The organism is Rhizobium sp. P1_C7 (assembly GCF_056406295.1).
This window is the reverse complement of record NZ_JBFUAL010000022.1, coordinates 1-111270: the sequence shown is the minus strand read 5'-3', so window position 1 is coordinate 111270 and position 111270 is coordinate 1. Positions and strand designations below refer to the sequence as shown.

Below are 111270 nucleotides of genomic sequence, written 5' to 3'. Positions count from 1 at the left end.
GCTGCTGGTTTGAACCGGCTGCGCGCCAAGGATTGATGACGGAACCGTAGTACGAGGTTTCATTGGAAGAGCCCATGGCGAACTCGTCCATGTTCAGCTTGCCGAGCATCACCGCGCCGTCGTCCCAGAGGTTCTGGGTGACGGTCGATTCGTAATGCGGTTTGAAGCCGTCGAGGATATGGCTGCAGGCTTGGGTGTGGATGCCTTCGGTGGCGAACAGGTCCTTGATGCCGAGCGGAATCCCTTCAAGCGCACCTGCCTTTCCGCTGGCAAGACGCGCGTCGGACGCTTCGGCCATCTGCAGCGCCTTCTCAGGCGTGACCTTCACATATGCATTGAGCTTCTCGTTTGCTGCCTCGATTGCCGAGATATAGGCCTCGGCCAATTCGGTCGCTTTGATGTCCTTGGCACGCAACTTCGTGCGGGCTTCGGCAATGGTCAGGCTGGTGAGTTCGCTCATGATACTTCGCTTCAAATCTGAAATGGCAACGATGTCGGAAACAGGCAGCAGGGCGCCCTTATTCGACGACTTTGGGTACCAGGAAGAAATTCTGATCGGTGACGGGTGCATTGGAAACGATATCCGCGGCCTTGCTGCCGTCCGTCACCTGGTCCGTGCGCTTCTTCATTGCCATCGGGGTGACCGAGGTCATTGCCTCGACGCCATCGACGTTTACTTCGGAAAGCTGCTCGACGAAACCGAGGATGCCATTCAACTCGCCAACCATGCGGTTTGCCTCTTCTTCCGTGACGGCGATACGAGCAAGGCGCGCAACGCGCTTAACGGTGGCAAAGTCGACGGACATGACATTCTCCGGATGGGATTTTTCCTACCCGCTATAAAGGCCATGCCCGCCGTGTGCAACGGGCATGGCCTCTTGATTGCGTAGAATTCCGCGCCTGAAATCGACGCTATTCAAGCCCCGCGCATCAAAGAGAAAGGCTCTCGGCGGGCTTGATCGCCTTAACAGCCGACTTCGATCCTTCCATGCCGGAGACGAACTTTTCCGGCGTCTGGTCGATGATCGGAAACGTACCGTAGTGGCAGGGGATCGCGGTCTTGAAGTTGAAGTAGCGCTGGCACGCGAGCGCCGCGACCGCACCGCCCATGGTGAAGCGGTCACCGATCGGCACTAGGCCGATATCAGGCTGGTGCAGTTCGTTGATCAAGGCCATGTCAGAGAAGATGTCGGTGTCGCCCATCGCAAGGATAGATGCTTCGTCTTCGAAGTGCAGCATCAGGCCGTTCGCGTTGCCAAGCGCGTGGGACACGCCGTCCTCGGTGATCTGCGCGGAGGAGTGCAGCGCGTTGGTGAAGGTCGCCGAGAAGCTGCCGAGCGAGACTGTGCCGCCGGTGTTGCCCATCTCGATCTTCGTGAGGCCCTTGGAGCCAAGCCAGGCGGCGAGATCGGCGTTGGCAAGAACCACAGCACCGGTCTCCTTGGCGAGCGCAACCGTATCGCCGACGTGATCGCCGTGACCGTGGGTCAGAAGGATGTGGGTTACGCCTGCTGCGGCGTCCTTCAAATTCTGGCCGGCGAAAGACGCGTTATGCGTCAAAAATGGATCGAGGAGAATCGTCGCCTTTCCGGTCTCGATGCGGAAGGCCGAGTGACCTAGCCAAGTGATCTTCATGAAATCGGTCCTTTTATTCTGGATGCAAAAGCGTTCTGCGATCGTTATGGACATATCCGATGCGGCGGCAAAGAAAAGCGGCGGCGGCTTCAATTTGTTTTGACGGGATGGACGACGATGACGGTGCTCACCATAGAGGAACTTGCGGAAGCGCTTCAGCCGGGACAGGCCATCGCCGGCCTCGATCTGGGCACGAAGACGATCGGGCTCTCGATGTCGGATCTTGGGCGGCGCTTTTCCACCCCGAGACCGGTGATCAAGCGCGAGAAATTCACGATCGACGCCGAGACGCTGCTGGCGTTCGCTGCCAAGGAGAAGGTCGCGGGTTTCGTCATCGGTCTGCCTATGAACATGGACGGCTCTGCGGGACCGCGCGTACAGGCAACACGCGCCTTCGTGCGCAACATGGAGCAGAAAACGACCCTGCCTTTTGTCTATTGGGACGAGCGGCTGTCGACGGTCGCCGCAGAGCGGGCATTGCTCGAGATGGACGTTTCACGCGCCAAACGCGCCGAGCGCATCGATTCGGCGGCCGCCAGCTTTATCCTTCAGGGAGCTCTCGACAGGCTGTCCTTGCTGGCAAGGGCGGGTTCGGACGATTTCGACGCCTGACGCGCCTGCCACCAGGCGCTGATCGACTTGCGTTTGCGGAAGGCAAGAATGGCGAAGACAACGAGGCTGTCGACGGCGATTGCGCGGGCGACCAGCGGCGGAATGGTCTCCGGCGGAATGCCGAGAACGTTGCCATAGATCTGGAACGTCAGGTCATGCACCTGACGGCTGAACATGTAGATGCCGAAGCTTAAGTCGTAGTAGGAAAGCCAGTACCATCCCGCGAGGAAGAGGATCGGACCAGCCCAGAATATCAGGAACCACTTCATGCGGTTGCCTCTCCATGTCTCCGGCTGGATAGACGCTCATGCGAAACCAGCCATGTGGACAACACCATCAAACTGAGGACCGTCGCCGGAACTGCAATATCCAATGCCAGCACGGCGAAAAAGATCATCGCGCCGATGAGTAACGCCGTTCTTGCGATCTTGGTTCCCATGGCTCCGGACTCTCACTCTGAACTGTCCCGTAGCCTGTCTCCTTAAGGCCAACCGCGCAACGTAAACCATTTGTTAAGGTTAACGAGATCGCCGACGCTGTGGAAAGGTTGGTCCATCCTCAGCCGTAAACCCCGCGAACGACGCGTTTCAGCGCAGTCGCGGCCTTATCCCAGTCCTTGGCTGTCTTCAACGCGAGGCCCGCGCATTGGCCGCCGGCGGACGCGGACAGAACGAGATGCTGGATTGCCGCGATCAGAATCGCGTTGACTGCAACGACATCGACGCCCTTCGGCGGTGTGAGCGATCCGCGCATGCGCTCCAGCCAGTTTGCCAGCGCCTTCGACCGGGCCTCGGAGAGCCGCCTCACCTGCTCGGTGTTTTCGGACACTTCCCAGGCCACGATACGGCGGACGAGCGGATCGTCGCGCAGGGCTTGGAGGAAGAGAAGCGCCAGGCGCTCCATCAGATCGCCATAGGTCAAGAGGAACATGCCGCCGGTATCTTCCGGAATACGATCCTTGACCCAGGTACCGAGGTCGGCGCCGATCGCTTCGACCAGCCCGTCAAGGCCGCCGTAATAGCGGTAGATCAGCTGCTTGTCGTAGCCGGCGCGGCGGGCGACCGCATTGATACCGAAATTCTGGAAACCCTCCTGAGCCAGCAGAGACTTAGCGGCTTTGAGTATCGCCTTCTCGGTCGCGCCGCGATCGCGGATGTGCTTTTCGGGCTCGCTGCGATTGTCGCCGGCGATCGGCGGCAGAACCAAGGTGTCACTCAGCATGTTCGAACAAATTCCATCTTGTCACTGCAAGGTGAGTAACAAGGGCATTCCACCCCGGCAACGGACAAACTCTTGAAAGACTGTGGACAATGGCATGGTCAGCCGCACATTGCGAAAAAATGCGGCGCAATGGTCACGGCTGGGATCGTGGATGAGATCGCGGCGGCCGCCGACGCCGGCCGAATGGGTGCTCAACCATCTCCCCCGCAAGGAGGACATGTTCTTCGATCGTGAAGAGGAGGGTCGGGAGATCTTGCTCGACGCCCTGCGACACCACGATCGCGGCGTCGCGCCGATTGAGGCATTGCGCCTACTCGCCCATCGGCTGGTGGCGGAACAACGACCCTACGTCGAATTTTCGAACAGGAGCCAGGGCTTCACAAAGACAATCGAGAGCAGCGAAACCCTCAAGGCGCGCGCCAGGGCGATACGTGACGAGCTCGCACAAGCCGTAACGGCAGTGCTAACCGAAGGCGCCGGGCGAGGCTCCGGCGATGCCGACGCCCGTCTGGCGGCAGATTTGCTGCAGGCGACGTGGACCGTGGCCTTCATCGAGCCTCACCTTTCGGCAGAAGCGGGATACAGACGAAGCGAAGACCACCTTTCTCGCCATTGTCGACAAGGGGACCGCCGGAGTGAAGGCTGCAATGGCGGGAACGCCTTACGCCTGAGCGGTCAAGGCCAATGTCTCCGCAAGGAGACATCTAGAGCGTTTGGCCAAACCAGATCGAGCCGTCGGCCGGATCGACGATCGGCGGCGCGAGCCTGTGGAAGCCGCGTGAGCCCCAGAAACGAAGAGCATTGTGATTGCCCGCATTGGCGCCGAGATGGACGCCTTTGACACCTGCGCGCCGGGCTTTCGAAATCCAGAGATCGAGCAGCCTAGTTCCCATTCCCTGCCCCTGCAGCCGCGGCAGAAGGTTCATGTGAATATGCGCAGGGAAGGCGCTAACAAGCTGCTCCCTGATATGACGCGGATTGTGAATGGTGAAACTGCGGCGCTCATCGGCATTCCACTCCGCCTCGTCACCCTCCGGCGCCGGATATGCGTCGCGAAGTGCGGGCCACCATCCCTTCTCCAGCTGCCGCTCGAAGGCGGGTGTGTCGTAGGTACCGACAATGTAGCCAGCGACCCCTTCGGCATCCTCGACGACAAAGGCCGTTTCGGGGCTGAGCGTGACATAGGGCGCGGAATAGATATGGCCGATGAGCTTGCGATCGACATGCAATGCCGAGGCGTCCTGGCCGGCATCGCCGGTCAGCAGGGAGATAGCGTAGATCTGGTCGAGATCGCCGGGCCGGACGCCGCGTAATTCAGCCATGGATTAGCTCGCAGGCGGATAGAGCAGATCGACGATGTAGCTGGCGTCGAAGCGGGAATCGAGCATGCCGTATGTGGCGCGCCAACCGCCTGCAAGGCGGGTTTCGATGAAGGCGTCGGCGATCCGCCCTGCCCCCAGCCTGTAGAGCTCCGCGGCACCTGCCGCGAGCGCAAGCTGTTCGACCAGAAGACGGGCAGCGCCCTCGTCCCGTTCGCAGAGCGCCATCGCCGCGCGCAATACATCGATGGTCTTCTTGCCCGCTGGCCCGAGATCGCGCGCAAGACCGGCGAAAACGGTTTCGAAAAGATCCTTGCCGCGGTTCAGGATGCGCAGGACATCAAGAGCCATCACGTTGCCAGAGCCTTCCCATATCGCGTTGACCGGAGCCTCGCGGTAGTTGCGGGCGATCGGGCGTTCCTCGATGTAGCCGCTGCCGCCTATGCATTCCATCGCCTCGTAGATCAGCGCGGGCGCGATCTTGCAGCACCAGTACTTGGCAACCGGCGTCATGACGCGGGCGTAAGCGGCTTCCTCCGCGCTGCCGCGCGCTTTGTCGAATGCATCGGCAAGGCGGAACGAAAGTGCCGTCGCAGCAGCGACGTCGAGTGCCATGTCGGCGAGGACACGCGTCATGATCGGCTGGTTGACCAGCATCTTGCCGAAGACGCTGCGGCCGCGGGTGTGATGTACGGCCTCTGCCAGCGAAGCACGCATGATGCCCGACGAGGCGAGTGCGCAATCGAGGCGCGTCAGCGTCACCATGTCAAGGATGGTACGGACGCCGGCATCCGGGCCACCGAGCAGGAAGCCGAACGTATCGCTGAATTCGACTTCGGACGAGGCGTTGGACCGGTTACCGACCTTGTCCTTCAGCCGTTGGAACTGCAGGCCGTTCGCCGAGCCATCTTCCAGCAGGCGCGGGACGAGGAAGCAGCCTATGCCTTCCTTCGTCTGGGCCAGCATGACGAAGGCGTCGCTCATTGGCGCAGACATGAACCATTTGTGTCCGGAGAGGCGGTAGATGCCTTCGCTGACCTTTTCGGCAGCCGTTTTGTTGGAGCGGACATCGGTGCCGCCCTGCTTTTCTGTCATGCCCATGCCGATCGTGACGGCTGATTTCTGCATGGCGGGCTTGTTGGTCGAATCGTACTTGCGCGAGAGGATCTTCGGCGCCCAATCCTTTTGCACGCCCGGAGAGGCCGAGAGAGCAGCAACGGAGGCACTGGTCATGGTGAGCGGGCAGAGATGGCCGGATTCGAGCTGCGCCGTCAGATAGAAACGTGCCGCCCTGATCTTGTGGGCCTGATCCTTTGCATCGGGGTCCGCCTGGGGATCCCAGACCGAGGAATGAAGGCCTGATGACATCGAGCGGCGCATCAGCGCGTGCCAGGCAGGATGAAACTCGACAACGTCCAGGCGTTCTCCCCGCGGACCGTGGGTGCGCAGCTGGGGCACTCCCTGGTTTGCCATGCGAGCCAGCTCCTGTGCCTCCGGGGAAGTCACGTAGCGACCCATGTTATCCAGGTCGTCACGGATGCCACGCGGCAGCGAGCCCGTGAGGTCGACGATCAGGGGATCGGACCTGTAGGCATTGATTCCGGACCACAGGCTCGGCTGATTGAGTTCGGCGAGTTTTTCTTCGGCGGGGGTCATGAATCGCTTCTAGTGCAAGAGGCAGGCAAAGGGAAACTGGAAGTTACGATTTCCCGTTGCTCCTCCTTTAGCTGAATTTCCGGAAAATTGCAGGGGGACATGGGCCATTGCCCACAGGGCATGCTTGCCGCGGGCCCGCTCACTCTTTATAGAGCCGCTGACGACAGCAAGAGGCAGGTTCATGGTCTTCTTTCCCCACCGCCACCTCATCGGCATCAAAGGGCTCACAGAGCAGGATATCACCTTTCTTCTCGACAAGGCCGACGAGGCCGTCAAGATCAGTCGACAGCGCGAAAAGAAGACGTCGACCCTGAGAGGTCTGACGCAGATCAACCTCTTCTTCGAAGCCTCGACGCGCACGCAAGCCTCCTTCGAGCTTGCCGGAAAGCGACTTGGCGCCGACGTGATGAACATGTCGGTCGGTAATTCATCGGTCAAAAAAGGCGAGACGCTGATCGACACGGCGATGACGTTGAATGCGATGCGGCCCGACGTGCTGGTGATCCGTCATTCGAGTGCGGGCGCCGCGGCACTGCTTGCGCAGAAAGTCTCCTGCTCTGTGGTCAACGCCGGTGACGGTCAGCACGAGCATCCCACGCAGGCGCTGCTCGACGCCCTCACGATCCGGCGCGCCAGGGGCAAGCTCTCCCGCATCATCGTCGCAATCTGCGGCGACGTTCTGCATTCGCGCGTAGCGCGGTCGAACATTCTTCTCCTGAACGCCATGGGCGCGCGCGTCCGTGTCGTTGCCCCGGCAACACTGCTGCCGGCGGGGATCGCCGACATGGGCGTCGAGGTCTTCCATTCGATGAAGGAGGGCCTGAAGGATGCCGACGTGGTGATGATGCTGAGGCTGCAGCGCGAACGCATGTCCGGCGCCTTCGTGCCATCGGTGCGCGAGTACTTTCACTTCTACGGGCTTGATGCCGAGACGCTGAAGGCGGCGAGAGACGATGCGCTGGTCATGCATCCCGGCCCGATGAACCGTGGGGTGGAAATCGCCTCTGAGGTCGCAGACGGGCCGCAGAGCGTGATCGCAGAGCAGGTTGAGATGGGGGTTGCGGTGCGCATGGCCGTGATGGAGACGCTGCTTGTCTCCCAAAACCAGGGGCCTCGCAGCGAAGGATCCGGCGCATGAGCAACTCGATCGTCTTCCAGAACGTGCGGATCGTCGATCCCTCGCGCAATCTCGATGAAATCGGAACGATCGTCGTCAAGGATGGCATCATCGTTGCCGCAGGCAAGGATGCGCAGAACCAGGGCACGCCCGAGGGCACGACGGTTCGCGATTGCACCGGTCTCGTTGCCGCCCCCGGCCTTGTCGATGCACGGGTTCATATCGGCGAGCCTGGCGCAGAACACCGCGAAACGATCGCTTCGGCCAGCCGCGCGGCAGCGGCCGGGGGTGTCACGTCGATCATCATGATGCCGGATACCGATCCTGTCATCGACGACATCGCGCTGGTGGAGTTCGTCAAGAAGACGGCGAAGGACAAGGCGCTCGTCAATGTCTACCCGGCAGCGGCGATCACCAAGCATCTTGCCGGCGAAGAGATGACCGAGATCGGCATGCTGATGGAAGCCGGCGCGGTGGCGTTCACCGACGGCCGCTCCAGCGTGCACGACACGCAGGTCCTGCGTCGCGTGATGACTTATGCGCGCGAATTCGGCGCGGTGATTTCCTGCGAGACGCGCGACAAATATCTCGGCGCCACCGGCGTCATGCACGAGGGGCTTTTTGCTAGCTGGCTCGGCCTTGGCGGCATCCCGAAGGAAGCCGAGCTTATCCCGCTGGAACGCGACCTTCGGATCGCCAAACTGACGCGCGGCAAATATCACGCTGCGATGATTTCGGTGCCGGAATCGGTCGAGGCAATCGAAGTCGCCAAGAATCGCGGCGCAACGGTCACTTGCGGCATCTCGATCAACAATCTAGCGCTCAACGAGAATGACATCGGCGAGTACCGCACCTTCTTCAAGCTCTACCCGCCGCTTCGCTCGGAGGACGATCGTATGGCGATGGTGGAGGCGCTGGCAAGAGGAGCTATCGACATCATCGTGTCCTCGCACGATCCGCAGGATGTCGACACAAAGCGGCTGCCCTTCGGAGAGGCTGCCGATGGCGCAGTGGGTCTCGAAACAATGCTGGCGGCAGCGCTTCGTCTACATCACGCCGGCCATGTCAGCCTGATGCGTCTCATCGATGCCATGTCGACGCGTCCCGCCCAGATCTTCGGCCTCGAGGCAGGCACGCTGAAGCCGGGCGCGAAGGCGGATATCGCCTTGATCGACCTGGATGAGCCTTGGCTTGTCTCAAAGGACATGCTTCTCTCCCGCTCGAAGAACACGCCCTTCGAAGATGCGCGCTTCAGCGGACGGGCTGTTGCGACCTACGTCGCCGGTCAGTGCGTGCACACCGTATAAAGAAAACCGGATAACAAGAAGACTGGACGAAGCCCGGAGGGGATATGATTTCTGATCTCATGACTTGGCAGATCACTCTGCCGATCGCCTTGATGGCAGCTGCGATTGGCTACCTGCTCGGCTCCATCCCGTTTGGGCTTGTCCTGACGAGGGCGGCCGGGTTGGGCGACGTCCGCAGCATCGGGTCGGGCAATATTGGTGCTACCAATGTACTCAGAACAGGCAACAAGAAGCTTGCCGCCGCGACGCTTCTCTTTGATGCACTGAAGGCGACGGCAGCCGCCTGGATGGTTGGCTATTTCCTTGGTGACGAGGCAGCGCTGCTTGCCGGCTTCTTTGCCTTCATCGGGCACCTCTTTCCGGTCTGGATCGGATTTAAGGGTGGCAAGGGGGTCGCCACCTATATCGGTACGCTGCTTGGCGTAGCTCCGGTCATGGTGCTCGGCTTTGCGCTCGTCTGGCTGGCGATCGCATTCACGACGCGCTACTCGTCGCTATCCGCGCTGGTCGCAATGCTTGTCACTCCGGTTGCATTGTGGATACTGGGCGCCGAGAAGGCTGCAGCGGTCATGGCCGTCATGACGGCGATCTCCTACTGGAAGCATAAGGCTAACATTTCCCGTCTCATCAACGGGACGGAAAGCAAGATCGGGGCGAAGGGATAGGATGATCGCACACTGCGCAAGGCCCAAAAGGGATTGCGCTGACGGAACGGCAACGCATCGCGTGGCAGCGCCTCATTCGCTCCGACAACGTGGGTCCCGCGACCTTTCGCGACCTCTCGCTGCTGCCTCCTGACGAAACAGATCGCGCACCCATCGCGGATGCTCTTGGCCCGACGCCGGTCGAGATCGACGATATCGTCCGACCCACCGGTCTGACGCCCGCCGCCGTCTACCTGGTGCTGCTAAGAGCGTTTCCGCATTTTTTTGAATCGGGTCAGATTCCCGAATCGACATTGTTCTGATTCACTGATGCTGGCTGGATGGAGGCCAGCATCACATGACCGCACCGTTATCCAATGATCTTCGTGAGCGTGTTGTAGCGGCCGTTCTGAACGGCGAAAGTAGTCGTGCAGTTGCTGCCTCGATCGACGGTTTTGTCGATCGAGGAGGAGGCGGTGATCGTTGCCTTCCGGCGTTATACGCTGCTGCCACTCGACGATTGCCTTTACGCGCTGCAGCCGACCATTCCGCATCTGACGCGATCGTCTCTGCATCGTTGTTTGCAACGTCATGGCATTTCCAAGCTTGTCGATGTTGACGGCGACAAACCCGTCCGCATTCATCTGCAAATGTTGGACAAAAGAGCCCGAAAGATTCACACTCGATCCGACCCATCAAATGCCGGGACCAAACAGCTCTAGGACTGGATATTCTGCACCGCCATACGGGTGGGCTCGTGTTGCATAGAAGCATAAGACAACACATGCGTGCAACTCGGCGAGCATCTGCTTGACGAAGGCGATGTTCTCGCGGGAGCCGGATCATCCGGTACCTTTCTTTGCGAACTTAGCCGCCATGAAATAGGCTGTGACTCTAACGAAACGGGCTGCGCGGAGCAGCATGAACTATACCTCAAAAACGATACTGCATAATCAAAAATTGCAATACAGCAATTATCTCTCTTTGGTTGCATCGCGTTGTAATAGGTAAAAATGCGTCCAAACCACTTGACCGAAGCGATTTACCTGTCCATGTCGGAGAACCGGCAACCGTGACACGGCAGGGTCTCTGTCTGCTTATAGGCCGGCCGGCTTCCTTTTTTTAGAGAATCATCATGAATGTTGTAGTGGTGGAATCGCCTGCCAAGGCCAAGACGATCAACAAGTATCTGGGTCCCGGATACAAGGTGCTCGCTTCGTTCGGCCATGTGCGCGATTTGCCAGCCAAGGACGGCTCGGTGCTTCCCGACCAGGATTTCGAAATGCTCTGGGAGGTCGATAGTGCCTCGGCCAAGCGCATGAAGGACATCGCGGATGCGGTGAAGTCTTCCGACGGCCTGTTCCTCGCGACCGACCCGGATCGCGAGGGCGAAGCGATTTCCTGGCACGTCCTTGATATGCTGAACAAGAAGCGCGTTCTAAACGGCAAGACGGTCAAACGCGTGGTCTTCAATGCGATCACCAAAAAGGCTGTGCTCGATGCGATGGCCGATCCGCGCGATATCGACGTGCCACTTGTCGATGCCTATCTGGCGCGGCGCGCACTCGACTACCTCGTCGGCTTCAATCTGTCGCCGGTGCTTTGGCGCAAGCTGCCCGGCGCGCGTTCGGCCGGTCGCGTTCAGTCGGTGGCTCTGCGCCTCGTCTGCGACCGTGAATCGGAAATCGAACGCTTCATCTCTGAAGAATACTGGAACATTTCGGCACTCTTGAAGACGCCGCGCGGCGACGACTTCGAGGCGAAGCTGGTTGCGGCCGGAGGCAAGCGGTTGCAGGCCCGGTCAATTGGAAACGGCGACGAAGCCGGCGCGCTCAAGGCGCTGCTCGAAGGCGCATCCTATATCGTCGATACGGTCGAGGCAAAGCCGGTCAAGCGCAACCCAGGACCACCTTTCACAACCTCCACGCTGCAGCAGGCCGCCTCCTCCAAGCTGGGTTTTTCGGCTTCGCGCACCATGCAGGTCGCCCAGAAACTCTATGAGGGGTTCGACATCGGCGGCGAGACGGTCGGCCTCATCACCTATATGCGTACGGACGGCGTGCAGATGGCGCCTGAGGCGATCGATGCGGCACGCAGTGCCATTGTCGATCAATTCGGCCAACGCTACATGCCTGAGAAGGCGCGATTTTATTCCACCAAAGCAAAGAACGCTCAGGAAGCGCACGAAGCGATTCGTCCGACGGACTTCAACCGTACACCCGACCGGGTGCGCCAGTTCCTCGATGCCGATCAGATAAAGCTCTACGACCTGATCTGGAAGCGCGGCATCGCGAGCCAGATGGCATCTGCCGAAATCGAGCGCACGACAGCCGAGATTACCGCCGACAACAATGGCCAGACGGCCGGTCTGCGCGCTGTCGGTTCGGTTATCCGCTTCGACGGCTTCATCGCCGCCTATACCGATCAGAAGGAAGATGGCGAGCAGAGCGACGACGGCGACGACGATGGCCGCCTGCCGGAGATCAACGCTCGCGAAAACCTCGCCAAGCAGACGATCAACTCGACGCAGCATTTCACCGAACCGCCGCCGCGCTATTCGGAAGCCACGCTGATCAAGAAGATGGAAGAACTCGGCATCGGCCGCCCTTCCACTTATGCGGCGACGCTGGCAACGCTGCGCGACCGCGAATATGTGACCATCGACAAGCGCAAGCTGATCCCGCAGGCCAAGGGCCGCCTTGTGACAGCGTTCCTCGAGAGCTTCTTCACCAAGTACGTGGAGTACGATTTCACCGCAGATCTCGAAGAGAAGCTCGATCGGATTTCGGCCGGCGAACTGAACTGGAAGCAGGTGCTTCGCGATTTCTGGAAGGATTTCTTCTCCCAAATCGAAGACACCAAGGAACTGCGCGTCACTAACGTTCTGGACTCGCTGAATGAATCGTTGGCGCCGCTCGTCTTCCCGAAGCGCGAAGACGGCAGTGATCCGCGCATTTGTCAGGTCTGCGGAACCGGCAACCTCTCACTGAAGCTCGGCAAATACGGCGCCTTTGTCGGCTGCTCGAACTACCCAGAGTGCAATTTCACCCGCCAGCTTTCGTCCGAAGGCGGTGCGGAGGCCGATGGCGGCGCTCTGAACGAACCGAAAAACCTCGGTACAGATCCCGTGACGGGCGAAGAACTGACCCTGCGTTCCGGCCGATTTGGTCCGTACATTCAGCGCGGCGACGGCAAGGAAGCCAAGCGCGCTTCGTTGCCGAAGGGCTGGAAGCCGGAGGATATCGACTATGAAAAGGCGATGGCCCTCATTTTGTTGCCGCGCGACATCGGAAAGCATCCCGAAAGCGGCAAGATGATCTCGTCGGGCATCGGGCGTTATGGACCCTTCCTGCTTCATGATGGTTCCTATGCCAATCTGGAAACAGTCGAGGACGTGTTCTCGATCGGGCTCAACCGCGCCGTGACCGTAATCGCCGACAAGGCAAGCAAGGCACCAGGGGGGCGGCCCGCTGCGGCCGCGCTCAAGGAACTCGGCGACCACCCCGACGGCGGTGCGATCACCGTGCGCGACGGGAAGTACGGCCCGTACGTCAATTGGGGCAAGGTGAATGCGACGCTGCCCAAGGGTACGGATCCGCAGGCACTGACAGCCGAAGAAGCGCTCGTGCTGATTGCGGCAAAGGCCGGCAAAGGAACAGCGGCCAAGGGCAAGGCCAAACCGAAGGCCAAGGCCGCAACGGCTGCATCAAAAACACCGAAGACCGCCGCCAAACCAAAGGCTGCGAAGGCCAAGACGCCTGCTAAAGCGAAGAAGAGCAAAGAGTGAGCAGAACACCACGCGAGAATACCAAGGGCATGGGCAAGCGCCCGGGCAAGGTTGGCCGGGCCCGCAGCGAGCCGGCCATCGCGCCGCTGAATATCGCTCACGGCGCTTTGCCCTCTCGCGAGGTAGTCTTGCGGTTTATTGCCGATCATCCGCAAAAGGCGTCCAAGCGCGAACTTGCCAAGGCGTTTGGGCTCAAGGGTGAAAATCGTGTTGAGCTGAAGCAGTTGCTGCGGGAACTGGAACAGGAAGGCATGCTGCAGAAGACGCGCAAGTCTCTGATCCGCCCGGGCGCGCTACCGCCAGTCACGGTGCTTGACATCACGACCCGCGACAAGGATGGCGAGTTGATCGGCAGGCCGGCGGAATGGCCTGACGAAATGGGCGTGGCGCCAGCGGTCGCCATCCGGCAATCTTCGTCTCCAGCGGGACGCAACGGCAAGGGCAAGGCATCTGTCGCCGGCATGGGCGATCGCATTCTCGCAAAGATCTTTCCGGCCACGGACCGCGGCGGGCCGGCTTATACGGCGCGCATCATCAAGATCCTCGACAAGCGCCGCGGCGCCCTTCTCGGCGTATTCAAGGACGCGCCGGGTGGCGGTGGACGCCTGCTGCCGATCGAACGGCGCGGCGAGGAAATGCTGATCGATCCTGACTACAAGGGCGAAGCCAAGGACGGCGACCTGGTTGAAGTCGAGGTTGCGCGCCTGGGTCGCTTCGGACTGCCACGGGCCAAGGTGCTGTCGATCGTCGGTTCGGTCGCCTCGGAAAAGGCGATTTCGATGATCGCCATCCATGCTCACGGCATTCCCTATATATTCCCGCCCGCAGTCGTTGCCGAAGCTGACGACGCGAAGCAGGCCACCATGTCGCACCGAGAGGATTGGCGCAACCTCCCGTTGATTACCATTGATCCCGCAGATGCCAAGGACCATGACGATGCGGTGTATGCCGAAGCGGATCAGTCGCCCGACAACGCCGACGGCGTCATCGTCACCGTAGCCATTGCCGACGTATCCTACTATGTGCGTCCGAATTTAGCGCTTGACCGCGAGGCGCTGAAGCGCGGCAACTCTGTCTATTTCCCGGACCGCGTCGTACCAATGCTGCCGGAACGGATTTCGAACGACCTCTGCTCGTTAAGAGAAGGGCAGGATCGTCCTGCTCTCGCCGTCCGAATGGTGTTCTCAAAAGAAGGCCGCAAGATCGGCCATACCTTCCACCGCGTCATGATGAAGAGCGCCGCCAAGCTTTCCTACCAGCAGGCACAGGCAGCGATCGACGGCAGGCCCGACGACAAGACCGGCCCCATGGTCGAGCAGATTCTGAAGCCCCTGTGGCACGCCTACAAGGTGATGACCCGCGGGCGTGAGCGTCGTCAGCCACTCGAACTCGATATGCCGGAACGCAAGATCCTGCTGAGGCCCGACGGCACGGTGGATCGCGTCGTCGTGCCGCCGCGGCTCGATGCGCACAAGCTCATCGAAGAGATGATGATCCAGGCGAACGTCTCGGCCGCCGAGACGCTGGAGAAGAAGCGACAAACGCTGATCTATCGCATCCATGACGGCCCGACGCTCGCCAAGCAGGAAGTGCTGCGTGAATTCCTGGCGACGCTCAGCATTACCCTGCCGAAGGGCGGCAATATGCGTGCCAACAATTTCAACGGCATTCTCGCAAAGGCCGCCGACACACCGCATCAGACGATGGTCAACGAGATGGTGCTGCGCTCACAGAGCCAGGCCGTCTACAGCCCGGAGAATATCGGCCACTTCGGGCTGAACCTGATGAAGTACGCGCACTTCACTTCCCCAATCCGCCGCTACGCCGACCTCATCGTGCATCGCGCGCTGGTCGGTTCGCTTGGCTTCGGTGAAGGCGGCATCACGCCTGACGAGGAGGCTGCACTCGACGATATCGCCGCCGAGATCTCCACCTTCGAGCGCCGCGCCATGGCGGCCGAGCGCGAGACCGTGGATCGGCTAATCGCGCATCATCTTGCCGGGCGCGTCGGGGAGGAATTCGAAGGACGCGTAGGAGGTGTGACGAAATCGGGACTATTTGTCGCCCTTCCGGAGTATGGAGCGGACGGCTTCGTTCCTATATCTACTCTTGGAACGGACTACTTCATCTATGATGAAGCGCATCAGGCGTTGTCTGGCGAGAAGACCGGTCTCGGTTATCGCCTGGGGGACAGCGTTACGGTGAAACTTGCGGAAGCCATCCCGCTCGCTGGTGCGCTTCGTTTCGAGATGATCAGCGAGGGGCGTAAGATGCCGACCGCTGTGCGTTCTTTCCACAAGTCCGGCCGGCGTGACGCAAATGCGGCGCGCAAGAAGGCCGGAACCAGGCCGCCGCGAGGGCGGCGATAGGCGTGTAGGGACGCCAGAAAAGGAAGCGCGACCATGACCACCACCTCAAGCGACCAGGCCATCCGTTTCGACGATCTTGAGGAGGTGAAGCGCCCGCTCTGGCAATCGATCAAGCGCGGCCTTCTCTGCCGCTGCCCTGCATGCGGCAGCGGCAAGCTCTTCAAGAGCTTCCTGAAGCCCGTGGACAATTGCGCGGCCTGTGGCGAAGCGATGCATCACCACCGCTCGGACGACCTTCCACCTTACCTGACGATCGTGGTTGTCGGCCACGTCATCATCGGCGGCTACATGATGACCGATATGGTCTGGCCGATGCCGCTTTGGCTTACCTTCACGATATGGACGCCGATCACCCTGCTCGCCACACTGCTGGTCATCCAACCGATCAAGGGTGGCGTCATCGGACTACAATGGGCGATGAAAATGCATGGCTTCAGCGGACGTAGCAGCGACGACGAGTACGAGATCCCGGGCCGCCGCCGCTAGGCAGTCCTCAGGCTTTCACCATCACGACACATTTCGCGTGTAGTGGGCTACGCTCCAATACGCTGCGGTCAGCGCGCCGAAGCAAGAACTCCGATGCGGTCCATGGTAGGCTTTGTTGTCTGTACCTGTCCAAAATCATTCAGGTTATTGCCGCCGGCGCCTTTCATCTTGTAAAGGACACCCGTCACTTGGATTTGGCACGCCAGTGCCACTCCAAGGGCGTGGTGGCGCGCGATTTTCCGCAGCAAGTCTCTAAGGGATGGGTATATGTCTCAGCCGCGAAACGGCACACCAGGCGATGTCGAGGAAATCCATTGGCCCTCACTGGTGGCAGCCGTCTCGTCCATTTCAGCGGTCGGCATAGCGATCGGCCTTGGGCTTCCCCTTCTCAGCATCATTCTCGAAAAGCGCGGTATCCCATCCACGCTCATCGGCCTGAATACGGCGATGGCAGGGATTGCTGCGATGGTTGCCGCACCAATCACGACGAAGCTGGCGCACCGCTACGGTGTCGCGCAGACGATGATCTGGGCGGTGGTGATTTCGGCGCTGAGCGCAATCAGTTTCTACTATGCCCAAGACTTCTGGATGTGGTTTCCGCTACGTTTCGCCTTCCATGGCGCAACGACGACACTTTTTATCCTCTCGGAGTTCTGGATCAACGCCACCTCGCCTCCCTCGAAGCGCGGATTCGTGCTCGGAATCTATGCGACGGTGCTGTCTCTGGGCTTTGCGGCCGGACCGCTTCTCTTTTCGATACTCGGCAGCGATGGATTATTTCCCTTTGCGGTCGGCGCCTCCGCGATCCTCGTCGCCGCGATCCCGATCTACATCGCCCGTTATGAGAGCCCAGTCCTTGAGGAAAAGCCGGAGCTGCATTTCATGCGCTACGTCTTTCTTGTCCCGAGCGCAACGGCGGCAGTCTTCATCTTCGGAGCCGTCGAGGCGGGCGGGCTGGCACTTTTTCCGATCTACGCGGTACGCGCGTCTTTCACCGAAACGCAGGCGGCGCTCCTCCTGACGGTCATGGGCGTCGGCAACATGATCTTTCAGATCCCCGTCGGGTTGCTCTCCGATCGCATGAGGGACAAGCGACCCCTGCTTGCGGCAATGGCATTCATGGGCTTGATCGGCTCGCTGATGCTGCCGTTGCTTGTGCACAGCTGGATCATGATGGCCACCGTGCTGCTCTTCTGGGGCGGCTGCGTCGCCGGGCTGTACACGGTCGGCCTCAGCCACCTCGGCTCGCGGTTGACCGGATCCGATCTTGCAGCCGCCAACGCGGCATTCGTCTTCTGTTATGCCGTCGGCACAGTGGCTGGCCCGCAGGTCATCGGCGCGGCCATCGACGTCGCCGGAAACAACGGCTTTGCCTGGGCAATAGCCGGCTTCTTCGGCCTTTATGCCCTGCTTTCGTCCATAAGACTGCTTTTCATTCGAAAGCGGGCTTGACTTTTCGGGCTAGATTCGTAGTTTCGCGCCAGAATTTGCCGTGGAGCCTATCCGGACTTCCACGGCTTTCATTTTATTAAAGGCAGGACGACCATGGCCAAGGCTACAACAATCAAGATCAAGCTGCTGTCGACAGCCGACACCGGTTTCTTCTACGTCACGACGAAGAACAGCCGCACGATGACGGACAAGATGACGAAGACAAAGTATGACCCGGTTGCTAAGAAGCATGTCGAGTTCAAGGAAACCAAGATCAAGTAATCGCTTGATCTGTTAGGTTCTTCCAAAGGCGCGCGCCACCCGGCTGCGCGCTTTTTTGTGTTCCGGAAATCCGTCCGGTTTGTGCAGGAACCACAAACAGAAACGCCGCCCTGCCCGGTTCTACGGACAGGACGGCGTTTTCATGAAAGGGGGTCGACCGGCAAGCAACGCGGCACGAGGAACCGCTAGTGTTGCATACCAGCCGACCGACCCCACGACCCAGGAGATGCGGCGGACCTGAGCATCATGGGGTATCTTTGCGCCACCTGAAGGCAGCGTGCTTCTCTTATGAGCCGATAATTTGCGCGAAAACGAAAGAAAATCAACAAATTCTTAATGGTTAGAATTCCGAGGTTGATTTTATGGTTAAAAGTCCAGCTTTGGAACGCTGTCGTGTATATCCAATCGTCTTTCACGGCCAGAATAGCTGTCGCGGCGACAAAGGAATACAAAATATAGCCCAATAGTATTATTGCTATCCTGCTTCTGCTTAAGCTCGACAATCATCCAGATAGAGGAAAGCTACCAGAAGAGGCAATTTAGCGTCATATTTTTTGCTGATCTAGCGGCGTCCTGTGCTTTGAGAGCCACCTCCCAAGTGGGTTGCATCAGCCATCACCTCGAGAGCTACTTGGCTGTATTCCAAACGTTCGCATTGCAGGTTGGAGCAGAATATCCGTCATGTTTCTGTGGACGACGGAGGAGACGCGGCGGTTCTCCTGCAAAAAACGAGCATCAGGCAGCAGCGACCACGCGATTGCGTCCTGCATTCTTCGCTTCATAAAGCGCGAGATCGGCCCGCTTCATCAGATGTCCGGGCGTGACGATGGACGGCGTGCGCGACGAAATGCCGAAAGACGCGGTGACGTTGAGCTCCTGCCCGGACGACTTCACCAGGAAGGGTGCGGTTTCGATCACTGCTCGCAACCGCTCGGCGACTGTTGCAGCGACGTCGGGCGTGGTGTCGGGCATGACGACGACGAATTCTTCGCCACCAAACCGGCAGGCAAGATCGGCGCCCCGCACGGTGGAGCGCACGCGGTTTGCAAACTCCCTCAGGATGTCATCACCGGCATCGTGGCCGTACGTATCATTGATCTGCTTGAAGCGGTCTATATCGGCAATGAGCACAGAGAGCGGACGCCCGCGTGCCATCGAGCGGCTGAAGAGCGTGTTGATATGATTGTCGAGATAGCGGCGGTTGCTGAGACCCGTCAGCGGATCGGTCACAGCCAGTTCGATCGTCTGCTGTACGCTGGCGCGCAGGCGATCGTTGTAGTGCTTGCGCCGCATCTGCGTGAGGCTGCGCGCCACGAGCTCATTGGGGTCGACCGGCCTTACGATATAATCGTTCACGCCAAGATCGAGCGCCCGCACGACCATCTCGTCGTGGCCCTGTTCGGTGATAATAAGGATAGGCAGAAAGCGAGTACGCTCCAGCGACCGAAGTTGCGAGCACAAGCGCAAGGGGTCGTAGTCTTCAAGATTGGCATTGACGATCACCAGATCGAAGGTATTCTCGGAGGCCTCAAAGATCGCCGCCTGCGCATCAGAGATCGCGAAGACGTCAGCGATCGGCTTCAGCGCCTTTATCAGGCGTTCCTGTGAATTGGCGCGGCCGTCGACCAGCATCACCTGACCGCTCTCCTCGCCCCGTGCATCGACACGCAACAACTCATCGATCCCCATCGTCTGCGCGGTCTGCGCGCGTATCCGCAGCTCGTCGCTCAGCGTCTTGAGACGCAGCAGGCTCTTGACGCGGGCTATCAATTGAAGATCGTTGACCGGTTTCGTCAGGAAGTCGTCTGCGCCGGCCTTCAGACCGCGCACGCGGTCGGCGGGCTGGTCAAGCGCCGTCACCATCACGACGGGAATATGCGAGGTTTTGGGGCTGGACTTCAGCCGCTCGCAAACTTCGAATCCATCCATGCCCGGCATCATGACGTCGAGCAGAATGAGATCGACCTGATTTCTGTCGCAAATCGCCAGAGCTTGATAACCATCCGCGGCCGTCATCACGTCGAAATATTCGGCAATGAGCCGAGCTTCGAGCAGCTTCACGTTCGCCGGGATATCATCAACGACCAGGATTCGCGCGGTCATAGGCTTCTTTCCGATCTATCAGGCATCGCCCAAGTACGTCTTGATCGTCTCAATAAATTTGGGAACGGATATCGGCTTTGACACATAGGCTTCACAGCCGCCTTGCCGGATCCGTTCCTCATCACCCTTCATCGCAAAAGCCGTCACCGCGATCACCGGGATGACGTGCAGCTCATCGTCTTCCTTCAACCATTTTGTGACCTCGAGGCCAGAGACTTCAGGCAACTGAATGTCCATGAGGATCAGATCCGGGCGATGTTTGCGTGCGAGATCCAACGCCTCCATGCCGTTGCGCGTCTGGATCGTCGTGTAGCCGGACGCCTCGATGAGGTCGCGAAAGAGCTTCATGTTGAGCTCGTTATCCTCTACAATCATCACCTGTTTGGGCATGACATGCTGTCCTACGTCCGTTCTGGAAACCGTTCAGCCGCACAAGAAAGACATGCGACCGCACGGACCCATGAAACCGATAGCCACATGCTATCCGTATTTGGTTGAAAAATAGGTAATTTCCCGCAAGAAATGCAGAGCAACTTCAAGAACTCCAAGCAACTCGCCGCCGATCCGCAACAGACCGCCATCGCGGTTCTCGCATGGCTTGCCAATGAGCCGGATTTGTTCGGACGTTTCCTCGCCTTGACAGGGGTAGAACCCTCGCAAGTGCGCAACGCAATCAACGATCCGGGCTTCTTGTCCGGGATGATGGACTTTCTGATGAACCACGAGCCGACAGCCCTGGCGTTTTGCGAGGCAACGGGTATAGCGCCAGAAGCGCTCAACGCCGCGTGGCTGCACTTTTCGCCGCCAGGGCTTGGATCAGGGGAGTATTGAATTTGGACATTGTCACCGATCCCCACCAGGTGCGCCTCGGCGACCGACCACTGGTGGTGTGCGACATCGACGAGGTCGTTCTGGAGTTTCTGTCGCCCTTCACGGAATTTCTGCGGTCGCACAACTACGACCTCCTTCCCCGATCCTTTCGGCTTCACGGCAATATCGTTTCGCTGCTCGACGGCAGTGAAATGGACAAGGAGCAAGTCTATGTTTTCGAAGATGCGTTCTTCGCGAACCAGCATCTTTGGCAGAGGCCAGCGGAGAAAGCGGTGGAAACGCTGCATGCGCTTTCCGACGACGCCGACGTTGTCTTTCTGACTGCGATGCCGCCCCGGCACCACGGCGTCCGCCGGAAACTTCTCGACCAGTTCGACCTCGCCTTCGACATGATCGCGTCCGAAGAGCCCAAGGGACCGATCGTCGCCAAGCTGCACGATCGCAGAAACGTGCCTGTCGCGTTTGTCGACGATATCCAACGCAATCTCCTTTCCGTGGCTGATCACGTGCCGGAATGCCTGCTCGTTACGATGATGGCCAATGCGGACTTCAAACCCTTCGCGCCACCGCCGATCGGAGCGATTTTGGCTGCGGCCGGTTGGGAGCATACCGGCAAGATTCTGCGCCAACACTTTGCGACTGCCACATCGAACGACATCAGCTCGGTCGCTTAGACGGCGGCCTCCGCGCCTCCGCGGATAGGCACCGCAAAATCACAAGCACGCCCTTGAGACTCAAAAGCTTAGAGGGTAATGTCGCGACGTTCAACCTTTGTTCTCGCTTATGACACCTGCGCTCGCCAAGACACCCGGCTTCTGTCGCGACTGCCTTGCCGAGCAGAAGGCGAAAACGCGTCGTTGCGCGGCGTGCGGCAGCCCTCGTCTGGCTTGGCACCAGGAGCTCTACGAGCTAACGCTGGCGCATATCGATTGTGACGCCTTCTATGCCGCAGTCGAGAAGCGCGACAATCCCGATCTTGCAGACAAGCCGGTGATCATCGGCGGGGGGAAGCGCGGTGTGGTCTCTACCGCCTGCTACATCGCCCGTATCCATGGCGTCCACTCGGCCATGCCTATGTTCAAGGCATTGGAGGCCTGCCCACAGGCGATCGTCATTCGGCCGGACATGGAGAAGTACGTGAAGGTCGGGCGCGAGGTTCGCACCATGATGCAGGAGCTGACGCCGCTTGTGCAGCCGCTTTCAATCGATGAAGCTTTCCTGGAGCTCGGCGGTACCGAGCGACTGCACCATGATCCCCCGGCCAGAACGCTCGCGAAATTCGCGCGTCGTGTGGAGCAGGAGATCGGGATCACCGTTTCTGTCGGGCTCTCCTACTGCAAATTCCTTGCGAAAGTCGCCTCCGACCTGCAGAAGCCGCGAGGCTTTTCCGTAATCGGCCGTGAGGAAGCCGTCTCCTTTCTCGCGCCACGGCCCGTCACGGCGATCTGGGGCGTCGGCAAGGCATTCGCGGCAACGCTTGCGGCCGACGGTATCCGCACCATCGGCCAATTGCAGGCGATGGAGGAAACTGACCTGATGCGCCGTTATGGCAGCATGGGGCAGCGGCTCGCCCGGCTTTCACGCGGGATGGATGACCGAGAGGTTCACCTAAACGATCCGGCAAAGAGCGTGTCTGCCGAAACGACATTCTTCGACGATATCTCCCGCCACGCGGATCTCGTGCCGATCCTGCGAAGCCTTTCCGAAAAAGTCTCCTGGCGGCTGAAGAAAAGCGGTATCGCCGGCCACACCGTGGTCCTGAAGATGAAGACGGCCGACTTCAAGTCGCGAACGCGAAACAGGAAACTGGAGGACCCGACCCAGCTTGCTGACAGGATCTTCCGCACCGGTATCGATCTTCTGGAAAAGGAAACAGACGGCACCAAGTTTCGTCTGATCGGCATCGGCGTCACCGATCTCTGCGATCCGGCGCGGGCCGATCCGCCCGATCTCGTCGATGCGGACCAGGGGCGCCGTGCCGCTGTCGAGGCGGCAATGGACAAGCTGCGCGACAAGTTCGGCAAGGGTACGGTCGAGACCGGTTACACGTTCGGCGGCAAGCGCGATCACTAATATGTGAGACAGCCTCGCCATCGGCTATTTCAAGTTTTCCTTAAGCTTCCCCGATTACGCTTGCCTGCAGGTATTGCGTATTGGTTGGTTACAATGTTCTCGCGTCTTGTATTCGGCCTCGGCTTGCTGTCGGCCACCGCACTCGTACACCCCGTGCTCGCCGCGGATGCACGCACGCTGCAGATCTTCGTATCGAAGGACAAGCAGTCGCTTGCCGTCTATGACGGCTCAGAGGTGATCGCCACGTCGAAGGTTTCGACCGGAAAGCCGGGCCATGGGACACCCAGCGGTATCTTTTCGGTGATCGAGAAGCAGAAGTATCATGAATCCAACCTTTATTCGGCGGCGCCGATGCCGTTCATGCAGCGGCTGACCTGGTCAGGCATTGCCCTCCACGAGTCGAATTCCGTTCCACACTATCCAGCCTCGCACGGATGCGTGCGGATCCCCGGCGCATTCGCAAAACAGCTCTACAGGATGACCGACATGGGTGTTCCTGTCATCATAACCGATGCGGAGGTGACACCAAGATCGATCGAGCATCCGGTGCTTTTTCATCCTGACGCGCCTGCGCCTGCGCCGCTGCTTTCTGACGCCGCGCTTCGGCCGGCCATCCGACAGTTGCCGGTCCAGGTGGCGATGAACGAAGTCGCGATGCCCACAAACAAGGTGCAGTCGGTCGTGGCGCCCGTCAACGCCGAGCCGATCCGGATCCTGATCACGCGCCGCACCCAGCACGACGCGATCATCGATCTGCAGGCCTATCTCAACGAACTCGGCTTTTCCGCCGGCGATCCCGACGGGTTTCTCGGGCCGGCTTCGGTTCAGGCGATCAGCGACTTCAAGGTCCAACATCCTCTTGATTCCGGCGCCGACAAGTCACTAATGAGTGATGCGCTATTGCGCGCCGTCTACGCTGCGGCAGGCAAGGGTGAGCCACCAAACGGCGTGATCATGGTCCGTCAGGGATTCAAGCCTGTCTTCAAGGCCCCTGTCACGATCGCCAATCCGAGCCTGGCACTCGGTACGCATTTCCTGACAGCACATAATGTCGACCTCGAAAACGGTACAGCGGACTGGCTGGGCGTCACGCTTGCCAACACGCTTTCCAGTCAGACGATGAAGCGATATGGCATTAGCAAACTTGAAAGCTCGATCATCAGCGGCACGCCGATCTCAAATGCCTTGAGCCGGATCGACATGCCCGACGAGACACGGCGGAAGATAGACGCCATGCTGACGCCTGGATCGACGATGACGATCTCCGACACCGGCCTCGGACACGAGACCGGCGAAGGCACCGACTTCATCACGGTCACCCAGCGCTGAGCGTCACACGAGCTCCACGTCGATGACGCCGGGTGCGGCGCGAAGGGCGGCGGCGATTTCCGGCGTGATGCGGTACTTCTGCGGTAGTTCGACCTCGACCTCGCGCTTGCCTTCTTCCTTGATGACGATAAAGGAAACGAGCCCATCGCCCTTGGCATTGAGGTGAGCTGCGACGGCGCGCAAAGGTCCTGAATCGCGTACATAGACACGCAGTGCCTTCTGCATCTGCAGCGACTTCTCCTCCAGAGACTGGATCGTCTGAATTCTGAGACCGATGCCTTCCGGGCGCTCCTCGCCCGTTGCGGTAATCACAAAGGATTTCCCGGATTCGAGCATGTCGCGATATTGATTGAGCATTTCGGAGAAGAGCACGGCTTCGAACTGGCCCGATGAATCGGAGAAAACGATGATCCCCATCTTGTTGCCGGTGCGGGTCTTGCGCTCCTGCTTGGAAATCACGGTTCCGGCGAGACGCGCGTTCGTTGCCCCCTGTTTCACCGCCGCCGAGAAGTCCGAGAAAGTTTGCACACGCATCTTCTGAAGGACGCTGTTGTATGAATCGAGCGGGTGGGCGGTGAGGTAGAAGCCTAGAACCTGGAATTCCTTGAGCAGCCTCTCGGAGGCGAGCCACGGCGAAAACGGCGGCAGCGAGATCTTTTCGGGGCCGGACGACAGAGCGCTGCCGAAGATATCCGACTGACCGCTCAGCTTGTTTTCCTGAGCACGCTGCGCATAGCCAAGGACACGGTCGAGACCGGCCGCAAGTTGCGCCCGATCGAGACCGAAGCAATCGAAGCCGCCGGCATAAATGAGGCTTTCCAGCACGCGACGGTTCACCTGACGGGGGTCGATGCGCAGGCAGAAATCCTCAAGGCTGGCAAACGGCGTATCGCCGCGAACCGAGACAATATGCTCGACCGCCGACTCGCCGACGCCCTTTAGCGCCGCCAGGGCGTAGTAGATGCGATCTTCGCCGGTTTGGAAATGGCGGAACGACGTCTGCACCGATGGGGCAATGACCTCGATGCCGAGGCGCTTGGAATCCTGTCGGAAATCGTTGACCTTTTCGGTGTTCGACATATCGAGCGTCATGGAGGCGGCGAGGAACTCCACGGGATAATGCGCCTTCATGTAGGCCGTCTGATAGGAAACGATGGCGTAGGCGGCGGCGTGCGACTTGTTGAAACCGTAGTTTGCGAACTTCGCCAGCAGTTCGAAGATGTTGTCAGCCTGCGGCTTCGAAACGCCATTCCTGATGGCGCCGTCAACGAAGCGCTCGCGCTGCTGATCCATCTCCGCTTTGATCTTCTTACCCATGGCGCGGCGCAGAAGGTCGGCTTCGCCGAGCGAATAGCCGGACAGGACCTGGGCGATCTGCATCACCTGTTCCTGATAAACGATGACGCCCTGTGTTTCCTTGAGCAGATAGTCGATGGTCGGATGAATCGACTCGATCTCCTCCTCGCCGTGCTTGCGCGCGTTGTAGGTCGGAATATTCTCCATCGGCCCCGGACGATAGAGCGCGACCAGGGCAATGATATCCTCGATGCAGTCGGGCTTCATGCCGATCAGCGCCTTGCGCATGCCGGCGCTTTCAACCTGGAACACGCCGACCGTTTCGCCACGCGACAGCATTTCGTAAGTTTTCTTGTCGTCGAGCGGGATCGCGGCAAGGTCGACGCTGATGCCGCGTTTGGCGACGAAATCGACCGCAACCTTCAAAACGGTCAGCGTCTTCAGGCCGAGAAAGTCGAACTTCACCAGACCTGCCTGCTCGACCCATTTCATGTTGAACTGGGTTACCGGCATGTCGGACCGCGGATCGCGGTACATGGGCACGAGCTTCGACAGCGGGCGGTCACCGATAACAATGCCGGCGGCATGGGTCGAGGCGTGGCGATAGAGTCCCTCGATCTTCTGGGCGATATCGAGTAGGCGCGCGACGACGGGCTCCTTCGAGGCCTCTTCCCGCAGCTTCGGCTCCTCCTCGATCGCCTTTGAGAGTGGCGTCGGATTGGCCGGATTGTTCGGGACGAGCTTGCAGATCTTGTCGACCTGCCCGTAGGGCATCTCGAGCACGCGGCCCACGTCGCGCAACGCCGCGCGGGCCTGCAGCGAACCGAAGGTGATGATCTGGGCCACCTGCTCGCGGCCGTACTTCTGCTGGACGTAACGGATCACCTCTTCGCGGCGATCCTGGCAGAAATCGATATCGAAGTCCGGCATCGAAACTCGCTCCGGATTGAGGAAACGTTCGAAGAGAAGGGAGAAGCGCAGTGGATCGACGTCGGTGATCGTCAAAGCATAGGCGACAAGCGATCCCGCACCCGAACCACGCCCCGGACCGACGGGGATATCATGCTGCTTCGCCCACTTGATGAAGTCAGCAACGATCAGGAAGTAGCCGGGGAACTTCATGCGCTCGATGACGCTCAACTCGAATTCAAGGCGTTCCCGGTAGTCTTTCTCTTCGTAGCCCGCCGACATGCCCAGCGTTTCAAGGCGCTTGTCCAGCCCCTCGACCGCCTGCCGGCGAAGTTCAAGTGCCTCCTCGCGCTCCGCCTCCTCCGGATCGGCGGTCGCGCCAGTAAAGCGCGGCAGGATGGGTTTGCGGGTCTTCAGGACGAAGGAGCATCGACGCGCAATCTCGAGCGTGTTTTCCAGAGCCTCGGGCAAATCGGCAAACAGCTTCACCATCTCGGCGCGGCTTTTCAGATAATGGTCCGGCGTCAGGCGGAAGCGGCTGTCGTCCGAGACGATCGCATTGTGAGCCACCGCCATCAGCGCGTCATGAGCGTCGTAGTCGTCGCGCGTGGGGAAGAAAGCCTCATTGGTCGCGACCAGCGGAAGATCATGCTCGTAGGCAAGCCCGATCACCCGCTGTTCATGACGCTTGTCATAGGTGCCGTGGCGCTGGAGCTCGACATAGAGCCTGTCGCCGAAATGCCGCTTCAATGACAGCAACCGCGCCTCGGCCTGGGCGCCGTGGCCATCCCTGAGCGCCATGTCGATCGGCCCGGTCGATGCGCCTGTCAGCACAATCAGCCCTTCTGTTCCGATCTCATCCAGCCAAGACGAGCGAATATGCACCGATTGTCCGCCGCCCTCGCCGCCCAGATAAGCCCGGCTGACAAGATCCACGAGCCGCTCGTAGCCGGCGTCCGTCGCCGACAGCAGCACGATCGACGGCAGTTTCACAAGCACCTGTTGGCCGCCGCGCCGATCCGTTTCGAGGCCGTCTTCCATATCGATGGAGACCTGACAGCCGATGATCGGCTGCAGACCATCGTCCATCGCCTTCTGTGCAAACTCCAAGGCGACGAAAAGGTTGTTGGTGTCGGTGATGGCAATCGCCGGCTGGCTGTCGCCTGATGCCTTATAGAGGATCTTCTTCAGCGGCAGCGCACCCTCAAGAAGCGAATAGGCCGAATGGACGCGCAGATGAACGAACCCCGGCGTTCCGCCGATGAAACCGTCCTGCTCCATACCCGCCATAACATGCCCTTCCAATCGCCCGAATGAATCGGGAGCATTGTCGGCTTTGTCAGCGATGGTGTCCAGAAGAAGTCCTGCAATCGGACCGCATGGCAGCCATGCGGTCCCCTGAATTCTACATTGCCATGCAGATCAGCGAGAAGCTGGCAACGAACATTGCGATGGAGGTGAATGCTGCGATATCACGGATCATATCAGTCATTTGGCTCTCCTGTGCTCTTATGTTCTTAGTTTGTTCTGATCCTGTTCTGTTGTCAACAGGAATCTTTTCGGCTCTTCTGGCGAAGTTGGAACGGAGAGAACCATGATTAAATTTGTCCTAACAGCCGTACTCAGCGCTGCTTCCGTTTCCGCCGCGGCCGAGCAGATCGATCCGGGCAAGATCATTGGCGGAGCGACGGGGGATTGGAATCACGATGGGGAGGCAGACCTCGCACTTCTGGTAGCGCCGCCGGCGCAAGGGGACGATATCGGCATCTATATTTATCTGAGGGACAAGGACCACGCGCTGCTGACGCTGGCGACACAGGCGCTTGGCAAGGTCTGGGGCAATGGAACCCTGGACGGCATGTTCGGTCAGGACCCGTCGATCGAGCCTTTGCCAAGCGGATCGCTGGCCGTGCACTCGCAGAATTCCGGGATCGGCCGCGATCGCTGGGAACAGACATTGACCCTCGCCTATCGTAACGAGCAGTTCGTCGTCGCGGGATATACGTTCAGCCACTATGACACGCTGGATACCAACGATACCGGCGCCTGCGATTACAACGTGCTGACGGGCAAAGTTACCAGGGATGGCAATGCTTCGAAAATTGATGCCAAGGCGATCTCCATCGCGGAGTGGGACGACGAAGTCGGGCAGAAAGCCTGCGGGCGTACCGATTGAGTTAAACGGCAGCCCGAGGAGTGCTCATGAATATCGAGGAGCGAGATTCGTTCATCGCTGAATCAAAGTCGCAGGCCTACGTTGCGGGCGGTGTCAGGCAAGCGTACAGCCGGACCGGTTCACGTCATCTGCTATAGGCGCGATCCCCGGCGCTATCGATAGCTATTTCGCCGGGACTGAGTTTTCCGGGCAAGAGGTCGTGTGGCTGGAGGAAGAGCCGGTTTGGATGATGAACCATTTCGGCCGGATCGTCCTACCAGAGCTGATCGATTCCTGCAGTGGGCACACCGTCATCACGGCGCGAATGTACGCTCAACATGGCCGCTTCCTGGGCGGGATGGAGTTCAGCCATCTGCTCGGACGGTATACCGATCGCAGCGACGGCGATTGCACACATTTTAGCGGCCCCGAGTTTATCGAGGTCGACGGAAAGGCGTATGAACTCGACTATCGGGGCGGCTTGATCATTCCCTGAGCGATGTCAAACGCCTTAGAAATCCACGACCTTGCCATCGGCGATCGTCACGCGACGATCCATGCGGCGTGCCAGCTCGTGATTGTGCGTCGCAATCAGTGCCGCAAGACCGGACTGACGCACCAGCGCTTCCAGTGCTTCGAAGACGTAGCTTGCCGTTTCCGGATCGAGGTTGCCTGTCGGCTCGTCGGCGAGCAGCAGGCTGGGCGCATTGGCGACGGCGCGGGCGATCGCCACACGCTGCTGCTCACCACCGGAAAGCTCGCCGGGGCGATGCGCACCGCGATGACCGATCCGCATATAGTCCAGCAGTTGCGCGGCCCGTTCCTTTGCCTCGCCGCGCGGCAAACCGGCGATCATCTGAGGCATCATGATATTTTCAATGGCCGAAAACTCTGGCAGCAGATGATGGAACTGGTAGACGAAGCCGATTTCGCCGCGACGGATCGCCGTGCGTTTGTCGTCGGACAGGCCGTTGCACGGGTGGCCGTTGATGCTGACCTCCCCGGCGTCGGGATGTTCCAGCAGACCGGCAAGATGCAGCAACGTCGACTTTCCCGTGCCGGACGGAGCGACGAGCGCGACAATCTCGCCGCTGTTCAGCGTGAAATCGGCTCCCTTGAGGATCGAGAGCACGGTCTCTCCCTGACCGTACTGGCGCTCGACGCCGGAAAGTTTGAGAACAGTATTCCGCTTCATGAAATGAGCATTCCTTATTCGTAGCGCAGGGCCTGGACAGGATCGAGTCTTGAGGCGCGCCAAGCCGGGAAAATCGTTGCGATGAAGGAGAGCGTCAGCGCCATGACCACCACCGAGATCGTTTCGCCGAGATTCATTTCAGCCGGCAACTGGCTGAGGAAGTAGAGCTGCGGGTCGAAAAGAACGGTTCCCGAGATCCAGGAGAAGAACTCCCGGATCTTTTCGATGTTGACGCACACGACGACGCCGAGCAGCACGCCTGCCAGCGTCCCGACGATGCCGATCGCTGCGCCGGTCATGAAGAAGATACGCATGATGGCCCCGGAACTCGCGCCCATTGTGCGCAGGATGGCTATATCGCTGCCCTTGTCCTTCACCAGCATTATCAGACCGGAAATGATGTTCAGCGCAGCTACGAGGACGATCAGCGTCAGGATCATGAACATGACGTTGCGCTCGACCTGAAGAGCCGAGAAAAAGGTCTGGTTGCGCTGGCGCCAATCGGTCACCGCAATCTGCCTTCCCGCCGCCGCTTCGACCTTGGGGCGCAGAGCATCGATGTCATCAGGATTGTCAACGAACAGCTCTATGGATTGAACCAGCCCTTCGGCGTTGAAATAGAGCTGGGCTTCCTCGAGCGGCATATAGATGATGGTCGCATCATATTCCGACATACCGATCTCGAAGATGCCGGAGACTTTGTAGGATTTGACGCGCGGGTTGATGCCCATCGGCGTTACGTCACCTTCAGGTGATATCAGGGTAATGTTGTCGCCGGCCTGAAGCCCCAGCTGGTCGGCCATGCGCGAGCCGATCAGAACGCCCTGCGCGGCCGCGAAGCCAACGAGATCGCCCGACTTGATATTATCCGAGACGGTTTTCACCTTCGATAGGTCTTCAGGACGGATACCGCGGACCAGCGCGCCCGTGCCAGCGCCACCTGCCCCTGACGCCAGCGTCTGGCCTTCGACAAGCGGCAACGCCAGCTTGATGCCGGGGACCGCGGCAAACCGGTCGGTCAGGGAAGCATAATCCGTGAACGGCCCATCCACAGGCTGCACGATCATGTGACCGTTAATGCCCAGAATACGGGAAATCAGCTCCGTTCGAAAGCCGTTCATGACGGCCATGACGATGATGAGGGTCGCAACGCCAAGCATGATCCCGATAAAGGAAAAGCCGGCAATTACCGATATGAACGCCTCCTTGCGGCGCGCACGCAGATAGCGCCAGGCCACAAGTCGCTCGAAGGCGGAAAATGGCCGGCTGGCCGGAGCCGAGCCGGATTCAGAACCCCGCCGGCTCACCGCTGCGTCTGCCATTTCGCCTCCCGCCTTCTTAGCCCAAGAGCTTGTTGATCGCCGCGTCGATGGTCATCGTTTCGCGGACGCCGGTCTTGCGGTATTTGACTTCTACTTCGCCGTTCGCGACCGCACGCGGACCGGCAATGATCTGGACCGGAACGCCGATCAGATCGGCGGTCGCGAACTTGGTTCCGGCGCGATCATCCGTGTCGTCGTAGAGAACCTCCTTGCCGGCCTTCGAAAGCACGGCGTAGATCTTCTCGCATGCAGCGTCGCAGGCAGCATCGCCCGCCTTCATGTTGATTACGACCGTATCGAACGGCGCCACCGACGCCGGCCAGATGATTCCGTTCTCGTCATGCGAGGCTTCGATGATGGCGGGAACAAGGCGAGTCGGGCCGATACCGTAGGAACCCATGTGAACGGCGTGTTCCTTGCCGTCCGGCCCCTGCACTTTCGCACCCATCGGCTCGGAGTATTTCGTGCCGAAGTAGAAGATGTGGCCGACTTCGATACCGCGCGCGGAAAGACGCTCGGTTTCCGGGATGGCGTTGAACGCAGCTTCGTCGTGCATCTCGGATGTAGCTGCGTAGACCGAGGTCCATTTGTCGAAGATCGCCTTCAGCCCCGCGACATCGTCAAAATCGGTATCGACCGCGGGAATATCGAAATTAACAAAATCCCGGTGGCTATAAACTTCGGATTCGCCGGTATCCGCAAGAATAATGAATTCGTGGCTGAGATCGCCACCGATGGGACCGGTGTCGGCCCGCATGGGGATGGCACGCAGGCCGAGACGATCGAATGTGCGCAGGTAGGCAGCGAACATCTTCTTGTAGGAATGTTCAGCGCCTTCGCGCGTCAGATCGAAGGAATAGGCGTCCTTCATCATGAACTCGCGGGAGCGCATGGTGCCGAAACGCGGACGGATCTCGTCGCGGAATTTCAACTGGATGTGATAGAGGTTCAGCGGCAGGTCCTTATAGGACTTGACGTAGGAACGGAAGATATCCGTTACCATCTCCTCGTTGGTCGGTCCGTACAACATCGGACGATCCTGACGGTCCTTGATGCGCAGCATTTCCTTTCCGTATGCATCATAGCGGCCGCTTTCCTGCCAGAGTTCGGCAGACTGCAACGTCGGCATGGACAGCTCGATCGCTCCCGAGCGGTTCTGCTCCTCGCGAATGATGTTGTTTACCTTGTCGAGGACGCGCTTGCCCAAAGGCAGCCAGGAATAGATCCCTTGCGACTGCTGCCGGATCATGCCAGCGCGCAGCATCAGCCGGTGGGAGACGATTTCCGCCTCCTTGGGATTTTCCTTGAGGATGGGCATGAAATAGCGAGACAGACGCATGGCGAATTCCAGAGCTGTTGAGAAACCGCCGGTGGCGGAATCGAAGGCAATCACGAATGTTGGCAGCGTTCATAACCGCTTCGCGACAGGAAGGAAACCCGCGATAGGTTCAAGCGGCCTTCCGTAAAAGCAAGTTCGCCCGCGCGAAAGAGAAAGACCAAGAAAACCGCGGGATTATAATGGCTTGTACGAAATTCTTATCAACAGAAAAAAAATACTAGAGTGTAGCAAAAATGCAAAAAAATCTGGTGACAAAGCTCATTCTTTGAGCTAGCTTGAGCCCACAAAACAGGCAGAGAGGTAAATCTCTGCCGAATTCGCGGTCAAGTCTTGGGAGGATCAGATCTTAGGCGCGCTAGTCGCAGCCCCGGCAACGGTTAAGGATCACGCGATACTTAGAACAAGGCTTTTAGCCTTGTTTTTTTTTGGTTTTTTGCTTCCGCCATCATACTTCAACGCTCACCACCTGCCGTTACGGAAGGTCTGCATTCCGTAACGGCATCTCCATGCCCCAATATGATGACATCTGCGTGACAGCTTGATTTTGCATCTGCCCAAAAGCTGAGCAAACGCCCTCAGACGTTCGAGAACGAAGGGCCGATCTGTGGCAGGGCGTCAAAACCCCATCCGAAGTAGTTGGAAGAGATATACCAGAGCGCATAGATGACGGCCGAGACGATGGTCGTCGTAGAAAAGACAAAGACCGGGCGAAAGCGCGTCGGCGCGCTGTGAACGGTACCCAGCACAATATCATTGTCGTCCGCTTGCGTCCGCAGGCCGATCGGAAGAACGGCAAAGAGGGTGATCCACCAGACGATGAAGTAGACGGCGAAGCCCTGTAAAAATATCTGCAGCATAATATGTCTCGCTGAACGTCTGCGCGATAACCGCGACTTCCGTCCTTATAAATCCGATCGAGCACTAGCTCCAAGCCGCTTCGCACGCTTTCCCGGCATTTGTCGGGATTTGTGTCACTCCGCCGCAGCCTGACCTAGACCTGTTCAAGCTCGATCAAGGTGCCGAAAAAGTCTTTCGGATGCAGGAAGAGCACCGGCTTGCCGTGCGCTCCGATCTGTGGATCGCCGCCGCCAAGGACCCTCGCGCCGGCACGGATCAGATGGTCGCGGGCGGCGATTATGTCAACAACCTCGTAGCAGACGTGGTGCATGCCGCCGGACGGATTCTTCTCCAGGAAAACGGCAATCTGCGAACCCGCTCCGAGAGGCTCCAGGAGTTCAATTTTCGTATTCGGCAGCTCCACGAACACCACCGTAACGCCATGCTCCGGCAGAGCTTGGGGCAATGACACGATCGCTCCGAGCGTATCTCGATAAACGGCAGTCGCTGACGCCAGGTTCGGTACGGCGAGTGCGACATGGTTGACGCGGCCGAGCATCGGTCAGACCTTGTTGACGAAAACAGTAACGAGCGGCTTCTTGCCCCAGATCTGGTTCGCAGCCGCGCGAATGGCGCGACGGGCGGACTCTTGCAGCAGATCCAGATCCTTGCGGCGGGCACGCGGAATGCTCTCAATGGCGCCGACAGCAGCGTCATAAAGCGCATCTTCCATCTCGTCGCCTTCATCGTCGTAAACAGGCAGACCGATGGCGACGAGATCCGGCTCGCCGACAATGTCATAGCGACCGTCGATGACGAGGTTGAAAGCGACATGGCCGACGTAGGAGAGCTTCTTGCGCTCGCCTATGCCCATTTCGTCGAAATCACCAATCAGCGTGCCGTCTTTGTAGATTCGCCCATGCGGCGCCTCGTCGATCACCTCGACGGGGCCCGGGGCAAGCCGCAGGACATCGCCGTTGCGGACGCGCGGGACGATACCGATACCCGACTGTTCCGCCAACTCCTTGTGGGCCGTCAAATGCGTTGCCTCGCCGTGGACGGGCACGACGATCTTCGGGCGGGTCCATTCATACATCTTCTGCAGCTCGTTGCGGCGCGGATGGCCGGAAACGTGGACCAGCGCCTCGCTGTCGGTGATGCAGTGAACCCCCTGTTCGACGAGACCGTTCTTGATGTCCTGGATAGCCTTTTCATTGCCCGGAATGGCGCGTGACGAGAAGACGACGATGTCGCCCGCTGCAAGCGCGACATTGCGCATTTCGTCACGGGAGAGCTTAGCGAGTGCCGCGCGCGACTCACCCTGGCTTCCCGTCAAAATGACCACGACCTTGTCGCGTGGGATATAGCCGTATTCCTCTTCGGAGATGAACGGCTTTACGCCCTCCATAATGCCGATGTCGCGCGACACGTCGACGACGCGCTTCAGCGAACTTCCGAGCAGCAGGACTTCGCGACCCGCGGCCTCCGCGGCTTCGGCGATCGTTCTGATACGACCGACGTTCGACGAAAACGTGGTGACGGCGACGCGGCCCTCGGCATTCTCGATGATCTTGCGCAGGCTTTCGGAGACATCCTTCTCGGAGGGCGAGACGCCGTCGCGCAGCGCATTGGTGGAGTCGCACATCAGCGCCAACACACCTTCGTCGCCCAGCTGGCGGAAGCGCGTTTCGTCGGTCAGCGGACCCAGCGATGGTTCGTGGTCGATCTTCCAGTCGCCGGTATGGATGACATTGCCCGCCGGCGTGCGGATCATCAGCGACATAGGCTCGGGGATGGAGTGGTTGACGCCCACGCCTTCAATGCTGAACGGTCCGACGTTGATCGTATCGCCAGCGGTAAACGGCGTAATCGGAATTTCACCGATCGCCGCTTTCTCGTAACTCCTCTTGGCCTCCAACAGGCCGGCTGTGAATTTCGAGGCATAAACAGGAACATTGAGGCCGGGCCATAGGTCGGCCAGCGCGCCGTAGTGATCCTCGTGCGCGTGGGTGATAATGATCGCCTTCAGGCTCTTGCGCTGTTTGGCGAGAAAGCGGATGTCGGGCAACACCAGATCGACGCCGGGAAGATCCGGCCCCGGGAAAGTCACGCCGCAGTCGACCATGATCCACTGGCGTTGCTCGGACGGGCCGTAGCCGTAAAGGGCGAGGTTCATACCGATCTCGCCGACGCCGCCCAAAGGCAGAAATACCAGTTCGTCCTGCTTCGCCATAGTCTTCGTTTTTCCAATCATCCAAAGAAGACATCGCCGGCGGCGATCGTCATCATCCTGCCTGCCCCAGTATCGAGCATCAACAGGCCATTATCATCAATTCCGGCGAAGTGGCCGGAAATCGACCGGTCCGGCAGGTTGACCGTTATTTTTTCGCCTATGCCGCACGCCACCTCGCGCCAGCGGGCGGTGATTTCCCGAATGCCGCGACCGCGATCCCAGGCACCTAGCATCTCTGCCATCGAGGCAAAGAGGTGCGCAAAGAGCTCCTCGGGCGAGGCCGCGCTTCCCTGTTCCCGAATGCAGGTCACGGGATAGAGCGGATTGTCCGGCATGACGGCGACATTGACGCCGATACCGATAACTAACGCATGGCGGCCATCGGGCAGGCTTTCGCCCTCGACAAGAATGCCGCAGGTCTTCTTGCGTCCGATCAGAATATCGTTCGGCCACTTTACCTCGAGCCGTTCAGCCTGCGGAGGAAGTACCTGGCGGATCGCATGATGCACAGCAACGGCTACGGCGAGCGGAAGGGAACCAAGGCGCTCCATCGGAGCAGGATCGATCAAGAGCAGCGAGGCATAAAGATTGCCCCGCTCCGAGACCCAGGGCCGCCCTCGGCGGCCGCGGCCGCCGGTCTGTCGTTCCGCTGTCACCCAGAGGAGGCCGCGGTCCCCTGCCCGAGCCCGGGCAAGGCATTCGCTATTGGTGGACGATGTCTCCGACAGAGCCTCGTGCCTGATATCGTCGAGCGACATCCGGCGCCGTGCCTCGAACCTCATCAGAACAGCGTCGCGGCAGCGAGTTCGGCCGCACCGCCAATCGGACCGCCGATGAGGACATAGGCGAGAACGAAGAGGCCGGAAACGCCAAAGACCAGGCGCAGCGAACCTGAAACGCGGGCGAACTCGCCTGTCGCTTCATCGAACCACATCAGCTTGATGACGCGCAGGTAGTAGTATGCGCCGACGACCGATGCGAGCACGCCGATGATGGCCAGTGCATAGAGCTTTGCTTCAATCGCCGCGATGAAGACGAAGTACTTCCCGAAGAAGCCTGCGAGCGGCGGAATACCGGCCAGCGAGAACATGAGAACGGTCAGCACGGTCGCCATGAAGGGATTCGTGGTCGAGAGTCCCGCAAGGTCGCTGACGCTTTCAACCATGGTGCCGTCCTTGCGCCGCATCGACATGATGATCGCAAAACTGCCCAGCGTCATGACCATGTAGATCACCATGTACAGCATCACGCCCGAGACGCCCGTCTGCGTGCCAGCGGCAAGGCCGACGAGCGCATAGCCCATGTGGCCGATCGAAGAGTAGGCCATCAGTCGCTTGATGTTCTTCTGGCCGATTGCGGCGAAGGAGCCGAGCAGCATCGAGGCGATCGAGATGAAGACAACGACCTGCTGCCAGTCCGCGAGGACCGGCTGGAAAGCAGTGATGACGATACGGGTCATCATCGCCATCGCGGCAATCTTCGGGGCGCTTGCGAGGAAGGCCGTGACCGGCGTCGGTGCACCTTCATAGACGTCAGGTGTCCACATGTGGAACGGAACGGCCGAGATTTTGAAGGCGATGCCGGCCAAGATGAAGACGAGGCCGAAGATCAGGCCAAGCGAACGAGCCCCGTCGACGGTGAGAGCATGGGCGACATCAACGAAGTTCGTATGACCGGTGAAACCGTAGACCAGCGACATGCCGTAAAGCAGCATGCCCGAGGACAACGCGCCGAGCACGAAGTACTTCAACCCTGCTTCCGTCGACTTCACGCTGTCTCGGTTGATCGCGGCAATCACGTAGATGGCAAGCGACTGCAGTTCGAGGCCGAGGTAGAGCGAAATCAAGTTATTCGCGGAGATCATCAGCAAAATGCCGAGCGTGCAGAGCACGAGCAGAACCGGGAACTCGAACTTGTCGAGCTGGTTCTCCTTGGCAAGGCCGAGCGACATGAAGAGCGTCACGAAGGAACCAATCAGCGCCGTTATCTTCATGAACCGGCCAAAGCCGTCTGACAGAAAGACGCCGCCATAGGCGAGGCCTTCGCTCGGCACGAAGACGAGCCAGAGCGTGGCGGCCGCGATGACGATCAGCGCGAGAACGCTGACCATGCGGCCTGAGCGTTCGCCCGAAAAGACGCCGATCATCAGCAGAACCAGGGCACCGACCGCGAGGATCAGCTCCGGAATTGAAAGATGCAGGCTTGCGAGAATTGTTTCAGAGGTCATGTCCCAAAAGTCCCGTCATCATTTCATCGACAGCGCAACATCCTGCGCTGCCTGGACTGCGGCTGAATAGCTGTGAACCAGTTGATCGACAGACGCAGCGGTCACGTCGAATACCGGAGCCGGATAGACGCCGAAGAAGAGTGTGAGTGCGATCATCGGATAGAGGATGAGCTGTTCGCGCGGCGTGAGGTCGAGGAGAGCCTTGAGCTTTTCCTTTTCAAGCGCGCCGAAGATCACGCGACGATAGAGCCAAAGTGCGTAGGCAGCCGACAGGATAACGCCCGTCGCGGCAAAGAGCGCAACCCAGCTGTTGACGCGGAAGACACCGATCAGCGTTAGGAATTCACCGACGAAGCCCGACGTACCGGGAAGGCCAACGTTGGCCATCGTGAAAACCATCATCGCAACGGCATACTTCGGCATGTTGTTGACCAGGCCGCCATAGGCCGCGATCTCGCGGGTATGGGTGCGGTCGTAGACAACGCCGACGCAGAGGAAGAGCGCGCCCGAAACGATACCGTGCGACAACATCTGGAAGATCGAGCCCTGCAGACCCTGCGCATTGGCAGCGAAGATTCCCATCGTCACGTATCCCATGTGGGCGACCGACGAGTAGGCGATCAGCTTCTTGATGTCGTCCTGCATCAGCGCAACCAGCGAAGTGTAAATGATGGCGATGACCGACAGCGCGAAGACCATCGGCGCGAAGTAGTCAGAGGCGACGGGGAACATGCCGAGCGAGAAGCGGATCAGGCCGTAGCCACCGAGCTTCAGGAGCACGCCCGCCAGGATGACCGAACCTGCCGTCGGCGCCTGAACGTGGGCGTCGGGAAGCCATGTGTGGACGGGCCACATCGGCATCTTAACCGCGAACGAGGCGAAGAAGGCAAGCCATAGCCAGGTCTGCATCTGCGGCGGGAACTTGTAGGCCAGCAGCGCCGGAATATCCGTCGTGCCGGCCTGCCAGTACATCGCCATGATGGCGAGCAGCATCAGCACCGAGCCAAGCAACGTGTAGAGGAAGAACTTATAGCTGGCGTAGACGCGATCCTTGCCGCCCCAGACGCCGATGATGAGGAACATCGGGATTAGGCCCGCTTCGAAGAAGACGTAGAAGAGAACGATATCGAGCGACACGAAGACGCCGACCATCATCACTTCAAGCACCAGGAAGGCGATCATGTATTCCTTCAGGCGCTTCTCGACGGCGAACCAGCTGGCCAGCACGCAAAAGGGCATGAGGAAGGTCGACAGGATCACGAACAGCATGGAAATACCGTCGATACCCATGTGATAGCTGATGCCGGTGCCGAGCCAGCCGTGCTTTTCGATCATCTGGAAGCCGGGGTTCGCGTTATCGAAGCCGATCCAGATGAAGAGCGAGACGATGAAGGTGACGACTGTGGTGAGCAACGCGATGTTGAGCACGTTGCGGCGACCGCTGGGACCGTTCTCGTTCATCAGAAGCAGGAGCACCACGCCGACGAACGGCAGAAAGGTGACCGTGGAAAGAATAGGCCAATCGGTCATCAGAGGGCACTCCCGAGCATCATCCAGGTAACGAGCGCAGCGATGCCGATCAGCATGGCGAACGCGTAGTGATAGAGGTAACCGGTCTGCAGACGGACCACGCGGTTGGTGACGTCGACGACGCGTGCCGCAATGCCGTTGGGTCCGTAGGTGTCGATAACGCCGACGTCGCCCTTCTTCCACAGGAAGCGCCCAAGCGCCTTTGCCGAGCGGACGAAGAGGAAGTCGTAGAGCTCATCGAAATACCACTTGTTCAAGAGGAACTGGTAGAGCACGCGGTGTTGCTTGGCGAGGACAGCCGGCGTCGACGGCGACTTGATGTACATGTACCAGGCCGTAACGAAACCGATGATCATCGCGATGAAAGGGCTGAGCGCAACAAGAGCCGGGACGTGATGGAAATGCTCCAGCAGTTCGTTTTCCTTCGACGTGAAGAGCGCGCCCTTCCAGAACTCGGCATACTCCTCGCCGTAGAATCGGCCTTCAAACAGGAAGCCAGCGGCGACAGCGCCAATCGCCAGGATGTAGAGCGGCACCAGCATGACCTGCGGCGATTCGTGCACGTGATGCATGACCTCGTGCGAAGCGCGGGGCTTGCCATAGAAGGTCATGAAGATCAAGCGCCAGGAATAGAAGCTGGTGAAGAGAGCTGCAATCACAAGCATTGCGAAGGCGAAGCCTGCGACGGGAGAGTGAGAAGCATACGCTGCCTCGATGATCACGTCCTTCGAGAAGAAGCCCGCAAAGCCGACCGGGGTGAACGGAATGCCGACACCGGTGATGGCGAGCGTGCCGATGATCATCATGGCGAAGGTCGTCTTAATGTGCGGGCGCAGGCCACCCATGTAACGCATGTCTTGCTCGCCGTCGACGGCATGGATGACCGAGCCGGCGCAAAGGAACAGAAGGGCCTTGAAGAAAGCATGCGTAAAGAGATGGAAGATAGCCGCGCCATAGGCGCCGACGCCAAGCGCCACGAACATGTAGCCGAGCTGCGAACAGGTCGAATAGGCGATGACGCGCTTGATGTCGTTCTGCACGAGGCCGACGGTTGCGGCGAAGAAGGCAGTGATGGCGCCAATGACGGTCACCACAACCAGAGCATCAGGCGATAGCTCGAACAATGGCGACATGCGGGCGACAAGGAAAACGCCGGCGGTGACCATGGTTGCGGCATGGATCAGTGCCGAAACCGGCGTAGGGCCTTCCATGGCATCCGGCAGCCAGGTGTGGAGCAGGAACTGCGCCGACTTGCCCATCGCGCCCATGAAGAGCAGTAGGCAGGCGCCAGTCAGCGCATGCGCCTTGTCGAGATGCATACCGAAGAGGTTGAGAACGATTTCGCCGCCCTCGCCGCCACCTTCCGCCGGGGCAAAGCTCGCGGCATTGGCGAAGATGGTATCGAAATTGATCGCGCCGAAGAGAACGAAGAGACTGGCAATACCGAGGATGAAGCCGAAGTCGCCGACGCGGTTGACGATAAAGGCCTTGATGGCGGCTGCATTCGCCGACGGCTTTTTGAACCAGAAGCCGATGAGCAGATAAGAGGCCAGACCAACACCTTCCCAGCCGAAGAACATCTGGGCGAGATTATCGGACGTCACCAGCATCAGCATGGCGAAGGTGAAGAGTGAGAGGTAAGCGAAGAAGCGCGGGCGATGCGGGTCATGATGCATGTACCCGATCGAATAGACGTGAACCAGAGTCGAGACCGTGTTGACGACGATCAGCATGACCGAGGTCAGCGTATCGATGCGCAGTGCCCAGGAGACGTCGATGCCGCCGGACTGGATCCAGCGCAGCACCTCGACCTTGACCGGGCCTCCTTCGTGGTGGCCCATGCCGACTGTGAAGAAGACGTACCAGGACAGGACCGCGGCAATCACCATGAAGCCGGTGGTTACAAATTCCGATGCCTTGGCGCCGATCGCGCGGCCAAAAAGGCCGGCGATGACAGCCCCAATCAGGGGAAGAAAGACGATAGCCTTATATAAAAACATAGCGTTATCAGCCCTTCATCATATTGACGTCTTCCACGGCGATGGAGCCGCGGTTGCGGTAGAAGACGACGAGAATTGCGAGACCGATGGCCGCTTCAGCAGCAGCGACGGTCAGAATGAACAATGCGAAGACTTGGCCGACGATGTCATTCAGGAACGACGAGAACGCAACCATGTTGATGTTGACCGCAAGCAGAATAAGCTCGATCGACATCAGAATGACGATGATGTTCTTCCGGTTCAGGAAGATGCCGAAGACGCCGAGCGTGAAGAGGATGGCGCTGACCGTCAGGTAATGGGAAAGTCCGATGACCATTGTATTTTTCCTTAAGCTCGCGCCTGCCTCAAAGACCCTGCCCAGGCTTCACCGTGACCACCTCGACGGCGGTCTTCGGGTTGCGGGCAACCTGATCGGCAATGTTCTGCCGCTTGACGTGCGTCCGGTGCTTCAGCGTCAGGACAATAGCCCCGATCATCGCAACGAGCAGCACGAGGCCGGCGACCTGGAAGAAGTAGACGTAATTCGTGTACAGCACATCGCCGAGAGCAGCGGTGTTCGTCCGCACGGTGATGGCCGGAATCGGCATAGCGACCGACTTGGCGACCTCCGGCGAAATGACGGTTCCGCCGACGACAACGATCAGTTCGGCCGCGAGGATCACCCCGATCAGCGCGCCGATCGGCGCATATTCAAGAACGCCCGCGCGCAGCTCAGTGAAGTCGATGTCGAGCATCATGACCACAAAGAGGAAGAGAACGGCCACGGCGCCGACATATACGACGAGCAGGATCATCGCCAGGAATTCGGCGCCGAGCAGCAGGAACAGGCCAGCCGCGTTAAAGAAAACCAGAATCAGGAAGAGAACCGAATGAACCGGGTTCTTCGACCAGATAACCATGAACGCCGACGCTATCGCGATGAAGGCGAAAAGATAGAAAAAAAGAGCCTGCAGACCCATGTTGGTGCCTTTTTCATCTTCCCCCGGGCAGCCGGGAGTTTCCCTGCCCGATGAAGCTTCGCGCGGACATATCCAGCAAAGCCTAGGTGCATATTGACCGGAAGACGCGCTGTGCAGCCTCTTCCGGCATTTTCAAGTCGATCAGCGGTACGGAGAGTCCAACGCGATGTTGCGCGCGATTTCGCGTTCCCACCGGTCGCCGTTCTCCAGAAGCCGCGCCTTGTCGAAGTAGAGCTCTTCGCGGGTTTCCGTGGCAAATTCGAAATTCGGGCCTTCGACAATCGCATCGACCGGGCATGCCTCCTGGCAGAAGCCGCAGTAGATGCACTTCACCATGTCGATATCGTAACGCACCGTGCGGCGCGTACCATCGTTGCGGCGTGGGCCGGCTTCGATGGTGATCGCCTGGGCAGGACAGATCGCCTCGCAAAGCTTGCAGGCGATGCAGCGCTCCTCGCCGTTGGGATAACGGCGCAATGCGTGTTCACCACGGAAGCGCGGGCTGACGGGACCCTTCTCGAAGGGATAGTTGATTGTTGCCTTCTGCTTAAAAATGTACCGAAAGGTCAGCCAGAACGCACTGACGAATTCCTTCAGGAACAGCGAGCTGACAGCGTTGGACAAGCCTGCCATCTTCAACCTCCAAAATTGCTAGAAACGAGGGCCGGCATAATCACGAACCCATCAGCTTCAGCACGAATGCAACAATGACGACCATTGCGAGCGACAGCGGAAGGAAGACCTTCCAGCCGAGGCGCATGAGCTGGTCGTAGCGATAGCGGGGAACGAATGCCTTGACCATCGCGAACATGAAGAACACCAGGCACGACTTAAGCATGAACCAGATGATACCCGGAACCCAATTCAGGAACCACACGTCAACCGGCGGCAGCCAGCCTCCGAGGAACAGGATCGTCGTCAGCGAGCACATCAGGACGATGGCTGCGTATTCGCCGAGCATGAACATCATGTAGAGCGCGGAGCCATACTCAACCATGAAGCCGGCGACGAGTTCCGATTCCGCTTCCGGAAGGTCGAAGGGCGGGCGGTTCGTCTCAGCTAGCGCCGAAATGAAGAAGATGATGAACATCGGGAACAGTGCCAGCCAATGCCAGTCCAGGAAGGACGCCGGCAGACCGAGGCGTGTTCCAAGACCGCTCTGCTGAGCGTGAACTATATCCGTGAGGTTCAGCGAACCCACGCAAAGCAGGACGGTGACGATGACGAAGCCAATGGAGACTTCGTAGGAGACCATCTGTGCAGCGGAGCGAAGCGCACCGAGGAAGGGATACTTCGAGTTCGAAGCCCAGCCGCCCATGATGACGCCGTACACTTCGAGAGACGAAATCGCAAAGATGTAGAGAACGCCGACGTTGATGTTGGAAATCACCCAGCCATCGGCAAACGGCACTACAGCCCAGGTCGACAGCGCCAGCAGCACGGTCACAAGCGGGGCAAGCAGGAAGACAGCCTTGTCGGCACCGGCAGGAATTACGGGTTCCTTGAAGACGAACTTCAAAAGATCGGCGAAGGACTGGAAAAGACCGAACGGACCTACCACATTCGGACCACGGCGCAGTTGGACGGCTGCCCAGATCTTGCGGTCGGCCAACAAGATGTAGGCGATGAAGACGAGGAGGCAGACGAGGACGAGAAGCGACTGAGCGACCATGATGAGGCCGGGCCAGACGTATGTTGAAAAGAACGATTCCATAGTCCCCTGCCCTTACTCTGCCGCGACTTTGAAGTTGTTGCGGGCCAATGCCGAGCACTCGGCCATGACAGCCGAAGCGCGCGCGATTGGGTTCGTCAAATAGAAGTCTTTCACAGGCGACGCAAACCCGGATTTGTTCATCTTGCCGGCTTTTTTCGCAACTGCGGCAATTTTGGCGCTGTCGCTTTCGGCAATCTCGTCGAGCGCTGCGAAATGCGGGAACGCCGCATACAGCCGGGCACGCAATTGGCTAAGCGAATCAAACGGAAGCTTCTTGCCGAGCACGTCGGATAGCGCCCGGATGATTGCCCAGTCTTCGCGAGCATCGCCCGGTGCAAAGCCGGCGCGATTGCTCATCTGCACGCGGCCTTCGGTGTTGACCCAGGTGCCCGACTTCTCGGTGTAGGCAGCAGCCGGTAGAATGACGTCGGAGTTCTGCGCGCCCTCGTCGCCGTGCGAGCCGATGTAGACCGTGAGCTTCGCCTTCTTCGCCGTGAAGTTCAGTTCGTCGGCACCGAGCAGGAAGAGTACGTCCATCGAGGTCAGCATTTCGGCAACGTTGACGCCCTTTGCGCCCGGCACGAAGCCGAGGTCAAGACCGCCGACGCGCGAGGCTGCGGTGTGAAGGACGGCAAAGCCATTCCAGCCTTCGACGACCGCGCCGACATTGCCGGCGAGCTTTGCGGCACTTGCGAGCACGCCGGAGCCATCGGAGCGCGAAAGAGCGCCTTGGCCGATGATGATCATCGGCTTCTTGGCCTCCGTCAGAACCTTGGCGAAGGCATGGTTGCCATCGACCAGATCCTTCAGCGTATCCGGACCGGAGCCCAGGTATTCGTAATTGTAGCGAAGTTCGCCGCCCTCGCCGATCACGCCGATCGGGAAGTTGCCGCGACGCCAGCGCTTGCGGATGCGGGCGTTGAGAACGGCCGCTTCGAAGCGCGGGTTGGAGCCGATGATGAGAAGAGCGTCAGCCTGCTCGATGCCTTCGATCGTCGGATTGAAGACGTAGCTCGCGCGGCCGAGCGATGGATCAAGTGCCGTCCCATCCTGGCGACAGTCGAGGTTCACGGAACCAAGCGACCTCACCAGCTCGGAGAGCGCGTACATTTCTTCGACGGAGGCGAGGTCGCCCGCGATCGCGCCGATCCTCTCGCCAGATGTCGCCGAAACAGCCGCCGTGATCGCGCCAAAGGCTTCTGCCCAAGTGGCAGGCTGCAGGCGCCCGCCCTTGCGGACGTAAGGCTTGTCCAGGCGCTGCGTCTTCAGGCCATCCCAGATGAACCGGCTCTTGTCGGAGATCCACTCCTCATTGATCTGGTCGTTGACGCGCGGCAGAACGCGCATGACTTCGCGGCCGCGCGTATCGACGCGGATCGCCGAACCAAGCGCGTCCATGACGTCGATCGATTCGGTTTTGTTCAGCTCCCAGGGACGTGCCGTGAAGGCGAAAGGCTTGGAGGTGAGCGCGCCGACCGGGCAGAGGTCAACCACGTTGCCCTGCAGCTCGGAGGTCATCGCCTGTTCGAGGTAAGTGGTGATCTCGGCGTCTTCGCCGCGGCCGATCAGGCCGAGTTCGGCAATGCCGGCAACCTCGGTCGTAAAGCGAACGCAGCGCGTGCAGTGGATGCAGCGGTTCATCACCGTCTTGACGAGCGGGCCGATGTACTTGTCTTCGACGGCGCGCTTGTCTTCCTGATATCGCGAGCTATCGATGCCGAAGGCCATTGCCTGGTCCTGCAGGTCGCATTCGCCACCCTGATCACAGATCGGGCAATCCAACGGATGGTTGATCAGCAGGAATTCCATCACGCCTTCGCGGGCTTTCTTGACCATCGGCGTGTTGGTGAACACCTCCGGCAGCTCGCCGTTCGGGCCGCCACGAATATCGCGCACGCCCATAGCGCAGGATGCCTGCGGCTTCGGCGGGCCACCCTTGACCTCGACGAGGCACATGCGGCAATTGCCGGCAACCGAAAGGCGTTCATGGAAGCAGAAGCGCGGAACTTCAGCACCGGCTTCCTCACACGCCTGAATGAGGGTGTAATGATCCGGGACTTCGATCTCGTTACCGTCAATCTTCAGTTTTGCCATCGTCACTCAGTCCTGTTTTCCGTTTGCCGGATGGCGGCAAACAAACCTAATTTGCAACGCATCCACTGCCAGGCCGGATTTTTATCCCGCTAGCACCGGTATCGTCCCAATTCTATCCTCCGACCCCAAAGGATCGGCACCCGGCCTTCGCAGCGTGAGGCCCTGCCCATACGCTATCCTGCCCTAGCGTCTGCTTCGGCCCATTCACGTCGGCCGAAAATTCAAGTCCGCTTCCGGCCCTTCGCCGCAAGTTCCTTAGCCTGTGTCGTCCAGCCATCGCGTGCGATACGGCCGCCAAAGCCGAGCTCTGCATCGATCCGGGCGATATCGTCGTCCGTCCATGCGGCAATGTCCCCGAAGGTGCGGACGCCCTTGGCATTCAGCACCTGCTCCAGCTTCGGGCCGACGCCCGGGATCTGCTTCAGATCGTCCGCTTTCCGGCCCCGGGATGTCGACTTCGCCTTTGTGGCCGCCACGCCGGCGACCGGCTCGGACACCGGGACGACCAGTTTCACTTTGCTCGCCACTTTCCTTACGGGTGCCGAGCGAATGTTCTCAGGCTTGACCACGATTTCAGGCTTCGCCTCTTCAGGCGGCGTCTCATCGAGAACGGCCTTCAGCTTGTTGGAGGCTTCCATCGCGCCTTGCAGGGCGCCGAAGAACGCGCCAGCCATCTGGGACGAAAACCCGAAACCGATCGCTGTCGCAGCGGCCATCGCCGCAGCCGGATTGACCATAAGCGGCGGCAACGGCAATGCGCGGGCATTTTCCAGCATCTCGGCAGCAAGACGGCTGAAGTCAGCCGAAAAATCGACCGCTCCTTCCTTATCAGTGCTGTCGGGCGCCTTCGTCATCATCAGCCTTATTCTGCGGCCTCGAGAACCGCACCGTGATCCATCGCGCTCGCTGTATACTGGTCGATGCGTGCTTCGATCTCAGGACGGAAATTACGGATCAGGCCCTGCACCGGCCACGCAGCGGCATCGCCGAGCGCACAAATAGTGTGGCCTTCGATCTGTTTGGTAACCTGGAACAGCATGTCGATTTCGCGCTTCTGGGCGTTGCCCTTTGCCATGCGCTCCATGACCCGCCACATCCAGCCGGTACCTTCACGACACGGCGTGCACTGGCCGCAGCTCTCGTGCTTGAAGAAAGCAGAGATGCGGGCGATCGCCTTGATGACGTCGGTAGACTTGTCCATGACGATCGAGGCGGCCGTTCCGAAGGAGGAACCGACCGCGCGCAGACCATCGAAGTCCATCGGGCAATCGATGATGTCCTTGGCAGGAACGATCGGGCACGACGCACCGCCCGGAATGACGGCAAGCAGGTTGTCCCAACCGCCGCGGATACCGCCGGCGTGCTTGTCGACGAGTTCACGGAAGGTGATGCCCATTTCCTCTTCGACCGTGCACGGCTTGTTGACGTGGCCGGAGAGCATGAACAGCTTTGTACCGACGTTGTTCGGACGACCGAGTGCAGAAAACCAGCCAGCGCCACGGCGCAGGATGGTAGGAGCAACTGCGATCGATTCGACGTTATTGACAGTCGTCGGGCAGCCGTAGAGGCCCATGTTTGCCGGGAACGGCGGCTTCAGACGCGGCTGGCCCTTCTTGCCTTCGAGGCTTTCGAGCAAGGCGGTCTCTTCGCCACAGATGTAGGCGCCGGCGCCGTGATGAACATAGATATCAATGGGGTAGCCGAGCTTGTTGCTCTTGCCCAGCAGACCGTAGTCGTAGCATTCGTCGATCGCGGCTTGCAGCGCCTCGCGTTCGCGGATGTATTCGCCACGCACGTAGATGTAGGCTGCATTCGCACCCATGGCGAAGCTCGCAATCACGCAGCCTTCGATCAGCGTATGCGGATCGTGGCGCATGATGTCGCGGTCTTTGCAGGTGCCCGGTTCCGACTCGTCGGCATTGACGACGAGGTAGTGCGGTCGGCCATCGCTTTCCTTGGGCATGAAGGACCACTTGAGACCGGTTGGGAAGCCTGCGCCACCGCGTCCGCGAAGGCCTGATGCCTTCATCTCGTTGATGATCCAGTCGCGACCCTTTTCGAGGATCTGCTTGGTGCCATCCCAGTGGCCGCGGCTCATCGCGCCCTTCAGGGACTTGTCCTTGAGGCCGTAGATATTGGTAAAGATGCGGTCTTTATCTTGTAACATGCTTCACCTCTTACCGCGGCTTCTTACCGAAGACCTTGATATATTCCGCTTCACCGCCCTTGGCGAGCGCCTTGGCCTGCTTGACCCAATCGTCGTGCTCGATGCGGCCTTTGAAGTTCAGGTAGCCGTCGACCCATTCACGCTCGGCTTTCTTCCAGCTCGCGACCTGCGCAAAGGTGAAGATGCCGAGTTCGTGGAGCGTACCTTCGATCTTAGGACCAACGCCCGCGATCAGCTTCAGATCGTCCGGAGCAGCAGGCTTGTCGATTCCTGCCGGACGGTTCTTGTCGGTGAGCGCAGGCTTCTCTGCCGTTGCTGCAGGCATAACGACGGCTGCCGCAGCGGCCTGTTCCTCGACAGCCTTGACGTTCTTCGCGGCGGCCTTCGGCGCCGTTACCGGCGTCTTCAGTGCAGCGTTGGTCTCAGCGTCGGTGCTTTTCGGGCGAGCGGCTTCAGACGGAGGAACTGGCGCAGCGTCGACTTTTGCCGTCGCGGCTTCGGCTACAGCCTTCTTGGCGGAAGCCTTCTTCGCCTTGGGCTCTGCATCCGTCAGCGTCGTCGGACCGCCTTCGGGCGACGAAAAGTGGCGGTGGATCTGTGGGCCCGGCGTGATGCTCGCGCCGTTGCCGGCGTCAAACGTATCGATGATCTCTTCCAGGCGTTCCGGCGTCAGATCCTCAAAGGTGTCCTTGCCGATCATGACCATCGGCGCATTGACGCATGCCCCCAGACATTCGACTTCTTCCCAAGACAGCGTGCCTTCGGCATTGCGCGCGAACGGATGATGGTGGATCTTGCTCTTGCAGACCGACATAAGGCCTTCCGAACCGCGCAGCATGCAGGGCGTGGTGCCGCAAACCTGAATGTGAGCGCGCGTCCCGACCGGGTTCAGCTGGAACTGGGTGTAAAAAGTCGCGACCTCGAGGACACGAATGTAAGCCATATCCAGCATGTCCGCGACCTTTTCGATCGCGGCGCGGGTGACCCAGCCATCCTGCTCTTGAGCCCGCATCAATAGCGGAATGACCGCCGATTGCTGACGGCCCGCGGGATATTTCTGGATCGTCTTATCCACCCAGGCGGCATTTTCCTCGCTGAAGGAAAACGCGGCTGGCTGGAATTGATCTTCGGCTAGTCGACGAACGGACATTCTTCCTCACGCCTTGTCAGTTTAGGGTCCCACACTGCGATGCCGTCAGAGACTTCATCTCGCAAGCGTAGGCCGACTGGTCTTTTTGCAAAAACACAACGAATTTGCCGCCATTCGGAACGGCGGCCTTGATTTCATAGCCCTTGGACAGCAACTCGCCCATGGAAGCCTTTGCCGTCGGCGGCGTTGCCTCCTCCTGGCCCAGTTTGGGACCCATTCCACCAACGTCCTGGGCGTGAGCCCCGGATGCAGCGAGAAGAACAACAGCAACGAGCGGCAGCAGACGCATCAGCGGTCGACCTCGCCGAACACGATGTCGAGCGAGCCGAGAACAGCCGTCACGTCCGCGAGCATATGGCCCTTGCAGAGGAAATCCATCGCCTGAAGATGAGCATAGCCCGGTGCGCGGATCTTGCAGCGGTAAGGCTTGTTACTGCCGTCGGAGATGACGTACACGCCGAACTCGCCCTTCGGCGCTTCGACGGCCGCGTACACTTCGCCGGCCGGCACGTGATAGCCCTCGGTGTAGAGCTTGAAATGGTGGATGAGCGCTTCCATCGAGCGCTTCATCTCGCCGCGCTTCGGCGGCACGACCTTACCGTCGATCGACGACACCGGTCCGGTCTTCGCATCGCCCATCAGCCGCTCGACGCACTGCTTCATGATGCGGACGGACTGGCGCATTTCAATCATTCGGATCAGGTAGCGATCGTAGCAGTCACCGTTCTTACCGATCGCGATATCGAATTCCATGTCGTTGTAGCATTCGTAGGGCTGCGAACGGCGCAGATCCCATGCAGCGCCCGAACCGCGAACCATGACGCCAGAGAAGCCCCAGGACCATGCATCTTCCAACGAGACGACGCCGATGTCGACGTTGCGCTGCTTGAAAATGCGGTTGTGGGTCAGCAGGCCTTCGATGTCGTCCAGGATCTTCAGGAAAGGATCGCACCACTTGCCGATATCCTCAACCAGTTCCGGCGGAATGTCCTGATGGACGCCGCCAGGGCGGAAGTAGGCCGAGTGCATGCGGGCGCCGCAGGCGCGCTCGTAAAACACCATGAGCTTTTCACGCTCTTCGAAGCCCCAGACCGGCGGCGTCATTGCGCCAACGTCCATGGCCTGAGTCGTGACGTTCATGATGTGCGACAGGATACGGCCGATTTCCGAGTAGAGAACCCGGATCAACTGACCGCGGATCGGAATTTCGAGCTTCAGCATCTTCTCGACGGCAAGCGCGAAGGCATGTTCCTGGTTCATCGGCGCGACGTAGTCGAGGCGGTCGAAATAGGGAACGGCCTGCAGATAGGTCTTCGATTCGATCAGCTTCTCAGTGCCGCGATGCAGAAGGCCGATATGCGGATCGACGCGCTCGATAATTTCGCCGTCGAGTTCAAGAACGAGACGCAAAACACCGTGCGCGGACGGGTGTTCCGGTCCGAAATTGATCGTAAAGTTGCGAACGTTATGTTCAGTCATAGCGACGCGCTCCGCGCTGGCAATTGGCATAAGACGGCGAACCGAGAGGCATCAAGAGATACGAGCCTCATCGTTATTTCCCCGCCTTCTCGTCTCCCGGCAGCACGTAGTCCGTGCCTTCCCAAGGGGACATGAAATCGAAATTGCGGAACTCCTGCTTCAATTCGACAGGTTCATAGACGACGCGCTTGGCGGCATCGTCGTAACGCACCTCGACGTATCCTGTCGTCGGGAAGTCCTTGCGCAGCGGATGCCCCTCGAAACCGTAGTCGGTGAGAATACGGCGAAGGTCTGCATGACCGGAGAAGGGAATACCGTACATGTCCCAGGCTTCACGCTCGAACCACTCGGCACCCTTGTAGACCGATGTCGCCGACGCCACCGATTCACCGTCGGCCACGGCAACCTTGATGCGGATGCGCTGGTTCTGTTTCGGCGACAGCAGGTGATAGACAACGTCAAAGCGCTTCTCGCGCTGAGGCCAGTCAACACCGCAGATGTCGATCATGCTGATGAAACCGCAGCGTACGTCGTCGCGCAGGAAAGTCAGCAGGGCCAGAATCGTTTCCGGCGTTGCTTTCACGGTCAGTTCATTGTGGCTGATAGACGCATCAACAATCAGGTCGCCGCGCATCTCTCGGAGATACGACGACAGTTCGCTCAAGGCTTCACTCATAACAGTCCTCCGCCTTAGCGCTCGATCGTACCGGTTCGACGGATCTTCTTCTGCAGGAGCAGCACCCCGTAGAGCAGTGCTTCTGCCGTGGGGGGACAGCCCGGCACGTAGATATCGACAGGAACGACACGGTCGCAGCCACGCACGACCGAATAGGAATAGTGATAGTAGCCGCCGCCGTTTGCGCATGACCCCATCGAGATGACGTAACGCGGCTCCGGCATCTGGTCATAGACCTTGCGGAGCGCAGGCGCCATCTTGTTGGTCAGCGTGCCGGCAACGATCATCACGTCCGACTGGCGCGGCGAGGCGCGCGGAGCGACACCGAAGCGCTCCATGTCATACCGCGGACCAGAAACCTGCATCAGGCCTTCGACCGCGCAGCAGGCGAGACCGAACTGCATCCACATCAGCGAGCCCGTGCGCGCCCAGGTGATCAGATCGCGGGTCGACGTGACGAGAAAGCCCTTGTCGGCCAGTTCATCGTTGATTTCGCCGAAGAAAGCACTGTCGCTGCCGATTGGCTTGCCCGTTGCCGGGTCGATCACGCCTTTCGGATGCGGCGCGACGAGCGCCTTGTCGCTTTGGGCTACTCCCATTCCAGGGCTCCCTTTTTCCATTCATAGATAAAGCCGATGGTCAGCACACCGAGGAAGACCATCATGGACCAGAAGCCGAACCACCCGATCGCGCCGAAAGAAACGGCCCACGGGAACAGGAAGGCGACTTCAAGGTCAAAGATGATGAAGAGGATCGACACCAAGTAGAAGCGGATATCGAACTTCATACGAGCGTCATCGAATGCGTTGAAGCCGCATTCAAAGGCCGAAAGCTTTTCAGAATCGGGCGCCTTGTAAGCAACGGCAAAAGGCGCAATCAGGAGCGACAGGCCGATCACAAGGGCGATAGCAATGAAAATGGCGATCGGAATATAGGAACTGAGCAGTCCAGTCATCAGGTTCATCCCTGCTTGCCGGCTGCGCCGGGAGGCGCGAATGGGCATTTGCCCGGCAAGCGAACGTGCGTTGCAACAAGCCGTGGTTAGCGCAGCCGGAGCCACGGCGCAAGACTCTAGACGGTCAATTCGAGCAGTCGATGTGCGACATTATCAAGCAGATGCAATGATGTCGCGACAAATCCACAGAAGTTGATTCAAGTGCATGCCAGCCCATCGGATATTGCATGGCTTCAAGCGAAAGGCCGCGTACGCAGGAGACGCGCCAACCTTCGTCTGACACTTGCGTCGAAGACATCTGGCGGAGGAAAGTTCTGGAATTTGTAGAGAATGGCGCGAGTGACGGGGCTCGAACCCGCGACCTCCGGCGTGACAGGCCGGCACTCTAACCGACTGAGCTACACCCGCGCATTACGGACACGATACCCGGACCGCTTTTCAGCACTTGCTTTGAAATGGCGCGAGTGACGGGGCTCGAACCCGCGACCTCCGGCGTGACAGGCCGGCACTCTAACCAACTGAGCTACACCCGCATTCATTTCAAGCAATCCGGAGGCTTTCGCATCCTTGTCAAAGCAGGCTTGCCGCTTCGATGAGCGGCTAACTAAGGGGTTCGCATTTGAGTGTCAAGCAGGTTTGGATACAAAACGATGACAGTCCGCGATTTGTTTGCGAACGGCGAGAAGAGGTGAGTGAATCGGGGGCCTCTCATATAGGAACACCGCATCGCCGTTTTGACCAGCGGCGCAATCCCGCGGCCGCTTCCCCCGATTTTCCATAGCCCGATATGCGGGCAACAAAGACAAATGACGATGCGTATTCAAAAAAATCAAAAAATCTTCACAAACACTCTTGCGGTTTCCACGCGATCCGCATAGATCACGGCCACCAACGCGGCGGACCATACGGACCGACTTCGCGAAGGGCGATTAGCTCAGTTGGTAGAGCGCCTCGTTTACACCGAGGATGTCGGGAGTTCGAGTCTCTCATCGCCCACCATTTTTTCCCAAGTTTGTCGAGTTTCATCGATCCTCAGGTAGGCTTGCGGCTGTCTCACTGGCACCGCAGCTGTTGATGATTTTTTGCATTTACTTCGTCTTAATTGAGATCAGCTCATAATTTCCGCTTGCTTACCCGTCTGTGCATGACGCGCCGCGGTTATTTTCGCATTTCTTCGCGTCCCGGCAGGACCCCGTCTCAGGTCGTTTGGCCGAAATCTCGCATTTTAGCATGTGCCCGACGGCCGTTGTGTTGCAGTCTCTCCCCCGAGATTGCCTAGCAAAGCCACCGAGCATTAGACATTGGCGTAAAGCAATCGACCGTCAGTCGCGAACATGAAGTCGTTTTGGAGAGCATCTGATGCAGCCTACGGGGAATTCGACCACGCATGTAGCCTTTCGTGTTGCAACGATTATGCAGCAACTGGGAATTGAGGGGCTGCCACGAAACTATGAGCTCGTTTTTGAGGCAATGACGGGCAACAGCCCGGATCTCGCGCGCGAACTCAGATCGCTTGGCACAGCCAGAACGCAGGATGCCTTGGATAGGCTCGGCCGTCGGTATCTGCCGCATCACTACGAGGGCGGGTTGCTGGAGAGTCGCTCCGGCCAGGTCCGGGAGGAGCTGCAGAGCATCTTGACACTGCTGGACGCGGAAAAGTCGGCCTTGACCCGATACGGCACCGTGATCAGTCAGGCGGCGCGCGTATTTGATTCAAGCAATCCATCAGACCAGACCGCACTCCAGCAGTCGCTCAAATCGGTGAGCACAGCCACGCATGACCGTGAGGCCCAGAGCGCGATGCTCGCCTCCAAGGTCGTCGAGAAGTCTCAAAAGCTCGAGCAGGTGCAGCGTGAGGCAGCGGCTGCCGAGGCCGCCAAATTCACCGATGCCCTAACCGGATTGGGCAATCGGCGAATGTTCAACAAGGAAATGGCAAAAGTCTATGACAAGTCAGGGCTTCCCGATTTGTGCGGGATCGCCTTTGCGGAACTCGACCGATACGAGGCAATCACCGCCATACCAAATCTGATCGAACCGGTACTCAAGAAGATCGGCGCCCTGATCCAGCCGATGTTCGGTAACGAGGATCTTGCCTGCCGATTCGATCGCGGACGATTCGGTTTCATTTTTCGAACCGCCGACGAGACGGAGGTCATGCGGCTTGTCGATGGGCTTCGCGATCGGCTGAAGGGCATGCCCATCGTTCATCCTGTTTCAGGCAAGCAGGCCGCCCTCCTTTCATTCTCGGTCGGGATTTGCATGTCCAAACAGGCGCGTGCTGCAGATGCCCTTATGACATTTGCCGAGCAGGCGCTCGGTATGGCGAAGGCCTCAGGCGGCGACAGCGTTTCCGTTCACGGCGTTGCCAATATCTCCCACGTGCCGAAGGACTGGCTGATCTACAGATAATTGACACCAAATACCGCAACCCCGCGGTTTCTGATGTTCCACCTTTCTGAGCCCCGGGGGGCCGCGACGCTGTGCGAGCCCGCTGTGGCTAGCCAAGATCGGCCCGGGTTGGCTATAAGGGTCTGCGCCTGAGCCAGCATGGCTCGCCAGCCCACATTATCAGCATCCGAGACAGCATCATGAAAACACGCGAGGAACGGCAGGCACAACGGGCGAGCATGCCGCGAACCCAGCTTGCTGCCCACCACATGGAAAACGCACGATTGCTTCCAGACCGGGGCGAACTGCTCTATCGCATCCCGAATGGCGGCATCGGCGTAGAGGTGGGCGCCGCATTCGGAGAATATACGGCCGAGATTCTCGAAAAGAACCGTCCGGCCCAGCTTTACCTGATCGATCCGTGGAGCATGGATCGATACAGCTCCGGGCTTGATCGGATCCATACACAGTTCAAGCATCAGATCGAGGCCGGCCAACTGCATCTAATGCAAGGCACGTCACTCCAAAAGCTTGCGGAGTTCGAGGACGATTTCCTTGACTGGGCCTATATCGACACGGATCACTCGTTCGAGCTGACGTGGCAAGAGCTACTGCTGTGCGAGAAGAAGGTCAGGCACACCGGCAGAATTGCGGGTCACGACTTCTGCACAGGCAACACCGTCAAGCCAATCGTCTATGGCGTGGTCGAGGCCGTGACCAAGTTCTGCAGGGACTATGGCTGGCAATTCGAGTTTCTGACCGTCGAATCACACGCGCATTTTTCGTATTGCCTGAAGCGCCTTTAGACCGCCTCAGTCCTTTCCGGCGTACTGGTCATCGCTGACGTATTCCATCCAGTCGGCAGCGTTGCCGTCTAGGGTCTCCTGGATGGCAATGTGCGCCATTGCAGTTTGCCGCGCGGCGCCGTGCCAGTGCTTTTCACCAGGCGCGAACCAGACGGTATCTCCCGCCCGGATTTCCCGGATCTAGCCGCCCCAGCTCTGCGCCAAGCCCCTTCCCGACGTGACGATTAGCGTTTCTCCCAAAGGATGCGTATGCCAGGCAGTCCGCGCGCCGGGCTGGAAGGCGACGCTGACCGCCTCACCCGAGCAAGCTCCGGCGCTTCCATCAGCGGGTCCTGGCGGACGGCGCCCGTGAAGTATTCCGCAGGCGCCTTCATCGAAGGTCGCGATCCGGGAGATTTGGTCTCCATCGTCCTTTCCTTTGCGCATTGATCTGTTTCGCTCAGCCGAGCGCAAGGCATAGAACACAGCGTGGGTCACACAGAGTACGCTTTTCCCGTCGCCCAGGCGCACGCCAGCTTTTCAAAAATAATAAAGCGACGTGAACGGAATCGTGCCCCATCTCCCGCCGCAACAGCTTGCCCACCGACCGGCCCGCTGCTAGTGCCGGGTCAACTGATCACGCGGAGGGATTTCCATGAAGCAGCACTCTTTCGGCCACCTGCCCCACACCGTCACCAATATCGGCTTCGGTGCGTGGCAGATCGGCGGCGCCTGGGGCGATGTCAGCGAGGCGGACGGGCGTGCTGCGCTCAACGCGGCGCTGGATGCCGGCATGACCTTCATCGACACCGCAGACGTCTACGGCGACGGTCGCTCGGAAAAGATCATCGCCGACGTGCTGGAAAGCCGTGGCGGCGGGCGGCCCATGGTCGCAACCAAGGCCGGGCGCCGACTCAGCCCGCACGTGGCCGATGGCTACACCAAGGCCAGTATCGAGAGCTTCATCGATCGCAGCCGCGCGAACCTGCGTGCAGATTGCCTGGATCTGGTACAGCTTCACTGCCCACCGACGGATGTTCTCTATCGTCCCGAGGTCTTCGAGGGACTGAACGAACTTCAGAAAGCCGGCAAGATCATGGGCTACGGCGTAAGCGTTGAGAAGGTCGAGGAGGCATTGAAGGCGATCGAGTATCCGGGCGTCGTGAGCATCCAGATCATCTACAACATCTTCCGCCAGCGACCTGACCATCTGTTCTTCCAGGAGGCCCGCCGGAAAAACATCGCGGTCATCGCACGCGTGCCTCTCGCAAGCGGACTTCTGTCCGGCAAGATCACCAGCCAGACGAAATTCGCGAGTGACGATCATCGCAACTTCAATCGTCACGGCGAAGCCTTCGACGTCGGCGAGACATTTGCCGGCGTGCCATTCGAAGTCGGCCTCCAGGCAGTGGAGGAAGTGCGCAAGCTCGTTCCTGCCGGCGCATCGATGGCTGCCTTCGCGCTCCGCTGGATCCTCATGAGCGACGCCGTGACCGTCGTCATCCCCGGCGCGCGCAACGAAGAGCAGGCCAGGGCCAATGCAGCAGCGGCCCGCCTTGCGCCACTGTCTCATGACGTGATGGAAGCCACACGTGACATTTACGAGCGGCTTATTGCTCCGCATGTGCACCAGCGGTGGTAATCTCCGCGATCTAAACTGGGAATGGCCGAGTTCTACCCGGCCATTCTCACTTCCATCGGACCTGTTCTCAGTTGATGCCGACGAGGTCGACCGGGAAGAACAGTGTTTCGCCGGACGAGTCGTCAACGCCGTCATTGTCGGTTACCGCATAGGCCTTGCCGGAGGCGTCGAAGGCAAATCCTTCGAGCTTGTCGAGCACATAGCCGTTGGTAGCTGTTTTGAGTTCCCCCAGGAAGTCATGGACTTCGACCTTGCTGACGACCGGCAGCTCGCCACCAAGCTTGGCGGGCTTCAGGTCAGCGATTGCGACTTTATAGAGCTTCTTTAGCTTTGCGGTATCGCCGATGAGATTGTCCCGCTCGATGATATAGACGCTGCCGTCGTGGGCGGAGATCTCAGATAGGCCGATCCAACCCGCCGCGGACTTGTCGAGCGGGTAACGGACGGCGCCCCATTCCTTGCTCTTCGGCCTGTAGGACACGAGCTTGACGAAACCCTTCTCGTCGTCCTTCCATTCCCGCTGCACCGCCATCCAAAGTGTAGCGTCATCGCCGGAGCCGACAATCGTCACACCCTCGAAGCCGTAACGGATTTCGTTGTCCGTCAACTCCTTGGGCAGCGCGATCTCCTCCTTGATCTCTCCCTTCGGGTTGACGTGATAGAGCGCATGCGGCACCAGCTTTTCACTATTGCCTTCGGACGCGAGCCAGAACCAGCCCTTTTCGTCGACCGCGATGCCCTCGATGTCCAGTTTCTGGGCAGGCTGGCCATCGCGCTTGACGGTCAGAGCCTCGGTGATCACGGCCGGCTTCGTGGTGGCGTCGATCGTGTAGATTGTCGGCTGCATCCCGAGAACGCTATCGCTGACGGCAAACAAATGGCCCGGCTTTTCCGGCACCGCCGCTAGCCCTGAGAGAGCTGCAAAGCCCACCGGGTTGCCATCCTTCTCGGCAGCGACGATTTGCGGATAGGACTTTGCACCTTCTGCGAACTCGTAGAGCATGACATGCGAGCGCGGACCGCCGTCTTCCCCCAGGTCAACTTCATTTGCCGTGGCAAAGAGGTTGCGGGCAGGTATGGCGACGGCTCCTTCAGGTGAAACGCCGGATGGAAGCAACTGGGTGAGTTCAGGCTCCGCACCCGTGTCCTTAAAGACGCCGACGACCGAGGCGCGCTCGGCAAGCACAAAGAAATAGGGCTGGCCGCCGAAGGTCGCCGCTTCAAGGCCTTCAGGCTCGACACCCTTGGCGGCCGAACGCTTCTCCGGATAGTGACCGATGTTTGCGACCGCGCGCTCGAAGGACGCCCCGGATTCGTAGAGAGCCCTGCCTGTTTTGTCGAAGATCGTGAAGCCGCGCGAACCACCCTGGTAATCGCCTTCGTTGGCCACGACCAGACGGTCGTCGTCCAACCATTTTACGGCGTCAGGCTCGCGCGCAACGCCCTTCAGCTCGCCGGTGAACCTCAGCGCGCCGTCGCGCTTGGTGTCGATGCCGGCCAGATCGGTGCCGCCGGCGGTAAAGTGCGTCTTAACCTTGGCGGTCGTTGCGTCGATGATGACGATCTCGTTGTTCTCCTGCAGCGTCAACGCGATTTCGTTCTGACTGTTGAACGAAACGAACTCAGGCTCTGGATCTTCGGGTGCAACACCCGCGAGACCGGTGAGTGAGACATGCTGGATGGTAGCACAATCGACAGCCCCATTCTTAACCTGAAAGAGAACGAGGTCCCCCGCCGGCATTTGCGGAATCTTGCCCTCGTTAACCTCTTCGTCACGCTCGTTCTCGACGGCAATCGCACCAAGTGTCTTGTCCTTGTTGAGTGCGATGGAGTCCGGCTGTCCGCCGAGTTCGCAGGTGCCTTCGATTTTCTTCGACGCCACGTCCACGATCGCCAGACGGCCAGACGGTGTTGCCTTGCTCTTCGAGGTATTGACCGCGACCAGGGCCTTGCCTGCTGCTGATGCAACGGATGTCGGTTCACCGTCCATCATCAAGGCGCCACCAGCCTTCGGCGACGCGGCGTCGGAGATATCCACGAAGCCGATCGCGCCCAAGGGGCTGTCGCTGTAGATCAGCGTCATGCCATCATCCGTGGCGGTGACGATCTCCGCCGAAGTGGTCGAGAGCTTGTCCTTGTCGGCAGGCAGGTTGGACGCCACCGGAAAGGATGCGATGCGGTTGAAGACCGGCTCTGCGGTTGCCGGAAGGGCAACGGACGTCAGGAACACGGCAGCAAGCGCTGCCTTGCGCGAAAAGGTTGTCATGAAATCCCCCTGCGTCGAAATGTCGAACCCGTGCGTTGTGCGCGACGGTCGTAACAGCGGCATGACAAGAGCTGACTTTTTTAGCCGGCGGTCAGGCGCCGCGCTAGCGCTCGCGCTTCATCTCGGTTCGCATGATGAGAAGCGACGCGCCGAGAATCAACAACGCACCGAGCCACAGGTAGCCCGCCGGCGCGTACCCAAAGAAGAGCCAGCCGGCCAGAACATTCAGCGGCAGCTTGAGATCGTCGAATGGCTGCACATAGGCTGCATCGGCGGCGGCGTAGGCGAGCGTCAGGAAATACTGCGCCATGGCCGTTAGCAGTCCTGCGGCGAGGAACAGAGCCAACGCCAGCCCCGTCGGCACGCTGAACCCCGCGACGAGCGCAAGGCCGCCGTTGATCGGCGTCAGAAGGACCAGCAGCCACACCGTGATCGTCTCGGGTCGCTCTATGCCCGTTAGACTTTTGGTGATGAGCGATGAAGCGCCCCAGAGGAGAGCAGAGAGGATCGGCAGGAAGGCTGCCCAGGTGAAACCGTCCGACCATGGCTGCAGGATGATCATTGCGCCAGCGAAGCCTAATCCCGTTGCTGCCCAGCGAGCGGCGCCTACCTCCTCTCCAAGGAAGAGCCTTGCGCCCATGATGATGAAGAATGGCGACGTCATCACCAATGCAATCGCCTGCCAGATCGGCACAACAGCGAGCCCGGCAATCCAGGCCTGGACGCCAAGTGCCGCCAAGGCTACTCGGCTGACGTGCTGCCAAGGATAGCGCGTCCGCATCGCTGGGAGACCGACCTTCTTGAGGAACGGTAGCGAAAAAACGAGCGCGAATGCATACTGCCAGAAGGCCGTAGAAGCCGATGGAAATGCAAGCTTCATCGTCAGCCATTGCGTAACGACGTTGAGGGTCGCGAAGGCAATTCCAGCAAGCACCATCCAGCCAGCTCCCGCCACGGCACGCGATGCGGGAAGTGCAAGGGAAGTCTGATTCATGTCATTCATCCACACAAAAAGACCAACACAAATCAGGACGCATGAGCACAACGACCGACGCCAGGCAGACCCTGCCCTTCATGCGCTTTGCTCATTCTCTTTCATCCGGAAAAACCGTCGGCTCCGGAATCACACCGGATCTGCTGATCCCTTGCCGCTTTGACCGGCAAGGCGCTCGCGGGCTTGAGCAGATGCTCTTACCGCCGGTGGGGAGTCTCAACCCGCCCTGAGAACGTCCAATTGCGTAGTTCAGAGTCGCGGCGACGGCAAGGTCCTTGGAATGCGAAAAGGGTCCGGCTTGCGCCGAACCCTTCGAATGACTTGCGCTGCCGGTCTCGTTACCCGGCAGCCAAGAAAACCTATCAGCCGTTAACGGCTTCCTTCAGGCCCTTGCCGGGCGTGAACTTCGGCACGTTGCGAGCCGGAATGTCGACTTCTGCGCCGGTGGACGGATTACGGCCCTTGGTGGCAGCGCGATGGGAAACGGTGAAGCTACCGAAACCAGCGAGGCGAACGTCGCCCTTGCCCTTGAGTTCAGCCTGGACAACTTCGAAAACTGCATCAACTGCAGAAGCAGCGTCGGTCTTCGAGAGTCCTGCCTTTTCGGCAACTGCGGACACGAGTTCATTCTTGTTCATGTTTCCACCCCTTTCTAAATGGTTCGAAACGACTCAAATCTATAAGCTAGGCGCAGAATAAGGTTCATCAGGCCCGCCGAACCCCAAAGACCCTGCAACCAAAGGAAATGCAAGCGCCTACACGTGGTTTTCACAAAAAAAGGCTGGCGAAAACGCCAGCCTTTTCAGGGTTTTTAAGCAATTTGGCACGAATGTGGCAAACAGGGCTCAGTGAGCTATGGTTGCGCCCGTTTCATCGAGCCCTTCGACCGTCGCGATGACCGGGGTTTCCACCGTACCATCCCACTCGATCGGCTCCGGTCTGCGGATCAGAGCATGCTTGATCACCTCGCCCATGCGGGACACCGGGATGATCTCCATGTTATTTTTCACGTTGTCCGGAATCTCCGCCAGATCCTTGGCGTTTTCTTCCGGAATCAGCACCTTCTTGATGCCGCCGCGAAGCGCCGCAAGCAGCTTTTCCTTGAGCCCACCGATCGGCAGAACGCGACCCCGAAGAGTGATTTCACCGGTCATGGCCACATCCTTGTTCACAGGGATGCCGGTCATGATCGAGACGATCGCGGTTGCCATGGCGACGCCGGCCGACGGACCGTCCTTCGGCGTCGCGCCTTCCGGCACGTGCACGTGGATGTCGCTCTTGTCGAAGAGCGGCGGCTGGATGCCGAAATCGACGGCACGCGAGCGAACATAGGATGCCGCTGCGGAAATCGATTCCTTCATGACTTCTTTCAGGTTGCCGGTAACGGTCATGCGACCCTTGCCCGGCATCATCACGCCTTCGATCGTCAGCAGTTCGCCGCCGACTTCCGTCCACGCAAGACCCGTGACAACGCCGACCTGATCCTCGCGTTCGGCTTCGCCGTGGCGGAAGCGCGGAACGCCGAGATAGTCGTCGATGTTTTCGGCCGTGACATGAACGGATTTCGACTTGCCCTTGATGATCTCGGTGACCGCCTTGCGGGCGAGCTTCATCAATTCGCGCTCGAAATTACGAACACCGGCTTCGCGGGTGTACTGCTGGCTGATCGCCATCAGGGCATCATCGCTGACCGAGAATTCGTGCGGCTGAAGCGCATGTTCCTTGATGGCTTTCGGCAGCAGGTGCCGCTTGGCAATCTCGCGCTTTTCGTCCTCGGTGTAGCCGGCGATACGGATGACTTCCATGCGATCCATCAAAGGCGCCGGAATGTTCAGCGTATTCGCCGTCGTGATGAACATCACGTCCGAGAGGTCGTACTCGACTTCCAGGTAGTGATCCATGAAGGTCGAGTTCTGAGCCGGGTCCAGCACCTCGAGCAGAGCCGACGACGGGTCGCCACGGAAATCCTGGCCCATCTTGTCGATTTCGTCGAGCAGGAAGAGCGGGTTGGACTTCTTTGCCTTTTTCATCGACTGGATGACCTTGCCGGGCATCGAACCGATGTAGGTGCGGCGGTGGCCGCGGATTTCGGCTTCGTCACGAACGCCGCCAAGCGCCATTCGAACATACTCACGGCCGGTCGCCTTGGCGATCGATTGGGCTAGCGAGGTTTTGCCGACGCCGGGAGGGCCGACGAGGCACAGGATCGGACCCTTGATCTTGGACGCACGGGCCTGCACCGCCAGATATTCGACGATGCGTTCCTTGACCTTGTCGAGACCGAAGTGATCGGCTTCGAGGATCTTCTCGGCATTGTTCAGATCAGATTTGACCTTGGACTTTTTGTTCCACGGAATGCCCAGCAGCCAATCGAGGTAGTTGCGGACGACCGTCGCTTCGGCCGACATCGGGCTCATCTGCCGCAGCTTCTTCAGCTCGGCATCGGCCTTTTCCTTGGCTTCCTTGGACAGCTTTGTCTTGGCGATGCGCTCTTCCAGTTCAGCCATCTCGTCGCGGCCTTCCTCGCCGTCGCCGAGCTCTTTCTGGATCGCCTTCATCTGTTCATTCAGGTAGTATTCGCGCTGGGTCTTCTCCATCTGGCGCTTGACGCGCGAGCGGATACGCTTCTCGACCTGAAGGACCGAGATCTCACCTTCCATGAAGCCGAGCGCCTTTTCGAGGCGTGCCTTCACGCTGGTGGTTTCCAGCATCTCCTGCTTTTCGGTGATCTTGATCGACAGATGCGAAGCCACCGTATCGGCAAGCTTCGAATAATCATCGATCTGGCTCGCAGCGCCGACAACCTCAGGCGATATCTTCTTGTTGAGCTTTACGTAGCTTTCGAATTCGGACACGACCGAGCGGCTCAGCGCCTCAAGCTCGACAGGATCGTCATGCGGCTCCTCAAGCACATGGCCGAGCGCTTCGTAAAAATCTTCTCGATCCGTATAAGCGTCGATTTCCGCGCGTGCACGGCCCTCGACGAGAACCTTGACGGTTCCGTCTGGCAGCTTCAGCAACTGCAGTACATTGGCAACAGTGCCGACTTTGTGAATAGCAGAGGGTTCCGGATCGTCGTCGCTCGCATTGATCTGCGTGACGAGCATGATCTGCTTGTCGGATCCCATGACCTCTTCAAGGGCACGGATCGACTTTTCCCGGCCGACGAATAACGGCACGATCATATGCGGGAAGACCACGATGTCGCGCAGAGGCAAAACCGGATACGCGATGCTCGCAACTGACGTTTTCTTCGTCATTTTATTTCCTTTCCATCGTCCCGTTGCCGGGCTCTTCTGGCGCGGCCGATTTGGACCGGCCACACTCTCACTTGAGACACAAGTGGAGGTTCTGATTACGCTTTTCAAGCTGCGCCATGGCCCACGTCCCCCTGGACATGACAGCTATGCTACAACGGAACACCTGCACACTGGCGCGCCATGCTGGACCGGCGCTTACCATTTCCGAACCGGCTAAAATACAAGGCCGAAACACACCAACGGAATCATTGCATAATCGCGAACGGCGCATCAATTCGCAACGGCAACGCAGTCGGTTTCCGATCTCATCAGCAAGATTTATCAGCGCTGCGCACCGGTTTGCAAATAGAAAGGGGCTCGCCAACGGCAAGCCCCTAAAAATCACGGTTCGTATCGTAGAGATATCCAAAGCGCTTTACGCGGAAGCGTTTGCCTTCTCGTCCTGGCGATCTGCATAGATGTAGAGCGGACGCGAAGAGCCACGAACAACCTCGTCCGATATCACGACCTCGCGAACACCTTCCAGTGTCGGCAGTTCGAACATCGTGTCGAGCAGGATCTTTTCCATGATCGAGCGAAGACCGCGGGCGCCGGTCTTGCGGGTAATCGCCTTGCGGGCGATTTCGCGTAGAGCATCCTCGTGGAACGTCAGTTCCACGTCTTCCATCTCGAACAGGCGCTGGTACTGCTTGATCAGTGCGTTCTTGGGCTCGGACAGGATCTGTATCAGAGCATCTTCATCGAGGTCTTCGAGCGTTGCCAGAACCGGCAGACGACCGATGAATTCCGGGATGAGGCCGAACTTGACCAGATCTTCCGGCTCGAGTTCGCGCAACACTTCGCCGACGCGTCGGTCGTCCTGCGATTTGACGGTCGCGCCAAAGCCGATCGAGGTCTTCTCACCGCGAGCGGAGATGATCTTGTCGAGGCCAGCGAAAGCGCCGCCGCAGATGAACAGGATGTTCGTCGTATCAACCTGCAGGAATTCCTGCTGCGGATGCTTGCGGCCGCCTTGGGGGGGCACAGAGGCAACCGTGCCTTCCATGATCTTGAGAAGCGCCTGCTGAACGCCCTCGCCCGACACGTCGCGGGTGATCGAAGGGTTGTCCGACTTGCGCGAGATCTTGTCGACTTCGTCGATATAGACGATACCGCGCTGGGCACGCTCGACGTTGTAATCCGCAGACTGAAGGAGCTTCAGAATGATATTCTCGACGTCTTCGCCGACGTAGCCAGCTTCGGTCAGTGTCGTCGCGTCAGCCATAGTGAAGGGAACGTCGATGATGCGAGCGAGCGTCTGGGCAAGATAGGTCTTGCCGCAGCCGGTCGGGCCGACCAGCATGATGTTCGACTTCGCCAGCTCGACTTCGCCGTTCTTGGAGGCATGCGCGAGGCGCTTGTAGTGGTTGTGAACGGCAACCGACAGGATCTTCTTCGCCTGCCGCTGGCCGATGACGTATTCGTCAAGGACCTTGATGATATCCTGGGGCGTCGGAACGCCATCGCGGGATTTGACCATCGAGGATTTGTTTTCCTCACGGATGATGTCCATGCACAGTTCGACGCATTCATCGCAGATGAAGACTGTCGGTCCGGCGATAAGCTTCCGGACTTCGTGCTGGCTCTTTCCGCAGAACGAACAATAGAGGGTGTTTTTGGAGTCGCCGCCGTTGCTGCCGCTGACTTTGCTCATATCACTTTCCTTCCAGCACGCCGCATTTCAAGGTGAAATAACGGTCAACTCATTGGCCTGCTCCACTCTGGAGCTCCAGCCGGCCAAGGCCGTTAGGGGTACGAACCGGGCCCAGACTAGGCTGTCCTGGCTCCGGCGGCAACGAATTCCCCTTCGAAGCCGAATGCTACGTCATATAAATTCAACATAGCATTAATACTTGAGATTGGTTCACCCGCCACCGGCTTTATTCCCTTGTTCGATCACAAATGAGATAGAACTGTGGCGGATAGAACACCATCCCTAGGCAGCATCGCCTTCCATTTCGGCGCGAGACGTCAGGACCTTGTCGATAACGCCCCAGTCACGCGCTTCGACGGCATCCATGAAATGGTCGCGATCCAGCGTCTTTTCAACTTCGTCATACGTCCGGCCAGTGTGCTTCACGTAGACCTCGTTCAGGCGGCGCTTCATCTTGAGGATATCGCGCGCGTGGCGCTCGATATCGGACGCTTGCCCCTGAAAGCCGCCTGAAGGCTGGTGAACCATGATGCGCGAATTGGGCGTCGCGAAACGCATGTCCTTGTCGCCCGCGGCCAGAAGCAGCGACCCCATCGATGCGGCTTGACCAATGCAGAGCGTCGAAACGGCCGGCTTGATAAACTGCATCGTATCGTAGATCGCCATGCCCGCAGTCACGACGCCGCCCGGCGAATTGATGTAGAGCGCGATCTCTTTCTTGGGGTTCTCGGCTTCGAGGAAAAGCAGCTGGGCGCAAACGAGCGTCGCCATGTGGTCCTCGACCGGACCCGTCAGGAAAATGATGCGTTCCTTGAGTAGGCGCGAATAGATGTCGTAGGATCGTTCACCGCGATTGGTCTGTTCCACAACCATCGGCACGAGGGCCATAGCGGTATCGACTGGGTTTCTCATGTGCGTCCTTTGTCAACGTCTTTCCGGCCCGACGCCGGGAATCAAAGAAAATGCCTTACCCCTACATAGAACTTCCCTACCCTCCTCTTCAAGACGCGCCTATGCATAACGTTAAGAGGGCGGGGAGCCACGCGAAATAACTTGTGCCTTTCCCTAGGGGTATTGTCCAAAATGGTCGTTAATAGCGATGGGCAGGTGTGCACCCTCGCAGCTTTTCCCGGCAGCAAGATGAAGGAATGCTGAATCCGCCGACAGGCAGCCCGCGCGTTTACCTCACGGAAATCCTATCACCGGATAAGTGCGAGCGGGCGTCGATGAGTGGTCGGCGCTTAACGAAGTTGCCAGCTTCTTCGACGAGTGTGCGCCCAACAAGGGGTATTGCCGTGTTCAATGTTACGACAGGATTGGCCATTTGGTGCTCCGAGGCCATGACGCTTGCACTGGTGGCGTTCATGGCCTGGCGCCACAATGTCCGCAACAGAACCTATCTCTATTGGGGCATAGGCTTTTTGCTAAGCGCGGCCGGCTTTGCCTTGGTGGCCCTACGCGACCATATCCCCAACTTCCTCTCAATCGAAACAGGCAACGCCATCGCACTTTCAGGTCAGAGCGCGTGGGTTGCCGGCTATCTGGCGCTTTACAGGCGCAAGGCCGAATGGTGGATGCTACTGCCTCCCCTTGTCTGGCTCGCGGGTGTCTTCCTTCCATGGGTGAACGACGACTATGCCAACCGCGTCATTCTCTACAATCTCGCCTCGGCAACCGGGGCAACGGCTCTCGCCATGGCCGTCACGTCGACCAATTCCGGCGGTGACACTGCAAGGACCAAGCTTGCGGCCATCTTTCTCGTGCAGAGCGGCCTCTGCTTCGGTACCGCGGTGGCAATCGGGCTTGCCGCTCCCACGGACCAGCAGGCCGCCAACTACGCCGGCGCCGCCGCGCTCGGCACGGCATTCCTGCTGACGTTTGCCTGCGCGCTTACTTTTCGCGTGATCATGGAGCGGTCGGAGAGGCATCTGCGATTGCTCAGTGTGACCGACGCGCTGACGGGCGTCCTCAACCGACGTGGTCTCTTCGGACAATTCGAACCCGTCCAGACCAGGGCTTTCGACGAGAAGCGGCAGATAGCCGTTCTTCTGTTCGATCTGGACAACTTCAAGCGGATCAACGACCGATTCGGCCATCAGGCCGGCGACGCCGTGTTGTCGGCCTTCGCAACAATGGCACGCCAATACACTCCGGCAGGCGTCTTCGGACGGATGGGAGGCGAGGAGTTTGCAGCGTTCACGAGCGTCGCCGACCAAACTGAAGCCGAGGCTCTAGCGGAATCGATCCGGACGGAGTTCTGCCGGGGCCCGGTCAGCACCGGCAGCGCCATCATTCCCGCAACGGTCAGCATAGGTGTTGCGCTCGCATCGCCGATTGAAGCCAACATGGACAAGCTGGTTTCCGCGGCAGACCGTGCCCTCTACGCTGCAAAGGCAGCGGGCCGGAACTGCACCGTCATCTTTGGAGAAGCTGAGGCCGCCGCACCTGTGCCGACGGTGCCTGATCGCAATAGCGGCGAGCTCGTTCCAACGCTCGACGATCAGATCCACGCGCTTCGTCGGGTCGGATCGCTCTCCAGAGGTTGAACGAGACCGATCCGACGGTGCTACCTTTTCGAGGCTCGGTTAATCCGCTAAGCCTCGAAGCATGATGATACCGGCTTTTATTTCGATCGATTCCGCCACCCGCCGCGTCTCTCTCGACGCCGGCGATCCCGCTTTCTATAGCAACCCAAACGCCGCATACGCGGCGTTGCATACCCATTGTCCGACCTTCTACTGGGAAGAGCAGAAGCAATGGTTCTTTACCGGCTACGAGCATGTGAACGCGCTGTTGCGCGACCGTCGATTCGGGCGGCAGATACTGCACATTGCGACGCGCGAGGAACTCGGCCTGCCCGAACCGGACGACCAACTCGCCAACTTCGACCTTGCCGAGCGCCATTCCCTGCTTGAGCTGGAGCCACCCGAGCACACCCGCCTCAGAACGCTCGTCAACCGCGCCTTCGTGTCGCGGCATGTCGAGAAGATGAAGCCCGAGCTCGCCGAACTCGCCAACAGGCTGATCGACGACTTCGAGAAGAAAGGAGAGGTCGAGCTGCTTTCGGCCTTTGCCGACATCATCCCGGTGACGATGATCGCTCGCATGATCGGCATTCGGGAAGAGATGGGACCGCAGCTATTGAAGTGGTCGCATGCCTATATACGCATGTACCTCTTTGGCCGCACGAGGGAGGATGAAAAGGGTGCCGAGCAGGCAGCCAAGGAATTTTCCGACTATGTGAAGACCGTCATCGCCGAGCGCCGCGCAAATCCCCGCGACGACTTGCTGACGCACATGATCCACACCGAACACAAAGGCCTATACCTGACCGAGGAGGAGCTGGTCTCGACCACGATCGTGCTCCTGAATGCTGGTCATGAGGCAACCGTCCACCAGATCGGCAACTCCGTCCGCATGATCCTCGACAGCGGCTACGATCCGGCCGAGCTTTTCAAGGATGACGCCGCGACCGAGCGGACGGTGGAAGAATCGCTGCGTATCTGTGCGCCCGTGCATATCTTCCAGCGCTGGGCGCTCGAATCTGCGGAGATCGACGGTATTAAATTCAAGCGCGGCGACAAGGTGAGCCTTATCCTGGCGGCCGCCAACCTCGACCCTATGAAATTCACCGACCCGCTGACATTCAAGCCTGCGCGTAACGAAGCGCCCAACCTCTCATTTGGCGCCGGCATTCATTTCTGCATCGGTGCGCCGCTAGCGCGTCTTGAGCTCAACGTCGTGCTGCCGATCCTGTTCGAGCGGTTGCCGGGTCTCCGGATCGCGAAGGAGCCGTCCGTCAAGGACGTTTACCACTTCCACGGATTGGACCGGTTGGAACTCTGCTGGTAGGAAACAAAAATATCCGCGCTTCAGGTGAAGCGCGGATGTCTGATGATCCGATGGCCTCGACAATAAAACGGCCGGCCCTTCTTGCTGCGAGGTTACTCTGCCGCCTGCAGGACGGCCACAGCGGCTTCGTTTTCCTCCGGCAATTCGCCAGCCATTGCGGCGGCAAACTGCGTCTGGTCCAGTTCATTCTCCCAGCGTGCGACGACCACCGTTGCGACCGCGTTGCCGACGAAGTTCGTCAATGCACGGCATTCCGACATGAAGCGGTCGATGCCGAGGATGAGCGCCATGCCGGCAACCGGAACAGATGGAACGACGGAGAGCGTTGCCGCCAGTGTAATGAAGCCTGCGCCGGTAATGCCGGCAGCGCCCTTGGAGCTCAGCATCGCAACGAGCAGAAGCAAGATCTGATCAGCGAGGGTAAGCGGCGTGTCTGTCGCCTGGGCGATGAAGAGAGCCGCAAGTGTCATGTAGATGTTGGTGCCGTCGAGATTGAACGAGTAGCCAGTCGGGATCACGAGGCCGACGACTGAGCGCTTGCAGCCTGCCCGCTCCATCTTCGCCATGAGGCCCGGCAGTGCTGCTTCGGAGGAAGATGTGCCCAGCACCAGCAGCAGTTCTTCCTTGATGTAGCGGATCAGCGCCAGGATCGAAAAACCGTTGTATCGCGCAACGGCACCGAGGACGACGAGCACGAAGATCAGCGAGGTCAGGTAGAAGGTGCCAATCAGCATCGCGAGGTTGGCAATGGAACCGATGCCGTACTTGCCGATGGTAAAGGCCATTGCGCCGAATGCGCCAATCGGAGCCGCCTTCATAAGGACGGCCACCAGCTTGAATACAGGCGCTGTCAGAGCCTGCAAAAAATCGACGACTGGTCGTCCGCGGTCGCCGACCATGGCGAGCGCGATACCGAAGAGAACCGAGAAGAACAGCACCTGCAGAATGTCGCCATCGGCGAAGGCTCCGACGATCGTGTTCGGGATGATGTTCATCAGGAAGCCGGTTACCGTGGCGTCGTGCGCCTTCGCGGTATAGGCCGCAACGGCCTTGGCATCGAGCGTTGCCGGGTCAATGTGCATCCCGGCACCCGGTTGCACGATGTTGGCCACGACGAGGCCGACGGCGAGTGCCAGAGTGGAGAAAACGAGAAAGTACAGCATCGCCTTTCCGGCGACGCGTCCAACCTTCTGCAGATCGGACATGCCCGCGATGCCGGTCGCAACCGTCAGGAAGATGACCGGCGCAATAATCATCTTGACGAGCTTGATAAATGCGTCGCCAAGCGGCTTCAACGACGTGCCGATGTCGGGATAGAAGTGCCCCAACAGAATCCCCGCCGCTATGGCGCCGAGAACCTGAACATAGAGATGCCGGTAGAATGGAACTTTTTCGCGCGGCTGCGCGACCGGAAGTGATACACCCATAGTGTCCTCCATCAAGCCCCAAACCAAATTGGCCTCCCGGGGCGATTACGTTGCTCGATCAACAGCCAAGTGCTGTTTGCCGACACCTAGCAACGTGCATGCCATTTCGCCTTTGAAGACATATCCATATGATTTTATGTAGTATTTATCGGAACAACTTGGATGCCCCGACGGATGTTGCGCGGAATTCCGCACAAGTGATTTGACGAGCGTGCGAAACTGCGCACATCATGAACGATGACAACGCCAGCATCGATCCCGGAATCTCAGCTTGTCGCGGACGTCCGCCGGCGCTCTCGGCGCGTCTGGATCATGTTTGCCGCCCTTTCAGCGATTACGCTTGTCGCCGCGCTCGCAGGGGCGGAATTCTACGGCCGCCGGTCCTCGATCGAGGCGCTTGAAAGCCAGAGCCGGACCGATGCCAGTCTCAAGGTCGCACTGCTGAGAGCCGTTCTGGAGAGGCCACGCGCGCTGCCTCTGCTGCTTGCGGAAGACCAGCAGGTACTCGATGCGCTATCGTCGCCCCACGGCAATCCCGTCAACGTTTTGAACCGCAAGCTCGAGCGGCTGGTTTCAGGCACCCAGGCCGCCGTCCTCTACGTTATCGGCAAGGATGGGATCGCGATCGCATCCAGCAACTGGCGGGAACCGATCAGCTTCGTCGGCAATGACTACACCTTCAGAGAATACTTCCGACGAGCGATCGAACAGGGAACCTCTGAGCATTTCGCGCTCGGCAGCGTCAGCAAACGACCCGGCCTCTACATCTCGCGCCGTGTCGGCGCCGCCGCCGCTCCGCTCGGCGTGGTGGTGGTCAAGCTGGAATTCGACGGGCTCGAGGACGACTGGCGCGACGCACGCCGGCCCGTCTATGTGACGGACGACCAGGGGGTCGTGCTGATCACCAGCATTCCATCGTGGCGCTTCATGACAGCAGCTCCGGTGCCCCAAGAGGACCGTGCGGCGATCCGCAACAGTCTTCAATTCGGCGATGCCCCGCTTGCACCCCTCCCCATCATGCGCCCCGAAGTCATCAATCCGGAAGCCTCGCTCGTCTCGGCAGTTCTGCCCGGCAACGGCGAAGCCGAATATTTGCGCCTTTTTGCTGCAGTTCCCACAACACCGTGGCGCCTTGAATATCTCGTTCCAACCGACGCCCCGATCGCTTCCGCCGTGCGGGAGGTGCGACTTCTGACGCTCGCGGTACTCCTGCCCATTCTCGCGGTCGGCGCCATTCTCCTGAGGCGCCGTCAGGTCGCGGCGATGAGGATTGCTGTCGAACAGGCGATGCGCGAGGAACTTGAGTGGCGCGTAGCCGAACGCACGGAGGATCTGAGCCGCGCTCGCGACCGCCTTCAGGCCGAGATTGCCGACCATCGAAACACCGAGGCCCGGCTGCAAGTCGTGCAGCAGGAGCTCGTGCAGGCAAACCGGCTCGCAATTCTCGGTCAGGTCGCCGCGGGCGTCGCGCATGAGATCAACCAGCCGGTCGCCACCATTCGCGCCTATGCGGACAACGCCCGCGTCTTCCTGGAGCGTAAGCAGACCGATCCGGCGCGGGAAAACCTCGGCGCAATTGCCGCGCTGACGGAGCGTATCGGGACGATCACGGACGAGCTTAAAGCATTCGCCCGCAAAGGCAGAACGGCTGCTGAGCCGGTCGAGCTGCACGACGTCATGGATGGTGCCTTGGTGCTGCTTAAAAGCCGGTTCTCCGGTCAGCTTGAAGCGCTGTCCATTCGCCACCCGCCGCCAGGCCTAAGGGTCCTCGGAAATCGCGTTCGCCTGGAGCAGATCCTGATCAACCTTTTCCAGAACGCCTTGGAGGCGCTTGAAGGCCGCGACGATGCGAAGGTGGAGATTTCGGTCAACGAAACATCGAACGAGGTCGCGATCGCCATCGCCGACAACGGACCGGGGATATCGCCGGCGATCTTGAGTTCGCTTTTCACGCCGTTCAACACATCGAAGGAGAAAGGACTGGGGCTCGGCCTTGTCATCTCCAAGGATATCGTCACCGACTACGGCGGGCGCATCGATGTCTCCAGTGGCGACAGCGGCACCATTTTCACCGTGCATCTCGTGAAGGCGAAACCATGATCGAAGCGACCCCTATCTTCCTCATCGACGACGACAAGGATCTGCTTCGAGCAACCCGGCAGACGCTTGAGCTTGCCGGCTTTGTCGTTTCCGCGTTCTCGGCGGCAAGCGATGCGCTCGCGGCGCTTAATCCTGATTTCCCCGGGGTCGTGGTTTCAGACATCCGGATGCCCCATATCGACGGGCTGCAGCTTTTCGGCCGCGTCAAGCAGCGGGACCAGGATTTGCCCGTCATCCTCATCACCGGTCACGGCGATATTCCAATGGCCGTGAACGCCATTCAGGATGGCGTCTACGACTTCATCACCAAGCCGTTTGCAACAGACAGGCTCATTCAAAGTGTTCGTAGGGCAGCCGAGAAGCGACGCCTCGTTCTCGAAAACCGCGCCCTGCGTAAAGCCAAGGAGCAAGTTCGCGACGATCTGCCTCTGATCGGCCAGACACCGGCAATGGAACGGCTGCGGCACACCTTGCGGCAGATCGCCGATACCGATGTCGATGTACTGGTGACCGGAGAGACCGGCAGCGGCAAGGAGGTCGTCGCAAGTCTGTTGCATCAGTGGAGCCGCCGCGCAACGGGAAACTTCGTTGCACTTAACTGCGGGGCGCTGCCGGAGACGGTGATCGAAAGCGAGCTCTTCGGACATGAGCCAGGCGCCTTCACAGGCGCACAAAAAAAGCGCATCGGGCGCATCGAGCATGCAAGCGGCGGCACGCTGTTTCTGGACGAGATCGAAAGCATGCCGCCATCGACGCAGGTCCAGATGCTGCGCGTTCTCGAAATGCGGGAAGTCACTCCACTGGGCACGAACGATGTCCGGCCCGTCGATCTGCGCGTCGTCGCAGCCGCCAAGGTCGACCTCGGGGATCCCAGGCAACGCGGCGATTTTCGTGAGGATCTCTACTATCGTCTGAATGTCGTCACGATTTCAATTCCGCCTCTCAGAGAGCGGCGGGACGACATTCCGCTGCTCTTCGGCTACTTCGCCGAGCGTGCCGGCAAGCGGTTCACACGCGATGTGCCGGTTGCCTCAGCCGCGATCCATAGCCATCTGCGGGACCACAGCTGGCCAGGCAATGTTCGCGAGCTCTCGCATTTTGCCGAACGTTTCGTCCTTGGCGTTGAACAGTTTGGGGGCGGCATGTCGGCGCCGATCCCGGACCAAGGCGGGCCTCTGCCCCTTCCGGACAGGCTGGAGCGTTATGAGGCCCGCATTATCCGCGAGGCGCTCGATGCCAACAACGGCGACGTCCGGCGGACGATCGCCCAGCTGGGCATCCCCCGCAAGACTTTCTACGACAAACTCCAGCGCCACGGCATCGTACGTGCCGACTTTGCACCAGATGGGGACCGGACTTAACACGCCTCCATTGACGCGGTGACCCCCGATGCGCGGCGCGCCACCAAGCGAACACATGCGGCTCAGGCCGCGGCAACGCCATATCGCGCGGCGGGCTTGTCATGCGACAAGTTCGGTCCCAGAGCCAAACGCGCGGCGGTCACGGCAGCCAGATCCTGATCGTTCGGCAGCGAGGGGATCGTGATCAGCTCGCCGTGGTCGAGGCCGGCCAAGGCCGCGTCTACCATATCGGTCACATCCATCACCATCGATGGCGGGAACCTGTCCGTGGAAACGCCTGCGCGCTCGAAAATCTCGGTTCGCGTCAGACCTGGCAGAACGGCCTGAATCTTGACACTCTTTTCGGCCGTTTCGGCATGAATTGCCTGCGTGAGGTTGAGCACGAAAGCCTTGCTGGCGCTGTATGTGCCATTGAACTGCTCGGGCGCGTAAGCAACGACGGATGCGATGTTGACGATCGCCCCCCTGCCCCTTGCTGCGAAAACCTGCGCCGCAGCCACTGCAAGGCGGTTGACTGCAATCACGTTGAGCTCGATCATTCTGTCCAGATAATCGACATCGTCGGCCAGAAGCTTGCCTCTGGGACCCACGCCCGCATTGTTGACAAGCAAGGAGATCGCGCGGTCATCCCTCAGGCGTTGCTCGATCACGCGCACGTCTGCCCTTTCGGTAAGGTCGGCCGGCAATACATCCACATTCACGCCCGTCTCCTTCGTCAACCTTTCGGCAAGTGCCGAAAGACGCACGGCATCGCGTGCGACGAGCAGGAGATCATAGCCCCGCTTGGCAAGGCGGTCGGCGTAGGTCGCGCCGATGCCTGAGGAGGCACCGGTGACAAGGGCAGTTCCAAGATTGGAGCGGGACAATGCGGCATTCCTTTTGATTTCTGGAATTTACTGGTATATGCCACTATATTTAGGCTGCGGCCTCGCTTGTACAAGGGGCATCGTTCGAAATAGTCGGCTCAACGATTGACTGATCGTCAACAATGGGAAGACATCGCCTGCGGAGAAATCGACATGAATGAAAAAGCAGATGCACCGGGTGTGTGGAACTATTGCAGCAACAGCGCACTCAAACGTGCGTCCCGGCAACTTGGCCAGCTGTATGACGACATCCTCGCTCCGAGCGGCCTCAAGATCACGCAATATACTTTGTTGACGCAGATCAAGATAGGCAGGGAAACACCCCTCAAGAGGCTGGCGGAAGCCATGGTGATGGACCTGTCGGCACTTGGCCACACGCTGAAACCCCTCATAAGGGACGGCCTCGTCGAGCTCGCACCCGACGCCCACGACCGCCGCGTCAAGCGCGTGCGCCTGACGCAGGCAGGCGACAGGGAATGGACGGAGGCGAGCGCGCGCTGGCAGGACGCTCAAGCGCGCTTTGACAAGGCATTCGGCACGGAGGCGTCGGAAGCTCTTCGACGCACCATGGGTATCATCTCCTCGCCGGACTTTGCACGCGCCTTTGCCAGGGCGGACGACGCACCCAGCGTTGGCGCAACGACAGACGATGCACCTTGAGCGGACGTACGCCGTGGACCGCGGCGTACGGGAGTGCTCGTCGTGGTTCAGGCCGTTCCTAGAACTTGATCACATAGTCCTTGCGAGTCGTTTCAATGACTTCCCATGTTCCCTTGAAGCCAGGCCTCAGGATCATTCTATCCCCTGAGCGCAAATGAACTGGTTCGCCACCATCCTCTGTGACGACAGAGTGGCCGGACAGCACGTTGAAGTATTCCCACTCGTCATAAGCGATGCGCCATTTGCCCGGCGTTGCTTCCCAAATGCCCGAATAGAGCCCTCCCGGGACCTCCTCCAGACTCCAAGTTTTGAAACGAGGATCGCCGGAAACGATACGATCGGCCTCGGGCGCGCCGAACTCCGGTTCGGCGCCGCTGATGTCAAAAAAGACGTGGTTTGCCATCGAGCCTCAGATCTTTGCGAAAGACTGTTCGAGGTCGGCGATGATGTCCTTTACGTCTTCGATGCCTACCGAGACGCGAACGACGTCAGGACCGGCACCGGCTGCGATCTTCTGCTCGTCGGTCAGCTGGCGATGTGTGGTCGATGCCGGATGGATGACGAGCGAGCGCGTATCGCCAATATTGGCGAGGTGCGAAAAAAGCTGCAACCCTTCCACGAGCGACTTGCCCGCCTCATATCCGCCCTTGACGCCGAAGGTGAAGACCGACCCGGCCCCTTTGGGCGAGTAGCGCTGCTGCAGCGCGTGGTTCGGATCGTCCTCCAGGCCGGCATAGTTCACCCAGGCGATCTTACTGTGGGCTTTCAGCCATTTTGCAACGGCAGCGGCATTTTCGCTATGGCGTTGCATGCGAAGCGGCAGCGTCTCGATACCGGTCAGGATCAGGAATGCATTGAAGGGTGATATCGCCGGGCCGAGATCGCGCAGGCCGAGAACGCGGCAGGCGATGGCGAATGCAAAATTCCCGAAAGTCGAATGCAGGACGACGCCGTTATATTCCGGCCGCGGGCTCGATAGCATCGGATAATTGCCGGATTTCGACCAATCGAAGGTGCCGCCATCGACAATGATGCCGCCCATGGAATTGCCATGGCCACCGAGGAATTTGGTCAGCGAGTGAACGACGATGTCGGCACCATGCTCGATCGGACGAACGAGATAGGGGCTTGCCAAGGTGTTGTCCACGATGAGCGGCAAACCGTGCTTGTGGGCGACGTCGGCGATGGCCGCGATGTCGACAAACGTTCCGCCCGGGTTCGCTAGGCTCTCGATGAAGATGGCGCGGGTCTTTTCGTCGATCTGGCTCTCGAAACTCGCCGGATCAGCAGAATCGGCCCAGCGGACCTGCCAGCCGAAGTTATCGAAGGCGTGGCCGAACTGGTTGATGGAACCGCCATAGAGGCGCTTGGCGGCCACGAAATTCTCGCCCGGCCGCAGGATGGTGTGGAAGACGATCATCTGCGCGGCATGACCGGAGGCCACGGCAAGGGCTGCCGTGCCACCCTCAAGTGCCGCGACCCGCTCCTCGAGCACCGCCTGGGTCGGGTTCATAATGCGCGTGTAGATGTTGCCGAACTGCTGAAGGCCGAAAAGAGCGGCGGCGTGATCGGCGTCACTGAAGACGTAGGCGGTGGTCTGATAGATTGGCGTCGCGCGTGCGCCTGTTGCAGGGTCCGGCTTGGCCCCTGCGTGCACTGCCAAAGTATTGAATCCCGGATCGTTATTGGCCATGAAGTTCTCCCCATTCTGGTTGACCGAATGTGTCGGAGCATAGCGGACGATCAAGAAAAGTTAATCGCCATCTGTTTCAACCAAAACGCGTTTGGCGAAATATTTTCCCCTTCCTCATGCGACCAGACGCGGATACTCGATTGCCGGGCAGCGATCCATAACGACCTTGATGCCTCCGGCTTCCGCCCTTGCCGCCGCGCGGTCATCACGCACGCCAAGCTGCGCCCAGATCACCTTCGGTCGGGGATTCATCGCGAGTGCCTCATTGACCACATCAGACAGATGTTCCGAAGCGCGAAAGACATCCACCATGTCGACGGGAACGGGAACGTCGGCGAGCCGGCCAAAGACTGTCTGTCCCTGTATCTGCTTTCCCGTCTGCCCCGGATTGACGGGTATCACTTCATAGCCGCGCGACAACAGGTAGCCCATGACGCCGTTGCTCGGCCGGGCGGGATTGGGAGAGGCACCTGTCAAAGCGATGGTTTTCACCGAATGCAAAATAGCGAGAATATAATCGTCGTCGTATTGGTCGTGGTTCATGTCGCCTATTCTCCGGATAATGAACGCAGTCAGGTTTGCCGCAATTTGAAACCAACGGCTGGTTCCAGCGTATATAGTCATCAGGAAGCCGGAAGAGGATGTCTCGATGAGAAAACTGGCGCTTTTCACCGCGTTCGTTCTGGCCGCATCGCAAGCCCTGGCAATCTCACGATACAGTTCACAGGCGATGACCTGTCAGATGGCGCGTGCGGCGATTCACAACGAAGGCGCGGTCATCTTGCGCTATCCCTCAAAGCGCGTTGCCGGACTGACCTTGTACGACCGTTACATTCGCAACAGCCGCTTCTGCGATGCCAACCAATATGCGGAGTGGACGAGGATACCGACGAAGGACAATCCTAACTGCCGCGTTCTCAATTGCCAGAACCTAGACAACCTGGACGGGACTTTCATAATTCCCGACTATTCGCTCTGAATGCCGTTCGCTGTGACGCATCAAACATCTGGGCGCGGTTGCATTATACTACCCGATCGAGATGGAAACCAACCGAGAATTGGCGTGCGTGTGCCTATCGTGCATCACTCTTCAAAATTGTGAGCCACTAGCGTTCATGTGTTCACTGTATATCCTGTGTATGTATACATTTGTTCATGCGTATGTTAGAAACATCTCATGGTTGAATGAGGACTTTCTATTGAAATCGCTTGGCGTACGTGCATCTTGCGACGCGCCTAGAGAATCATCTGCGAGTTGCATTTAGACGTTTCGTTTGCTGTGCCGCCGCAGAAGGCGGGGTGTTGCTTTTTATCGGCGAGGGCGTAACAAGCTTCCAGCCTTTCCTTCCAATACACCACCCGGTAGTCCTCGCCTTGTCCGTCACCGTCATTCTGCTGGTTCTTTTCGGTGCGTTGCTACACGCGACGTGGAACGCCATCATCAAGGCAGGAACGGACAAGTCGCTCGATGCCAGCCTCATCTCGGCTGGCGGCGCGGTGGCCGCGCTGCCCTTCCTGGCGCTATTGCCGCTTCCCGACGGTGGTGCATGGCCCTACATCGGCGCCTCGGCGATCCTCCAGTTTATCTATTTCCAGCTGGTCGCCGCTGCCTATCGGGCAGGCGATATCGGCCTCGTCTATCCGCTGATGCGGGGATGCGCACCGCTTCTGATAGCCGCGACGAGCGGTTTCATTCTGAATGAAAGTCTTTCTGGCGGGACACTCCTCGGTACGGTGACGATCTGCGCCGGAATTTTGACGCTTGCCTTCGAAGCGCCCAAAGGCAGTGGAAGGGCGATACGTCTGGCGCTCGCCAATGCGTGCGTGATTGCCACCTACACCTACGTCGACGGAATAGGCGCGCGAATTTCCGGAAATGCCGTGTCCTATACGCTCTGGATGTCGCTGCTACCGCCGGTTCTGCTGCTTTCATGGGCCGTCTCGCGCCGCGGTCTGTACACCGTTGCTATGCATGTGCGGGTGAACTGGTGGCGTGGCCTGATGGGAGGCGCAGGCTCGATCGCCTCCTACGGGCTGGCGCTCTGGGCGATGACCAAGGCGCCGGTCGCGACCGTTGCAGCACTGCGCGAAACGTCGATCCTATTCGCCCTGATCATCTCAATTATCGTCCTGAAGGAAAAAGCGAGCCGGTGGCGATATCTTGCAGGCGCGATCATCGCCCTCGGCGGATTGGTCTTGAAGCTTGGCTAGCTATTCGCCGCTCCACTCCGGCATGCGCTTCCCGAGAAAAGCACCTATCCCCTCCTCGGCATCGCCGCTCATCATGCTGTCGACCATCACCTGGGCGGTATAGCTGTAGGCCTCCTCGACCGGCATCTCAAGCTGGCGATAGAAAGCCTCCTTCCCAATCCGCAACGTCAGCGGCGATTTGCTGGCGATGATGGTTGCGTATTTGGTGACGACCTGGGTGAGGTATTGCTTCGGCACGATACGGTTTACCAGACCGAAATCCTTGGCGGTTGAAGCATCGATCGTCTCACCGGTCAGCAGCATCTCCATAGCCTGCTTGCGGCGCGCCGCACGCGAAACGGCCACCATGGGCGTCGAGCAGAACAGCCCAATGTTCACGCCGGGCGTGCAGAAGGTGGCCGTATCGGTGCAGATCGCAAGGTCGCATGATGCGACAACTTGGCAGCCGGCGGCGGTCGCCAGTCCGTCGATCTCAGCGACGACCGGTTTCGGCAGGCGCGAGATCTCCAGCATCAGATCGGCCGCTAGCGCAAAGGTCTCCTCGAAGAATGCCACGCCGCCATCCGGATCGGCGCGATGCGCCGTCAATTCCTTCAGGTCGTGACCGGCTGAAAAAACGTTGCCGGTCGATGCAATGATGACGATGCGGACGTTATCGTCCTCCCCGGCCTTCTGGAGCTCGCCGAGCAGCGTCTCGAGAACCGCGACCGAAAGCGCATTGGCAGGCGGGTTGTTGAGAGTGAGCCTCAAAATGCCATCGGAAAGCTGGCAGAGCACCAACGCGGTCGCTTTGCTTGAGTCCATTCGCAATGATACAACTTCGGCCATGGTCCAACTCCTTGAGTATCCATTTCGTGCCAACAGTTCTGCCATAAGCGATGAACAATTTCGAGGAGAAGCGATGAAGCCGGTGATGACGATAGAGGAGGTCAACCGGTTTCTGGAGACGGATTTCCCGCAGATCCACACCGATGGGCGCGTCTTTGCCGTGACCGACATTGCGCGGGGCCGCGCGTGCATGCGGCTCGACCCCTCCGAGCGGCATCTGAGACCGGGCGGCACGGTGTCCGGCCCTGCCCTGTTCACGCTCGCCGACGTCACAGCCTATGTTGCCGTGCTTGCGCATATCGGCCCGGTGGCTCTTGCCGTGACGACAAACCTGAACATCAATTTCCTGCGCCTGCCGAGGCCACTGCCCACGACCTGTACCTGCAAAATCCTGAAACTAGGCAAACGCCTCGCCGTCATAGAGGCATCTATTTTTCAGCAGAACCCGGATGAACTGGTCGCCCATGCAACGGTCACATACTCGATTCCACCGCGTAAATGTTGAGGTATTGAATTACCACATATATAAGGCATTGATTTTGTTGTTTTGTTTTTCCGGCCACTCCTTGCGCTAATATTGACCCCAAAGGTGTTTGCTTCTATACACGCAACCAGAACGCAGCCTTTCCCGGCTGCTTTCTTTTTGGCGCGCCTTTGGGCCGTCAAATCAAGCAACAAGAAACGCCCTTTCGCCTTCGGGCCAAGGGATCCAAAAGAGAGTAACTACTATGGCAACCTTCTCCCAGAAGCCTGCAGAGGTGGAGAAGAAGTGGGTGATCATCGACGCCGAAGGGCTTGTCGTTGGCCGTCTCGCTTCTGTTATCGCTATGCGTCTTCGTGGCAAGCATAAGGCTACCTTTACGCCTCACGTTGACGATGGCGACAACGTTATCGTCATCAACGCCGACAAGGTCGTATTCACCGGCAAGAAGTATTCCGACAAGGTTTACTACTGGCACACCGGTTATGCCGGCGGCATCAAGGAGCGTACCGCTCGCCAGATCATGGAAGGCCGCTTCCCGGAGCGCGTCCTTGAAAAGGCAGTTGAGCGTATGGTTCCGCGTGGCCCGCTCGGTCGTCGCCAGATGAAGAACCTGCGCGTTTACGCCGGTTCCAACCATCCTCATGAAGCACAGCAGCCTGTCGCTCTCGACGTCGCCAAGCTGAACAAAAAGAACGTAAGGAGCGCCTAAGAATGGCTGACCTCTCCTCCCTGAAGGATCTCGGCACGTCTTCCGAAGCAGCTGCTCCGGTTCACGTCCGTAAGGTCGACTCGCTTGGCCGTTCCTATGCGACCGGCAAGCGCAAGAACGCCGTTGCACGCGTTTGGGTCAAGCCGGGCTCCGGCAAGATCGTCGTCAACGGCAAGGAATTCACGGAATACTTCGCACGCCCGGTTCTGCAGATGATTCTGCGTCAGCCGATCGTCGCAGCTGCCCGTGACGGCCAGTTCGACATCATCGCAACGGTTGCCGGCGGCGGTCTTTCCGGCCAGGCCGGTGCCGTTCGTCACGGCGTCTCCAAGGCACTCACCTACTTCGAACCCGGCCTGCGCTCGGTTCTGAAGAAGGGTGGCTTCCTGACCCGCGACAGCCGCGTCGTCGAGCGTAAGAAATACGGCAAGGCCAAGGCCCGCCGTTCGTTCCAGTTCTCCAAGCGTTAACCGCCAGCCGAGAATACGGGAATTACCAAGGCCGGGTTTTTACCCGGCCTTATACATTTGAGGCCGGAACATTGTAACGATGTTCCGGCCTCGCTTGTCATTGGTGTGGTTGCAACACCCCAATGGCGTTGCGCGAAGCGGTTGGGCCTTCCGGGCCTGAACTTTCGTTCGTAAAAAAGCGAAACCCTTTGCGCATTTCGAGGCTTCGTCGAACCGTTGAGAGAGCGTGACGTGGGAAGCCGGGCTTTTTTTCTTTCGGCGGATTGTCGAAGTTGTTCAATCCTGTTGCGACTTGGTGATAGTTTGCACCCGGGCGGAGGCGCACATAGAGGAGACGACGATGACCAAGCTTGCTCTCTACGTTGAACTCAAGGCCAAAGCCGACAAGGAAGAAGAAGTCGCACGATTCCTCACGAGTGCGCAGGCGCTGGTGGCCGCCGAGCCCGACACGGTCGCATGGTTTGCGGTTCGCTATGACCACAGTACATTTGCGATCTTCGATGCCTTTGACCGTGAAGCCGGGAGGCAGGCGCATCTGACCGGCAAGGTGGCGGCGGCTCTGATGGCGCGTGCGGGCGACCTTTTCGAAACACCGCCGCAAATCAGACGCCCCGAGGTGTTGGCAGACCGCCTGCCCGGCTGACTTTCCTACAGGCAACGAGGCCGGACCCGCTCCGGCCTCCAGCGTTTCGTACAATCTTTCTGATCCGCACGTTCTTCCATCCATCCCGAGGAGCAGACCTTGGCGAACAAGTCGATCGATCATGCCTTTACGGCAACCAGCCTCAACTCCGCCGCAACTGACCCGACATTTGCCGGCGCATTGTCTTTCATGCGCCGCCGCTTCACGAAGGACCTGACCGGCGCAGACGCCGTCGTCTGGGGCGTACCGTTCGATGCGGCGACGTCCAATCGCCCGGGAACGCGTTTCGGGCCGCAGGCGATCCGGCGTGCATCGGCGATCTTCGACAACGATCCGCAGTATCCGTTCAACCGCGACCTGTTCGCCGAGATGTCGGTCATCGACTACGGCGATTGTCTGCTCGATTATGGCAACAATCAGGAAACGCCTGCCGCGATCGAGCAACAGGCAAAGACGATCGTAGATAGCGGCGCATTCATGCTGACGCTCGGCGGGGATCACTATGTCACCTGGCCGATCCTGAAGGCCCATACCGCAAAGCACGGCCCGCTGGCGCTCGTCCAGTTCGATGCGCATCAGGATACGTGGTTCGACGACAACAGGCGCATCGATCACGGTTCCTTCGTAGCGCGTGCAGCGCGCGATGGCATCATCGACCCGGACCGCTCGATCCAGATCGGCATCCGCACCCATGCGCCTGAAGACTTCGGCATACAGATTCTCTACGGCCACCAGGTCGAAGACATGAGTGCCAACGACATCGCGACAACCATCATCTCACACACCCGAGGGGCGCCGTCCTATCTGACCTTTGACATCGACTGCCTAGATCCGGCCTATGCGCCCGGCACCGGAACACCGGTTTCGGGCGGCCCCTCGAGCGCGAAAATCCTCTCCGTGCTGCAACGGCTACACCAGCTCGACATCCGCGGCGCCGACGTCGTGGAGGTGTCGCCTGCCTACGACCACGCCGATATCACTGCCATTGCGGGCGCGACAGTCGCGATGTATATGCTTGGACTGCATGCCGAGCGCCGCGCTGCCGCGTCACAAGGCTGACTCATCCAACTCGCAAAGTGAATCCGGATTTCTTTCTAACCTATTGAAAGTGTGAGCAAGACAATGGCACCGAAGATCTTCATCGATGGCGAACACGGCACAACGGGCTTGCAGATCCGCACGCGCATGGCCGGCCGCCGCGACGTCGAGCTTGTGTCTATTCCGGAAGCCGAGCGGCGCAATGCGGCGATCCGCGAGGACATGCTGAACAGCGCCGATATTGCTATCCTGTGCCTGCCTGACGACGCATCCAAGGAAGCGGTGCAGATGGTTTCGGCCAACAACAATGTGCGTGTCATTGACACGTCGACGGCGTTCCGCGTCAATCCCTCCTGGGCCTACGGCTTTGCGGAGATGGACAAGGTGCAGGCAGAGAAGATCAAGGCGGCCCGCTTCGTGGCAAACCCCGGCTGCTATCCAACGGGCGCTATCGGCCTCATCCGGCCGCTGCGTGCAGCCGGCATCCTGCCGGACGCCTATCCAGTGACAGTCAATGCCGTGTCTGGCTACACTGGTGGCGGCAAGCAGATGATCGCACAGATCGAGGACCTGAGCCGCGACGATGCGATCAGCGCGCCTCATTTCCTCTACGGCCTGCCTCTTACGCACAAGCATGTGCCCGAAATGAAGATCCACGGCCTGCTAGACCGTGCGCCAATCTTCTCGCCGTCGGTCGGCAAATTCGCGCAGGGCATGATCGTGCAGGTGCCGCTCTATCTCGACGACCTTGTTGCTAGCGCTACGCTGGAAAGCATTCACGCAGCACTGGTGGACCACTATGCGGGTCAGAACATCGTGACGGTCGTGCCGCTCGAAGAGAGCCGCGCGCTGTCCCGCATCGACGCTGTCGAACTCGCAGGCAAGGATACGATGAAGCTCTTCGTCTTCGGCACGCCAAGCGCTTCGCAGGTCAATCTCGTCGCACTGCTCGATAATCTCGGCAAGGGTGCATCCGGCGCCGCGGTGCAGAACATGGATCTGATGCTGGCCTCGTAGTTCGGGCGCCTTTCACCGCCGCGGGCGGCCTGTTCAGCGGCGCAAGCCAACTCGGCGACCCGCCTGTCGTTGCCTATTGGCTCGCTGGGAAGACAGACTTTGCGAAGGTTCGGGCCGAGGTCATTCCGTCTTTCTCGATATCGACTTGCTTCAGCGTCGTCAGTTATTACGCCGGCGGCCGGTTCGTGCAGACGGTGTTCGCGCTGACGGTCGTGATCCTGCCGACCTATGCGGTCGGCCTGGAAAAGGAAAGTACCCTCCGGATCATCTGCTATGCGCTGATCGGCGCCTCCCCCGTCATCGGAATGCCGGCACTCGACGGAATCTTGCGCTAGAGTGCGAAATCAGGCGGTTCGCCGCACCAAGCCCGCTTTCACGACCAGCGCATCGCCCGGACCATGGACGGCAGCAAACAGCAGTCCGGCGAGGAATGTGAAGTGGTCGACGAAGAATCCGAACTCTGCCTGGCTTGCGCTCCAACGGCCGGGGCCGTGGAATGCGAAGGCGAGAAAGACAACATAGATGCCGGCCAGCAATGACGCCTCGGAAAAGAAGGCACCGGTTAGAAATGCAAGGGCGAGCGCAAGTTCGAACAAGGCCGCGATCCAGGCGAGAAAAAGCGGGAAGGGAAAACCCGCGGCGGCGATATAGCTTGCGGTCGACTGCATATCGATGAACTTGAAACTTGTCGCCATGACAAAAACGGCACCAAAGATCAGCCGCGCGACAAGGATTGCGATTGTCCTGCTCATATCAGTCTCCTCTTTGGCCGCAATGGGCCCTCAATGGTATGCATGTTCAAGGTCCGCCGTGATTTCTGCTTTCCGCACACACGGCAAGGACGACTGAGGGCTTCGCTTGCCGACAGCGGAACTGCTCTTTTTCACTCATGCCCATTCGCGGTGATCGGCCAGCACCTCATCTATCACCCGCCATGACCTCTCGACGCCGGACTGGTTTGCGCCCGACATTCCTGCCGCGACGATCAGTGCCTTCCACAGCGTCCAACCGCGTCCCCGCGCCCAGGTTTGCTTGTCGAGCGGTCGGGCGTTGCGGAAGGCCTCTCGGCTTTCCCCCTCGAAAAAATGCCAGGTGATCGCGAGGTCGCAGGCAGGGTCACCGATGCCGCATGTGCCGAAGTCGATGACTGCGCTGAGGTTGCCATTCTCGACGAGGAGGTTGCCGTAGGCGACGTCTCCGTGGAACCAGACGGGCGGCAAACTCCAGGATGTCGAAAGAGCCGCCTCCCACACTTCGATGGCAGACTTCACATCCACCCTTTCGTCAAGAACCAACAGCGCCCTGCGGGCCTGGGTGTCATATACGCGAAGCGGACCGCCGCGGTGGAAGTTGTGCGTGCCGGGCAACGGCCCTCCCGTCGCATCGACCCTCTGCAGCGCATCCAGAAAGCCGGCGAGCGTTAGGGCGAACCCCGTAAGATCTGCGATTCGTTCGACCCGGGCGGTCTCGCCCTTGCGCCACTCGTAGACGGACCATGGCCATGGATAGGTCTCGTCCGGACGGCCCATTGCGAGCGGCAAAGGGATCGTCAGCGGCAATTGTGGAGCAAGGATCGGCAACCAGTACTGCTCCTTTGCCACCTGCTCGGCATAATGTGTGGCGCTCGGTAGCCGCACCGTCATGTGATCTCCGAGGTGAAACGTTCTGTTGTCCCAGCCACCAAACGCTACCGGCTTCACCGGCAACGATGACCATTCGGGAAACTGCTGCGCAATCAGCCGGCGCACCAGCGCCGTATCGATCAATGGCTGTTCTGTTGGCACATCAAACACTGGGATGGTTCCTTTAGACGTAGCGCGACAGTGTTCGACGGGGGCAGATCAAGCAGTGCCTCTGACGTTGATTCCGAAATCACGGGCAAGCACCTGATTGCAGGCGCAAGTCCCGAATCGGAAAGCGCTCCGAATAATGGGTCTTTATATCATTTCTATTTCTTTCGATCTGGCGCCGAATGGCTTTCATAGGGCGCCCGGCGTTAGCCTCTGCTTGCAATGCAGAGGTAGAAACCATGCGATATTTCATGTCCCCGAGCTCTCTCGGCGCCCGTCCTCGAAAGCCGATGCGGAAGCGGCAGATGCGTGAAAGGCGGACCGCGCGGGCGCTGCTCATTTTCGGCATCGTGCTCGCCACCGTCGAGCTCTATGTCATCCTTGGCGGTTTCTGAGGTACAAATGCGAGCGAGCACTTCGTTGCGCCTCGGCGCAATCACGACCGCGCTGATTACTCCGTTTCGTGACGACAAACTGGATTTCGCAGCGTTGGAGCATCTGGCGGAACGGCAGATCCGTTCCGCCATTGACGACTTGGCGGTATGCACGGTGACCGGCGAAGGGCCCACCCTCACCATGGAGGAGCGGGCCGCAGTGGTTCGGACGTGTGTCCGGGTCGCGGCAGGTCGTGTGCCGTTCATCGCGGCGACAGGCACGAGTTCGACGTCCAGCACCGTCGCCCTCACCCGAGAGGCAGAAGATCTCGGTGCCAGCGCGGCTCTGGTGACACTTCCTTACTATTCCAAGCCTGGGCATAGGGGCGTAGTGCACCACTTCGAGACCCTGGCAGCTGCAACAACGCTGCCCTTGATCGCGGACAGCAACCCGTCTCGTTGCGCCATTGGCCTTTCACAGGAGACGCTCGAAACGTTTTCCAGCATCCCGTCGATCGTCGGCTTGGTGGGGATCCTGGGCAACGGCTGCAGCCTGAACGCTCTGGCGCCGCACCTGCGCGATCGGTTTACCTTCCTGTCCAACCGGGACGACACAGCCGTGGCCTTTTTGAGCCAGAGCGGCGACGGCATTATCTCAGCCGGAGCGAATGTCCATCCGCGACTGTTTGCCTCCATGCAACAGGCGGCGCGAGGCGGGAACATTTGCGCCGCGCTGGCGCTCGAGGAATGGCTGCTCCCACTTATGCAGGCTCTCGGAGTCCAGGGTAATCCGTCCGCGATCAAGCATGCAGTTCACTCTGGCGGCAACTTCAGCGTCCACTCGAAAGGAAAATCGATGCCTTCTCTTCATTCGCGCGCGCCGATTGCACCTCTCAAGCGAGAAGCATCGGTACGCTTCACAATTGGCCAGGATAAAACCGGCCGTTGGGTGGTCCAGGATCGCGACGGCCGCGTCGGCGGGATTTTCACCAGCGAGCAGGCGGCGCGCCACTTCGCTGCCGATGAGTGCGGCCATGATGCCGCGCAGATTGCTCACGCCCGTGACGGTTTGGTATTGCAGTTCACGCCGCTAGATGGCGACAGTGGAAGCATTCACTGACAGCCTCGATCGGATATGCCGGGTGCCGGTTCGAGACGCCGCAAACGCTTCCTTAACCGGCCGCTGTTAGTCTGAGCGTCTAGATCACAGCTGCCAGAAGACCCATGTCGAAACCGAATTTTCGCTTTACCCACTACGATCTCAAGGACCAGAGAGTCGGGACGATAGTCGAGGTGACGCTGAATGCGGTCGCGAACGTGCGGCTGATGACCGCGCCGAACTATCAGCGCTTCACCGAAGTTCTCGACTTCAAGTATGTCGGCGGTGTCGCGCGCAAATCGCCCGTCCGCATCCCCATTCCCGAAAGCGGCCACTGGCATCTTGTGGTCGACATGGAAGGCCACCATGGGCTCGCAGAATCGTCGGTCAAGATTACCGCCCCATCATCTGCGCAGATGCGGGCACAGTGATCAGCGCTGATTGCGTTCTTTCCTGAGCTTCGACCACCATTCCAGGCGCTTGCGGATATCGCGCTCGAAGCCTCGTTCAGGCGGATCGTAAAAAGTCTGGCGACCCATCTTCTCCGGGAAATAATCCTGACCGGAGAAAGCGTCCGGCTCGTCGTGGTCGTAGCGATAGCCGTCGCCGTAGCCCTCTCCCTTCATCAGCTTTGTTGGGGCGTTGAGGATATGCTTGGGGGGCAGGAGCGAGCCATTCTGTTTGGCGGCTTGCGTGGCGGCTTTAAACGCGGTGTAGACCGCGTTCGACTTCGGCGCGGTCGCGAGATAGACGCAGGCCTGTGCCAGCGCTAATTCGCCCTCGGGCGAGCCGAGATAGTCGTAGGCATCCTTGGCGGCATTGCAGATCACCAACGCTTGCGGATCCGCAAGACCAATATCCTCTACCGCCATGCGCACCAGCCGGCGACCGAGGTACAACGGATCCTCTCCCGCGTCGAACATCCGGGCGAGATAGTAGAGTGCGGCGTCAGGGTCGGAACCTCGAACCGACTTATGCAATGCGGAAATGAGGTTGTAGTGCCCATCCTGCGCTTTGTCATAGACCGGTGCGCGGCGCTGGACAATGCGAGTCAGGCCCTCCGTATCAAACGTCTCTCCCTCTCGCGCGGCGCGCCAGATTTCCTCGGCAAGCGTGAGCACGGCCCGTCCATCGCCATCTGCCATCCGCAGCAAGCTTACCCTTGCCTCAGATGTCAGCGGCAATGCCTTTTCTTCGGTTGTCTCCGCACGCTTCAGCAACTCCGCCAGGCTCTCGTCGTCGTGCGACTTGAAGGTCAGTACGCGCGCCCGAGAGAGAAGAGCGGCATTGAGTTCGAAGGACGGATTTTCGGTCGTGGCTCCCACGAGGATCACGGTGCCGTCTTCCATGACAGGTAGAAAGCTATCCTGTTGAGCACGGTTGAAGCGATGGATCTCATCGACGAAGAGCAGTGTCTGGCGACCATCCATGCGGCGCAGGCGCGCGCCTTCGAAGACCTTTTTCAAATCCGCAACGCCGGAGAAGATGGCAGAGATCTGCTCGAAGGCAAGACCAGCCTCACCGGAGAGCAGCCGCGCGACCGTGGTCTTTCCTGTCCCCGGCGGTCCCCAGAAGATCATTGATCCCAACGAGCCGCTCTCGATCATCCGCCTCAGCACGCCGTCCTCGCCGGTCAGATGCTCCTGACCGGTGACCTCGGCCAGCGTTTGTGGACGGAGCCGATCCGCAAGCGGCCGCCGGTTCGCAACCTCCTGCGGAATGCGCGGCGCGAAGAGATCGTTGCTCATCGGAAGAACTGCCGAATACGCTGACCATCGCGCTCGATCTCGACGCGCCAGAAGCTCGGCTCCTGGTTCGCCATTGCGGCAAGGTCCTTGGTGGTCTTCACTTCCGTGCCATTGATGGACACGATGATATCCTTCGGCTCGAAGCCCAGGCGGGCGGCGAGAGAACCATCCGTCACCTCGGCGACCACCACGCCAGCCGATTCCGACGACATGCGCAACTCGTCGGCAACCCGCGGCGAGAGGTTTTCGACGACCGCTCCGGTGAAGGGCGAGTGCCCGTCGATCGAGCGCCGATCGCGCGGCGCGGTTTCAGGAGCGCGTCCAAGCGCGATGGAAACCGTTTGCTCGCGACCATTCTCGATGACTGTCAGGTTGACCGTCTTGCCGAGGCCGGCGGTCGTCAGCCTGTAGAGCAACGCATCCGGGTGTTCGACCGGAACACCATCGACCGCCGTTACCACCTGACCGGCCTTGAGGCCGGCCTTTGCGGCAGGTCCGCCGTCCGTGACCTTCACCACGATCGCGCCGCGAGCTTTGGCGAGCCCAAGAGCATCCGCCACTTCGGAGGTAACAGCGTCAAACGTGGCGCCGACATAGGGGCGCTCGAATGATTTTACGCCGGCATCCGCCGACGTGAGGAATACCTTGACCAGGTTGGCGGGGATGGCGAAGCCAATGCCATTGGAACCGCCGCCGCGGGAGAAGATCGCGGTGTTGATGCCGATCAGTTCACCCTTCATGTTCATCAGCGCACCCCCGGAATTGCCGGGGTTGATCGATGCATCCGTCTGGATGAAGAAACCGAACTCGTTTTTGACAACCTGGTTGCGGGCAAGTGCCGAGACGATGCCGCTCGTCACGGTCTGGCCGACACCGAAGGGATTGCCGATTGCCAGCACCAGATCACCAACCTCGACCGCATCCGAGTTGCCGATCGGAAGTGTAGGGAAGCTTTCCTTGGTCTCGATCTTCAACACGGCAAGATCGAGACGGTCGTCCTTGAGCACGACCTTGCATGGAAACTCCCGACCATCGGAGAGGGCGACCTTGATGTCGTCCGCGCCGTCGACTACGTGGTTGTTGGTTACAACAGTCCCGTTTGCCTCTACGATGACACCGGAACCGAGCGAGGACTGCTTCTCGCTGCGATTGGGCATTTGCTGTCCGAAGAACTGTTCGAAGAAGGGATCGCCGGCAAAGGGCGACTGGCGCCGCACTGTCTTTTCCGCATAGACGTTGACAACAGCCCCGGTCGTCTGCTTGACCAGCGGTGCAAACGACAACTGCATTTCCATCTGGCTTTGCGGCACAGTCTTGGCAGTCTGAGCATGGGCATCGAGCGGAAGTGCAAGCACCAGAGCGAGCATCGGCAAAGAGGCGCGCTTCAACAGGTCGTGCATGGGAATCCCTTCTGAAATACTCGTGAGAAGACGTTGTAGCGCCGGACGCTAGAAAGGAAAGAGGGCGGAAGCATGGAAGTGTGCGCGCGCTCACGCGATGCTGAAGTTAGCTGCCAAAATGAGTCAGAAACAGGCGCCATGCTGCTGATATCAAAGATCAAAACATGGGCGAAATCACTAGAGCGCGACATTGTCGCGCTATTGGCTCGCCGCTCGCGACGACCGCGTTCCCTGGTATGCCAAAGCAGTGGCTGGGCTGTGGCTGCCCATGCGCTTTCACCCGTCGACCTGATCCCCGATTTCATTCCGGTTCTGGGATATCTGGACGACCTGATTTCGTGCCAATCGGCATCATGCTGGCCATCCGCCTCGTTGCCCGGAACTGATGGTCGAGTTTCGCACGGCAGCGATAGAGCCCCTCGCGCGTCACGTCAGCCGCTGCGGTCTGTTTTTTGTGCTTGCCGTCTGGCTGTGCTGCATCATCTTCGTCGCCATGGCGCTGACAAGAGCCAGATAGCAATGGAACAGGAACGAATGCATGACGCGATACCGCAGCTCCATCCTCCTCACGGCCGCCGCCGTCCTGGCCCTCACATCCGGCATCGCCAATGCGGCGAGTTTCAACTGCGACAACAAAGAATTGAAGCCCGATGAGAAGGCGATCTGCGACACCCGCGCTCTCAACGATGCCGATGTGAAGATGGTCACCACATTCGACATTCTCTCGGGGCTCCTGGCGATGGGCTCACGCGGGACGCTACAGGACGAGCAGACGGCGTGGCTCAAGAAGAGACAGGCATGCGAGGCGGATACGAGTTGCATCAAGGCTGCCTATGACGAGCGCCTGAAACAACTGGATGATACATACAAAAAAATAAACCGGCCGCTTTGAAGCGACCGGTCTTGTGAGCGTCTGATTCTTATCGGCAGGTAGATCAGCGGCCGCCGAGATCGCGTACCGCGCCGCGATCGGCGCTCGTTGCAAAGGCAGCATAGGCCTTGAGCGCGGTGGTGACATTGCGCTTGCGCGGTTCTGCCGGATGCCAGCCCTTTTCCTCCTGTTCGGCGCGGCGCGTGGCCAGTTCCTTGTCGTCGACGCGCAGGTTGATGGTCCTGTTCGGAATGTCGATGTCGATCGTGTCGCCTTCGCGGACTAGGCCGATCGTGCCGCCATTGGCGGCCTCGGGAGAAGCGTGGCCGATCGAAAGACCCGAGGTGCCGCCGGAGAAGCGGCCATCGGTGATCAGCGCACAGGCTTTGCCGAGGCCCTTCGACTTCAGGTAGCTTGTCGGATAGAGCATTTCCTGCATGCCCGGGCCGCCCTTCGGGCCCTCGTAGCGAATGACGACAACGTCGCCGGCCTTGACCTCGTTGGCAAGGATCGCCTTGACGGAAGCATCCTGGCTTTCGAAGACACGCGCAGGGCCCGAGAACTTCAGGATCGATTCATCGACGCCTGCAGTTTTCACGATGCAGCCATCAAGCGCCAGATTTCCCTTGAGGACAGCTAGGCCGCCGTCTTTGGAAAACGGATGCTGGGCGTCGCGGATGACGCCTTTTTCACGGTCGAGGTCGAGTTCTTCCCAGCGTGAGCTCTGGCTGAAGGCAACCTGCGTCGGGACGCCGCCGGGCGCCGCGCTGAAGAGCTCGAGGGCTGCCTTGTTGTCGGTGACGGCGATATCCCACTGAGCCAGCGCTTCGCGCATCGTCGACGCGTGAACGGTTGGAAGATCGACGTTGAGCAGGCCAGCGCGGTTCAACTCGCCCAGGATAGCCATGATGCCGCCGGCGCGATGCACGTCCTCCATGTGAACGTCGGCCTTTGCGGGCGCGACCTTCGAGAGACAGGGAACGCGACGGGACAAACGGTCGATGTCGTCCATGGTGAAATCGATTTCGCCCTCGTGGGCTGCCGCCAGAATATGGAGCACGGTATTGGTCGATCCGCCCATTGCGATATCGAGCGCCATGGCGTTTTCGAAGGCGCCCTTGCTCGCGATAGTGCGCGGCAAGGCAGTGACGTCGTCCTGCTCGTAGTAGCGCTTGGCCAAAGCGACGATACGGCGGCCGGCTTCAAGGAAGAGCCCCTTGCGATCGGAATGGGTGGCAAGCGTCGAACCGTTCCCGGGCAATGACAGGCCAAGGGCTTCGGTCAGACAGTTCATCGAATTGGCCGTGAACATACCCGAGCAGGAACCGCAGGTCGGGCAGGCGGAGCGTTCGATGACGGCAACATCCTCGTCGCTGATCTTATCGTCGGCGGCGGCCACCATGGCATCGACCAGGTCGAGCGCCACCCTCTTGCCGTGCATCGTGACCTTGCCGGCCTCCATCGGTCCGCCGGACACGAATACCGTCGGGATGTTGAGGCGCAGAGACGCCATCAGCATGCCGGGGGTGATCTTGTCGCAGTTGGAGATGCAGACCATGGCGTCGGCGCAGTGGGCGTTGACCATGTATTCAACGCTGTCGGCGATCAGTTCGCGTGACGGCAGCGAATAGAGCATGCCGTCGTGGCCCATAGCGATGCCGTCATCTACGGCGATCGTGTTGAATTCCTTTGCGACGCCGCCGGCGGCTTCGATCTCGCGTGCGACCAGCTGGCCGAGGTCCTTAAGGTGAACGTGGCCGGGAACGAATTGGGTGAAGGAGTTCACCACAGCGATAATCGGCTTCCCGAAGTCCGAATCCTTCATGCCCGTTGCGCGCCAAAGGCCGCGCGCACCCGCCATATTACGGCCGTGGGTCGTGGTTCTGGAACGATAGACTGGCATAGGCGTATTCCTCAACGTGTCGGAAGTTGTCCACGATGCAGGGCGGCAAAAGAATTGCGGCCGGGCAATCACTGCTTTTGGAATTGTCGTAGTCCAAACCGCCTGTACTGTCACTACCGGGAAAGCCGAAAGCGGTACGCCATATCTTCATCTAAATACCGACGCGCATATACGTCGGCGCCGCGTGTTTTGTTACAGAATATTCCATCACGGCCGTACACAAAAAATTGCCTTCCCGTAGGCACTCAGGACGGCATAAACAATGATCCGAATACACGTATGATGCGTTTAACTCCTATGCCCGAGTCATCATGCTCAAAAGGCTTTCCGATGCCCGTTTATCGCCCATCCCGAATAAACTCCTCCGAGATCACGCCGCGTCAGCTCTATGTTCGGCGCCGAGAGTTTCTTGGCGCAGCGGCACTTGGAGCCATGGCGGTTTACAGCGCCGGCAAAGCGAGTGCCGCAGCTCTCTCCGCCGTCGAGAGCAAGTACGCAGTCGATGAAAGAACAACACCAATGAAGGACGTCACGACCTACAACAACTTCTACGAATTCGGCCTCGACAAGGGCGATCCCGCCGCATTGTCCGGCGACTTCAAGCCGTTGCCGTGGACGGTCAAGGTCGATGGTATGGTCGGCAAGCCCGGCATCTTCGACATCGAGGCGCTGATGAAGGAATTCCCGATCGAGAGCCGCACGTACCGGATGCGTTGCGTCGAAGCCTGGTCGATGGTGATCCCATGGGACGGCTTTCCGCTGGCTGCGTTGCTCAACAAGGTCGAGCCGCTCGGAAGCGCCAAGTACGTCGCCTTCGAAACCGTCGTGCGTCCGGAAGAAATGCCGGGCCAGAAAGGCATATTCCAATCCCTCGAGTGGCCTTATATCGAGGGACTGCGCCTTGACGAGGCAACCCACCCGCTGACGCTGCTTGCCGTCGGCCTCTATGGTGAAACGCTGCCCAATCAGAATGGCGCGCCGATCCGACTGGTCGTGCCCTGGAAGTACGGCTTCAAAGGCATCAAGTCGATCGTGCGGATCACACTGACCGACAAAGAGCCGAAGAACACCTGGCAGGTGACGAACCCGCAGGAATACGGCTTCTATGCCAACGTCAACCCGACGGTCGATCACCCGCGCTGGAGCCAGGCGACCGAACGGCGTATCGGCGAAAGCGGCTTCTTCGGTGCCAGCCGCCACAAGACCCTGCCCTTCAACGGCTATGCCGACGAGGTTGCTAGCCTCTACGCGGGCATGGATCTCAAGGCCAATTTCTGATGGCGGCCCCGTTTTTCAATCTGCCGAAGCGCTGGCAGCCGGCATCCGTCTGGCTGCTCTACGTCGTAGGTCTGATGCCGGCCGCCTGGACCTTCTATCTCGGCGCGTCGGATCAGCTCGGCGCCGACCCCGTCAAGACGTTCGAGCTGTTTCTCGGCCTATGGGCGATCCGCTTCCTCATCCTGACACTTGCCGTCAGCCCTGCCCGCGATCTCCTCGGCTGGAACTACCTGCGCTATCGCCGCGCACTTGGCCTTATCTGTTTTTACTACGTGGTGATGCATTTCACGGTCTACATGGTGCTGGACCAGGCGCTCGACGTCTCTGCGGTCGTGGACGACGTGCTGAAGCGGCCGTTCATCATGTTCGGCATGGCCGGGCTTACATTGCTGGTGCCCCTAGCGATTACCTCCAACAATTACTCGATCCGCAGCCTCGGACCGAAATGGGTATGGTTGCACCGGCTGGTCTATATCATTGCGGCCTGCGGCGCAGTGCACTTCGCACTCTCAACGAAGCTGCTCGGTCTCGAGCAATATATCTACGTCGGCATGATCATCCTGCTGATCCTCTATCGCTCTTGGCGGCCGATCGCCCGGAGCAGGAAGGTCGGACGCGGTCGCCAAGCCAACGTGTCGACGGCCGCACGGCCAGCAAACTAGGATTCGCTTATATCAATTGAGCCGGGCGACTATACGACTATACGCGCTTCGTGACACATGCTTCAAGTAGAAGGTCGCATTCCAATGGCGTCCACAAACGAAAACAGCCGGGCTTCGCAGCCCGGCTGTTTTGCTTCCGGCGGACCGGAAAATATCAAGCGGCTTCAGCAGCGGCGGCTTCGGCTTCGACGCGAGCCTTGTCAGCTGCGCCCTTGGCGTAGGTGTCGCGATCAACGAATTCGATGACTGCGAGCGCAGCGTTGTCGCCCTGACGGAAGCCAGCCTTCATGATACGCAGGTAGCCGCCGTTGCGGGTTGCGTAGCGCGAAGCGATCGTGTCGAAGAGCTTCGAAACGACAGCGGCATCGCGGATCTGCGAGATCGCCTGACGACGAGCGTGCAGGTCGCCGCGTTTGCCGAGGGTTACGAGCTTTTCAACGATCGGACGGATTTCCTTCGCCTTCGGTAGGGTCGTCACGATCTGCTCATGGGTGATGAGCGAAGCCGCCATGTTGGCAAACATTGCCTTGCGGTGGCTAGCGGTTCTATTCAGCTTGCGGCCGGCTTTACCGTGGCGCATTGCTATTCTCCTTCACATGCAGGCATCTCGCCCGCCGTTTGAACGTTAGTATTGGTCTTCGTAGCGCTTTGCGAGATCTTCGATGTTCTCAGGCGGCCATGCCGGCACTTCCATACCGAGGTGCAGGCCCATGGAAGCGAGAACTTCCTTGATTTCGTTCAGCGACTTGCGACCAAAATTCGGCGTGCGGAGCATTTCTGCTTCGGTCTTCTGAATGAGGTCGCCGATGTAGACGATGTTGTCGTTCTTCAGGCAGTTTGCCGAGCGAACAGACAGTTCGAGTTCGTCCACCTTCTTCAGGAGAGCCGGGTTGAAAGCAAGTTCGGTGACTGCTTCCTCTTCGGTTTCCTTCTGCGGCTCGTCGAAGTTGACGAACACGCCAAGCTGATCCTGGAGAATGCGGGCCGCAAAAGCGACAGCATCCTCGCCGGTGATCGAACCATCGGTTTCGATCGTCATGTTCAGCTTGTCGTAGTCGAGAACCTGTCCTTCGCGGGTATTTTCAACCTTGTAGGACACCTTCTTGACCGGCGAATAAAGGCTGTCGACCGGGATGAGACCGATCGGAGCATCTTCCGCACGATTGCGATCGGCCGGAACGTAGCCCTTGCCGTTGTTGACGGTGAATTCCATACGGATTTCGGCGCCCTCATCGAGCGTGCAGATGACATGCTCGGGGTTGAGGATTTCGATATCACCGACCGTCTGGATGTCACCAGCCGTTACAACGCCCGGCCCCTGCTTACGCACGACCATGCGCTTTGCGTCATCGCCATCCATCTTGATGGCGATTTCCTTGATGTTGAGGACGATGTCCGTAACGTCTTCGCGGACGCCAGGAATCGACGAGAACTCATGCAGCACGCCATCGATCTGCACGGCCGTCACTGCGGCACCGCGCAGCGAGGACAGCAGAACGCGGCGAAGCGCGTTGCCGAGGGTGAGGCCGAAACCGCGCTCCAGCGGCTCTGCTACGAGCGTCGCCTTGATGCGCGAGCTCGAAGAGAACTCGACCTTGTTCGGCTTGATCAATTCCTGCCAGTTTTTCTGAATCATATTTTTGCCTTCCGTTCGTTGCCACCATCCAATCGTGGCAACCGAGCTTGAGAAGCACCGGGAACGAGAAACCGCCCACCGGTGTTGTGAATGGCGATGATCAGACGCGGCGCTTCTTGCGCGGGCGGCAGCCATTGTGCGGGATCGGCGTCACGTCGCGGATGGACGTGATCATGAAGCCAGCAGCCTGGAGCGCGCGCAGAGCGGATTCACGGCCAGAACCCGGGCCGCAAACTTCGACTTCCAGGGACTTCATCCCGTGTTCCTGAGCCTTCTTGGCGCAGTCTTCAGCAGCGATCTGAGCTGCGAACGGGGTCGACTTGCGCGAGCCCTTGAAGCCCTTGGCGCCAGCAGAAGACCAGGCAATCGCGTTGCCCTGTGCATCGGTGATGGTGATCATGGTGTTGTTGAACGTCGAGTTGACGTGGGCAACACCCGACGAAATGTTTTTACGTTCGCGACGGCGAACGCGTACGGCTTCCTTGGCCATCTAAATCCCTTTCTTGGATCTCTTCACCGCCGTAATACCAGCGGCTACACCGGAACGAGACCTTGCGGCCCTGCCCGAAACTCAAAAGAGGCCGGCGCAGACCGCCAGCCCCCTCACCTCCGGTTTCCCGGAAATTACTTCTTCTTACCAGCGATCGCCTTTGCGGGCCCCTTGCGGGTACGAGCATTGGTGTGCGTGCGCTGACCGCGGACCGGAAGGCCACGGCGATGACGCAGGCCGCGGTAGCAGCCCAGGTCCATCAGACGCTTGATGTTCATCGAGGTTTCGCGACGCAGGTCGCCTTCAACCTGATAATCGCGGTCGATGGTTTCGCGGATCTGCAGGACCTCAGCGTCAGTCAGCTGATTTACACGCCGATCAGCCGGAATACCGACCTTCTCGACGATTTCCTGTGCGAATTTCGAACCAATCCCGTGAATATACGTCAGCGCAATAACAACGCGCTTTGCAGTCGGGATGTTGACGCCAGCGATACGTGCCACGCCTATTCTCCTTGCGTTCCAGTTGCCATCCGGCAAGAGGCTTTTCGTTAGGCAGCCGGGAATGGCCGCTCGTTCAGATTTGGGTTCGTACATGTCAAAACGACCGAACCCGGAATTCCATTTTAGGAAGTCCGCGCCGACCGCATTAGATGTCGCGAGTTGGCGCGGTGTTTAGCGGAATCAGTGCAGAAAAGCAACCGTTCCCGCCAAGTTTTATTTCCGAAGGTTTAAAGCTTCGAAAGAACCGCCTCGATCTCGCCGGTGACGTGATCAATGTCGGCCATGCCATCCACCGACTTCAACTTACCTTTGGCATAGTAGTAGCCGATCAGCGGTGACGTTTCCTTGTAATAGGCACCGAGACGGGTGACGACCGTCTCACGATTGTCGTCTGGCCGACGCTTAAAGTGTGTAGAACCGCAACGGTCGCAGACCCCTTCCACCGTCGGCTTAACGTTGGTGTCGTGGTACCCTGCGCCACAGTTGGCGCAGCTATAGCGACCCGAAACACGGTCGGCCAAGATATTGTCGTCCACCTGGATTTCAATGACCGTGGACAGTTCGATGCCCTTGCATTTCATCATGGCTTCAGTCGCATCGGCTTGGACCAGGGTCCGTGGAAAACCGTCGAGAATAAACCCCTTGGCGCAGTCCGGCGCATCGAGACGCTCTGAGACGATAGCGTTGACGATCTCGTCGGAGACAAGCTTGCCAGCGTCCATGACAGCCTTTGCGCGCTTGCCGACCTCCGTACCTGCCGCAACAGCGGCACGAAGCATATCGCCGGTGGAAAGTTGCGGAATACCGTATTTCTCCACGATCCGCTGAGCTTGGGTCCCCTTACCCGCGCCCGGCGGCCCTAACAGTATGAGTCTCATCGCCCCCTCTTTCCTCCACGCAACTTCGATTTCTTGATCAGGCCTTCGTACTGCTGTGCGATCAGGTGACCCTGGATCTGTGCCACCGTATCGAGCGTTACGCTAACCACGATCAAAAGCGAAGTGCCACCGAGAGACAATGGAATGCCAGTTTGCGACACCAGAATTTCCGGCAGAATGCACACGAAGACGAGGTAGATCGCGCCGATGACCGTAATGCGGGTTAGCACGTAGTCGATGTATTCCGCGGTCCGTTCGCCCGGACGAATGCCGGGGATGAAGCCGCCGTGCTTCTTCAGATTGTCGGCCGTATCCTTCGGATTGAAGACAATTGCCGTGTAGAAGAAAGCAAAGAAGGCGATCAACAGACCGTAGAGGAGCATGTAAAGCGGCTGGCCGTGACCGAGTGCAGCCACGATGGACGTTGCCCACGCCGGCAGGGCAGTGGTGTTGGCGAAACCAGCGATGGTCGCCGGAAGCAAGAGCAGCGAGGAAGCGAAGATCGCCGGGATGACGCCAGAAGTATTGAGCTTAAGCGGCAGATGCGAGGTATCGCCCTGGAACATACGGTTGCCCACCTGGCGCTTCGGATACTGGATCAGAAGGCGACGCTGCGCACGCTCAACGAAGACGATGACCGCAATGACGGCGATCGCGACAACGATAACCGCGAGAATGAGCGTCGTCGACAGTGCTCCGGTACGGCCGAGTTCCAGGGTACCGGCCAGAGCGGTCGGAAGACCTGCGGCGATGCCGGCGAAGATGATGAGCGATATACCGTTGCCGATGCCGCGCGAAGTGATCTGCTCACCCAGCCACATCAGGAACATCGTGCCGCCGAGCAGCGTGATGACAGTCGAAACACGGAAGAAGATGCCCGGATCGACCACGAGACCATTGCCGCTCTCGAGCCCGACGGAAATGCCGTAGGCCTGCAGGGCGCCGAGAAGCACGGTGCCGTAGCGGGTGTACTGGTTGATGATCTTGCGACCCTGCTCGCCTTCCTTCTTCAGGTTCTCGAGCGCCGGAACGACCGAAGTCATCAGCTGCACGATAATCGAAGCGGAGATATATGGCATGATACCCAGCGCGAAGATCGCCATACGCTGTACGGCGCCGCCCGAGAACATGTTGAAAAGACCGAGGATGCCACCGGACTGGCCACGGAAGGCCTGAGCGTAGGCTTCAGGATTGAGACCCGGGAGCGGAATATGCGTACCCAACCGGTACACGAGGAGAGCTGCAAGTGTGAACCACAAGCGCTTCTTGAGATCCTCGGCTTTGGCGAAGGTCGAGAAATTAAGGTTGGAAGCCAACTGTTCCGCTGCAGACGCCATGCGATTCTCCGCGCTGCCAATTTCGGATCCAAACCAAGTGAACTGGACCCCGAATCAGCATTCTGAATTATTCAAAAGCGGGTTTCGGACGGATTGCGGGCGCAACCTATGCCTCACCCTTGTTTTTCGTCGTACCGTCCCTGACGCACGTGCGTCCGAGCGGTTTTGTGAGGCTCACATATGGGAGCAAAATCGCCCGGTGTGAAGCACCCCGGGCGACTTATCATAGATTATATTATTCCGCAGCTGCGGCAGAAAGAAGCGTGACGGAACCGCCAGCCTTTTCGATCTTTTCGACAGCCGGCTTGGAGGCGCCAGCAACTTCGAACTTGACCTTTGCCTTCAGCTCGCCGTCACCGAGAACGCGAACGCCGTCCTTGATGCGGCGGATAACCCCGGCAGCTTTGAGAGCTGCTGCATCGACCGTCGACTTGGCGTCGAGCTTGCCCGCGTCGATCGCCGCCTGAACACGCTCCAGCGACACGACAACGAAGTCGGCCTTGAAGATGTTGTTGAAGCCGCGCTTCGGCAGACGACGGTAGATTGGCATCTGACCGCCTTCAAAGCCGTTGATGGCGACGCCGGAACGGGACTTCTGACCCTTCACACCGCGACCACCAGTCTTGCCCGAACCCGAACCAATACCGCGGCCGAGGCGCTTGCGGCTGTGGGTGGAACCTTCGTTGTCTTTAATTTCATTGAGTTTCATAGCGAATACTCCCGGCTTACTTCTCGTCGACGACGCGAACGAGATGCTGGACAGCACGGATCATGCCGCGAACGGAAGGGGTATCTTCCAGCGTGCGACGACGGTGCATCTTGTTCAGTCCGAGACCGATCAGCGTACGCTGCTGGTAGTCCGGACGGCGAATCGGGCTGCCGATCTGTTCGACAGTGACCGTCTTCGCTTCAGTCTTCTTGGTAGCCTTAGCCATCTGTCAGACTCCTCTTATTCTTCAGAGGCGTTGCCGGAAGCGGCACGGCGAGCCTGAAGCGTTGCATACTTTATGCCACGCTGTGCTGCGATGTCCTTCGGGTGAACCTGGTGCTTCAGAGCGTCGAAGGTAGCGCGAACCATGTTGTATGGGTTCGAGGAACCGGTCGACTTGGCGACGACGTCATGAACGCCGAGCGTTTCGAAAACAGCGCGCATCGGACCGCCGGCGATGATACCGGTACCGACCTTGGCCGAACGAAGCAAAACCTTGCCGGCACCATGGCGGCCATTAACGTCGTGATGAAGCGTACGGCCGTCACGCAGCGGTACGAAGATCAGTTCGCGCTTAGCAGCTTCGGTAGCCTTGCGGATTGCTTCCGGCACTTCGCGTGCCTTGCCGTGACCAAAGCCGACGCGGCCCTTCTGGTCACCGACGACGACGAGAGCAGCGAAACCAAAACGCCGGCCACCCTTTACAACCTTAGCGACGCGGTTGATCGCGACCAGCTTGTCGACGAACTCGCTATCGCGTTCCTCGCGGTTCTGGCGATCGTCGCGAGAACCTCTTCTTTCCTGTGCCATTGTCCTTTTCCTTTTTCTTTTCCGGGTGCAAACGGCAAACAAAACGAAGACCGCATCAACCTCTCCTCAAGAAGAGTGTTTGCGGTCCGGTGAAAATCCGGCCGGCACCTTGACGGTCCGGCCGGAAATCTTAATCAGAAGGTCAGACCGCCTTCGCGGGCTGCATCTGCCAGAGCCTTGATACGGCCGTGATAGATGAAGGCGCCACGGTCGAATACGACTTCGTTGACGCCAGCCTTGGAGGCGCGCTCAGCAACGAGCTTGCCGACGAGGGCGGCGGCTGCTGTGTCAGCACCGGTCTTCAGAGAACCGCGCAGATCCTTATCGAGGGTCGAGGCAGACGCGAGCGTCTTTCCGGCAACATCATCGATAATCTGAGCGTAGATGTTCTTCGAGGAGCGATGAACCGACAGGCGCGGACGGCCGTTGGCCACCGACTTGAGTTGACGGCGCACGCGGTTGGCACGACGTGCAAGTGCTTCTTTCCTGCTAGCCATTTCGCGTGATCCTTACTTCTTCTTGCCTTCTTTGCGAACGATCCGTTCGCCGGCATACTTGACGCCCTTGCCCTTGTAAGGCTCAGGACCGCGATATTCGCGGATTTCAGCCGCAACCTGACCGACCTGCTGCTTATTGATGCCAGTGACAACAATTTCAGTCGGCTTCGGAACAGCGATCGTGATGCCCTGCGGGGGCTCATAGATCACGTCGTGGCTGAAACCTAGCGCGAGCTGGAGGTTCTTGCCCTGAAGCGTTGCGCGGTAACCGACGCCATTGATTTCGAGCTTGCGCTCATAGCCGTCCTTGACGCCCGTGAAGATGTTTTCGATCATCGTGCGGGACATGCCCCACTTCGAACGAGCATCCTTCGACTGCGTCAGCGGCGTGACTACAACCGCATTGTTTTCGAGCGTAACGCCGACTTCGTCATTTGCGACAAAGAACAGCTCGCCCTTCGGGCCCTTTGCAGTGACCTTCTGGCCTTCGACCGTAGCCGTAATCCCAGCAGGTATCTGAACGGGCTTCTTACCGATACGAGACATGTTTCAATCCTGTCTGTTCGCTATGGAGATCGATGCTCAATCTTAGAAGACCGAGCAAAGAACCTCACCACCAACGTTCTGTTCGCGAGCCTGGTGATCTGCCATCACACCCTTCGGAGTCGAAAGGATGGTGATGCCGAGACCGTTCGCGACCTGCGGAATGGACTTGACCGAGACATAAACTCGGCGGCCCGGCTTAGACACACGGCCGATCTCACGGATCACCGATGCGCCTTCATAGTACTTCAGCTCGATGCTGATTTCAGACTTGCCATTGCCAAAATCGACAAGGGAATAGCCACGGATGTAGCCTTCAGCCTGAAGAACATCAAGAACGCGTGCACGGAGCTTCGAAGCAGGCGTCGAAACCGACGACTTGCGGCGAGAAGCGCCGTTGCGGATGCGAGTGAGCATATCGCCCAACGGATCAGTCATTGTCATCTAACCTGCTCCTTACCAGCTCGACTTGACGATGCCCGGCACCTTGCCGAGATTGCCGAGTTCACGCAGCGCGATACGCGACATGCGCAGTTTGCGGTAGTATGCGCGCGGACGGCCCGATACTTCACAACGGTTGCGAATACGGGTCTTCGATCCATCGCGCGGCAGGGATGCCAGCTTGATCGAGGCCTTGAACCGCTCTTCGATCGGAAGAGCCTGGTTCATGATGATCGCTTTCAACTCAGCGCGCTTAGCGGCGTGGTTTGCGACCGTAATACGGCGGCGCTTGTTCTTTTCAACTGCGCTTGTCTTCGCCATGTGTGGTTCCTTTTCTACGCTCGTCGTTACGGTTACTGACGGAACGGGAAGTTGAACTCTGTCAAGAGAGCCCGTGCTTCGTCGTCCTTGGTGGCCGTCGTGCAAACGATGATGTCCATGCCCCACATCTGATCAACCTTATCGTAGTTGATTTCTGGGAACACAATGTGCTCCTTGATGCCCATGGCGAAGTTGCCACGGCCGTCAAAGCTTTTCGGGTTCAGGCCGCGAAAGTCGCGAACGCGCGGAAGCGCGATGTTGATCAAACGGTCCAGGAACTCGTACATGCGAGCGCCGCGCAGGGTAACCTTTGCGCCGATCGGCATATCTTCGCGGAGCTTAAAGCCAGCGATAGAGTTGCGTGCACGGGTGATGACCGGCTTCTGACCAGCAATAGCGGCCAGGTCAGCCGCGGCAACAGACGGCTTCTTCGAATCAGCCGTTGCCTCGCCGACACCCATGTTGATCACGATCTTGTCGAGCTTGGGAATCTGCATCTCGTTGGCGAAGGAGAACTTCTCCTGCATCGCCGCGCGGATGCGCTCGACATATTCCTTCTTGAGCCGCGGCTCATATTTTGCGTCAGCCATCGATCACATCTCCAGAACGCTTGGCCACACGGACCTTCTTGCCATCAACTACCTTGAAACCAACGCGGGTCGGCTTGCCGTCCTTGTCGATGATCGAGACGTTGGACAAGTGAACCGAGGCTTCCTTGCTGATGATGCCGGCTTCCTGGGTCTGCGTCTGGCGCTGGTGGCGCTTTACGACGTTGACGCCACGAACTACGGCGCGATCTTCCTTAGGCAGAACCTGAAGGACTTCGCCAGTGCGGCCCTTGTCCTTGCCTGCGAGCATGACGACCGTGTCGCCCTTACGAATCTTTTGCATCGTTCGCGCTCCTTACAGTACTTCTGGAGCGAGCGAGATGATCTTCATGTGGTTCTTGGCGCGAAGTTCGCGCGGAACCGGTCCGAAGATACGAGTGCCGATCGGCTCTTTCTTGTTGTCGATGAGGACTGCTGCATTGGTGTCGAAGCGGATGACACTGCCATCAACGCGACGGATTTCCTTGGCGGTACGAACGACGACCGCCTTCATCACGTCACCCTTCTTCACGCGGCCGCGCGGAATAGCTTCCTTGATCGATACGACGATAATGTCGCCGATCGAGGCATACTTGCGCTTTGAGCCGCCCAGCACCTTGATGCACATGACACGACGTGCGCCGGAATTATCCGCCACGTCGAGGTTTGTTTGCATCTGAATCATATCAGGTCGCCTTCTTGGTTTACCGGGATGGTTGGGCTTGCGCCCCCTACCCCGGCTTATGAAAATTGTCAGCCGGCCGCTTGCCAAGACAGCAGGCGAAAACACGGCAATAGCTTGAATAGCGCGGGATCGATCGTGCCAGGGTGGTTTCCCAACGGGACCTTCCGTGCGCTCAAAGCAAAAGAACGCTCGAAGAACGAGCGTTCTGACGCTGCTTCATACAGATATTTCCGCGAGACGCAAGGCCTCGCGCAAAAATCTTACTTGCTCTGGGCGGAAACGACCGTCCAGCGCTTGTCCTTGGAGATCGGTGCGCATTCCTCGATGGAAACGGCGTCGCCGATTTTGTACTGGTTGTTTTCGTCGTGGGCCTTGTACTTCTTGGAACGACGAACGGTCTTCTGGAGCAGCGGGTGAGCGAAACGACGCTCAACACGAACGACTACAGTCTTCTCATTCTTGTCGCCAACGACGACGCCCTGCAGGATGCGCTTCGGCATATTCTTAGGCCTTTGCTTCTGCCGCCTTCTGGCGGGCAATGGTTTTCACGCGGGCGATGTCTTTACGGACTTCGTTGACGCGGGAGGACTTTTCGAGCTGACCGGTGGCCTTCTGGAAGCGCAGGTTGAACTGCTCCTTCTTGAGGTCGGCAAGCTTGTCCTTGAGCTGATCGGCCGTCAGGCCGCGAACTTCATCGGCTTTCATGTGCCTTGCTCCTTACTCTGCAATGCGCTGTACGAAGCGCGTCTTGACCGAGAGCTTGGCAGAGCCAAGACGAAGAGCTTCGCGAGCGATCTCTTCGCTGACACCGTCGATCTCGAACATCATGCGGCCTGGCTTGACCTTGCATGCCCAATATTCAACGGAGCCCTTACCCTTACCCATACGGACTTCGGTCGGCTTTGCGGTTACCGGAACATCCGGGAACACGCGGATCCACACACGGCCGGCGCGCTTCATGTAACGCGTGATCGCGCGGCGAGCCGCTTCGATCTCGCGTGCATTGACGCGGTTCGGCTCTTGAGCCTTAAGGCCGAATTCGCCGAATGCGAGGTCTGAACCACCCTTGGCGACGCCCTTGATGCGGCCCTTAAATTGCTTGCGGTACTTGGTACGCTTTGGCTGCAACATTTTCTTATTCTCCGAACTTATCTGCCACCAACGCTATTAAGCGTTGTCGCGGCGACGATCGCGATCACGGCTAGCCGGACCCTGAGCGTCACCCTCGAGTGCGCGGCGCTCGGAGGCCATCGGATCGTGCTCAAGGATTTCGCCCTTGAAGATCCAAACCTTGATGCCGCAAATACCGAAAGCGGTTTCCGCCTCAGCTGTGCCGTAGTCGATGTCAGCGCGCAGCGTATGCAGCGGAACGCGACCTTCGCGATACCACTCCGTACGAGCGATTTCAGCACCGCCAAGACGGCCTGCGCACGTGATCTTGATGCCTTCGGCGCCAAGACGCATTGCAGACTGAACGGCGCGCTTCATGGCGCGACGGAAAGCTACACGACGCTCGAGCTGCTGAGCGATCGACTGGGCGACCAGAACAGCGTCGACTTCCGGTTTGCGAACTTCAACGATGTTGAGGTGCGTTTCGGAATTCGTCATGTCCGACAGCTTCTTGCGGAGCTTGTCGATGTCTGCGCCCTTCTTACCGATGATCAGGCCCGGACGAGCCGAGTGGATCGTAACGCGGCACTTCTTGTGCGGACGCTCGATAACCACCTTGGAAATACCGGCCTGCTTCAGTTCGCTCATCACGAACTTGCGCATCTTCAGGTCTTCGTGCAGCAGCTGACCATACTCGGCATTGTCCGCAAACCAGCGGCTATCCCAGGTACGGTTGATGCCAAGACGGAAACCGATTGGATTGATTTTCTGACCCATTATGCGGCCTCCTCTTGTGCCTGCACTTCGCGGACAACGATCGTGAGGTGAGCAAACGGCTTCTCAACGCGAGATGCACGGCCACGGCCACGAGCATGGAAACGCTTCATGACGATCGACTTGCCGACGTAAGCTTCCGCCACGACCAGCGAGTCAACGTCGAGATCATGGTTGTTCTCGGCGTTGGCGATTGCAGATTCAAGCGTCTTCTTGACAGCACCTGCAATGCGCTTGCGGGAGAATTCCAGCTCAGCGAGTGCACGATCAACCTTCTTGCCGCGGATAGCCGCGGCGACGAGGTTGAGCTTCTGTGGGCTGACGCGGAGCGTGCGGGCGACTGCTTGCGCCTCGTTGTCCTTCAGCCGGCGTTCGGCTTTTGCCTTGCCCATGTTACTTCCTCTTTGCCTTCTTGTCCGCACCGTGACCGTAGTAGGTACGGGTCGGAGAGAATTCACCGAATTTGTGGCCGACCATGTCTTCATTGACGTTGACCGGAATATGCTTGCTGCCGTTGTAGACGCCGAAGGTGAGACCGACAAACTGCGGCAGGATCGTGGAGCGACGGCTCCAGATCTTGATTACTTCTGCACGTCCGCCTTCACGAACCTTCTCAGCCTTCTTGAGAAGATAGCCGTCAACGAACGGACCTTTCCATACTGAACGAGCCATTGGAGACTTCCTCTCTTACTTCTTACGCTGGTGACGCGAGCGCATGATCATCTTGTCGGTCGACTTGTTCGACCGTGTGCGCTTGCCCTTGGTCGGCTTGCCCCACGGAGTAACAGGGTGACGGCCACCAGAGGTGCGGCCTTCACCACCGCCGTGCGGATGGTCGACCGGGTTCATGACGACACCGCGGTTATGCGGACGCTTGCCGCGCCAAACAGTGCGACCGGCCTTGCCGTCATTGATGTTGGCGTGGTCAGGGTTGGAGACGGCGCCGATCGATGCAAGGCAAGAGCCGTGGACGAGACGCTGTTCGCCGGAGTTCAGGCGAAGGATCGCCATGCCCTGGTCGCGGCCGACGAGCTGTGCGTAGGAACCGGCAGAGCGCGCGATCTGACCGCCCTTGCCCGGCTTCATTTCCACGTTGTGGATGATGGAGCCGACCGGAATGAACTGCAGCGGCATCGTGTTGCCGGGCTTTACGTCGACGGCCTTTTCCGAAGCGATAACCTTGTCGCCGGCAGCAATGCGCTGCGGAGCGATGATGTAGGCCTGCTCGCCGTCAGCATAGCTGATGAGGGCGATAAACGCCGTGCGGTTCGGATCGTATTCGATACGCTCGACGGTGCCTTCAACGTCGAACTTGCGACGCTTGAAGTCGACCAGACGATAAGTGCGCTTGTGACCACCGCCGATGAAGCGGGCGGTGATGCGGCCGAGGTTGTTACGACCACCGCTCTTGGTCAAACCTTCCGTCAGCGCCTTGACCGGCTTGCCCTTGTAGAGCGAGGAGCGATCGACGATGACCAGCTGACGCTGGCTCGGGGTTGTAGGATTGAATGTTTTCAATGCCATCTTTTTGTTCCTCAGAGACCGGTGGAGACGTCGATCGTCTGGCCTTCAGCCAAAGTCACGATTGCCTTCTTCACGTCCTTCTGCTTGCCGACAAAACCGCGGAAACGCTTGGTCTTGCCCTTGCGGAGCAGAGTGTTGACGGCCGTGACCTTGACGCCGAATAGCGCCTCGACTGCAGCCTTGATTTCCGGCTTTGACGCCGTCTTGGCGACATTGAAAACAACCTGGTTGTTTTCGGATACCAGAGTGGACTTTTCGGTGATCGCCGGCGAGACGATCACATCATAGTGGCGAAGATCGGTCACTTGAAACGCTCCTCTAGAGCTTCAACGGCAGCCTTGGAAAGCACGAGCTTGCCACGGCGCACGATGTCATAAACGTTGATGCCCTGGATCGGCAGAACATCGATATTCGGGATGTTCTTTGCAGCGAGCTTGAAGTTGCCATCAAGTTCAGCGCCACCGATGAAGAGGGCGTTGGTCAGGCCGAGCGTCTCGAAAACCGATGCCAGTGCCTTGGTCTTTGCTTCAGCAGCGACCAGGTTGTCGATGATGATGACATCATCGGACTTCAGCTTCGCCGAAAGTGCGAGGCGCAGGCCGAGAGCGCGAACCTTCTTCGGAAGGTCGTGTTCGTGGCTGCGAACAACGGGGCCGTGAGCCTTACCACCGCCGCGGAACTGCGGAGCACGAGCCGAATGGTGACGAGCGCGGCCCGTACCCTTCTGCTTGTACATCTTGGCACCGGTGCGCCATACTTCGGCGCGGCCCTTGGCCTTGTGTGTGCCCTGCTGCTTCTTGGCAAGCTGCCAGCGGATGACGCGGGCAAGAATGTCTTCACGGGGCTCGAGGCCGAAAATCGCGTCAGAAAGAGAAACCTTCCCTGCGTCTTTTCCCTCGAGGGTCTTGACGTTGAATTCCATTGGTCTGGCTCCCTTACTTCGCGGCCGACTTGACGGCGTCGCGCACAATGATCCAGGCACCCTTGGAACCGGGTACTGCACCCTTGATCAGGATAAGACCGCGATCTTCATCGGTCGACACCACTTCAAGGTTCTGAGTCGTAACGCGCGTCTGGCCCATGTGACCAGCCATCTTCTTGTTCTTGAAAACCTTGCCCGGATCCTGACGCGAGCCAGTCGAACCGTGCGAGCGGTGCGAAACCGACACACCGTGCGTGGCGCGGAGACCGCCGAAGCCGTGACGCTTCATGGCGCCGGCAAAGCCCTTACCAATCGTCGTACCCGTGACATCGACGAGCTGTCCGGCGGCAAAGTGGCCAGCCTTTATCTCGGTGCCGACGTCGAGCAGGTTGTCTTCCGTAACACGGAATTCAGCGAGCTTCGCCTTCGGCTCGACGTTGGCAATAGCGAAATTGCCGCGCATTGCCTTCGACGTATTCTTGACCTTCGCCGTGCCAGCACCAAGCTGAACTGCGGCATAGCCGTTCTTCTCTACTGTGCGCTGGGCTACAACCTGGCAGCCTTCCATACGCAGTACGGTAACCGGAACATGCTCGCCGGCGTCGTTGTAGACGCGGGTCATGCCCACCTTTTGTGCAATCACACCTGAACGCATCGGTTCAATCCTTCCAACTCAGCTCGAGCAGGGCTCAGAGCTTGATCTCAACATCGACACCAGCGGCGAGATCGAGCTTCATCAGCGCGTCTACCGTCTGCGGTGTCGGGTCAACGATGTCGAGAAGGCGCTTGTGTGTGCGCATCTCGAACTGCTCGCGGCTCTTCTTGTCGATGTGTGGGGACCGGTTAACCGTAAACTTCTCGATGCGAGTCGGAAGCGGAACGGGGCCCCGGACGCTAGCTCCGGTGCGCTTCGCCGTCGACACGATCTCGCGCGTCGAAGCGTCGAGAATGCGGTGATCGAACGCCTTCAGGCGAATGCGGATATTTTGGCCGTTCATTCGACGTTATCCTTGTGTTTGTTATCCCGCGTGCCTTCGGATAGGCACGGGCTGTTTTTATTCCTAAGGCGGACCACCGGTTTCAAAGATCGAGAGAGACGCCGGGCTGCGGTGTCCCTATCCAGTCTTCAGGCCTTCCAGCCCACCTTATTGTTTGCTGTAGTCACCCGCATCTATAAACGAAGCAGGGCGCAAATAGCGCTCGCGCGCCATTTGCAACATTTCTTTGTAATAAGCAAGCGGCCAGGACCGCCTGCATCATAATATTGTCAACGAATCGGCCGCTCGGGTGGAGCGGCCATTCCGAAGACTACTCGACGATGGAGGCAACGATGCCGGCGCCGACGGTACGGCCGCCTTCGCGGATCGCGAAGCGCAGCTTTTCTTCCATTGCGATCGGAACGATAAGCTCGACGGCAACCGTAACGTTGTCGCCAGGCATAACCATTTCCGTGCCTTCCGGAAGCGAAACGATGCCGGTCACGTCAGTCGTACGGAAGTAGAACTGAGGACGGTAGTTCGTGAAGAACGGCGTGTGACGGCCGCCTTCT

Annotated in this window: 115 protein-coding genes, 3 tRNA genes, 7 pseudogenes and 1 riboswitch (1 of these 126 only partly in view); of the genes and pseudogenes, 43 read left to right on the top strand and 82 right to left on the bottom strand. The window is 59.2% G+C overall.

Going from position 1 to position 111270, the window contains the following annotated elements:
• From gatA to AC1D2R_RS26485, 3 genes are all read right to left on the bottom strand, one after another.
• A protein-coding gene (gene gatA, locus AC1D2R_RS26495) for an Asp-tRNA(Asn)/Glu-tRNA(Gln) amidotransferase subunit GatA (protein WP_477972028.1) crosses the window boundary here: on the bottom strand, nucleotides 1–460 show its start. Its footprint begins 1022 nt before the window's first position; the window shows 460 of its 1482 coding nt (coding positions 1–460); its start codon is at nucleotides 458–460; its stop codon lies beyond the left edge, outside the window.
• Nucleotides 461–518: 58 nt separating this feature from the next.
• Complete coding sequence (gene gatC / locus AC1D2R_RS26490) at nucleotides 519–806, bottom strand: Asp-tRNA(Asn)/Glu-tRNA(Gln) amidotransferase subunit GatC (protein ID WP_477972026.1); 288 nt, start codon at nucleotides 804–806, stop codon at nucleotides 519–521.
• Between the two features lie 124 nt (nucleotides 807–930).
• A complete protein-coding gene (locus AC1D2R_RS26485; protein WP_477972024.1) occupies nucleotides 931–1635 on the bottom strand; it encodes a metal-dependent hydrolase in 705 nt (234 codons plus the stop codon).
• Between the two features lie 117 nt (nucleotides 1636–1752).
• Here AC1D2R_RS26485 and ruvX point away from each other — a divergent pair, with 117 nt between their 5' ends.
• Nucleotides 1753–2247 (top strand): Holliday junction resolvase RuvX, encoded by a 495-nt coding sequence (gene ruvX, locus AC1D2R_RS26480; protein ID WP_477972022.1) that lies wholly within the window; start codon nucleotides 1753–1755, stop codon nucleotides 2245–2247.
• Here ruvX and AC1D2R_RS26475 read toward each other — a convergent pair.
• From AC1D2R_RS26475 to AC1D2R_RS26465, 3 genes are all read right to left on the bottom strand, one after another.
• Complete coding sequence (locus tag AC1D2R_RS26475) at nucleotides 2184–2516, bottom strand: DUF6105 family protein (RefSeq protein WP_477972020.1); 333 nt, start codon at nucleotides 2514–2516, stop codon at nucleotides 2184–2186. The genes ruvX and AC1D2R_RS26475 overlap by 64 nt on opposite strands.
• Nucleotides 2513–2686, bottom strand: coding sequence for a hypothetical protein (locus AC1D2R_RS26470; protein WP_477972018.1), 174 nt, complete (start codon nucleotides 2684–2686; stop codon nucleotides 2513–2515). Before AC1D2R_RS26470 ends, AC1D2R_RS26475 begins: the two co-directional genes overlap by 4 nt.
• 119 nt (nucleotides 2687–2805) lie before the next feature.
• Nucleotides 2806–3468 (bottom strand): TetR/AcrR family transcriptional regulator, encoded by a 663-nt coding sequence (locus tag AC1D2R_RS26465; RefSeq protein WP_477972016.1) that lies wholly within the window; start codon nucleotides 3466–3468, stop codon nucleotides 2806–2808.
• 147 nt (nucleotides 3469–3615) lie between these two features.
• Here AC1D2R_RS26465 and AC1D2R_RS26460 point away from each other — a divergent pair.
• Nucleotides 3616–4139: pseudogene (locus tag AC1D2R_RS26460) on the top strand (TetR/AcrR family transcriptional regulator); the annotation flags it as partial.
• A 33-nt stretch (nucleotides 4140–4172) separates the two neighbouring features.
• Here the strand turns inward: AC1D2R_RS26460 and AC1D2R_RS26455 are convergent.
• Complete coding sequence (locus tag AC1D2R_RS26455) at nucleotides 4173–4790, bottom strand: GNAT family N-acetyltransferase (protein WP_477972014.1); 618 nt, start codon at nucleotides 4788–4790, stop codon at nucleotides 4173–4175.
• Between the two features lie 3 nt (nucleotides 4791–4793).
• Nucleotides 4794–6443 carry an acyl-CoA dehydrogenase family protein gene (locus AC1D2R_RS26450; protein ID WP_477972012.1) on the bottom strand — a complete coding sequence of 550 codons (1650 nt, stop codon included), beginning with the start codon at nucleotides 6441–6443 and terminating at the stop codon, nucleotides 4794–4796.
• Nucleotides 6444–6624: 181 nt separating this feature from the next.
• Here AC1D2R_RS26450 and AC1D2R_RS26445 point away from each other — a divergent pair, with 181 nt between their 5' ends.
• The 11 genes and pseudogenes from AC1D2R_RS26445 to rpmG all read left to right on the top strand — a co-directional run bounded on the left by AC1D2R_RS26445 (nucleotide 6625) and on the right by rpmG (nucleotide 17866).
• A complete protein-coding gene (locus tag AC1D2R_RS26445; protein WP_477972010.1) occupies nucleotides 6625–7581 on the top strand; it encodes an aspartate carbamoyltransferase catalytic subunit in 957 nt (318 codons plus the stop codon).
• A complete protein-coding gene (locus tag AC1D2R_RS26440; RefSeq protein WP_477972008.1) occupies nucleotides 7578–8867 on the top strand; it encodes a dihydroorotase in 1290 nt (429 codons plus the stop codon). The genes AC1D2R_RS26445 and AC1D2R_RS26440 overlap by 4 nt, the downstream gene beginning before the upstream one ends.
• 44 nt (nucleotides 8868–8911) lie before the next feature.
• Entirely contained in the window at nucleotides 8912–9532 is a 621-nt protein-coding gene (gene plsY, locus AC1D2R_RS26435; RefSeq protein ID WP_477972006.1) for a glycerol-3-phosphate 1-O-acyltransferase PlsY, read from the top strand.
• 32 nt (nucleotides 9533–9564) lie between these two features.
• Nucleotides 9565–9648: pseudogene (locus AC1D2R_RS26430) on the top strand (hypothetical protein); the annotation flags it as partial.
• Entirely contained in the window at nucleotides 9622–9834 is a 213-nt protein-coding gene (locus AC1D2R_RS26425) for a DprA-like winged helix domain-containing protein (RefSeq protein WP_477972004.1), read from the top strand. The pseudogene AC1D2R_RS26430 and the gene AC1D2R_RS26425, both read left to right, overlap by 27 nt.
• A 117-nt stretch (nucleotides 9835–9951) precedes the next feature.
• Nucleotides 9952–10143: pseudogene (locus tag AC1D2R_RS26420) on the top strand (IS481 family transposase); the annotation flags it as partial.
• Between the two features lie 503 nt (nucleotides 10144–10646).
• Nucleotides 10647–13298, top strand: coding sequence for a type I DNA topoisomerase (gene topA / locus AC1D2R_RS26415; RefSeq protein ID WP_477972002.1), 2652 nt, complete (start codon nucleotides 10647–10649; stop codon nucleotides 13296–13298).
• On the top strand, nucleotides 13295–15667 hold the full coding sequence (rnr, locus tag AC1D2R_RS26410) for a ribonuclease R (protein WP_477972000.1): 2373 nt from the start codon (nucleotides 13295–13297) through the stop codon (nucleotides 15665–15667). Before topA ends, rnr begins: the two co-directional genes overlap by 4 nt.
• 33 nt (nucleotides 15668–15700) lie before the next feature.
• Entirely contained in the window at nucleotides 15701–16153 is a 453-nt protein-coding gene (locus AC1D2R_RS26405; RefSeq protein ID WP_477971998.1) for a DUF983 domain-containing protein, read from the top strand.
• A gap of 267 nt (nucleotides 16154–16420) precedes the next feature.
• The gene (locus tag AC1D2R_RS26400) at nucleotides 16421–17605 is read left to right on the top strand and encodes an MFS transporter (RefSeq protein ID WP_477971996.1); all 1185 of its coding nucleotides are present in this window, start codon (nucleotides 16421–16423) and stop codon (nucleotides 17603–17605) included.
• Nucleotides 17606–17698: 93 nt separating this feature from the next.
• Complete coding sequence (gene rpmG, locus AC1D2R_RS26395) at nucleotides 17699–17866, top strand: 50S ribosomal protein L33 (RefSeq protein ID WP_003547442.1); 168 nt, start codon at nucleotides 17699–17701, stop codon at nucleotides 17864–17866.
• 735 nt (nucleotides 17867–18601) lie between these two features.
• On the opposite strand, the gene AC1D2R_RS26390 is transcribed toward rpmG, so the two are convergent.
• Nucleotides 18602–19969, bottom strand: a complete 1368-nt coding sequence (locus AC1D2R_RS26390; protein WP_477971994.1) for a PleD family two-component system response regulator — start codon at nucleotides 19967–19969, stop codon at nucleotides 18602–18604.
• Nucleotides 19970–19987: 18 nt separating this feature from the next.
• Nucleotides 19988–20359 carry a response regulator gene (locus tag AC1D2R_RS26385; RefSeq protein WP_003547430.1) on the bottom strand — a complete coding sequence of 124 codons (372 nt, stop codon included), beginning with the start codon at nucleotides 20357–20359 and terminating at the stop codon, nucleotides 19988–19990.
• 132 nt (nucleotides 20360–20491) lie between these two features.
• On the opposite strand from AC1D2R_RS26385, the gene AC1D2R_RS26380 reads away from it, so the two are divergent.
• The 4 genes from AC1D2R_RS26380 (at nucleotide 20492) to AC1D2R_RS26365 (ending at nucleotide 24202) form a co-directional block, all read left to right on the top strand.
• The gene (locus tag AC1D2R_RS26380) at nucleotides 20492–20800 is read left to right on the top strand and encodes a DUF3572 domain-containing protein (RefSeq protein ID WP_477971992.1); all 309 of its coding nucleotides are present in this window, start codon (nucleotides 20492–20494) and stop codon (nucleotides 20798–20800) included.
• 2 nt (nucleotides 20801–20802) lie between these two features.
• Complete coding sequence (locus tag AC1D2R_RS26375) at nucleotides 20803–21474, top strand: hypothetical protein (RefSeq protein WP_477971990.1); 672 nt, start codon at nucleotides 20803–20805, stop codon at nucleotides 21472–21474.
• A 109-nt stretch (nucleotides 21475–21583) separates the two neighbouring features.
• On the top strand, nucleotides 21584–22873 hold the full coding sequence (locus AC1D2R_RS26370; RefSeq protein WP_477971988.1) for a DNA polymerase IV: 1290 nt from the start codon (nucleotides 21584–21586) through the stop codon (nucleotides 22871–22873).
• 93 nt (nucleotides 22874–22966) lie between these two features.
• Complete coding sequence (locus tag AC1D2R_RS26365) at nucleotides 22967–24202, top strand: L,D-transpeptidase family protein (RefSeq protein WP_477971987.1); 1236 nt, start codon at nucleotides 22967–22969, stop codon at nucleotides 24200–24202.
• A 3-nt stretch (nucleotides 24203–24205) separates the two neighbouring features.
• On the opposite strand, the gene dnaE is transcribed toward AC1D2R_RS26365, so the two are convergent.
• Complete coding sequence (dnaE, locus tag AC1D2R_RS26360; protein WP_477971985.1) at nucleotides 24206–27697, bottom strand: DNA polymerase III subunit alpha; 3492 nt, start codon at nucleotides 27695–27697, stop codon at nucleotides 24206–24208.
• A 304-nt stretch (nucleotides 27698–28001) separates the two neighbouring features.
• On the opposite strand from dnaE, the gene AC1D2R_RS26355 reads away from it, so the two are divergent.
• On the top strand, nucleotides 28002–28583 hold the full coding sequence (locus tag AC1D2R_RS26355; RefSeq protein ID WP_477971983.1) for a hypothetical protein: 582 nt from the start codon (nucleotides 28002–28004) through the stop codon (nucleotides 28581–28583).
• Between the two features lie 26 nt (nucleotides 28584–28609).
• Nucleotides 28610–29058 (top strand): annotated as a pseudogene (locus AC1D2R_RS26350) (DUF5680 domain-containing protein).
• A gap of 15 nt (nucleotides 29059–29073) precedes the next feature.
• Here the strand turns inward: AC1D2R_RS26350 and AC1D2R_RS26345 are convergent.
• The 25 genes from AC1D2R_RS26345 to AC1D2R_RS26225 all read right to left on the bottom strand — a co-directional run bounded on the left by AC1D2R_RS26345 (nucleotide 29074) and on the right by AC1D2R_RS26225 (nucleotide 52972).
• The gene (locus AC1D2R_RS26345; RefSeq protein ID WP_037063453.1) at nucleotides 29074–29757 is read right to left on the bottom strand and encodes an ABC transporter ATP-binding protein; all 684 of its coding nucleotides are present in this window, start codon (nucleotides 29755–29757) and stop codon (nucleotides 29074–29076) included.
• Between the two features lie 14 nt (nucleotides 29758–29771).
• A complete protein-coding gene (locus AC1D2R_RS26340) occupies nucleotides 29772–31079 on the bottom strand; it encodes a lipoprotein-releasing ABC transporter permease subunit (protein ID WP_477971981.1) in 1308 nt (435 codons plus the stop codon).
• A 16-nt stretch (nucleotides 31080–31095) separates the two neighbouring features.
• Complete coding sequence (gene proS, locus AC1D2R_RS26335; protein WP_477971979.1) at nucleotides 31096–32418, bottom strand: proline--tRNA ligase; 1323 nt, start codon at nucleotides 32416–32418, stop codon at nucleotides 31096–31098.
• A gap of 575 nt (nucleotides 32419–32993) precedes the next feature.
• A complete protein-coding gene (locus AC1D2R_RS26330; RefSeq protein WP_477971977.1) occupies nucleotides 32994–33275 on the bottom strand; it encodes a DUF1467 family protein in 282 nt (93 codons plus the stop codon).
• A gap of 134 nt (nucleotides 33276–33409) precedes the next feature.
• Complete coding sequence (gene mce, locus AC1D2R_RS26325) at nucleotides 33410–33814, bottom strand: methylmalonyl-CoA epimerase (protein ID WP_477971975.1); 405 nt, start codon at nucleotides 33812–33814, stop codon at nucleotides 33410–33412.
• A 3-nt stretch (nucleotides 33815–33817) separates the two neighbouring features.
• The gene (locus AC1D2R_RS26320; protein ID WP_477971973.1) at nucleotides 33818–35488 is read right to left on the bottom strand and encodes a ribonuclease J; all 1671 of its coding nucleotides are present in this window, start codon (nucleotides 35486–35488) and stop codon (nucleotides 33818–33820) included.
• A gap of 17 nt (nucleotides 35489–35505) precedes the next feature.
• Nucleotides 35506–36270 (bottom strand): biotin--[acetyl-CoA-carboxylase] ligase, encoded by a 765-nt coding sequence (locus tag AC1D2R_RS26315; protein ID WP_477971971.1) that lies wholly within the window; start codon nucleotides 36268–36270, stop codon nucleotides 35506–35508.
• Nucleotides 36270–37715 carry an NADH-quinone oxidoreductase subunit NuoN gene (gene nuoN / locus AC1D2R_RS26310; RefSeq protein ID WP_477971969.1) on the bottom strand — a complete coding sequence of 482 codons (1446 nt, stop codon included), beginning with the start codon at nucleotides 37713–37715 and terminating at the stop codon, nucleotides 36270–36272. Before nuoN ends, AC1D2R_RS26315 begins: the two co-directional genes overlap by 1 nt.
• Before the next feature lie 18 nt (nucleotides 37716–37733).
• Nucleotides 37734–39245: an NADH-quinone oxidoreductase subunit M gene (locus tag AC1D2R_RS26305; protein ID WP_477971967.1), complete on the bottom strand. Its 1512-nt coding sequence runs from the start codon at nucleotides 39243–39245 to the stop codon at nucleotides 37734–37736.
• Nucleotides 39245–41245: an NADH-quinone oxidoreductase subunit L gene (gene nuoL, locus AC1D2R_RS26300; RefSeq protein ID WP_477971965.1), complete on the bottom strand. Its 2001-nt coding sequence runs from the start codon at nucleotides 41243–41245 to the stop codon at nucleotides 39245–39247. The genes AC1D2R_RS26305 and nuoL overlap by 1 nt, the downstream gene beginning before the upstream one ends.
• A 7-nt stretch (nucleotides 41246–41252) precedes the next feature.
• Nucleotides 41253–41561, bottom strand: coding sequence for an NADH-quinone oxidoreductase subunit NuoK (gene nuoK / locus AC1D2R_RS26295; protein ID WP_018900202.1), 309 nt, complete (start codon nucleotides 41559–41561; stop codon nucleotides 41253–41255).
• Nucleotides 41562–41589: 28 nt separating this feature from the next.
• A complete protein-coding gene (locus AC1D2R_RS26290; RefSeq protein WP_477971963.1) occupies nucleotides 41590–42204 on the bottom strand; it encodes an NADH-quinone oxidoreductase subunit J in 615 nt (204 codons plus the stop codon).
• A gap of 141 nt (nucleotides 42205–42345) precedes the next feature.
• Nucleotides 42346–42837, bottom strand: a complete 492-nt coding sequence (nuoI, locus tag AC1D2R_RS26285) for an NADH-quinone oxidoreductase subunit NuoI (RefSeq protein ID WP_037063430.1) — start codon at nucleotides 42835–42837, stop codon at nucleotides 42346–42348.
• Between the two features lie 40 nt (nucleotides 42838–42877).
• Complete coding sequence (gene nuoH, locus AC1D2R_RS26280) at nucleotides 42878–43918, bottom strand: NADH-quinone oxidoreductase subunit NuoH (protein ID WP_477971961.1); 1041 nt, start codon at nucleotides 43916–43918, stop codon at nucleotides 42878–42880.
• A gap of 12 nt (nucleotides 43919–43930) precedes the next feature.
• Nucleotides 43931–46012: an NADH-quinone oxidoreductase subunit NuoG gene (gene nuoG, locus AC1D2R_RS26275; RefSeq protein WP_477971959.1), complete on the bottom strand. Its 2082-nt coding sequence runs from the start codon at nucleotides 46010–46012 to the stop codon at nucleotides 43931–43933.
• 221 nt (nucleotides 46013–46233) lie between these two features.
• Nucleotides 46234–46869 (bottom strand): helix-hairpin-helix domain-containing protein, encoded by a 636-nt coding sequence (locus tag AC1D2R_RS26270; RefSeq protein WP_477971957.1) that lies wholly within the window; start codon nucleotides 46867–46869, stop codon nucleotides 46234–46236.
• 5 nt (nucleotides 46870–46874) lie between these two features.
• Nucleotides 46875–48179 (bottom strand): NADH-quinone oxidoreductase subunit NuoF, encoded by a 1305-nt coding sequence (gene nuoF, locus AC1D2R_RS26265; protein WP_477971955.1) that lies wholly within the window; start codon nucleotides 48177–48179, stop codon nucleotides 46875–46877.
• A gap of 10 nt (nucleotides 48180–48189) precedes the next feature.
• Nucleotides 48190–49329, bottom strand: a complete 1140-nt coding sequence (locus tag AC1D2R_RS26260; protein WP_477971953.1) for an NADH-quinone oxidoreductase subunit E — start codon at nucleotides 49327–49329, stop codon at nucleotides 48190–48192.
• A 16-nt stretch (nucleotides 49330–49345) separates the two neighbouring features.
• The gene (locus AC1D2R_RS26255; RefSeq protein WP_477971951.1) at nucleotides 49346–49618 is read right to left on the bottom strand and encodes a hypothetical protein; all 273 of its coding nucleotides are present in this window, start codon (nucleotides 49616–49618) and stop codon (nucleotides 49346–49348) included.
• Nucleotides 49618–50808 carry an NADH-quinone oxidoreductase subunit D gene (locus AC1D2R_RS26250; protein ID WP_477971949.1) on the bottom strand — a complete coding sequence of 397 codons (1191 nt, stop codon included), beginning with the start codon at nucleotides 50806–50808 and terminating at the stop codon, nucleotides 49618–49620. Before AC1D2R_RS26250 ends, AC1D2R_RS26255 begins: the two co-directional genes overlap by 1 nt.
• A 73-nt stretch (nucleotides 50809–50881) precedes the next feature.
• Nucleotides 50882–51484, bottom strand: coding sequence for an NADH-quinone oxidoreductase subunit C (locus AC1D2R_RS26245; RefSeq protein ID WP_477971947.1), 603 nt, complete (start codon nucleotides 51482–51484; stop codon nucleotides 50882–50884).
• A 14-nt stretch (nucleotides 51485–51498) separates the two neighbouring features.
• Nucleotides 51499–52083: a NuoB/complex I 20 kDa subunit family protein gene (locus tag AC1D2R_RS26240; RefSeq protein WP_007789655.1), complete on the bottom strand. Its 585-nt coding sequence runs from the start codon at nucleotides 52081–52083 to the stop codon at nucleotides 51499–51501.
• Nucleotides 52074–52439, bottom strand: coding sequence for an NADH-quinone oxidoreductase subunit A (locus AC1D2R_RS26235; RefSeq protein ID WP_056537832.1), 366 nt, complete (start codon nucleotides 52437–52439; stop codon nucleotides 52074–52076). Before AC1D2R_RS26235 ends, AC1D2R_RS26240 begins: the two co-directional genes overlap by 10 nt.
• 331 nt (nucleotides 52440–52770) lie before the next feature.
• Nucleotides 52771–52847, bottom strand: a tRNA-Asp gene (locus AC1D2R_RS26230).
• Between the two features lie 48 nt (nucleotides 52848–52895).
• Nucleotides 52896–52972: transfer RNA gene (locus tag AC1D2R_RS26225), tRNA-Asp, on the bottom strand.
• Nucleotides 52973–53362: 390 nt separating this feature from the next.
• Between AC1D2R_RS26225 and AC1D2R_RS26220 the strand changes: the two genes are divergently transcribed.
• The 3 genes from AC1D2R_RS26220 (at nucleotide 53363) to AC1D2R_RS26210 (ending at nucleotide 55636) form a co-directional block, all read left to right on the top strand.
• Nucleotides 53363–53438 (top strand) — tRNA-Val (locus AC1D2R_RS26220).
• A gap of 360 nt (nucleotides 53439–53798) precedes the next feature.
• Nucleotides 53799–54851, top strand: a complete 1053-nt coding sequence (locus tag AC1D2R_RS26215) for a GGDEF domain-containing protein (protein WP_477971944.1) — start codon at nucleotides 53799–53801, stop codon at nucleotides 54849–54851.
• 179 nt (nucleotides 54852–55030) lie between these two features.
• Entirely contained in the window at nucleotides 55031–55636 is a 606-nt protein-coding gene (locus AC1D2R_RS26210; protein WP_477971942.1) for a class I SAM-dependent methyltransferase, read from the top strand.
• 6 nt (nucleotides 55637–55642) lie between these two features.
• Here AC1D2R_RS26210 and AC1D2R_RS26205 read toward each other — a convergent pair.
• Nucleotides 55643–56043: pseudogene (locus AC1D2R_RS26205) on the bottom strand ((R)-mandelonitrile lyase).
• A 227-nt stretch (nucleotides 56044–56270) separates the two neighbouring features.
• Here AC1D2R_RS26205 and AC1D2R_RS26200 point away from each other — a divergent pair.
• On the top strand, nucleotides 56271–57257 hold the full coding sequence (locus AC1D2R_RS26200; RefSeq protein WP_477971940.1) for an aldo/keto reductase: 987 nt from the start codon (nucleotides 56271–56273) through the stop codon (nucleotides 57255–57257).
• Nucleotides 57258–57324: 67 nt separating this feature from the next.
• Here the strand turns inward: AC1D2R_RS26200 and AC1D2R_RS26195 are convergent, their stop codons facing one another.
• From AC1D2R_RS26195 to clpP, 6 genes are all read right to left on the bottom strand, one after another.
• The gene (locus AC1D2R_RS26195; protein WP_477971938.1) at nucleotides 57325–59523 is read right to left on the bottom strand and encodes an esterase-like activity of phytase family protein; all 2199 of its coding nucleotides are present in this window, start codon (nucleotides 59521–59523) and stop codon (nucleotides 57325–57327) included.
• Between the two features lie 103 nt (nucleotides 59524–59626).
• Nucleotides 59627–60526: a DMT family transporter gene (locus AC1D2R_RS26190; RefSeq protein WP_477971936.1), complete on the bottom strand. Its 900-nt coding sequence runs from the start codon at nucleotides 60524–60526 to the stop codon at nucleotides 59627–59629.
• An 80-nt stretch (nucleotides 60527–60606) separates the two neighbouring features.
• Nucleotides 60607–60755: riboswitch (FMN riboswitch) on the bottom strand.
• A 124-nt stretch (nucleotides 60756–60879) separates the two neighbouring features.
• Nucleotides 60880–61155 (bottom strand): DNA-binding protein HupB, encoded by a 276-nt coding sequence (gene hupB / locus AC1D2R_RS26185; RefSeq protein ID WP_018900220.1) that lies wholly within the window; start codon nucleotides 61153–61155, stop codon nucleotides 60880–60882.
• Between the two features lie 207 nt (nucleotides 61156–61362).
• The gene (gene lon / locus AC1D2R_RS26180) at nucleotides 61363–63777 is read right to left on the bottom strand and encodes an endopeptidase La (RefSeq protein ID WP_477971934.1); all 2415 of its coding nucleotides are present in this window, start codon (nucleotides 63775–63777) and stop codon (nucleotides 61363–61365) included.
• 415 nt (nucleotides 63778–64192) lie between these two features.
• On the bottom strand, nucleotides 64193–65470 hold the full coding sequence (gene clpX / locus AC1D2R_RS26175; RefSeq protein WP_037063391.1) for an ATP-dependent Clp protease ATP-binding subunit ClpX: 1278 nt from the start codon (nucleotides 65468–65470) through the stop codon (nucleotides 64193–64195).
• Between the two features lie 282 nt (nucleotides 65471–65752).
• A complete protein-coding gene (clpP, locus tag AC1D2R_RS26170) occupies nucleotides 65753–66382 on the bottom strand; it encodes an ATP-dependent Clp endopeptidase proteolytic subunit ClpP (RefSeq protein ID WP_477971932.1) in 630 nt (209 codons plus the stop codon).
• A gap of 383 nt (nucleotides 66383–66765) precedes the next feature.
• Here clpP and AC1D2R_RS26165 point away from each other — a divergent pair, with 383 nt between their 5' ends.
• The gene (locus AC1D2R_RS26165) at nucleotides 66766–68016 is read left to right on the top strand and encodes a GGDEF domain-containing protein (protein WP_477971930.1); all 1251 of its coding nucleotides are present in this window, start codon (nucleotides 66766–66768) and stop codon (nucleotides 68014–68016) included.
• Nucleotides 68017–68077: 61 nt separating this feature from the next.
• Nucleotides 68078–69322: a cytochrome P450 gene (locus AC1D2R_RS26160; RefSeq protein WP_477971928.1), complete on the top strand. Its 1245-nt coding sequence runs from the start codon at nucleotides 68078–68080 to the stop codon at nucleotides 69320–69322.
• 92 nt (nucleotides 69323–69414) lie between these two features.
• Here AC1D2R_RS26160 and AC1D2R_RS26155 read toward each other — a convergent pair whose 3' ends face one another.
• Nucleotides 69415–70749 carry a dicarboxylate/amino acid:cation symporter gene (locus AC1D2R_RS26155; RefSeq protein WP_477971927.1) on the bottom strand — a complete coding sequence of 445 codons (1335 nt, stop codon included), beginning with the start codon at nucleotides 70747–70749 and terminating at the stop codon, nucleotides 69415–69417.
• 237 nt (nucleotides 70750–70986) lie between these two features.
• On the opposite strand from AC1D2R_RS26155, the gene AC1D2R_RS26150 reads away from it, so the two are divergent.
• Nucleotides 70987–72849, top strand: a complete 1863-nt coding sequence (locus AC1D2R_RS26150; RefSeq protein ID WP_477971925.1) for a sensor histidine kinase — start codon at nucleotides 70987–70989, stop codon at nucleotides 72847–72849.
• Nucleotides 72846–74210, top strand: coding sequence for a sigma-54-dependent transcriptional regulator (locus tag AC1D2R_RS26145; protein ID WP_477971923.1), 1365 nt, complete (start codon nucleotides 72846–72848; stop codon nucleotides 74208–74210). The genes AC1D2R_RS26150 and AC1D2R_RS26145 overlap by 4 nt, the downstream gene beginning before the upstream one ends.
• A 62-nt stretch (nucleotides 74211–74272) precedes the next feature.
• Here the strand turns inward: AC1D2R_RS26145 and AC1D2R_RS26140 are convergent, their stop codons facing one another.
• Nucleotides 74273–75076, bottom strand: coding sequence for an SDR family NAD(P)-dependent oxidoreductase (locus AC1D2R_RS26140; RefSeq protein WP_477971921.1), 804 nt, complete (start codon nucleotides 75074–75076; stop codon nucleotides 74273–74275).
• Nucleotides 75077–75229: 153 nt separating this feature from the next.
• Between AC1D2R_RS26140 and AC1D2R_RS26135 the strand changes: the two genes are divergently transcribed.
• Nucleotides 75230–75736 (top strand): MarR family winged helix-turn-helix transcriptional regulator, encoded by a 507-nt coding sequence (locus AC1D2R_RS26135; RefSeq protein WP_477971919.1) that lies wholly within the window; start codon nucleotides 75230–75232, stop codon nucleotides 75734–75736.
• 58 nt (nucleotides 75737–75794) lie between these two features.
• On the opposite strand, the gene AC1D2R_RS26130 is transcribed toward AC1D2R_RS26135, so the two are convergent.
• The 3 genes from AC1D2R_RS26130 to AC1D2R_RS26120 form a co-directional block, all read right to left on the bottom strand.
• Nucleotides 75795–76139 carry a cupin domain-containing protein gene (locus AC1D2R_RS26130; protein WP_477971917.1) on the bottom strand — a complete coding sequence of 115 codons (345 nt, stop codon included), beginning with the start codon at nucleotides 76137–76139 and terminating at the stop codon, nucleotides 75795–75797.
• A gap of 6 nt (nucleotides 76140–76145) precedes the next feature.
• On the bottom strand, nucleotides 76146–77429 hold the full coding sequence (locus AC1D2R_RS26125; RefSeq protein ID WP_477971915.1) for an O-acetylhomoserine aminocarboxypropyltransferase: 1284 nt from the start codon (nucleotides 77427–77429) through the stop codon (nucleotides 76146–76148).
• A 114-nt stretch (nucleotides 77430–77543) separates the two neighbouring features.
• On the bottom strand, nucleotides 77544–77972 hold the full coding sequence (locus tag AC1D2R_RS26120; protein WP_477971913.1) for a CoA-binding protein: 429 nt from the start codon (nucleotides 77970–77972) through the stop codon (nucleotides 77544–77546).
• 106 nt (nucleotides 77973–78078) lie between these two features.
• Between AC1D2R_RS26120 and AC1D2R_RS26115 the strand changes: the two genes are divergently transcribed.
• Together AC1D2R_RS26115 and AC1D2R_RS26110 are read left to right on the top strand one after the other, a co-directional pair.
• Nucleotides 78079–78408, top strand: a complete 330-nt coding sequence (locus AC1D2R_RS26115) for a hypothetical protein (protein WP_477971911.1) — start codon at nucleotides 78079–78081, stop codon at nucleotides 78406–78408.
• Nucleotides 78409–78803: 395 nt separating this feature from the next.
• The gene (locus tag AC1D2R_RS26110) at nucleotides 78804–79640 is read left to right on the top strand and encodes an EamA family transporter (protein WP_477972033.1); all 837 of its coding nucleotides are present in this window, start codon (nucleotides 78804–78806) and stop codon (nucleotides 79638–79640) included.
• Here the strand turns inward: AC1D2R_RS26110 and AC1D2R_RS26105 are convergent, their stop codons facing one another.
• Nucleotides 79641–80468 (bottom strand): enoyl-CoA hydratase, encoded by an 828-nt coding sequence (locus AC1D2R_RS26105; protein WP_477971909.1) that lies wholly within the window; start codon nucleotides 80466–80468, stop codon nucleotides 79641–79643.
• Between the two features lie 73 nt (nucleotides 80469–80541).
• Here AC1D2R_RS26105 and AC1D2R_RS26100 point away from each other — a divergent pair, with 73 nt between their 5' ends.
• From AC1D2R_RS26100 to AC1D2R_RS26070, 7 genes and pseudogenes are all read left to right on the top strand, one after another.
• Nucleotides 80542–80973 (top strand): PaaI family thioesterase, encoded by a 432-nt coding sequence (locus tag AC1D2R_RS26100; RefSeq protein ID WP_477971907.1) that lies wholly within the window; start codon nucleotides 80542–80544, stop codon nucleotides 80971–80973.
• A 223-nt stretch (nucleotides 80974–81196) separates the two neighbouring features.
• The gene (gene rplM / locus AC1D2R_RS26095) at nucleotides 81197–81661 is read left to right on the top strand and encodes a 50S ribosomal protein L13 (protein ID WP_057467201.1); all 465 of its coding nucleotides are present in this window, start codon (nucleotides 81197–81199) and stop codon (nucleotides 81659–81661) included.
• 2 nt (nucleotides 81662–81663) lie between these two features.
• Nucleotides 81664–82131 (top strand): 30S ribosomal protein S9, encoded by a 468-nt coding sequence (gene rpsI / locus AC1D2R_RS26090; protein WP_477971904.1) that lies wholly within the window; start codon nucleotides 81664–81666, stop codon nucleotides 82129–82131.
• A gap of 340 nt (nucleotides 82132–82471) precedes the next feature.
• Nucleotides 82472–82774: a putative quinol monooxygenase gene (locus AC1D2R_RS26085; protein ID WP_477971902.1), complete on the top strand. Its 303-nt coding sequence runs from the start codon at nucleotides 82472–82474 to the stop codon at nucleotides 82772–82774.
• 99 nt (nucleotides 82775–82873) lie between these two features.
• Nucleotides 82874–83833, top strand: a complete 960-nt coding sequence (gene speB, locus AC1D2R_RS26080) for an agmatinase (RefSeq protein ID WP_477971900.1) — start codon at nucleotides 82874–82876, stop codon at nucleotides 83831–83833.
• A gap of 63 nt (nucleotides 83834–83896) precedes the next feature.
• Nucleotides 83897–84829: an N-acetyl-gamma-glutamyl-phosphate reductase gene (gene argC, locus AC1D2R_RS26075; RefSeq protein ID WP_477971898.1), complete on the top strand. Its 933-nt coding sequence runs from the start codon at nucleotides 83897–83899 to the stop codon at nucleotides 84827–84829.
• A 26-nt stretch (nucleotides 84830–84855) separates the two neighbouring features.
• A pseudogene (locus tag AC1D2R_RS26070) lies at nucleotides 84856–85164 on the top strand (sulfite exporter TauE/SafE family protein); the annotation flags it as partial.
• A gap of 9 nt (nucleotides 85165–85173) precedes the next feature.
• Here the strand turns inward: AC1D2R_RS26070 and AC1D2R_RS26065 are convergent.
• Nucleotides 85174–85581, bottom strand: a complete 408-nt coding sequence (locus AC1D2R_RS26065) for a DoxX family protein (RefSeq protein WP_477971896.1) — start codon at nucleotides 85579–85581, stop codon at nucleotides 85174–85176.
• A 135-nt stretch (nucleotides 85582–85716) separates the two neighbouring features.
• Complete coding sequence (locus tag AC1D2R_RS26060; RefSeq protein WP_477972032.1) at nucleotides 85717–86613, bottom strand: aminoglycoside phosphotransferase family protein; 897 nt, start codon at nucleotides 86611–86613, stop codon at nucleotides 85717–85719.
• Between the two features lie 426 nt (nucleotides 86614–87039).
• Between AC1D2R_RS26060 and AC1D2R_RS26055 the strand changes: the two genes are divergently transcribed.
• Both AC1D2R_RS26055 and AC1D2R_RS26050 read left to right on the top strand, forming a co-directional pair.
• Nucleotides 87040–88113: a dihydrodipicolinate synthase family protein gene (locus AC1D2R_RS26055; protein ID WP_477971894.1), complete on the top strand. Its 1074-nt coding sequence runs from the start codon at nucleotides 87040–87042 to the stop codon at nucleotides 88111–88113.
• A 104-nt stretch (nucleotides 88114–88217) separates the two neighbouring features.
• Entirely contained in the window at nucleotides 88218–88523 is a 306-nt protein-coding gene (locus AC1D2R_RS26050; RefSeq protein WP_477971892.1) for a DUF1883 domain-containing protein, read from the top strand.
• Here AC1D2R_RS26050 and AC1D2R_RS26045 read toward each other — a convergent pair whose 3' ends face one another.
• Nucleotides 88524–89840, bottom strand: a complete 1317-nt coding sequence (locus AC1D2R_RS26045; protein WP_477971890.1) for a replication-associated recombination protein A — start codon at nucleotides 89838–89840, stop codon at nucleotides 88524–88526.
• Entirely contained in the window at nucleotides 89837–91240 is a 1404-nt protein-coding gene (locus AC1D2R_RS26040) for a DegQ family serine endoprotease (protein ID WP_477971888.1), read from the bottom strand. Before AC1D2R_RS26040 ends, AC1D2R_RS26045 begins: the two co-directional genes overlap by 4 nt.
• Nucleotides 91241–91378: 138 nt before the next feature.
• Here AC1D2R_RS26040 and AC1D2R_RS26035 point away from each other — a divergent pair.
• Together AC1D2R_RS26035 and AC1D2R_RS26030 are read left to right on the top strand one after the other, a co-directional pair.
• Nucleotides 91379–91757: pseudogene (locus AC1D2R_RS26035) on the top strand (YkvA family protein).
• 21 nt (nucleotides 91758–91778) lie between these two features.
• Complete coding sequence (locus AC1D2R_RS26030) at nucleotides 91779–92132, top strand: lysozyme inhibitor LprI family protein (RefSeq protein ID WP_477971886.1); 354 nt, start codon at nucleotides 91779–91781, stop codon at nucleotides 92130–92132.
• A gap of 43 nt (nucleotides 92133–92175) precedes the next feature.
• Here the strand turns inward: AC1D2R_RS26030 and ilvD are convergent, their stop codons facing one another.
• Nucleotides 92176–94014, bottom strand: coding sequence for a dihydroxy-acid dehydratase (gene ilvD / locus AC1D2R_RS26025; RefSeq protein ID WP_477971884.1), 1839 nt, complete (start codon nucleotides 94012–94014; stop codon nucleotides 92176–92178).
• A gap of 330 nt (nucleotides 94015–94344) precedes the next feature.
• Between ilvD and msrP the strand changes: the two genes are divergently transcribed.
• Both msrP and msrQ read left to right on the top strand, forming a co-directional pair.
• On the top strand, nucleotides 94345–95292 hold the full coding sequence (gene msrP / locus AC1D2R_RS26020) for a protein-methionine-sulfoxide reductase catalytic subunit MsrP (protein WP_477971882.1): 948 nt from the start codon (nucleotides 94345–94347) through the stop codon (nucleotides 95290–95292).
• Nucleotides 95292–95954 carry a protein-methionine-sulfoxide reductase heme-binding subunit MsrQ gene (gene msrQ, locus AC1D2R_RS26015; RefSeq protein WP_477971880.1) on the top strand — a complete coding sequence of 221 codons (663 nt, stop codon included), beginning with the start codon at nucleotides 95292–95294 and terminating at the stop codon, nucleotides 95952–95954. The genes msrP and msrQ overlap by 1 nt, the downstream gene beginning before the upstream one ends.
• A gap of 154 nt (nucleotides 95955–96108) precedes the next feature.
• Here the strand turns inward: msrQ and rplQ are convergent, their stop codons facing one another.
• The 28 genes from rplQ to AC1D2R_RS25875 form a co-directional block, all read right to left on the bottom strand.
• A complete protein-coding gene (gene rplQ / locus AC1D2R_RS26010; protein WP_007531696.1) occupies nucleotides 96109–96534 on the bottom strand; it encodes a 50S ribosomal protein L17 in 426 nt (141 codons plus the stop codon).
• A 45-nt stretch (nucleotides 96535–96579) separates the two neighbouring features.
• Complete coding sequence (locus tag AC1D2R_RS26005) at nucleotides 96580–97590, bottom strand: DNA-directed RNA polymerase subunit alpha (RefSeq protein ID WP_037063320.1); 1011 nt, start codon at nucleotides 97588–97590, stop codon at nucleotides 96580–96582.
• A gap of 100 nt (nucleotides 97591–97690) precedes the next feature.
• Nucleotides 97691–98080, bottom strand: a complete 390-nt coding sequence (rpsK, locus tag AC1D2R_RS26000; RefSeq protein ID WP_003547577.1) for a 30S ribosomal protein S11 — start codon at nucleotides 98078–98080, stop codon at nucleotides 97691–97693.
• Nucleotides 98081–98214: 134 nt separating this feature from the next.
• Complete coding sequence (gene rpsM / locus AC1D2R_RS25995; RefSeq protein WP_037063318.1) at nucleotides 98215–98583, bottom strand: 30S ribosomal protein S13; 369 nt, start codon at nucleotides 98581–98583, stop codon at nucleotides 98215–98217.
• Nucleotides 98584–98810: 227 nt separating this feature from the next.
• Nucleotides 98811–99461, bottom strand: a complete 651-nt coding sequence (locus tag AC1D2R_RS25990) for an adenylate kinase (RefSeq protein ID WP_477971878.1) — start codon at nucleotides 99459–99461, stop codon at nucleotides 98811–98813.
• Nucleotides 99458–100798: a preprotein translocase subunit SecY gene (secY, locus tag AC1D2R_RS25985; RefSeq protein WP_477971876.1), complete on the bottom strand. Its 1341-nt coding sequence runs from the start codon at nucleotides 100796–100798 to the stop codon at nucleotides 99458–99460. Before secY ends, AC1D2R_RS25990 begins: the two co-directional genes overlap by 4 nt.
• Nucleotides 100799–101033: 235 nt before the next feature.
• The gene (rplO, locus tag AC1D2R_RS25980) at nucleotides 101034–101507 is read right to left on the bottom strand and encodes a 50S ribosomal protein L15 (protein ID WP_037063311.1); all 474 of its coding nucleotides are present in this window, start codon (nucleotides 101505–101507) and stop codon (nucleotides 101034–101036) included.
• A gap of 16 nt (nucleotides 101508–101523) precedes the next feature.
• Nucleotides 101524–101733, bottom strand: coding sequence for a 50S ribosomal protein L30 (gene rpmD, locus AC1D2R_RS25975; protein WP_037063309.1), 210 nt, complete (start codon nucleotides 101731–101733; stop codon nucleotides 101524–101526).
• 14 nt (nucleotides 101734–101747) lie between these two features.
• Nucleotides 101748–102317: a 30S ribosomal protein S5 gene (rpsE, locus tag AC1D2R_RS25970; protein WP_037063307.1), complete on the bottom strand. Its 570-nt coding sequence runs from the start codon at nucleotides 102315–102317 to the stop codon at nucleotides 101748–101750.
• A gap of 134 nt (nucleotides 102318–102451) precedes the next feature.
• Nucleotides 102452–102814 carry a 50S ribosomal protein L18 gene (gene rplR / locus AC1D2R_RS25965; RefSeq protein WP_477971874.1) on the bottom strand — a complete coding sequence of 121 codons (363 nt, stop codon included), beginning with the start codon at nucleotides 102812–102814 and terminating at the stop codon, nucleotides 102452–102454.
• Nucleotides 102815–102826: 12 nt separating this feature from the next.
• Complete coding sequence (gene rplF, locus AC1D2R_RS25960; RefSeq protein ID WP_057467181.1) at nucleotides 102827–103360, bottom strand: 50S ribosomal protein L6; 534 nt, start codon at nucleotides 103358–103360, stop codon at nucleotides 102827–102829.
• 42 nt (nucleotides 103361–103402) lie between these two features.
• Nucleotides 103403–103801, bottom strand: a complete 399-nt coding sequence (rpsH, locus tag AC1D2R_RS25955) for a 30S ribosomal protein S8 (protein ID WP_037063300.1) — start codon at nucleotides 103799–103801, stop codon at nucleotides 103403–103405.
• Between the two features lie 12 nt (nucleotides 103802–103813).
• Nucleotides 103814–104119 carry a 30S ribosomal protein S14 gene (rpsN, locus tag AC1D2R_RS25950; protein WP_057467180.1) on the bottom strand — a complete coding sequence of 102 codons (306 nt, stop codon included), beginning with the start codon at nucleotides 104117–104119 and terminating at the stop codon, nucleotides 103814–103816.
• A gap of 32 nt (nucleotides 104120–104151) precedes the next feature.
• Entirely contained in the window at nucleotides 104152–104709 is a 558-nt protein-coding gene (gene rplE, locus AC1D2R_RS25945; RefSeq protein ID WP_037063297.1) for a 50S ribosomal protein L5, read from the bottom strand.
• Nucleotides 104702–105010, bottom strand: coding sequence for a 50S ribosomal protein L24 (gene rplX, locus AC1D2R_RS25940; RefSeq protein WP_037063294.1), 309 nt, complete (start codon nucleotides 105008–105010; stop codon nucleotides 104702–104704). Before rplX ends, rplE begins: the two co-directional genes overlap by 8 nt.
• A 12-nt stretch (nucleotides 105011–105022) precedes the next feature.
• Nucleotides 105023–105391: a 50S ribosomal protein L14 gene (gene rplN / locus AC1D2R_RS25935; protein ID WP_037063292.1), complete on the bottom strand. Its 369-nt coding sequence runs from the start codon at nucleotides 105389–105391 to the stop codon at nucleotides 105023–105025.
• A 260-nt stretch (nucleotides 105392–105651) separates the two neighbouring features.
• Complete coding sequence (rpsQ, locus tag AC1D2R_RS25930) at nucleotides 105652–105891, bottom strand: 30S ribosomal protein S17 (RefSeq protein WP_057467178.1); 240 nt, start codon at nucleotides 105889–105891, stop codon at nucleotides 105652–105654.
• A 4-nt stretch (nucleotides 105892–105895) separates the two neighbouring features.
• Nucleotides 105896–106096, bottom strand: a complete 201-nt coding sequence (gene rpmC / locus AC1D2R_RS25925) for a 50S ribosomal protein L29 (protein ID WP_037063288.1) — start codon at nucleotides 106094–106096, stop codon at nucleotides 105896–105898.
• Between the two features lie 12 nt (nucleotides 106097–106108).
• A complete protein-coding gene (rplP, locus tag AC1D2R_RS25920; RefSeq protein ID WP_003573792.1) occupies nucleotides 106109–106522 on the bottom strand; it encodes a 50S ribosomal protein L16 in 414 nt (137 codons plus the stop codon).
• A gap of 36 nt (nucleotides 106523–106558) precedes the next feature.
• Entirely contained in the window at nucleotides 106559–107278 is a 720-nt protein-coding gene (rpsC, locus tag AC1D2R_RS25915; protein WP_018900270.1) for a 30S ribosomal protein S3, read from the bottom strand.
• Nucleotides 107278–107667 (bottom strand): 50S ribosomal protein L22, encoded by a 390-nt coding sequence (gene rplV, locus AC1D2R_RS25910; protein WP_477971871.1) that lies wholly within the window; start codon nucleotides 107665–107667, stop codon nucleotides 107278–107280. Before rplV ends, rpsC begins: the two co-directional genes overlap by 1 nt.
• 1 nt (nucleotide 107668) lies before the next feature.
• Entirely contained in the window at nucleotides 107669–107947 is a 279-nt protein-coding gene (gene rpsS, locus AC1D2R_RS25905; RefSeq protein ID WP_018900272.1) for a 30S ribosomal protein S19, read from the bottom strand.
• A gap of 15 nt (nucleotides 107948–107962) precedes the next feature.
• Nucleotides 107963–108799, bottom strand: a complete 837-nt coding sequence (gene rplB, locus AC1D2R_RS25900; RefSeq protein ID WP_477971869.1) for a 50S ribosomal protein L2 — start codon at nucleotides 108797–108799, stop codon at nucleotides 107963–107965.
• 11 nt (nucleotides 108800–108810) lie between these two features.
• On the bottom strand, nucleotides 108811–109104 hold the full coding sequence (locus tag AC1D2R_RS25895; protein ID WP_037063279.1) for a 50S ribosomal protein L23: 294 nt from the start codon (nucleotides 109102–109104) through the stop codon (nucleotides 108811–108813).
• A complete protein-coding gene (gene rplD / locus AC1D2R_RS25890) occupies nucleotides 109101–109721 on the bottom strand; it encodes a 50S ribosomal protein L4 (protein WP_037063276.1) in 621 nt (206 codons plus the stop codon). The genes AC1D2R_RS25895 and rplD overlap by 4 nt, the downstream gene beginning before the upstream one ends.
• Before the next feature lie 13 nt (nucleotides 109722–109734).
• The gene (gene rplC, locus AC1D2R_RS25885; protein ID WP_037063273.1) at nucleotides 109735–110376 is read right to left on the bottom strand and encodes a 50S ribosomal protein L3; all 642 of its coding nucleotides are present in this window, start codon (nucleotides 110374–110376) and stop codon (nucleotides 109735–109737) included.
• A gap of 34 nt (nucleotides 110377–110410) precedes the next feature.
• Entirely contained in the window at nucleotides 110411–110719 is a 309-nt protein-coding gene (gene rpsJ, locus AC1D2R_RS25880; protein ID WP_003547547.1) for a 30S ribosomal protein S10, read from the bottom strand.
• Nucleotides 110720–111029: 310 nt separating this feature from the next.
• Nucleotides 111030–111270, bottom strand: a 241-nt coding sequence (locus AC1D2R_RS25875) for an EF-Tu C-terminal domain-related protein (protein ID WP_477971867.1), incomplete at its 5' end; no start/stop codon positions are given.

Excerpts from the sequence above, each read along its gene's own strand:
- gatC (WP_477972026.1), bottom strand. The coding sequence starts at position 806 with ATGTCCGTCGACTTTGCCACCGTTAAGCGCGTTGCGCGCCTTGCTCGT.
- AC1D2R_RS26485 (WP_477972024.1), bottom strand. The coding sequence starts at position 1,635 with ATGAAGATCACTTGGCTAGGTCACTCGGCCTTCCGCATCGAGACCGGA.
- ruvX (WP_477972022.1), top strand. The coding sequence starts at position 1,753 with ATGACGGTGCTCACCATAGAGGAACTTGCGGAAGCGCTTCAGCCGGGA.
- AC1D2R_RS26475 (WP_477972020.1), bottom strand. The coding sequence starts at position 2,516 with ATGAAGTGGTTCCTGATATTCTGGGCTGGTCCGATCCTCTTCCTCGCG.
- AC1D2R_RS26470 (WP_477972018.1), bottom strand. The coding sequence starts at position 2,686 with ATGGGAACCAAGATCGCAAGAACGGCGTTACTCATCGGCGCGATGATC.
- AC1D2R_RS26465 (WP_477972016.1), bottom strand. The coding sequence starts at position 3,468 with ATGCTGAGTGACACCTTGGTTCTGCCGCCGATCGCCGGCGACAATCGC.
- AC1D2R_RS26455 (WP_477972014.1), bottom strand. The coding sequence starts at position 4,790 with ATGGCTGAATTACGCGGCGTCCGGCCCGGCGATCTCGACCAGATCTAC.
- AC1D2R_RS26450 (WP_477972012.1), bottom strand. The coding sequence starts at position 6,443 with ATGACCCCCGCCGAAGAAAAACTCGCCGAACTCAATCAGCCGAGCCTG.
- AC1D2R_RS26445 (WP_477972010.1), top strand. The coding sequence starts at position 6,625 with ATGGTCTTCTTTCCCCACCGCCACCTCATCGGCATCAAAGGGCTCACA.
- AC1D2R_RS26440 (WP_477972008.1), top strand. The coding sequence starts at position 7,578 with ATGAGCAACTCGATCGTCTTCCAGAACGTGCGGATCGTCGATCCCTCG.
- plsY (WP_477972006.1), top strand. The coding sequence starts at position 8,912 with ATGATTTCTGATCTCATGACTTGGCAGATCACTCTGCCGATCGCCTTG.
- topA (WP_477972002.1), top strand. The coding sequence starts at position 10,647 with ATGAATGTTGTAGTGGTGGAATCGCCTGCCAAGGCCAAGACGATCAAC.
- AC1D2R_RS26405 (WP_477971998.1), top strand. The coding sequence starts at position 15,701 with ATGACCACCACCTCAAGCGACCAGGCCATCCGTTTCGACGATCTTGAG.
- AC1D2R_RS26400 (WP_477971996.1), top strand. The coding sequence starts at position 16,421 with ATGTCTCAGCCGCGAAACGGCACACCAGGCGATGTCGAGGAAATCCAT.
- rpmG (WP_003547442.1), top strand. The coding sequence starts at position 17,699 with ATGGCCAAGGCTACAACAATCAAGATCAAGCTGCTGTCGACAGCCGAC.
- AC1D2R_RS26390 (WP_477971994.1), bottom strand. The coding sequence starts at position 19,969 with ATGACCGCGCGAATCCTGGTCGTTGATGATATCCCGGCGAACGTGAAG.
- AC1D2R_RS26385 (WP_003547430.1), bottom strand. The coding sequence starts at position 20,359 with ATGCCCAAACAGGTGATGATTGTAGAGGATAACGAGCTCAACATGAAG.
- AC1D2R_RS26380 (WP_477971992.1), top strand. The coding sequence starts at position 20,492 with ATGCAGAGCAACTTCAAGAACTCCAAGCAACTCGCCGCCGATCCGCAA.
- AC1D2R_RS26370 (WP_477971988.1), top strand. The coding sequence starts at position 21,584 with ATGACACCTGCGCTCGCCAAGACACCCGGCTTCTGTCGCGACTGCCTT.
- AC1D2R_RS26365 (WP_477971987.1), top strand. The coding sequence starts at position 22,967 with ATGTTCTCGCGTCTTGTATTCGGCCTCGGCTTGCTGTCGGCCACCGCA.
- dnaE (WP_477971985.1), bottom strand. The coding sequence starts at position 27,697 with ATGGCGGGTATGGAGCAGGACGGTTTCATCGGCGGAACGCCGGGGTTC.
- AC1D2R_RS26355 (WP_477971983.1), top strand. The coding sequence starts at position 28,002 with ATGATTAAATTTGTCCTAACAGCCGTACTCAGCGCTGCTTCCGTTTCC.
- AC1D2R_RS26345 (WP_037063453.1), bottom strand. The coding sequence starts at position 29,757 with ATGAAGCGGAATACTGTTCTCAAACTTTCCGGCGTCGAGCGCCAGTAC.
- AC1D2R_RS26340 (WP_477971981.1), bottom strand. The coding sequence starts at position 31,079 with ATGGCAGACGCAGCGGTGAGCCGGCGGGGTTCTGAATCCGGCTCGGCT.
- proS (WP_477971979.1), bottom strand. The coding sequence starts at position 32,418 with ATGCGTCTGTCTCGCTATTTCATGCCCATCCTCAAGGAAAATCCCAAG.
- AC1D2R_RS26330 (WP_477971977.1), bottom strand. The coding sequence starts at position 33,275 with ATGCTGCAGATATTTTTACAGGGCTTCGCCGTCTACTTCATCGTCTGG.
- mce (WP_477971975.1), bottom strand. The coding sequence starts at position 33,814 with ATGCTCGGCCGCGTCAACCATGTCGCACTCGCCGTACCGAACCTGGCG.
- AC1D2R_RS26320 (WP_477971973.1), bottom strand. The coding sequence starts at position 35,488 with ATGGCGAAGCAGGACGAACTGGTATTTCTGCCTTTGGGCGGCGTCGGC.
- AC1D2R_RS26315 (WP_477971971.1), bottom strand. The coding sequence starts at position 36,270 with ATGAGGTTCGAGGCACGGCGCCGGATGTCGCTCGACGATATCAGGCAC.
- nuoN (WP_477971969.1), bottom strand. The coding sequence starts at position 37,715 with ATGACCTCTGAAACAATTCTCGCAAGCCTGCATCTTTCAATTCCGGAG.
- AC1D2R_RS26305 (WP_477971967.1), bottom strand. The coding sequence starts at position 39,245 with ATGACCGATTGGCCTATTCTTTCCACGGTCACCTTTCTGCCGTTCGTC.
- nuoL (WP_477971965.1), bottom strand. The coding sequence starts at position 41,245 with ATGTTTTTATATAAGGCTATCGTCTTTCTTCCCCTGATTGGGGCTGTC.
- nuoK (WP_018900202.1), bottom strand. The coding sequence starts at position 41,561 with ATGGTCATCGGACTTTCCCATTACCTGACGGTCAGCGCCATCCTCTTC.
- AC1D2R_RS26290 (WP_477971963.1), bottom strand. The coding sequence starts at position 42,204 with ATGGGTCTGCAGGCTCTTTTTTTCTATCTTTTCGCCTTCATCGCGATA.
- nuoI (WP_037063430.1), bottom strand. The coding sequence starts at position 42,837 with ATGGCAGGCTTGTCCAACGCTGTCAGCTCGCTGTTCCTGAAGGAATTC.
- nuoH (WP_477971961.1), bottom strand. The coding sequence starts at position 43,918 with ATGGAATCGTTCTTTTCAACATACGTCTGGCCCGGCCTCATCATGGTC.
- nuoG (WP_477971959.1), bottom strand. The coding sequence starts at position 46,012 with ATGGCAAAACTGAAGATTGACGGTAACGAGATCGAAGTCCCGGATCAT.
- AC1D2R_RS26270 (WP_477971957.1), bottom strand. The coding sequence starts at position 46,869 with ATGATGACGAAGGCGCCCGACAGCACTGATAAGGAAGGAGCGGTCGAT.
- nuoF (WP_477971955.1), bottom strand. The coding sequence starts at position 48,179 with ATGTTACAAGATAAAGACCGCATCTTTACCAATATCTACGGCCTCAAG.
- AC1D2R_RS26260 (WP_477971953.1), bottom strand. The coding sequence starts at position 49,329 with ATGTCCGTTCGTCGACTAGCCGAAGATCAATTCCAGCCAGCCGCGTTT.
- AC1D2R_RS26255 (WP_477971951.1), bottom strand. The coding sequence starts at position 49,618 with ATGCGTCTGCTGCCGCTCGTTGCTGTTGTTCTTCTCGCTGCATCCGGG.
- AC1D2R_RS26250 (WP_477971949.1), bottom strand. The coding sequence starts at position 50,808 with ATGACTGAACATAACGTTCGCAACTTTACGATCAATTTCGGACCGGAA.
- AC1D2R_RS26245 (WP_477971947.1), bottom strand. The coding sequence starts at position 51,484 with ATGAGTGAAGCCTTGAGCGAACTGTCGTCGTATCTCCGAGAGATGCGC.
- AC1D2R_RS26240 (WP_007789655.1), bottom strand. The coding sequence starts at position 52,083 with ATGGGAGTAGCCCAAAGCGACAAGGCGCTCGTCGCGCCGCATCCGAAA.
- AC1D2R_RS26235 (WP_056537832.1), bottom strand. The coding sequence starts at position 52,439 with ATGACTGGACTGCTCAGTTCCTATATTCCGATCGCCATTTTCATTGCT.
- AC1D2R_RS26215 (WP_477971944.1), top strand. The coding sequence starts at position 53,799 with ATGCAGCCTACGGGGAATTCGACCACGCATGTAGCCTTTCGTGTTGCA.
- AC1D2R_RS26210 (WP_477971942.1), top strand. The coding sequence starts at position 55,031 with ATGAAAACACGCGAGGAACGGCAGGCACAACGGGCGAGCATGCCGCGA.
- AC1D2R_RS26200 (WP_477971940.1), top strand. The coding sequence starts at position 56,271 with ATGAAGCAGCACTCTTTCGGCCACCTGCCCCACACCGTCACCAATATC.
- AC1D2R_RS26195 (WP_477971938.1), bottom strand. The coding sequence starts at position 59,523 with ATGACAACCTTTTCGCGCAAGGCAGCGCTTGCTGCCGTGTTCCTGACG.
- AC1D2R_RS26190 (WP_477971936.1), bottom strand. The coding sequence starts at position 60,526 with ATGAATGACATGAATCAGACTTCCCTTGCACTTCCCGCATCGCGTGCC.
- hupB (WP_018900220.1), bottom strand. The coding sequence starts at position 61,155 with ATGAACAAGAATGAACTCGTGTCCGCAGTTGCCGAAAAGGCAGGACTC.
- lon (WP_477971934.1), bottom strand. The coding sequence starts at position 63,777 with ATGACGAAGAAAACGTCAGTTGCGAGCATCGCGTATCCGGTTTTGCCT.
- clpX (WP_037063391.1), bottom strand. The coding sequence starts at position 65,470 with ATGAGCAAAGTCAGCGGCAGCAACGGCGGCGACTCCAAAAACACCCTC.
- clpP (WP_477971932.1), bottom strand. The coding sequence starts at position 66,382 with ATGAGAAACCCAGTCGATACCGCTATGGCCCTCGTGCCGATGGTTGTG.
- AC1D2R_RS26160 (WP_477971928.1), top strand. The coding sequence starts at position 68,078 with ATGATGATACCGGCTTTTATTTCGATCGATTCCGCCACCCGCCGCGTC.
- AC1D2R_RS26155 (WP_477971927.1), bottom strand. The coding sequence starts at position 70,749 with ATGGGTGTATCACTTCCGGTCGCGCAGCCGCGCGAAAAAGTTCCATTC.
- AC1D2R_RS26150 (WP_477971925.1), top strand. The coding sequence starts at position 70,987 with ATGACAACGCCAGCATCGATCCCGGAATCTCAGCTTGTCGCGGACGTC.
- AC1D2R_RS26145 (WP_477971923.1), top strand. The coding sequence starts at position 72,846 with ATGATCGAAGCGACCCCTATCTTCCTCATCGACGACGACAAGGATCTG.
- AC1D2R_RS26135 (WP_477971919.1), top strand. The coding sequence starts at position 75,230 with ATGAATGAAAAAGCAGATGCACCGGGTGTGTGGAACTATTGCAGCAAC.
- AC1D2R_RS26130 (WP_477971917.1), bottom strand. The coding sequence starts at position 76,139 with ATGGCAAACCACGTCTTTTTTGACATCAGCGGCGCCGAACCGGAGTTC.
- AC1D2R_RS26125 (WP_477971915.1), bottom strand. The coding sequence starts at position 77,429 with ATGGCCAATAACGATCCGGGATTCAATACTTTGGCAGTGCACGCAGGG.
- AC1D2R_RS26120 (WP_477971913.1), bottom strand. The coding sequence starts at position 77,972 with ATGAACCACGACCAATACGACGACGATTATATTCTCGCTATTTTGCAT.
- AC1D2R_RS26115 (WP_477971911.1), top strand. The coding sequence starts at position 78,079 with ATGAGAAAACTGGCGCTTTTCACCGCGTTCGTTCTGGCCGCATCGCAA.
- AC1D2R_RS26105 (WP_477971909.1), bottom strand. The coding sequence starts at position 80,468 with ATGGCCGAAGTTGTATCATTGCGAATGGACTCAAGCAAAGCGACCGCG.
- AC1D2R_RS26100 (WP_477971907.1), top strand. The coding sequence starts at position 80,542 with ATGAAGCCGGTGATGACGATAGAGGAGGTCAACCGGTTTCTGGAGACG.
- rplM (WP_057467201.1), top strand. The coding sequence starts at position 81,197 with ATGGCAACCTTCTCCCAGAAGCCTGCAGAGGTGGAGAAGAAGTGGGTG.
- rpsI (WP_477971904.1), top strand. The coding sequence starts at position 81,664 with ATGGCTGACCTCTCCTCCCTGAAGGATCTCGGCACGTCTTCCGAAGCA.
- AC1D2R_RS26085 (WP_477971902.1), top strand. The coding sequence starts at position 82,472 with ATGACCAAGCTTGCTCTCTACGTTGAACTCAAGGCCAAAGCCGACAAG.
- argC (WP_477971898.1), top strand. The coding sequence starts at position 83,897 with ATGGCACCGAAGATCTTCATCGATGGCGAACACGGCACAACGGGCTTG.
- AC1D2R_RS26065 (WP_477971896.1), bottom strand. The coding sequence starts at position 85,581 with ATGAGCAGGACAATCGCAATCCTTGTCGCGCGGCTGATCTTTGGTGCC.
- AC1D2R_RS26050 (WP_477971892.1), top strand. The coding sequence starts at position 88,218 with ATGTCGAAACCGAATTTTCGCTTTACCCACTACGATCTCAAGGACCAG.
- AC1D2R_RS26045 (WP_477971890.1), bottom strand. The coding sequence starts at position 89,840 with ATGAGCAACGATCTCTTCGCGCCGCGCATTCCGCAGGAGGTTGCGAAC.
- AC1D2R_RS26040 (WP_477971888.1), bottom strand. The coding sequence starts at position 91,240 with ATGCACGACCTGTTGAAGCGCGCCTCTTTGCCGATGCTCGCTCTGGTG.
- AC1D2R_RS26030 (WP_477971886.1), top strand. The coding sequence starts at position 91,779 with ATGACGCGATACCGCAGCTCCATCCTCCTCACGGCCGCCGCCGTCCTG.
- ilvD (WP_477971884.1), bottom strand. The coding sequence starts at position 94,014 with ATGCCAGTCTATCGTTCCAGAACCACGACCCACGGCCGTAATATGGCG.
- msrP (WP_477971882.1), top strand. The coding sequence starts at position 94,345 with ATGCCCGTTTATCGCCCATCCCGAATAAACTCCTCCGAGATCACGCCG.
- msrQ (WP_477971880.1), top strand. The coding sequence starts at position 95,292 with ATGGCGGCCCCGTTTTTCAATCTGCCGAAGCGCTGGCAGCCGGCATCC.
- rplQ (WP_007531696.1), bottom strand. The coding sequence starts at position 96,534 with ATGCGCCACGGTAAAGCCGGCCGCAAGCTGAATAGAACCGCTAGCCAC.
- AC1D2R_RS26005 (WP_037063320.1), bottom strand. The coding sequence starts at position 97,590 with ATGATTCAGAAAAACTGGCAGGAATTGATCAAGCCGAACAAGGTCGAG.
- rpsK (WP_003547577.1), bottom strand. The coding sequence starts at position 98,080 with ATGGCCAAGGAAGCCGTACGCGTTCGCCGTCGCGAACGTAAAAACATT.
- AC1D2R_RS25990 (WP_477971878.1), bottom strand. The coding sequence starts at position 99,461 with ATGAGACTCATACTGTTAGGGCCGCCGGGCGCGGGTAAGGGGACCCAA.
- secY (WP_477971876.1), bottom strand. The coding sequence starts at position 100,798 with ATGGCGTCTGCAGCGGAACAGTTGGCTTCCAACCTTAATTTCTCGACC.
- rplO (WP_037063311.1), bottom strand. The coding sequence starts at position 101,507 with ATGAAACTCAATGAAATTAAAGACAACGAAGGTTCCACCCACAGCCGC.
- rpmD (WP_037063309.1), bottom strand. The coding sequence starts at position 101,733 with ATGGCTAAGGCTACCAAGAAGACTGAAGCGAAGACGGTCACTGTCGAA.
- rpsE (WP_037063307.1), bottom strand. The coding sequence starts at position 102,317 with ATGGCACAGGAAAGAAGAGGTTCTCGCGACGATCGCCAGAACCGCGAG.
- rplR (WP_477971874.1), bottom strand. The coding sequence starts at position 102,814 with ATGGCTAGCAGGAAAGAAGCACTTGCACGTCGTGCCAACCGCGTGCGC.
- rplF (WP_057467181.1), bottom strand. The coding sequence starts at position 103,360 with ATGTCTCGTATCGGTAAGAAGCCCGTTCAGATACCTGCTGGGATTACG.
- rpsH (WP_037063300.1), bottom strand. The coding sequence starts at position 103,801 with ATGACAATGACTGATCCGTTGGGCGATATGCTCACTCGCATCCGCAAC.
- rpsN (WP_057467180.1), bottom strand. The coding sequence starts at position 104,119 with ATGGCGAAGACAAGCGCAGTTGAAAAGAACAAGCGCCGCCGTATTACG.
- rplE (WP_037063297.1), bottom strand. The coding sequence starts at position 104,709 with ATGGCTGACGCAAAATATGAGCCGCGGCTCAAGAAGGAATATGTCGAG.
- rplX (WP_037063294.1), bottom strand. The coding sequence starts at position 105,010 with ATGCAAAAGATTCGTAAGGGCGACACGGTCGTCATGCTCGCAGGCAAG.
- rplN (WP_037063292.1), bottom strand. The coding sequence starts at position 105,391 with ATGATTCAGATGCAAACAAACCTCGACGTGGCGGATAATTCCGGCGCA.
- rpsQ (WP_057467178.1), bottom strand. The coding sequence starts at position 105,891 with ATGCCGAAGCGCATCCTGCAGGGCGTCGTCGTTGGCGACAAGAATGAG.
- rpmC (WP_037063288.1), bottom strand. The coding sequence starts at position 106,096 with ATGAAAGCCGATGAAGTTCGCGGCCTGACGGCCGATCAGCTCAAGGAC.
- rplP (WP_003573792.1), bottom strand. The coding sequence starts at position 106,522 with ATGTTGCAGCCAAAGCGTACCAAGTACCGCAAGCAATTTAAGGGCCGC.
- rpsC (WP_018900270.1), bottom strand. The coding sequence starts at position 107,278 with ATGGGTCAGAAAATCAATCCAATCGGTTTCCGTCTTGGCATCAACCGT.
- rplV (WP_477971871.1), bottom strand. The coding sequence starts at position 107,667 with ATGGGCAAGGCAAAAGCCGAACGCCGGCTGAAGGACAACGAGGCGCAA.
- rpsS (WP_018900272.1), bottom strand. The coding sequence starts at position 107,947 with ATGGCTCGTTCAGTATGGAAAGGTCCGTTCGTTGACGGCTATCTTCTC.
- rplB (WP_477971869.1), bottom strand. The coding sequence starts at position 108,799 with ATGGCATTGAAAACATTCAATCCTACAACCCCGAGCCAGCGTCAGCTG.
- rplD (WP_037063276.1), bottom strand. The coding sequence starts at position 109,721 with ATGGAATTCAACGTCAAGACCCTCGAGGGAAAAGACGCAGGGAAGGTT.
- rplC (WP_037063273.1), bottom strand. The coding sequence starts at position 110,376 with ATGCGTTCAGGTGTGATTGCACAAAAGGTGGGCATGACCCGCGTCTAC.
- rpsJ (WP_003547547.1), bottom strand. The coding sequence starts at position 110,719 with ATGAACGGCCAAAATATCCGCATTCGCCTGAAGGCGTTCGATCACCGC.